Here is a 115,343-nt window from a genome sequence, read left to right as displayed (position 1 = left end):
ACAGGGAACCTAGTGTAGCGGAAAGGGCTACAGCCCAGATGAATAGGAGCAGGTTTTCTTGTTTTTTTTGCATATATAATCTCTCCAGTTCTAATGAATACATACAATCCTTCATGACAAAAGCCTTCCCAAAGAGTGGGAAAGCTTCGAAATTATGGACTCATACTTTCATCGTTTACATTATTCACTTCCGCTGGCTGCTTTTTTGCTTCTAAGTAGATGATATGGTGCCCATCCACTTCCTTTACGGTGAATTCATAACCCTGTTCTATGATTTTTTCACCTTGTACCGCTTCAAAGCGCTGGTCCATGAACCAACCGCCGATCGTATCGATATCTTCTTCCAAGATCTCGATATTGAGTGCATCATTGACATTTTCGATTAGCATTTTAGCATCCAAGATGTAATGATCTGGACCAATTTTCTGCAATTCGGGCAGTTCGTCCAAGTCGAATTCATCACGGATTTCCCCCACAATTTCTTCTAAAATATCCTCGATGGTTACAAGGCCGGACGTCCCGCCATATTCATCCAACAGAACCGCCATATGAATTCGCTCACGTTGAATTTTTAACAATAAGTCACCAATCGGCATCGTTTCGATCACCCGGATAATGGGCTGCATATAATTAACGACAGATTTGTCCCCATTGCTCGGATCCTTAATGTACGCTGTCAATAGATGCTTCATATTAATTAATCCGATGACGTGGTCTTTGTCCCCATCCGTAATTGGATAGCGTGTGTACTGCTCCACGTCCATCAATTCGAAGACTTCGGATAACGTCATCTCTTTTTCCACTGTCATCATTTCGGTACGAGGCAGCATGATTTCTTTGGCAATCCGATCATCAAACTCGAAAATACGATTGACGTATTTATATTCAGCTTGATTAATTTCCCCGCTTCGTAAACTATCCGATAAGATGATCCGCAGTTCTTCTTCTGTATGCGCCACATCCAATTCGGAAATGGATTTGAAGCCAAGCAATCTTGTGACTAGCCGCGCCGATCCGTTCATCCCTTTAATAATAGGGTACATCAATTTGTAAAATAAATTCAAAGGTCCGGATAGACTCATAGACAACTCTTCAGCTTTATGCAAAGCGATCGTCTTAGGAGCAAGCTCACCAATGACCACATGGAGATAGGTCACGATGGCTAAGGCCGTGGCGAAAGAAAGAATCGTTTCAACTTTTGTGTCTAGAGCAAGGTAATCAAAGACAGGAGCCAGCATTAACTTAACTGTTGGTTCCCCAAGCATACCCAGGCCAAGCGCAGTGATCGTAATCCCTAGCTGACAAGCGGATAAATATTCATCTAAGTTATCGGCAATTTTTTTCGCAAGGACCGCGCGTTTGTTTCCCTCCACGATCAGCTGATCGAGACGCGATGACCGGACCTTCACGATTGCAAATTCACACGCGACGAAGAAAGCGGTGAGTGCGATCAAGGCAGCAAATGCTGCCAATCGTATGGCAATGTCCAAATAATGGCTTTGTGCTTAACCCAAATGAGGGAAAAGAACAAAGCGTACACCTCCTGTAATGTAAAGTTAGTTATCTTTTATAATAATTTATTTATAGAGAAAACACAATTCCTGCCACTTACATATCGTGAAAAGATAGAGTATGGTGTGCTGAATGGGGACGGCTGTAGAAAAAAGGAACCTCCTAAGTAGGAAGGTTCCACATCATTATTCGCCGTATTTCGGCTGAGTTTCTTTAAAGGCATTCTGCTCATTCGGAACACGACTTTGATCTTCAAAAACATTTTCTGTTTTCTGGTCCTGTACGTGCAGACGCTCTTTTTCAAACTGTTGTTTACCTTTTGACTTATCTTTCCCCATAACAGCACCTCCTCTAAGAGAAGGATGGTCAGTTACAGGAAAAATCATTCATAGACGTGAAAAGTCATGAGATCATGCACCATTTTCAAAACATCTGTCTCGTTCGGCGGCGTGTCATTTTTCCATTTTACCGAGCCGTCTTTATAGTAATCGCCCGCATATTGTTTATTTTGATAATAAAAAGAAATTGTCCAACCCGGCAAATCCGAGCCTTCAAACATTTTCTTATAACTAAAATGCTGCAGCATATTGATCAACTCTTTCTAAATTAGTGATATCCTTTCCGTTCCTTTCATAAACTGGCCAAAAGGGAAGGAAAGGATGAGTGCGTGTTTGTTAACCAACTAAAAAGCGCCATCGAAGACGAATACAAGTCCTACTTTTATTATAAGTCCATGTACCAGCTGACGAACGATCCGTTATGGCAGGAGTTCATTCGACATGCGTATGAAGACGAGAAAAGTCACTACGAAATGTTTCAACAGCTCTATTATATGATGACGGGAAAATTCGTACCGAATCCGAAAAAGCTGGCACCGTGCACGAACTTGAAGGAGTGCGCAAAAAATGCGCTGGTTGATGAACTCGATGCCGTCGAACAGTATAAAGAAATGCTTCTGACAGTTCCGTTCGATCAAGCTTATGACCCTGTATTCATCGCAATGCATGATGAGATGGAGCATGCTATTCGGATGTCTACGATCTTTAATGGTACGAAATGAATCAAACTCCGAAGTCGTATGTTTTAAAGTATTGTGCGCTTTCAAGCATTCGAACACCATACCAGAACATTTCTCCGTCAATTAGCTGAATTGCGGAATCCGGCAGTAATTCTTGGAACTGGATTTGTTGTTTTTCTTTAAATGGGTAAGGCTCTGATGCCAATAAAACGAGATCAAGCTGAGCTTCTTTAAACTGCTCTTCTGTCACGACAGGATAGCGGTCATTCGAATCAGCAAAAGGTGTCACGAAGCCGATTCGCTGAAGCAGTGTATTGATGTATGTATCTTTTCCAGCTACCATATACGGCTTTTTCCAGATGACATAGGCAACACGAGCGGCAGGGAGTTCGGGCAGCGCAGTGAATGCTTGTTGGATATCAGAAACAAGTGATGCGGCTTCCTTCTGGCGATCTGTCAAATCACCCATATCTGTCATCATCCGATACGCATCGTCAATCGTTTGGACCTCGGCTACATACACTGGATAAAAGGCCGACAGTGTCTCGACCATCTCTTTCGTATTTTCTTCTTTCTCCATGATGATCAAATCAGGTTTTGCAGCATGAACCTTCTCAAGCTGTAGATCTTTTGTTCCTGCTACCGCCTGAACTTCTTTTGCTTTCTCGGGATAAATACAATAACGTGTTCGTCCGATGACCTCGTTTTCAAGACCAATCGCGAATAAAGTTTCGGTAATGCCGGGGCATAAAGAAATGATACGCTTCGGCGGAAACTCATACTCAACTGTGCGTCCTAAATGATCGATGATTTCTTTCTTCAATTAGTGGATGACCTCCTCGACATAATAGTTGAAGTAACAAACTTCTCTATAGAATCGTCCTACTTGCAACGTACCTGAAAGGTAGTCGATTGTAAAGTCAAAAATCCTCGCCTCGAATTCCTTTTCATTCAGCTGGTTTTTGTTATAATTGGAACGAAGACCAAGTGGAATAAGGTGAAACGATTGACTATAGTGCTAACTATTTTGTTCATGGCGTTTATCGGGGCATTGATTGGCGGAGTAACAAATCACTTAGCGATCAAGATGCTTTTCAGGCCGCATGAACCAAAATTTATTGGAAAAACCCGTTTGCCGTTTACGCCAGGCTTAATTCCGAAACGACGCAATGAGTTGGCAACGCAGCTTGGAAAAACGGTGACGAATTATTTGCTGACACCGGATTTGTTCCGGAAAAAAATGTTGACACCTGCAATGAAAGAACGCGCCGAACTATTTGTTCAGGATAAAATGAACCAATACGTCTTGCAATCGGACAAGACGTTGAATGACTGGCTCGAGCTTGCAGGAGCATCTGAACTTCCGAATCAAGTGGAGGATAAACTGCTTGCTTTGATCGATCGTCAATTGGATGACATGAGATTAAGGGTGACGACAGGAACAGTGGAAGAAGTCGTGCCGTTGCGTTGGCAGCAGCAAGTAGAGGAGAAAATTCCGCTTGCGTCGGATTTTTTGTTGCAGCGTGCAGAACGTTTCATTGGTTCGGCAGAAGGAAGACAGACGTTCCAAAAAATGATTGACGACTTTCTCAATTCAAAAGGAACGTTTGGCGGAATGCTGAATATGTTTTTCGGTGAATCGGAATCTCTTGTCGGCAAGGTGCAACGAGAAGCGTTGCGTTTTGTTGGAGCACCAGGAACGAAAGAATTATTGGATAAGCTGATCTGGAAAGAATGGCGTAATATCCAGCAACAGCCGATGGAGCAATTGACTGCAGATTTTGATTTTGATAGTGTGTTCAGCTCGGTGAAGCGCTATGCACTTGACCAATTGGCACTGAGTGATCGATTGGATCACAGTCTAGCTCATTACTGGCCGAATGGAACTGCATGGACAGCCGAAAACGTCACGCCGAAAATTGTCGGATTTTTATTCGATCAGGCGGAGTTGCAATTGGAGCAGTCTTTGAAGAAGCTGAAACTGGATGAAATGGTGAAGGAACAGGTCGACACATTCCCTGTCGCTGTGCTGGAAGATCTAGTGCTCGGTATTTCACGTAGGGAATTTAAGATGATTACGGTTCTTGGCGCCTTACTTGGCGGCGTGATCGGAATCGTGCAAGGAATTATAGCTCTTACATTGAATGGATTTTAGGAGGAGATTTAAATGTCGATTAATATTTATGATGATATGAACAAATTGGAATCCACATTGCGCAAGACGGATGAGTATTTAGCGGTGAAATCTGCGATGGAGGACGTCAAGAGCGATGAGGAAGCTCGTGTTTTATTTGAAAGCTTCCGCGAGATCCAAATGAATTTGCAGCAAAAACAAATGGCAGGCGAGGAAATCGCAGGCGAAGAGCTGGAACATGCCCAGAAGACTGCCCAGCTGGCTCAGGAAAATCCGAAAATCATGACGATGCTAACAGCAGAGATGAAGCTAAGCGAATTGATTGAGGAAGTAAATCGTGTTGTACTGAAACCAGTGCAAGACTTGTATGAAAGCTTCAATTAATACTTTATCTTTATTCAGCAGAAGACTCCCACCTCTATAAGTGATGAGATGAATGCGATTCTATTACCTGTACAGCGGGTGTTCAAACGCCCGCTGAATTAAGATAATGCCTCTGGCGGATGTCATGGATTTTGTAGGGAGTTAATCGTGCACGCACGATTCAAAATTCAGATGCAATCACGCCAAGGTGTGATTGATTGGAAACCGGCCTCTGCCGGTTTTTTTCAACAGATGGAGAGTAGGAGAGAAACATGCAGCAACTAAATGTAAACGAACAGTTCCCGCAAGATTGGATCCGAATGTTCACCCATTTGGCCAATTTATTTTTTGAGCAATCGAAGATCGGGACAGAAACTGTAGACGAGGCAACCATTAACATACGATTTTTTGAGCAATTTGAAGAGAAATCTCCGAGCATATCAGCGCAATTGCAATGGAATGGCCAACGACATACCGTGCAATTTGCAGAAGATGCTTTAGAGACTGACGAAAAAGAGCTACTGCGCCAAAAGAAGAGAATGTATTCTCATGTCTTATTGGAGGTATTAGAACAAGCGACAGGTATGGTACAGGAATGGGGTATTTTAACCGGTATCCGTCCCACCAAACTCTATCATATGTACCGACAGGAAGGAAAATCAGTTGAAGAAGCGCTGGCATTATTGAGGAATCGTCACCGAGTTTCGGCACGAAAGAGTGATCTGATTGCACAAATTGCAGATGTCCAGCTGAATGCGCTGCCTGATTTGTATTCGTTGAAGCAGGAAGTCAGTATTTACATCGGCATTCCATTCTGTCCAACAAAATGTGCCTATTGTACCTTTCCCGCTTATGCCATTCACCGGAAGAATGGGCGCGTAGAAAACTTCTTGGACGGTTTACATGAAGAGATGCGGGTCATCGGAAACTGGCTGAAGGAACATGATATCCGGATCACAACGATTTATTTTGGTGGCGGTACGCCGACATCGATCGAGGCAGATGAAATGGATGCACTCTATCAAACGATGGTTGACTCCTTTCCCCATATGGAGCAAGTGCGGGAAGTGACAGTGGAAGCGGGACGGCCTGATACGATCACCATTCCGAAACTCGAAGTACTGAAGAAGTGGGGGATCGACCGAATCAGTGTCAACCCACAATCCTATACAGATGAAACGTTGAAAGCAATCGGACGTCACCATAGTGTGCAGGAAACCATCGATAAGTATTGGCTATCTCGCGAGCAAGGCATGCGCAATATCAATATGGACTTAATCATCGGTCTGCCGAATGAAGGTCTCGCCGAGTTTGGGCATTCATTGGCGGAAACGGAGAAGATGCAGCCGGAATCATTGACGATTCATACGCTGTCTTTTAAAAGAGCTTCGGAAATGACACGTAATAAAGATAAGTATCAAGTGGCTGATCGCAAGACGGTTGGTCAGATGATGAAGCGTGGCGAAGAGTGGGCGAAAGACAACGGCTATATACCGTATTATTTGTATCGCCAGAAAAACATTTTAGGCAATCTTGAAAATGTCGGCTACTCCAAGCCGGGAGAAGAGAGTCTCTATAATATTTTAATTATGGAAGAAGCACAGACGATTATCGGTCTAGGTTGTGGAGCATCGAGTAAATTCATGGACCCTGCCACCGGTAAACTGACGCAATTTCATAATCCGAAAGAACCTGCAGCCTATATACTAGGATTTGAAGACGCCATCGATCGCAAAATAGCGTATTTAGATGGATTGTTTCCTTCTGCTGAATCCATAAAATAAGTTTCAATCCCCAGTCATAAAGTTGGCTGGGGAATTTTTGTGAGAAAATTATGCAAACGGTCAGAGGTTTGTGTATAATGGAGTGAATGAATGACCATTCACACAAAAGGGGGAATTGATTTTGGTAAAACAGATCGAAGTGGAAATCGAAGGTAGATTAGCAACTGTGACATTTAATCAGCCGGATGTCATGAATGCGATGGATGGCCAGATGATGAGGGAATTGGCGGATATCGTCGATGAACTGAAAGGGAAATCTTCTGTGCATGTTGTATTATTCCGAGGAGCAGGACGTGCGTTTTCAGCAGGTGGAAATGTTAAAGCGATGCTCGACCCAAGTGGACCGATGAAAATGGAGGATATTATGGTCGACTTGTCGAGATTGGCTCTGTCGATGTACAGCATGCCCCAAATCACGATTGCATCGGTCCATGGTGCAGCAGCGGGACTTGGTTGCAGTATAGCGATTGCCTGTGATGTAGTGATTGCGGAAGAATCGAGCAAAATCGCGATGAATTTCATTGGAATCGGTTTGGTACCGGATGGCGGAGGTCATTTCTTCCTGAAGGAACGAGTCGGCACAGCGAGAGCGAAGCAGCTGATTTGGTCGGGTGAAGTGTTAGATGGTAAACGGGCGATGCAAATCGGACTCATTGATCAAGTCGTTCCAGATGGGGAAGCGTGGAATACAGCAGGGCAGCGTGCCCAACAAATCTTGAATTCACCGACAGCTTCAATGGCGGTATCTAAACAAATTTTACATGCGGCCGGTGTGGCGGAGCTTGAAAGAATCGTGGAATTAGAAAGTAAAGCACAAGCAGCAATGCGAAAGACTTCCGATCACCGTGAAGGAATACAAGCATTCGTTGAGAAAAGAAAACCAAGTTTTACTGGGCAATAAAGAAGTGAACAAAAAATAGACGCGCAATTAGCTGCGCGTCTGAAATATAATGTATCCTTGGTGGATTTCAGAAATAGATTATTTATATTTAGCTGCTGTTTCTCGCCAAGAGAAATAGCCTTTTTCAATCGCTCGTAATAATAGTTCGGCTGAAGCTAAGTTTGTGGCTAACGGAATACCGTAGACATCACACAGTCGCAGCAAGGCACTGACGTCCGGTTCATGTGGCTGAGCTGTGAGCGGGTCGCGAAAGAATAAGATCAGATCTAGCTGCCCTGTAGCAATCATCGCCCCAATTTGCTGATCTCCGCCAAGCGGTCCAGACATGAGTCGACTTATTGAAAGCTCTGTTTCCTCCATGATACGTGTACCTGTTGTACCAGTAGCATAGAGATCATGTTTAGCAAATATTTGTTCATAAGCAATTGCGAAGTTTACCAATTCAGACTTTTTTTCATCATGGGCAATTAACGCGATGTTCAAACCAGTCACTTCCTTCTACGAATTATTGACGAAGATAGCGTATCATAAACAGCGCGAAAAATCTCGCTTTTCTGAGAGCGAAGAAAAAAGAAAAATTGGAAGATAGATTTAGTGGGTAGAAAACAATTAATATTAAATGAATCGATTTACATTAAATGTGAATTAAAGTTTTTTAATTATTGTTTCCCGGGAAATAATATCGATTTTAATCAATAGAAACTAGCTGTTTAAGAAGTCATTTCAACTGATTTCTTGGACAGCTTTTGTTTGTCTTGAGGGAAGTTTTATGTCCCTCTTCTAGCGCTAATAATTTTTTCTGCGCTACTGTTTTGACATAGTACTGTTAAGAAGAAAACGCGGACTGAAAGGGTTTTGAGTCTCTGTATAGAACTAACGTTCCTGACGAAGAACTTGACGTGTTTAGTAGTCTTCACTATCTGAAACCGAAAGAAAAGGTTGTCCCGAAAAGACATCCCGTCTTTTCGGACAACCTCTTTTTTATACGTGGAATAGTAATAGCTTACCGCGCGGTGATGCAAGGCGGTGTGTGCGTTCCGATAAATCTTTTTCAGTGAGCAGTTGGCGTCCTTGCTCCTTTGCGACCTCATCATTTTCCGCTGTGAATGATTCTTCTGTAATCAAAGTGCCGTTTTTCTCGTATGCAGTCAATTTGTAGGTTTTCATTTAATCTCCTCCATATGCTTTTATTCAGTATACTATGAATTTATTGAAATGAATAGCGATTCATTTTATTTTTTATGTAAAGTGTATTTGACATTATATTAGAGGTAAAGTAAACTTTACGTAAAGGTTGCTTTACTTCTTGTGCGGAATGGCAGATAAAAGGAGGATGTCAGTGAATAACTATATCAAAGCTAGAAGGTTGGAAATGAGGTGGACGCAAGATGTGCTGGCAGAAAAATTGGACGTCTCTAGGCAGACGATCATTTCATTAGAAAAAGGGAAGTATAATCCGTCTCTGATATTAGCTTTCAAAATCGCTGCATTATTTGATTGTCGTATTGAGGACATTTTTATTTATGAGGAGGAATAAGTATGTACGATGGATTTAATACTTGGTCTTTTCTGCTGGGATTGCCGCTTGGCTTGGTCATTGCCGGAATTGTATGGTTCATCAATTGGAGAATAGGAAAAAAACAACGTCGTTATGATGAACGATACCGGAATATCCATAGGCAAGCACGATCTTATTCATGGCTTGCTACCACTGGGGCAATTTTGATTGGTTGGATGGTTGCCATGCTGTTGGAGGGACCAGGTATAGCTTTCTTCATTTTAACTGCTATTTGGGTTATTCATATGACGTCCTATGGAGTTGGAGCGGCCATAGCGAATAGTAAAAATTAATTTAGAGGGGGATTTTATATGTTACCATCTAGCTCTGGACTCTTAGGTTTTTTAATGGGGTTTGGCACTGTGTTAGCAATTGCAGTGTATCTGCGCCGGAAAGGAAAAAAACAACGTCTCTTTGATGAACGCTATGAAAAAGTCCATGCTAAAGCTAGAACGATTTCTTGGGGGATAACGATAATTGTATTGGCTGCGATGTGGCTTGGAGCTTTGTTATATGAGGGAATTCAGCTTGCCTTTATTTTACTTTCCGTGGCATATGGAATCATGTTGATATCTTATGGAATCGCAAGCTTAGTGATAGATAAAAGAGAATAGTGAAACAATTTGTTGGTAGAATCCGTAGAACTAGAAAGAGAGAATGAAAGGAGACTGTGAGTATGGCTTTGCAGCTGGAACAGGTGACCAAAAGATTTGGAGACTTTACTGCGGTTGATCAATTATCGCTGATGGTAGAAGAAGGGACAATGTATGGTTTTTTAGGGGCGAATGGAGCAGGTAAGACGACGACATTCCGGATGATTCTTGGATTGCTGAACACGACAGAAGGGTCCATTGCATGGAATGGGCGGACGATCTCATATGAAACGAGCCCTCAAATTGGATATTTGCCTGAAGAGCGAGGTTTGTATCCGAAGATGAAGGTGCTGGAGCAATTAATGTTTCTTGGTCAATTACGCGGTATGGATAAAGTCAGTGCAAAAAGTGCAGCACTCCAATGGTTGGAACGTTTTGAAGTCCCTCACTATACGAATAAGAAAGTGGAAGAATTATCAAAAGGGAATCAGCAGAAAATCCAGGTGATTGCGTCATTAATGCATAACCCGAAGTTGCTTCTTCTCGATGAACCATTTTCAGGACTTGACCCAGTGAATGTGGAAATGTTGAAGAAGGCGATTGTTGATTTCCGCAACAATGGAGCGACGATTTTATTTTCCAGTCACCGAATGGACCACGTAGAAGAGTTATGCGAGCAACTTAGCATCATTCATCATGGCCAGCAACTCGTCAGCGGAAAACTGCGTGATGTTAAGCGTTCATTTGGTAAACAAAATGTTCGAATTCGTTCGGATTTTCCATTGGAAGGAATGGAGTCAATGGATGGCGTCATCACTTTCCATCACTCATTAGAAGGTGCAGTGTTTCAGGTGGAGGATGAAAAAGTTGCGAATGACTTATTACAGGCGGCCTTACTAAAAGGACCAATTCGTCATTTTGAAATAGAAGAACCTTCTTTGCAAGACATTTTCATTGCGAAAGTGGGGGAAGAGCATGCGTGAGTTTTGGATTATTTTCAAACAGAGTTTTATGACGAAAGCTAAAACTAAATCATTTTTTATTACGACGCTTATCATGGTTGCAGGAATTTTCCTTTTTGCGAATTTGCCGAGTATTATTGATAAGGCGGGTAAATTGATAGGAGACAGCAAAGAAGATAAAGTACTTGTTTTAGATCAAAGCGGTATGTTGGCTGAGCGTTTGCAACAACAGCTCAAGCAAAGTGATGAAGAGATTAAAGTCGAGCTTGCGGATGAACCGAAAGAACAGTTGTTAAAACAAGTGAAAGAGGAAGACATCGAAGCATTCATTGAATTGGATTTGGACGCAACGCAGACCATTCAAGCAACGTATACGACAGCAAGCTTGGTGGATAACTATTTGCCTTCTGCCTTACAAGATGCATTGCAGTCGATTCAGACGGAAGTAAAAGCAGAGCAATTATCGCTGTCCGGTGAACAAGTAGCTACTTTGTTTGCGCCGATTCAATTTGAAAAACAAAATATTTCTGATTCAGCTAAGTCAGAGGATGAACTGAATCAGGCGCGAGTGCTAGTTTATGTGCTGATGTTCGTCATTTATTTTGCGGTCATTATTTACTCTTCCATGATTGCTACAGAAGTGGCGACGGAGAAGTCTTCGCGTGTAATGGAAATCTTGATATCGAGTGTATCGCCGGTTAAGCATATGTTTGCGAAAGTGCTGGGTATCGGATCATTAGGGATTGTTCAGATTGTGGTTTATGGATTGGCGGGATTCATTGCGTACAAACTTTCTTCGATGGGAGAAGAAAATGAACTTTCCGCATTCTTCAGTCTAGAAAATTTACAAGTCAGCACGTTAGTCTATGCGGTGATTTTCTTCTTGTTGGGGTACTTTTTATATGCCACACTGGCAGCGTTGCTTGGTTCGCTTGTCAGCCGTACAGAGGATGTCCAGCAAATGATCATGCCAATGTCATTGCTCGTGGTAGCGGCATTCATCATTGCGGCAACAGGTCTTGGGAATCCTGAGCTAGGCTATTTGAAGATTGCTTCGTTCATTCCATTCTTCACACCGCTCGTTATGTTCTTGCGTGTCGGTATGTTGGATTTGCCGTTATGGGAACCCTTGCTTTCGATTGCCATTATGGTTGCGACGATTATCGTGCTCGGCTGGTTTGGAGCGAAGGTCTATCGTGGCGGGGTGTTGATGTACGGTCCATCGCGCTCATTGAAAGACTTGAAAAAAGCAATTCAATTAGGGAAAGAATAATATACTCTTAGATGTCAATGGTTTTTGACGAAAGAGATACGGTTTTGATAAAGGCTTTGCCATCTAAGAGAGAGAAACTGCGTTATGAGCGCTAGTGATACTGTTATGATCTAGTACAGGCAGTTAATGATCACAGGCAAACGCATGATACAATAAAAAGAACAAGGGCTGTTCCGAAGAAGAAATCATTTTTAAATGACTTTCGGGGCAGTCCTTGTTTTTCATGCTCTTTTCAGTTGGAGATGGCTTATGGTAAAATAGAGAACGAGTATTCGTGGGAGAGGTGCATTTATGGAGACGATCCGATTTTTACATACAGCTGATCTGCACTTGGACAGCCCCTTTAAAGGCATGGCCGCCGCCGGGCAATTGCTTAGATTGCAACAATCGACGTTCACGGCATTTGATCGCTTTATAGATTATGCAGTGAAAGAACAGCCAGACTTTATCTTAATCGTCGGCGATGTATATGATGGAGAAGACCGAAGCTTACGTGCGCAAATTCGTTTTCAGCAAGGAATGCAACGGCTTTTTGATGTTGGGATTCCTGTATTCATGACGTATGGAAACCATGATCATTTGGCAGGTAATTGGACAAGAGTCTCATTGCCGGCTAATGTGCAGGTATTTTCAGAAGAAGTAGAACAGAAGCAGATGACTGTAAAGGGGAAAGATGTGTTCTTGCACGGCTTTAGTTATCCTCAGCGGCATGTGAGAGAACCGATGATCGAGAAATATCCTAGTGCGCACGGTGAAGGTATTCATATTGGTTTGCTGCATGGCAGTGTGGCGGGAGATTCCGCGCATGCTGTGTATGCACCGTTCACTATCCGTGAATTGCAGGAAAAGAACTATCACTATTGGGCGCTGGGACATATCCATAAGCGTCAGCAGTTAGTGGAATATCCTCCCATCGTTTATCCCGGAAATTTGCAGGGACGGCATCGGAAAGAACAAGGAATAAAAGGATTTTACGATATTTCGTTATCCAGTGAAAAAGCATCTTTGAAGTTTGTTGAGACTTCGGATATTGTCTTTACTGAATTGACTATTTCGTGTGAAGGGATTGAATTTGCGGATGCTTGGTTGACGAAGTGTCAGGAAGCGATCGACGGGCTGGTTGCCGAGTCAGGAAGTGTGGTAGTGGAACTGGTGATGGAGCACGTCGAGGGACTGAGTGATGATCTGCAGGGGGCATCTACTGAATCGGAATGGCTGGATGTATTAAGGGAACAATATAGCGGTATGGAGCCGTTTGTGTGGATTTCATCAATTGAATGGCCCTTGGTTACGAATAGGGAGTTGCCGAAAGCTTTGCTGGAACCTATAGAACAAACAATAGAAAAATGGGAGCAGGACGACTGGAACAATCTTGTGAAAGATGTATACAGTCATCGGGCAGGGCGTTATTTGGAACGTTTGGAACCACATGATATAGAACAATTGAAACAGCAAGCGGCTGCTTTATTGGCAAATGAATTGCTGAAGGAAGGGTGATCAAATGAATATTCGAAAGATCGTCCTATATGGGTTTGGTCAGCATGAGAATGTAGAAATCAAATTTTCTAATGGCATGAATCTTCTATATGGTCCGAATGAAGCGGGCAAGACGACGATTCAGCAAGCGATTCTTCATATTTTATTCGGATTCCCGCAAAAGAATCAGCAAGAACTTCGCTATGAACCGAAAACAGGCGGAAAGTATGGCGGTTGTCTTTATGTAACGGACGCAGAATTTGGCAATTGGATGATTGAACGAGTGCGAGGTAAGTCCTCGGGTGACGTCAGAATACAGTTTGAAGATGGACGGACGGCAGGGGAAGAAGAGCTGAAATATTTATTGAGAGGCTATGACCGCCAGGCGTTTGAAGCGATCTTCTCGTTCTCGCTGTTTCAGCTGCAAGGTCTCGACAAGATGGACGAAGATGAACTGAGCCGCACCTTGCTGGCATCTGGCACTACAGGTCTCGACACGCTGTGGAAATTGGAAAAGAAATTAGAAAAAGAAACAGCCGGCTTATTTAAGAAGTCCGGAAAACTGCCGCTAATGAATCAAAAACTAGCGGAAATAAAAGAACTTGAACACGCAATCCAAAACGAACAGCAGAAACTTGCAGCCTACGAACCGTTAACGCAACGGCAACACCAATTGACAGAGCAAGTGAAAGCCTTGCGACTGGAAGAACAGCAGCTGCATGTACAAGCGGATGAACAGATGACCGCGATGCAGATCGTCCCGCTGCAACAACGACAGCAACAACTTTTAGAGCAATTGGCCGAGTATCCAAGCGGGGACTTCCCGGCAGACGGTATTCGAAGGTATGAAGAGCTAGCCAGCAAACAGACGGAATTGGAAATAAAAAAGGCTCGTTTAGAAAAAGAACAGCAACAATGGCAAACTGAACTAGTCGGGTTGCGACCAGAAAGTGAACGGCAGCAGTTGGAACGTTGGGTGGCTCAAGAAGCAGAATGGCATCGCTTGCGAACGGACACGCTCTCTGCTGAACAGGAAATCCGATTGCTCGCGACGAAAAAACAACAGCTGACACATCGTCTTGCTCTGACAGAGGCTCAGTTATTAGCTATCGAACAGATGGATATTTCAATTCAGAGAGAGCGTCAATTAGAACCGCTAGTGCAGGAACAGGCTGAGGCGGAGCAACAATTGACAACACTGAATCGTATGCTTGCAGAAGCGGAAAGTGAGCGCCAGGAAGCAGAGCAGCGGAAAGAACAGCTTGAACGCCAAGCTATCACAGAACAGGAAATGAAGAAGCTGGCGAAATGGCCTGAGTTGAAACGGCAACTTTCAGAAGCGAAACTTATGCTGTCTGTAGCGAATCATCAGCAATCATCGGAGCGCCTGGTTCCATTATTCTTACTCGTCATTGGTCTCATTATTGGAGTATATGGTATATGGCAACAGCAGTGGTTCATCGCGATTTTAGGCGTGATCAGTTTAATTGTCGGAATGTTTCTAAGGAAAAAGCAACCAGCTACATTGGAAGACCAACGAACTTTTATTCAAGAACATGAATCATTGGCCGCTGAGATGGAGAGCCTGGAGGAGCGCTTTGAAACACAGCAGCGAACCCAACAGCAAGTATATACAGAGATTGAAAGGCTGGACCGTAAATTACAGAAACTAGCTACTGAGATGGAGCAATCACATCGGCAAAAGCAGCAAGCAATCGGTGCGTTGAAAAAAGCCGTACAAGATGATCCGATCGATCTGACATTCAACATCCAAGAGAGCTTCCGTTTGTTGCGTGAGCTGCAGGACACGTTAGCAGAGCAACACACATGGCAGCAACGTTTGGAGGCAGGAAAACAACAACTGCAAAACCAAATGGACGAGGTCGAATCTTTGATTGGACCTGTAGCGGAAAGTGCATTGTATGAACATTTGCGCCAAGAACTGATGGATCAGAAGGAACTGCTTGGAAAGTACTACAACCAACAGCAAACCCTTGAAGATCTTGATGGTCAGTTGCAGGAAACGAATGCACTTTTGAAAGCAGTGCAACAAGAAATCCAGGAGTTGTTCGACCGGACGGCTGTGTCAGAGAAAGAGCAATTTTATACTGCTTATCAAAATGATCAAAATGCGCAATTACTGAAGCGCCAACTAGCGGAGATTAATTCACAACTCTCGATGTATACAAAAGAACCTCTGACAGTCGACTGGACGTTACCTGAGCTCGAACGAAGCCGTGAACAGACAGCGCACCGTCTGCAAGTTATCCGTAAAGAAGTGACCGAGCTGGTGGATGAGCAAGTGAAAGTAGATCATGAGCTTGCACAGATGGGAACGAGTAAGACTTTCAGCGAGCTCCAGCAAGTGTTCGAAGTAAGAAAAGCGGAACTCGAGGAATTGGCAAAACAATGGACGGTTCGAAAAGCAGTAACGGAAGCCATCAGGCAAACGATGAGTGAGTGGAAAGAACATCAATTGCCGGCTGTTTTGGAACTGGCAAATGAATGGTTTAGCCGTTTAACTGCATATCGATATCGCACACTTGGTTTAACTTCAGAAGGATATTTCCAAGCTGCGGCGCAGAACGGTCAGAAATTTATGATCAATGAACTGAGTCAAGCGACAAAAGAGCAGGCTTATCTTTCATTGCGGCTCGCATTAGCTTCCGCCCTGTCGGATCGTGCACCATTTCCTATTATTATGGATGATCCATTTGTTCACTTTGATAATGAGAGACTTTCGCGTATGATAGAAATTATTAAAGAGTTGCAACCATCTCATCAATTTTTATATTTCACCTGCCATGAAGAAATGAAATCGAAATGGACGAGTGACGTACATAAAGTCGAGATTGGAACAAGGGTAAAAGGAGAGATCCAGTTATGAAAAAATTATTGGAACATCAAGTAGGAGAGCCTGTTGATCTATTTCTCTTGATTAAACAGGCTACAAAAGGCATCACCCAACAAGGCAGTCCATTTATGACACTGATTCTGCAAGATAAAAGCGGAGATCTCGAAGCAAAACTATGGGATACTGGTGAAGAACAGGCACAGTTGTATCAGGCAGCGACCATCGTCAAAGTAGGCGGCGAAATCCATGAATATCGTGGCAAAAACCAATTACGTATTAAAGCAATTCGTCCGATGAAGGAAGAAGAAGGCGTTACGATCGCAGATCTGGTCCCATCTGCTGAAAAAAGCAAAGAAGTGCTCTTTGAAGAGTTAATGCAGTATTTCTTTGAGATGAAAAATCCGGATATCCAGCGTGTCACTCGTCATTTATTGAAAAAACACCAAGCGGATTTTATGTTGTATCCTGCTGCGACAAGAAACCATCATGACTATGTAACTGGTCTGTTGGATCACGTTGTGTCCATGCTAAAGCTCGGTAAGGCGATTGCAGAGCTGTATCCAACACTGAATAAAGATTTATTGTATGCGGGAATTATTTTGCACGATATCGGAAAAGTTATTGAGCTTTCCGGCCCAATCGGTACACAATATACGATCGAAGGAAATCTTCTCGGCCATATTACCATCATGGTGAATGAAATTTCGAAGGCGGCTGAGGAACTCGAGATCGATGGTGAAGAGATCATGCTGCTGCAGCATATGGTATTGTCTCATCACGGCAAAGAAGAATGGGGCAGCCCGAAGCGGCCTATGCTGAAGGAAGCTGAAATTCTGCATTATATTGATAATATTGATGCGAAGATGAATATGTTGAATCGCGTCATGTCCAAAACAAACCCAGGTGAATTTTCTGAGCGTGTATTCCCGCTCGACAATCGATCGTTTTATAAGCCGACATTTGAGTAATCCGGTAAATAGATTAAAGAAAACTCCCGTGGCACTAATATCACGGGAGTTTTTTCACCTTATTTACTTTCTTCTTTTCCTTCAGCTTCTGCGTCTTTTGAATCTTTTTGTTCTTCTTCGACGTCAGGAGTTTCTTCAGAATCTGCTGGTTGTTCTTCCATCTTGAACAAATCGAGTGCAGATTTTAGATCGCTGTCTTTAATTTTAACGTCAGCCGCTTTCACCAAATCGGATACTTTTGTTAACAATTCATTCTCATCTGCTTTTTCCATCAAAAGTTCCTGACGAATTTCATCTTTCTTTTCATCAGTGATCTTCTCATCTTCTTTTTTACGCTTTTCTTTTACTTCGATAATGTGGAAGCCGTGTTCAGATTGAACAGGTTCACTGATTGTACCTGGTTCAAGGTCGTAAGCTGCATTCCAGAATTCAGGAACCATAACTCCGTAACCGAACCAGTCTAGATTTCCGCCTTCTTCTTTAGAACCTGGATCTGTAGAGTATTCTTTTGCGACTTTCGCAAAGTCCTCACCTTTGTCCAGTTTTTCTTTTACTTCTTTAGCTGTTTCTTCGTCTTCCACAAGAATATGGCGAGCGTTGATCTCGGATTGAGACTCCTCGATGCGCTTATTCAGTTCTTCATCAGATACTTCAATTCCATCAGTCAATGCAGCCTCTTGTAACATATTCAGGCGAATCATTTTCTTGAAGCTATCAGGTGTTTGTCCTTGTTGTGCCAAGAAGGCTTCGAAGTTATCGCCAAGCTGTTCTTTATTCTTGTCGAACTCTTCGTCAACTTTTTTCTCATCGACTTTATACTTATCTTCAAGAACTTTTTCGAGAACAATCATCTGCAATGCTTGTTCACCAACGGAATCTTTCATCTCTTTATAGAATTCTTCTTTCGTCACATCTCCTGCTTTAGATGTCATGACGACTTCGCTATCCCCATTGCCTGAACATGCAGACAATGCTGCAACGGATGCTGCAAGTGTAAAAGCTAAAATTTTCTTTTTCATCAAATAACTCCCCTAATCTAAATGTCATTTCAAGATATCACTATAGCATAAAACGTTTGAAAAACAAAAAGGTTCCTTCTTTTTACAACGCCCAACCGCTTTTTTCCACTTTCGCATAAGATACAGTGTGAAAGGGGGTGCCTTCATGAGCGGTTATAATCACGGCGGGGCAGGTACATCCGGCTTTGCTTTAATTGTTGTTTTGTTCATCTTGTTGATTATTGTTGGTGCAGCGTACTTGTATTAAAAAAAGCCCTGCCCCGTGAGCGGGGCGGGCATACATAATCATTTTAAGCGTGAAAGAAAACTTCCACATATAAAGACAAGATAAGGATTGTGATGAGAATATTAACAGTCCGATAGATTTTCGGCTGCTTCTCTTCTGGAATCTCTCTAGATTGGCAAAGAGCAAATGTCATTTTATTAATTTGAAATAAGTAGAACAGTGAAAATAGAATGGTAATTGTGAGAACCATTTTAAACCTCCTCATTATGCGTCTATATTATCATATCAGAGTATGCGAGTAAAAGAAAAAAACCGAATTGATTAACGGTGGTTCTTATGTTTCCACTTCTGTTTTCTGAAGATAATCTTCTTGATCTTCATAAGTCTTCTCGATATTCTGAAAACCGCGTTCGAAAATATCCATGAAATCATCCCCGTAAATATTGCGAAGAACGGACATTACCTCTAAGAACTCTGGGAATTTTCCATAAATATCTCTTATCGGCAAGGAACCTTGGAGGATACTGTAATCTTCATTATGGTAATTGGCGTTCATTTTAATCAGCAGGTCCTTTCCTTCTTCCGTTACAGTCACATATGTATTGCGTCGATCGTCATTTTTTTTGGAGAAGTAGAGGAGTTCTCGCTGTTCTAGTTTTTTAGAGAAGTTGAACGCGGTAGAAACATGCATCACACCAAATTTAGCGATATCGGAAATTGTGGCGCCTTCTAGATGATAGGCAATCCATAAAATATGGTGCTCATTAATATTTAGATCATAAGGTTTGATCCATTGCTGCCAGTCTTTTTCAACAGCCTTCCATAATGCTTTGGACATTTGGGCGACGCGCTGATTGAAGATCATGGCATCTTTACGTGTAATATTCTGCTCTGCCATCGGGGCACCTGCTTTCTTGTCAGTCTTTTTATTTATTATAGCAAAAAAGCAACAAAAAAAAAAGACGGAATAATAAAATAACTAATGCTAGGTGTAAGTGCCTACAGAATATGGTCGACATTCACGACGATATTCTGCAGCCTCTCCTTACACTTTGATCAGCCAGGTGGTTGAACTGATACACAGAGGCGATTTATCCAGCCAAATTAACGATTGCTAATGGACTTTTCAAGGTCCTCTAAAGCAATTTGGATTGCAGAGATCTCTTTTTCCAAACGTTTTTTATTGTGTTCAGTTGAACGCTTCCAGTCGGCTACGGAGTCTTTCATTTCCTCTACAGTTTCTGGAACCAGTTCTTTTGTTTCCTTTGTCAAATCTGTGACAGAATCCTTTAGATCCGCTACTTTACCTCTGACATCTTTCAACTTATCTTTCATCTCTAGCGAAGCTGTTTTTACACTGGATCGCAACTCGCTGCCAGGTTTTGGAGTTGAGTATAGTACTGTAATGGCGGAAGTGACAGCACCTGCCGCTAAGCCGATAAAGAATGTAGACGCTTTCATGTAGAAAACACTCCTTTTGAAGGTTATTATTTTATTAAAGCATGCAAGCCACGGATGGGCAAGAAAAGATCGTACATTTATTATGCAGGAGAAAGCTTTCCTAAGGAAAAGCTTTCATCAAAACATCTTATGCTTGTAATCTCAATTTAATATTATTTGCTAACTCAGAAACGACTTCCATTGGGAATTGTTCCACTTTCGAATTGAATTCAGGTTGGAAACCATCCGATTTATCATAGCGAGGAATAAAATGCATATGAAAATGAAATACAGATTGCCCGGCAAAAGAACCGTTATTCTGTAACAGATTCAACCCGACAGGCTGAAATTCTTCTTTCAATGCGTTTGCGATTTTAGGAGCGACTTTAAATAGGTTGGAAGCCTCTTCTTCTGTCAATTCATACAAGTTTTCACGGTGTGTTTTAGGTATGAGAAGCACATGACCTTTAGTGACGGGCATGATATCCATAAACGCGATGACATGCTCATCTTCATAAACTTTTTCACCCGGGATGGAGCCTTCAACAATTTTGCAGAAAATACATGAGGTCATTTCTACACTTCCTTTCATGTTTGGATGTATTGTAGCATATTTTCTGATAGTTAACGAAGGCAGACAGAGCAATTTTATATTTTCTTTGCTAAAATGAAAATGAAGATTGGAGGAACTATAATGGCAATCCTAGAACTAGAACACGTAACAGGCGGTTACACGCGCAAGCCGGTTTTGCACGACCTTTCATTCCAGATAGAAGAAGGGGAATTGGTTGGTTTGATCGGTCTGAACGGCGCGGGCAAAAGTACAACAATCAAACATATTATCGGTGTGATGAATCCTCTACAAGGTCAAATCAAAATTGACGGAGCAACATTTAGCGATAAAGCACATTATCGGCAGTCATTCAGCTATATTCCCGAAACGCCGGTTCTATACGAAGAGCTCACTTTACAGGAGCATCTTGAGCTGACTGCGATGGCGTATGGATTGGACAAGCAACAATTTGAAATACGTACGGAACAGTTATTAAAGGAATTTCGAATGGAGCAACGTTTGAAATGGTTTCCTGCCCACTTTTCTAAAGGTATGCGGCAAAAGGTCATGATCATGTGTGCCTTCTTAGTGGAGCCGAAACTATATATCATCGATGAGCCATTTGTCGGTTTAGACCCGCTGGCGATTCGAGCGTTGCTAGATCAAATTATTGAGCGCAAAAAAGCGGGTGCATCCATTTTGATGTCCACACATGTCCTTGCGACAGCGGAAAAATATTGCGACCGAATCATCTTGCTCCATGAAGGCCGAGTCCGGGCGAACGGTACAATGGACGATTTGCGTAAAGCGTTCGGGCGCCCCAATGCAACGTTGGATGATTTATATATTGCGATGACCGAGGAATCTGATTATGAACAGCATGCATGATATTTGGGGACAGCGATTCTTTCATTATGTCAATGAATTGCAGAAATATATGCGCTATGTATTCACCGGACACCTTGCAATCGTCTTCATGTTTGCAATCGGAGCGGGCGGATATGCCTACAGCGAATGGTTGAAAGAAGTGCCGGTCAGTTTTCCATCTGCATTGATCGTATCCTTCATTATCGCATTGATCTTAATGAAATCTGCACCCACGACATTGCTGAAGCCTGCTGATATCGTCTATTTCTTGCCGTTAGAACATCAATTGCCAGGTTACATGAAACGCTCACTGTCATGGTCTACATTTTCGCAGTTACCTCTGCCGCTCATTGCTGTGGTCGTGTCTCTTCCTTTATTGAAAGCTACGGAAGTGGGGACAGGTATTGACTATATACTAGCTGTGTTATTGATTATTGCATTGAAAGGGCTATTTGTTGGTACAGAATACAATGTTCGAATTGCCAACAATGAATTTGTCTGGCCAGATCGTATGATTCGCTTCGTGTTGGCGTTTTTGGCGATTTATTTCGGATTGACTTGGAGTCCCATTGCGTTCATCGCAGGCATCTTAGTGGCGATCCTCTATACAAAGTGGTGGGAAAAACAAGCTGTTCAAAAGCCATTTCCATATGAGCAGTTCATAGAGTTGGAACAAAATCGAATGATGCGTTTTTATCGATTTGCCAATTACTTCACGGAAGTACCGCATCTAGTCGGTTCCGTCAGTAAACGGAATTGGCTAAAGTTCGCAATGAAAAGTGCGAGATTCGAACGCCGAAATGTACAAGCTTATCTTGTCGGGCGCACGTTCATCCGGACCGACGACACATTCTGGCTATGGCTTAGGCTGACTGTATTGTCGGCGCTTGGTGCATTTCTGATTCCTATACCTATCGTCTCTTTCATCTTCGTCGGTGCATTAGCATTCGCGACAGCGGTACAACTAATCTTGGCGCTTGAAGGCGGAGTTGAGTTTACGATGGATCAGCTTTTCCCGGAAGAAGAGGAAAGGTCCCAGAGTAAGGCTGTTCGCGCGCTTGTAAGAAAGTTAATCATGCTGCAAGCCATCCTCCTCCTGTTGGCAGCATTGCCATTGTACGGATTAAGTCTGATTCCGGTCCTTATTGCAGTAGTTGCAGTTATAATCGGTGAGGCTACTATTCGTTTGACGAAAGAGCAGGAAGTAGAAATTTAGTTTATGCTGCTAGGTTAGAAAAGGTGCAAGGCACAGTGTGTGTGGCGGGAGTATGGTCACTGAAAACACTTCGGCGCTTGCGGATGGCTCCCGCAATGAGCCAGTCAGGAAGATCGCCTGTCTGTCTCATCGCTCCGCCTACCGCTTGTAAGGCGCCTGCGTTTAGTAAGCGAAAGCACTGGGTATCTAATTGTATATTGTCCTCCGACTAAGAAGCCGGATTCTGAGGCTATCTCAATTTTAAACACTACACTCATTATTTTGACGATTCTAGCGAAGCCGCAACTGCGGGGTCGGCCGTAGCCATGAGACAGCTAGCGTTCTTTGCTAGTTGGCTCTTGGCGGGAGGCAATCCCCCAGCGGCGAAGCGGTGCCAAAGCACAACGCATAACACATACTCTGTCCCGAACCCATTGTCAGTCGAGCGACGAGAAAAAAATAAATGTCAGCTGTGAATTCGCCATTCAAAAATGGTGCAGTCGAATTGTCGGTCTAGTAGCTTCGTTATAAGTCACCTTCATAGAGTTGAATTATCTGAATATATATACCTAGTAAATTGTTAACTGACTATATAGAAATCATTCAAAAGTTCGAATAGTTCATAATGTGGTTGCAATTCTGGTTTATTTGCATATATAATTACTAAAAGGTATCAGGGGTGAGAGAGATGAACAATAACAACTCATATGCTGAATTTTTAAAAGCCGTAGGGAACAACAGCACTTCTCTCCAGGCAGAAAAGCTGCTGAATGAAATTTATTGGGATCTGTTTCTGCAACACATTCACTGGGAACAAACGCAAGCCCGCATTATGAACCTGATCGATGACGCGTTGGATCGTCGCGATGAAGAAGCATTTGAAATGTATACACAACAACTCCAAGAGTTCACTCAAGAACAAGGATATGAATATCAGCCTAAATAACATAAGACAGAGCTGTCCGGAAAGTCATCTTTATCTGACCTTTCGAACAGCTCTTTTTGTATGAAGATAATTAATTATCCTCTTATGTATATTTCATGTGCGGTATATGGCTAGTCTGAAGAGGTGCAGCTTAACTAGCATGCATTCACAAAAAAATGAAACGGTCAGGCCGCGCCTTGATGCGTCCGTCTGTTTTATTTGCTTCGTTATTCCTTCTCGACAAGAGTTTCTTTAACGACTTAAAGGGTACAATAAAATACATACATAGTTAGCTTAAAACGTACGTTCGTTATTTCTTTAGAAAAAACTGTAGCTGTGGTAAAATAGATGGACTAGGTGTTTTAGAATAGGAGTGGAACCTTTTGAACGAAACATTTCAATTGCAAGCCCCATATACACCTCAAGGAGATCAGCCGTCAGCGATCGCGAGCCTTGTTGGTGGTATAAAAGAAGGCAAAAAGCATCAAACGCTGTTAGGTGCAACGGGGACCGGGAAAACTTTCACCGTATCCAACGTCCTAACCGAAATCAATAAACCAACACTGGTCATTGCCCATAATAAAACATTGGCTGGCCAATTATATAGTGAATTTAAAGAGTTTTTTCCTGACAATGCTGTCGAGTATTTTGTCAGCTTCTATGACTTTTATCAGCCGGAAGCGTACGTACCGCAGACGGATACGTATATTGAGAAAGATTCCTCTATCAATGATGAAATTGATAAACTGCGGCACTCTGCGACCAGTTCCTTATTTGAACGTAATGATGTGCTGATTGTCGCATCCGTATCTTGTATCTACGGTCTCGGTTCTCCTGAAGAGTATAACGAGATGGTTCTGTCACTGCGAAGAGACATGGAAATTCCGCGCAATGAATTATTGCGCAAACTGGTAGACATTCAATATGAGCGCAATGACATCAACTTTACCCGCGGAACATTCCGAGTCAGAGGAGATGTAGTGGAAGTATTTCCGGTTTCACGCGACGAACGCTGTATTCGTCTTGAATTCTTCGGGGATGAAATTGAACGCATTCGGGAAGTAGACGCCTTGACAGGTGAAGTGATTGGCGATCGGGATCATGTAGCGATCTTCCCAGGTTCCCACTTCGTAACGCGGGAAGCGAAATTGTTGAAGGCGATCGAAAATATAGAAATTGAATTGGAGCAACAACTCAAATATTTACGTGAGAACGATAAATTGCTGGAAGCGCAACGATTGGAGCAACGGACACGCTATGATTTGGAAATGATGCGTGAAATGGGTTTTTGTTCGGGTATCGAAAACTACTCAAGACATCTGACGTTACGAGAGGCGGGAGCGACACCGTATACGCTGCTCGATTATTTTCCTGATGATTTCTTGATAGTAGTCGATGAAAGCCACGTGTCGCTGCCGCAAATCCGAGGCATGTACAATGGCGACCAAGCTCGTAAGAAGGTATTGGTAGAACACGGTTTCCGTTTACCGTCCGCTCTTGATAACCGTCCGTTGATGTTCGAGGAATTTGAGAAGCATATCAGTCAGGCGATGTATATTTCCGCTACGCCGGGTCCTTATGAAATTGAGCATACAGATAAGATGATTGAGCAGATCATCCGTCCGACGGGTCTGCTTGATCCGATCATCGAAGTGCGTCCGATTGAGGGGCAGATCGATGATTTATTGGATGAAATTCAGTTGCGCATTGAACGTGATGAACGCGTATTGATTACGACACTGACGAAGAAAATGTCGGAGGATCTGACGGATTACTTGAAGGATATCGGTATAAAGGTGCAGTACCTTCATTCGGAAGTGAAGACGCTTGAACGTACTGAAATCATACGAGAATTGCGTCTTGGCACATACGATGTACTGATTGGTATCAACTTGCTGCGGGAAGGGATCGACATACCGGAAGTTTCGTTAGTGGCTATTTTGGATGCCGACAAAGAAGGATTCCTGCGCTCTGAACGTGCTCTAATCCAGACGATTGGGCGGGCGGCGCGTAATTCTGAAGGACGCGTAATTATGTACGCAGACAAAATGACGGATTCAATGGAAAAAGCGATTGGGGAAACAGAACGACGCCGGGAAATACAGCTTACGTACAATAAAGAGCATGGCATTACACCACAAACAATTATAAAGCCGATACGCGAAGTAATCCGTGCGACTCAAGTGGCGGAAGAAACGGAATCTTACTTACAGCGCAGAATAGAAGGCAAGAAACTGTCTAAGGAGGAAAGAGGCTTGCTGCTCGTAAAATTGGAAAAAGAGATGAAGGACGCAGCAAAGGCTTTGGACTTCGAAAGAGCAGCCGAGTTACGGGACAGTATTATAGAACTGAAGGCAGAAAGGTAGAGGCTGGATGAAAAATAAAGAACTAGTGATCCAAGGTGCAAGAGCGCATAATTTAAAAGATATTACCGTTAAAATCCCTCGTGATCAGTTAGTAGTCATCACTGGATTATCGGGTTCCGGTAAGTCTTCGCTTGCTTTTGATACGATCTACGCAGAAGGGCAGCGGCGTTATGTGGAATCCTTGTCTGCATACGCCCGGCAATTCCTAGGGCAAATGGACAAACCTGACGTCGATTCTATAGAGGGACTGTCTCCTGCTATTTCGATCGATCAAAAGACGACTAGCCGAAATCCTCGTTCGACGGTCGGTACAGTTACTGAAATTTACGACTATTTACGTTTGCTCTATGCAAGGGTAGGAAAGCCTGTCTGTCCATTGCACGGCACGGAAATTTCCACGCAAACCGTCGAGCAAATGGTCGATCGGGTAATGGTACTGCCGGAACGAACGCGCATTCAAGTCCTTGCTCCAATCGTTTCGGAGCGAAAAGGAACGCATGCGAAATTAATTGAAGACATTAAAAAACAAGGGTATGTCCGAGTGCGGGTCAACGGAGAAACCATGGATCTAGATGATAATATCGAATTAAATAAAAACAAAAAACATACGATTGAAATTGTCATTGACCGAATTGTCATAAAAGAGGGCATTGAAACACGTCTTAGTGACTCGCTGGAATCGGCATTACGTCTTGCTGACGGAAATGTCATCGTAGATGTAATTGGCGAAGAAGAGTTGTTTTTCAGTGAGCATCACGCGTGTCCGATTTGCGGTTTTTCCATTGGTGAGCTGGAGCCGCGTATGTTTTCATTCAACAGTCCATTTGGTGCTTGTCCAGAATGTGATGGATTAGGCATGAAACTGGAAGTGGACCCCGACTTGATCATTCCCAATAAGGAACTGACGTTGAAAGAGCATGCGATTGCTCCTTGGGAACCGACAAGTTCACAATACTATCCGGAATTGCTGAAAACCGTTGCGAAGCATCATGGTATTGCCATGGATGTGCCGGTCGGTGAGCTGGCGGATGAAGACCTGGAAAAACTCTTGAAAGGTTCTAACAAAGAGAAAATCCACTTCCGTTATACAAATGAATTCGGCAGTACCCGCGACAGCAATATTTATTTTGAAGGAGTCTTACGCAATGTTGAGCGGCGTTATCATGAGACGTCGTCCGATTACATTCGTGAGCAGATGGGAAAATATATGACGGAGCGGCCATGTCCTGCTTGTCTCGGCTATCGCTTGAAGCCTGAATCGCTTGCTGTATTGATTGACGGTCAGCATATCGGTCTAATCACGGAACGTTCTATTGTAGATACCGTGAGTTTTTTCAACCAGCTTCAGCTATCAGAAAAAGACGCACAAATTGCCGATATGATTCTGCGTGAGATCCAAGAGCGATTAGGTTTTCTAATTAACGTTGGCTTGGATTATTTGAACTTATCACGCTCTGCAGGCACATTATCCGGTGGTGAAGCACAGCGGATTCGCCTCGCAACTCAAATTGGTTCCCGTCTGACAGGTGTCCTCTATATCTTGGACGAGCCATCCATCGGTTTGCATCAGAGGGATAATGACCGGCTTATCTCCACCTTGCAAAATATGCGAGATATCGGCAATACATTAATCGTTGTCGAGCATGATGAGGACACGATGATGGCTGCCGATTACTTAATCGATATCGGTCCTGGAGCCGGTGTAGCAGGCGGAGAAATTGTGGCAGCCGGGACACCTGCTAAAGTCATGAAAAACAAAAAATCACTGACTGGAAAATATCTAAGCGGTGAATTATTTATTCCGCTGCCTATAAAGCGCAGACCTAGGGATGAACGCAGTATTGTCATTAAAGGAGCGGCTGAAAACAATCTAAAACATTTGGATGTTGAGTTCCCTTTAGGCCAGTTCATCGCTGTTACGGGTGTCTCGGGTTCAGGTAAAAGTACGCTCGTAAATGAAATCCTGCATAAGACATTGGCTCAGAAATTGAACCGTTCAAAACAAAAGCCGGGAAAATTTGACGAAATCAGCGGAATTGAACATCTCGAGAAGGTCATTGATATTGATCAGTCACCGATCGGACGTACTCCGCGGTCCAATCCGGCAACATATACAGGAGTATTCGATGATATACGAGATGTCTTTGCAATGACCAATGAAGCGAAAGTGCGCGGATATAAAAAAGGGCGATTCAGCTTCAATGTCAAAGGCGGTCGTTGTGAAGCTTGTCGCGGAGATGGAATTATTAAAATCGAAATGCACTTTTTGCCGGATGTCTATGTACCATGTGAAGTGTGTCACGGCAAACGGTATAATAGAGAGACGTTGGAAGTGACATACAAAGGAAAGAATATCGCAGATGTATTGGCGATGACAGTTGAAGATGGAATGATGTTTTTTGAGAATATACCGAAAATCCACCGGAAGCTGCAGACGATTGTAGACGTTGGTCTCGGCTATATTCAGCTGGGTCAGCCCGCAACCACATTGTCGGGTGGGGAAGCTCAACGTGTTAAATTAGCTTCCGAACTGCACAAGCGATCGAATGGAAAATCTTTTTATATTTTAGATGAACCAACGACTGGCTTGCACGTTCATGACATTGCGAAATTGCTAGACGTTCTTCAGCGCTTGGTTGATAGCGGTAATACGGTACTCGTTATTGAACATAATCTGGACGTTATCAAAACCGTCGATTATATTATCGATATCGGCCCGGAAGGCGGAGACAAAGGTGGAGAAATTGTCGCAACAGGAACACCGGAAGAAGTAGCAGAAGTTGAGGCATCATACACTGGAAAGTATTTGCGTTCAATCTTGGAACGTGACCGAAATCGTATGAAAGAGCTAATCGGAAAAACAGGGAAATAACTTCCTAATGAAACTTTTATGAAGCGCAGCCGTATAAATAGATAGGAAATGAAAAGCATGTTCAAAACAAGGAGGAGTCTAGAGATGCAAAACGAACGCAGACGAATATTAACTTTGCTGGAAGAAGGCAAAATCACAGCAGACGAAGCGTTGAAATTGTTGGAAGCACTTGGGAAACAAACGGAATCCACCGTGCAAGACGAAAAGCCGTCTACTGCGCAACATTCCGATCTCCATACTGAACAGGATCACCGTTGGTTTGATGAGCAACAGAAAAAGAAAGAATCGACGAATCCGCAAGACACGACAGATGAATCTTCAGCAGATGACTTTTTTGAAGATATTCGCAAAGAATTCATGACGGCGGGAGATCGTTTCATGCAATTTATGGATACGGCTGTCCAAAGAGTGAAAACATTCGATTTTGAAGCGCCATTTGGCAAGTCCGTTTCATTTACCCATACTGAAAACAAAACAGCAGAAGATGTAGAGGAAATCATTATCCATATCGATCACGGAAAAGTGGAAGTCCTTCCGTCTGATAGTGATGAAATCACTGCGAAGTTTTCTGTTAAGCATTTCAACCACGACTCAGAGACGGAAGCGCGCGCACAGTTCCTTGATAAACTGTTGTTTGTGAAAGACGGCAATAAACTCCGAATCGGCAGTGATTTGAAGATGGTGCAAGTGAATGTCCAATTATACGTGCCTAGCCAGCAGCCTTACCGTAAACTTTCCGTCCGTCTTTTGAATGGCGGTTGTACAGTGGAGAAAGTAGATTTTGATAATCTGCGCATCAAAACTGCCAATGGCAAAATCGAATGTGCGCATATTCGATTTGACGAAGCGGAATTGGAAACCGCTAATGGAATGGTCCGTCTGTTGAAGGTGCGAGGCAATAAACTCGAAGCCGAAACATTGAACGGCCGTGTGTATGTGGATGGAGAATTGATAGACATAGATGCTAAGTCATTGAACGGCAACGTAAGTCTGACAACGACTTCAACGGAAGCTACACGTCTCGATGCGAAGTCCATCAGCGGAACAGTGGAGCTTTATATTCCTTCTACTCTAGGTCTAAGGGGAGAAATTACGTCGAATATGGGAAAACTGGATTTGCAGCTAAAAGACGTTTCGCGAGTGGAAGAGCAAGAGCAATTCCTGCACCGCACGATTCGTTTCAGCAAAGCCGGCGACGATGAAACGAAAGCCTCTTTACAAGTTAACGGCGAATCCAGAACTGGATCTGTCTTAGTCCACTATAACTCCATCGAACTGTAAACATATTTGAAAATGAAAACACCCGCCCTGTCACTTATCTTGTGATAGGGCGGGTGTTTGAGCTGAAGAAACAAGAATAGGGGGGGAAGGGCAACGTTGATCTACGTTCCAGGCGGACGCTTTCCGCGGGGCGCGGATGAGCCGCTTCCTTCGCTACGCTCAGTCCAGGGTCTCATCATTCGCGCTAAATCCCGCAGGAAAAGCCGTCACGAAGTAAGGCTTTTGCGAGCATAAGCGAAGCGTTGGCAGCACATTTTTGCATTTCGCCCGTCTTTCGCTCGAATCCCTACTTTGTGACGGTAACTTTAAAGTGTAGTTCATCGTAATTTTCAAGTGGCAATGTTTTGTTCTCCAACAATAGTGATAATAGTTCAAATGCTAAATGGCATGGAGCATTGCCTGTGAGCTTGTTGATGTTAAAATCACTTCTGCCCTTTAACAAAGTCAATGAAAAGTGCCGGTTTTGTACTCTGACTGTGGGAGCACTTTCTAGATTTATAAAAATTACAAGGAATTTGCCATATGACTTTACACTCTAATTAGCGATTGGAGCGGAAGACGGTCGACTCCTGGGGGATCAGCGTGCGTCTTGAGACCCCGCAGGAAGCGAAGCGAACGAGGAGGCTCAAGGCCACGCCCCCCGGAAAGCGTACCGTCTGGAGCGGAAATCCCGGAGTGCTCACTAGCTGTGGTTTCACACGCCTATTCGGATAGTAAATCATAATACTTATCTTTTATTCTAACAAAACCTTTGACTAGAGGTAAGAAAGCGTCCGACTAGAACGTAGAGCAACGATGCCATTATTAATCACCAATTCTCTAATTTTAGCTTTAACCCCTGCCCAATCACAAAATAAGTGATTGGACAGGGGCTTTTTTATTTGGTATAAACCCAACAAAGAATCCCAAACGTAATCGCTCTTGCGCATTGCAGTTGATACGCTTTGCTCTGCAGCAACAGAGCCTCTGTGCGATTCGACATGAAGCCGCATTCTACCAGGATGGCTGGCATCTGAGTATCTCGTAAGACAGCGAAGTTTGCCTTCTTTACACCGCGATCGGTTCGTTGACAGGCGGTGATTATGTTCTTTTGGACTAGCGACGCCAGTACGGAGGAACTTTTGCTTGCCTGTGGATAAATATACGTCTCAATCCCGTGTGCTTCGCTCCATCCAGTACCATGCGCATTTGCGTGGATTGATACATACGCATCTGCCCGTAATCGATTGGCAAGCGCCGTCCGTTCGTTTAAGGGCACATCACGTGAAGCCTCATGCACGTATCGAACTTTGATACCTTCCCGGCTTAAACGATCTCCAACAAGTGCAGCAACCGCCGAATTAAACTGGAACTCACGCAGCTTTCCATCAGGGGATCTCTTTCCTGGCGTGTTTGGCCCATGTCCAGCGTCAAGAATGATTAGTGTCATTTTCATCCACTCTCCTTTACTCTGTAGATAGTTGTCTTGTTGAAAAAGGAGACAGCCCGTATGAAGTATCACAAGGATAAATCCATTTCATTTCTTTTTCTTCATGTTAAAATAAGATTTGGATAGCTATGACACGAGTTGGAAAGCGGGGAGCTTTATGGGGGAACTAACAGTAGAAGATATTATGAATCGATTCGGCCTTGAATTGATTGCAGGACACGAAGGTATTCATCGGCATATCAATATGAGCGATATTTCACGGCCAGGTCTTGAGATGGCTGGTTATTTTGATTATTATCCATCGGAGCGCGTGCAATTGATCGGCCGCAAGGAAATGTCGTTCTTGGAAACATTGCCGTCGATTACGAGAAGAAAACGTTTGGAACGTCTTTGCTCGGAGGATACGCCTGCATTCATTATTGCACATGGTGAAGAAGGACCGAGAGAACTAAGTCAGCTGGCGGATGAAAAAAATGTTCCGGTTTTGCGCACTGATTACAAAACGACGCAATTTTCCGGCATGCTGACGAATTACTTAGTCGGTCAGCTTGCCCCTATGACTACAGTCCACGGTGTATTAGTGGACGTCTATGGTGTCGGTGTCTTGATCACTGGAGGAAGCGGCGTTGGAAAGAGTGAGACCGCGTTGGAACTAATTAAAAAAGGTCACCGACTTGTCGCGGATGACTCGGTGGAAATTCGCCAAGTATCGGAAAACGTTTTGATCGGTACGTCACCGAAGTTGCTTAAGCATATGTTGGAAATCCGTGGCATTGGCATTATTGATATGATGACGTTATTCGGTGCGAGTGCAGTGAAGGATGATAAGCGGGTGCTGTTGGCGGTCGACTTGGAAATTTGGGATGAGGATAAGCATTATGATCGTTTGGGAATCGATGAGGAAAAGATTGAAATCCTTGATTCACAAATTACACGCTTGTCCGTTCCGGTCAGACCAGGTCGGAATATCGCGGTCATCATTGAAGTCGCTGCTATGGATTACCGTATGAAGCGTCTAGGATTCAATGCAGCGGATGAATTTACAAAGCGTTTGGACCAAGCAATCGCAGAGAATGCGGAAATTTTGAAAGCAGAGGAGAGCGACTAAGTGAATTTATTTTTACTTGCGATTAATCCTGTCGCGATTAGAATCGGCACTTCGGATACAGCTTTAGAAGTACGCTGGTATGGTATTCTCATTGCATTAGGGATTGTATTAGGATTCATCATCGTGCAACGTGAAATGTTGAGAAGGGGCATGCACCCTGACTTTTTGACGGATATGCTCATTTGGGCGATTCCGATTTCAATCATCAGTGCGCGTATTTATTACGTCATTTTCACTTGGGATTATTATCGTGACCATCCCGGCCAGATTATCCAGATCTGGAACGGCGGAATTGCCATTCATGGTGCGCTGATCGGTGCCGTGATTACGGCCATTATTTTTACGAGGAAGCGCGGCGTGTCGTTTTGGAAAGTCGCGGATATTACAGCGCCCGGCTTATTGATCGGTCAGATTATCGGCCGGTGGGGGAATTTCATGAACCAGGAAGCGCATGGTGGTCCTGTTTCAGATGCGTTTAAAGAAAACACGATCATTCCAGACTGGATTATGAACCAGATGACCATCGAAGGAGTGACCTACCATCCGACATTTCTGTATGAGTCGATGTGGAATGTTGTAGGGCTAATTTTAATTCTAGTCATTCGAAGAGTATTGAAGATGAAGCGCGGAGAAATCTTTTTATTTTATGTCATCTGGTATTCGATCGGTCGTTTCTTCATTGAAGGAATGCGGACGGACAGTCTGTATGTAATCGGCAGCTTGAGAGCGGCACAGATGGTATCTGTTGCCGGCGTTATTATTGGGATCGCGATCTTGTTATACCGAAGATTTGTGATGAAGGTGAATGAAAATTATGAAGACAAACAAAAATAATATCTCATTGTCCAGTACGTTGCAAAGCGGTTTGCAGGCTGGGCTGAAAACCACTTGGTCACTGGGGAAAATCATTTTTCCTATTACATTGTTCGTCACCATCTTGCAATTTACGCCTATCCTGCCTTGGTTAGTGGAACTCATTTCTCCGCTCATGCATATCTTTGGCTTGCGCGGTGAAGCAGCCGTTCCACTTGTGCTTGGGAATGCATTGAATTTGTATGCGGGGATTGCAGGGATCATCTCCCTAGAGTTGACGGTGAAGGAAGTATTCATCATAGCCGTGATGATCAGTTTCGCACATAATCTTTTTATCGAAACAGCCGTGGCACTGAAAGTTGGTGTGAAGCTTTGGCTTGTCCTTGTGGTCCGTCTTGGACTGGCAGCGCTTGCTGGCATACTATTGAACCTTTTCTGGACAGGCGGTTCGGAAACCGCACAATACGGTTTGACTCCGAAAGCGGAAGTTATTCCTGACGGCATTTGGCAGATTATCCTTTTGGGTACAGAAAAAGCAACGTTCGGAGTGTTACAGCTTGCTCTGATCGTTATCCCGCTGATGCTATTTGTTCAGTTCGTGAAAGACCGAAATTATTTGGAACGTTTTTCAAATGGAGTCGCCCCATTTACAAAGTTGATTGGCGTGAAACCAAATGCTTCCGTGACACTTGTCGCGGGTCTGTTAATTGGCCTAGCGTATGGGGCAGGTGTCATGATTCAAGCTGTTCAGGAAGATGGAGTTTCCAAACGTGATATTACTTTGGCATTTATTTTCTTAATGGCGTGCCATGCGGTGATTGAAGACACATTGCTCTTCTTACCGTTAGGCATTCCGATTTGGCCATTATTCTTAATACGGCTTGTGACTGCCATATTGCTGACTGTTACGGTCAGCGTGCTGTGGAAACAGCCGAGAGAGAAGGAGGAGTCTGTTGTTGACTGTTAAACCGATCACTACCTTATTGTTTGATTTTGATGGGACTTTGGGAGATACGAACGAATTAATTATCGCTACCTTCCAACATGTACTGAATGACCATTTTCCAGGCCGTTTTCAAAGAGAGGAAATATTGCCCTTCATCGGTCCTTCATTGCATGACACCTTTTCTTCAATTGCACCTGAAATGACAGACCAATTAATCGATGAATATAGAGTTTGGAATTTAGCGAATCATGATGAACTGGTCAGTGCCTTTGATGGAGTGGAGGATACGCTCCGCAGATTGTATGAAATGGGCATGAAAATGGCTGTTGTTTCAACGAAAAAGCGTGACATGGTGGAAAGAGGCTTGCGTCTGATTGGAATAGATTCTTATTTTGAGACAGTTATCGGTCTGGATGATGTGACGAATGCCAAGCCAGACCCTGAGCCCCTTATTCTGGCATTAGAGCGCTTAGACCGTACGCCTGAAGAAGCCCTGATGATAGGGGATAATTTCCATGATATATTAGGAGGGCAAAATGCGGGTGTACGCACTGCCGCTGTTGCCTGGGCGTTAAAAGGGGAAGACTATTTGCAGACATTTAAACCGGATTTCATGTTGCATCATATGTCGGATCTATACGACGTGCTAAAGGGAGAGCGGCCGTGAGACGCACCGAACGCTATCCTTCCAAAGGAGAAGCGAATTCACTTTGGCATATTTATCGGACTGTTTCGATCTTTAAAGTAGCAAAGAATTTCATTATCATCCAAATCGCTCGATATACTCCGTTCGTATCCTGGAAAAATGTTTTGTATCGTCTATTTCTTCGGATGAAGGTAGGGAAACAGACGGCATTTGCGTTAATGGTCGTGCCAGATGTCATGTTTCCTGAACGCATTTCGGTCGGCGATAACTCAATCATTGGTTTCAATACGACCATTTTGGCGCATGAATATTTGATCGATGAGTATCGTATAGGAGATGTGGAAATTGGCAGCAACGTCTTAATTGGTGCCAATACGACGATTTTACCTGGAGTCAAAATTGGCGATGGTGCCATCGTTTCAGCGGCATCATTAGTCAACCGTGATATTCCTGCCGGTGTTTTTGCGGGCGGAAATCCAGTCAAAGTCATTTATTCAGTTGAGGAAATGAAGGCACGGGCTGCCCGGGAAGACAAATGAATGACGAGTGAATAAGTTGTGCTATAATAGAAGGTAGATTGCAGAGAGGGACGTTTTGAACGTTCCTCTTACTTTTTCGGAGGAGTTTGATTGGATAAAAAACAAAGGTTCAAAAAGGATAAAATTGTGTCATTTCTGCCAGATGGAGATTTCTATCGTAAGCGTGCGATGCAGGCTATGCAGCGTGAGCAGTTTTCAGACGCTGAAAAATATTATAAACGCGCATTGGAGCTGAATCCTGAGGATGCACTGACCCAGATGGAGTATGGTGTTTTCATCATGGAGGTCGGCCGTTTTGAGGATGCTTATGAATTGCTGAGAGCAGCGGATGAGTTAGAGCCGAACGACGAAGAGACAACATTTTATTTGGCTGAAGTTCATGCGCATCTTGGGTTGTTGCGTGAGGCGAAACAGTATGCGAACAAGTATATCGGATTGTCTCCAGATGGAATATTTGTCGAGGAAGCGCACGAAATCGTTGAGTTTGCCGATCAAGAAGAAACATATCTCGAAGATGGGGAAGTCCCGGACGGAGAAGTCTTGTTCATGCAAGAAAAGGCCCGAAGGATGATGGAAGAAGGCAACTTCGAGCAAGCGATTGATGTACTGGAAGATCTTTTGGCAGACTACCCAAAAACTTGGGCTGTCCACAATAACTTGGCGCTGGCGTACTTTTATATAGGCAAAGAAAAACATGCGGAAGAGATTTTATACGATGTACTTCGTGAGGAGAAAGGCAATATTCATGCACTCTGTAATTTAGCCGTATTTTTCTATTACGGACGAGATGAAGAGCGGCTTGGCAGCATGATGGAGTTATTGTCTAAGATCAAACCGTATCAAGTAGAACATCGTTACAAACTCGGAGCGACATTTGCGCTGACAGGCCGCTATGAAGAAGCGTATTATTGGCTGCGCAGTTTGCAGAAGCGTGGCTTCCAAGGTGATGTCGGTTATTACTTCTGGCTTTCGAATGCCGCCTATTTTACCGGACACCGCCAAGTGGCAGAGCAGGCTTATGAGAAACTATTGCAAATGGATCCGTCAAAAGCTGGATTTGAGCCTTGGAAATCGTTAGAAGATGAGTTGGATCCGGATTCGTATGAGGAAGATGTCTCGTTTTTAATCGAGAAGATTTCCAATCCTTATCGCAGTGAGCGGATGTTTGGCTTGTATTTATTAGGCAAGTCCTCACATTTGCAAGAAATTTTGTCGCATCCCGGCTATATTAATGTGGAAGAGTTAAGTGCGTCGGAACAGTTGTTTTTGGCACATAGCCTGGATTACGAATTTGTAGCAGAGAACGATTTTGAAAAATCATTGAAAAAAGCGTTAACGACGTGTGATTTACTGTATGAACAGTACATGCCACTGGATCAGCAAGGGACACATTTGTTTCAGATGTGGTTCACATTATGTGAGAATGCTTTGGTCGGAGAGTATGCTTTTGCAAATCCTAAAGCAATTGCCGCAGCTGTAGACTATATGTTCCAATCATCGCGCTATGATCAAGTGACGAAGAAGTCGCTGGCAGAGAAATATGACGTAGCTGTTGCCACCTTAACAAAGTATGTTCAGGAATTGATCCAATTTTTGCCTTACACGACGGATTGACAGCAAATTGGATGTTGCATTTAAGTTGAATTCGTGCGGCAATTCCACTACGATTTTATGTAGAGCTTATATATTTAAGGAGGACAACTACGATGTCAATAGATAAAGTATATGATGTGATTATTATCGGCGCAGGTCCAGCGGGTATGACAGCAGCTGTTTATACAGCTCGCGGGAATATGTCTACGCTCATGCTGGAGAGAGGCGTGCCGGGAGGTCAAATGGCGAATACCGAGGAAATTGAAAACTATCCTGGCTTCGAGAGCATTTTAGGTCCTGATCTCTCTACGAAGATGTTTGACCATGCGAAACGTTTTGGGGCAGAATATGCTTACGGGGACGTTACGGAGATTAAAGACGGCCGCGAATTTAAAACGATTCATGTGGGCGACAAGAGCTATAAGGCACGTGCTATTATTATTACGACAGGCGCGGAATACCGTAAAATGGGCATCCCGGGCGAAGCGGAGTTGACTGGCCGCGGTGTCAGTTATTGTGCGGTATGTGATGGAGCATTTTTCCGTGGCAAAGATATCGTCGTAATTGGCGGCGGAGATTCTGCGGTTGAAGAAGGTTCATATTTGACGCGTTTCGCGAACAAGGTAACGATCATTCATCGCCGTGATGAACTGCGGGCACAAAAGATTTTGCAAGAACGTGCATTTGCGAATGAAAAGATTGATTTCATTTGGAATACGACAGTGAAGCAAGTGAACGAGAAAGATGGCAAGATCGGATCTGTGACATTAGTGTCAACTGAAGATGGATCAGAGCGCGAGATGGAAACGGAAGGGATGTTCGTCTATATTGGATTGGATCCTCTTACGGGGCCATTCAAGGAACTTGGTATCTTGGACGAGAATGGATACATCGAAACGAATGACATCATGGAAACGAAAATTCCTGGAATCTACGCTGCAGGCGATGTTCGTGAAAAACTGTTGCGTCAAGTAGTTACAGCAACGGGGGACGGAAGTATCGCTGCACAAGCGGCTCAGAAGTATATTGAAGAATTGATGGAAGAACAAGAAGCAAAAGCTTAATCGATTCGTAACTTCAATGTAACAGGTTTGCAATGTAGAAAGGTTATTGTATAGGTAGTCAAGACCCCCTTTTTACAATATAGCAACTTTGTGGCTATTTGCGGTAACAAACTTCCGTGAATAGCCTCCTTTTTTTGTCGTTTTTCCGGAAAGCATTGTATACTAGTACTACATACTTGAAAAGTGGGGAACTACATATGCAAAAAATTGCTAATTTACTCGTAGTCAAAGATGGGCAAGTCCTTTTGCTGAAGAAACCGAGACGCGGATGGTATGTGGCTCCGGGAGGAAAAATTGATGAGGGGGAATCCATCTATGAAGCCGCTATACGCGAATTCGTAGAGGAAACTGGAGCGTGTCCCATCAATCCGCATCTTAAAGGGGTCTATACAATGATGATCATGGATGATGAGGGCAAGGCATTATTGAATGAATGGCTCCTTTTCACATTCATTGCACATGATTATTCGGGTGAACTGTTGGAAACAACAGTAGAAGGAGAGCTGGAATGGCATCCTATAGAGAGTCTGCATACATTACCGATGGCGGAAGGAGATCGTTCCAATTTATTGTTTGCGATTCATCATGAAGGTACGCAATATGGAACGTTTTATTATACAGAGCAATTTCGTTTATTGCGTGAGTCGCTACAACAATCGATGGAAGGTGAATAGAATAGTATGGATCAACCACATGTTTCAAATGAATATGAAGTTGTAATTATTAGCGGAATGTCAGGTGCTGGAAAAACGGTTGCTATGCAATGTTTTGAGGATATGGGCTTCTATTGTATCGACAATCTGCCACCCGAATTATTTGTGACATTCTTGGAATTGATGATGAAATCCGATAATCAGATGAGACGCATTGCCGCGGTGATGGATACACGCGGTGGCAGCCTGTTTGATTCATTGGTCACTGCTTTGGATGAGTTGTTCAAAATGGATGGCGTTAAGGCGAGTTTGTTATTTCTTGATGCGAATGATGAAACGCTTGTTAAACGCTATAAGGAAACGCGTCGCTCTCATCCTTTATCCGAAGGTGGCGTGTTGCTCGAAGGCATACGGAAAGAACGTATTTTACTGACGGAATTAAAAGGCTTGTCGCGATCGATTTATGACACGTCCCAGTTAAAGCCGAAACAATTACGTGAAAAGATTATGCGGGAATTTTCCAAGGCAGGCGAGCCGACGTTTACGTTGAATTTTGTTTCATTCGGATTTAAGCATGGAATGCCGATCGATGCAGATGTCGTATTTGACGTCCGATTTTTACCGAATCCATATTATTTGGAAGAATTACGTCCAATGACTGGATTGGATACGGAAGTCTCTGAATACGTTTTAAAGTGGAATGACACAAAAGTATTGATTGATAAATTGACGGATCTTTTCAGATTCCTGATCCCGCAGTATAAGCAAGAAGGAAAAGGGCAGGCAGTCATCGCATTTGGCTGTACAGGTGGTCAACATCGCTCCGTCACACTTGCCGAATACTTCATGAAAGAATTCAAAGAGGATTACCCAACGTTTGTTTCTCACCGGGATGTCGAAAAAAGAAAGGTGTGACATTGCTATGCCATCCACTACTATAAAAAGAGTTGTTGTGTTCGGCGGTGGAACAGGCCTTTCAAACATTTTGCGTGGATTGAAACGCTATCCTATTGATTTGACAGCGATTGTCACAGTAGCAGATGACGGAGGTAGTTCGGGCCGATTGTTCGATCAGTATGACATCCCGCCGCCAGGGGACATCCGACAGGTTATGGCAGCGCTTTCAGACGTAGAACCGTTGATCGAAAAGATGTTCCAATACCGTTTTGAAGGGTCCGATGATCTGAAAGGCCACTCACTCGGAAATCTCATGCTGACCGCGTTAACAACAATTACTGGAGATTTTGCGCGGGCGGTTGAGCAGATGGGGCTCGTGCTGAATATAAAAGGAAAAGTCTTGCCGGCAGCAAATCAACGTATAACCTTGCATGCTGAGCTTGAAGATGGTTCAATAATTACAGGTGAATCCAAAATACCTCTCTATGGCAGAAAAATCCGAAACGTATTTATTTCACCGGAAGATGTCAAGCCGTTGCCGGAGACCGCGGCGACGATCAAAAAGGCGGATTTGATCGTGTTTGGGCCTGGCAGCTTGTATACTAGTATTTTGCCGACCATACTTGTGCAAGATATTCGGGACGCAGTTCTCCAAAGTACCGCGAAGAAGGTCTATGTCGGTAATTTGACGACACAAAGAGGAGAGACTTTCCGCTATACTGCTTCTGAGCACGTTCAGGCGCTGTATGACCACGCGGGAGAGCCTTTCCTGGATGCTGTCCTCGTTAATAATGTAGAAGCCTTCAGACGCGCTTACAAAAGTGTTGGAGAAGAAACGGAGCCGTGGTTGGTCGAAAACGATCTAGATAAGCTTCAAGCGCTCGTGCCTGAAGTATTTGTACAAGAAATTGCTACTGTATATAATGGAACGATAATGCATAAATCGGCAGACGTGGCGGATGTGTTGATGCGCTATATAGAGAGAACGTAGAAGGCGGATAGATATGAAGATCGCCGAAAAAGGGGGAATATCATGTCTTTTGCATCCAAAACGAAAAAGGAATTGACGCAAATTGAAGCGGAGGACTGCTGTACGAAAGCAGAAATCGCAGCTTTTATTCGAATGAATGGCGTGATGTCTTTTTCCAATAAACAATTAAGTCTTGATGTTCAAACAGAAAATGCAGCGATAGCAAGACGACTTTATTCTAACTTGAAAAAGTTGTATCCTTATAAAGTAGAGATGCTTGTACGGAAGAAAATGCGTTTGAAGAAAAATAATATTTATATTTGCCGTATTCGGGAAGGTGCTAAGGATTTATTGGAAACACTGTCCATTATGACGCATGATTTTCAAATGGTGAACCAAATCGACCCGCAGCTCATTGAAGACGACTGCTGTGCGCGTGCATACTTACGCGGAGCTTTCCTGGCAGGAGGTTCCGTCAATAACCCTGAGACGTCTTCCTATCACTTGGAGGTGTTCTCAAGTTATCAAGAACATAGCGAATCACTAGTCGAGTTAATGAATCGATTCCAATTAAATGCGAAATCTATAGAGCGAAAAAAAGGATTTATCGCGTATTTGAAGGAAGCTGAAAAGATATCCGATTTCCTAGGTATAATCGGTGCGCATGTATCTCTCATGAAATTTGAGGATGTCCGGATTATGCGGGATATGCGGAATAGCGTAAATCGGCTAGTGAATTGCGAAACCGCCAATCTGAATAAAACGATTGGTGCGGCCCAGCGGCAAGTAGAGAATATTAAGTTGATTGAACAGACGATCGGGCTCGATCAATTGCCGGAGCGTCTGCAAGAAATTGCTCAATTACGTGTTGCCCATCAAGATGTCACGTTAAAAGAATTGGGCGAACTGGTGACAGGGACGCCTGTCAGTAAATCAGGTGTCAATCATCGCTTGCGGAAGATTGAAGAGATCGCTGAAAGATTGCGCGGAAATTAACGAAAGAACGAGTAGATCCTTCTTAAAAAAAGGAAGAAAAGGAGCATACGATATGGTAGAAAAAACTGTGAAAGTGGGAATCAAACCTGGATTACAGGCGAGACAAGCCGCACTATTTGTCCAGGAAGCAAATAAATACACTGCAGATATTTATTTGAAGAAAGAAAGACGCCAGGTGAATGCGAAAAGCATCATGGGGATTATGAGTCTGGCGATTGCCAAAGGCACTGAGATCATCTTGATGGCAGACGGCATTGATGAAGACTTGGCACTTCAGAATCTTACGGATTTTGTAGAAGCTGAACAGCAATAAAAAGAACCGATTCTCCTTTTTGGGAAGAATCGGTTCTTTTTTGTCTTATTTTTTCATGTCGCTGCGTTGAACGATATGATCGATTAAGCCATATTCTTTTGCACGTTCCGCTGTCATGAAATTATCACGATCCGTATCTTGTGCGATGACTTCAATCGGCTGACCTGTACGATCGGCCAAAATCTGATTCAACTTCTCACGTAAGTGCAAGATGCGCTTCGCTGCGATTTCAATTTCAGTCGCTTGACCTTGTGCACCACCAAGTGGTTGGTGAATCATTACTTCTGCGTTAGGCAATGCGTAACGTTTGCCTGGTGCTCCCGCTGTCAGTAAGAAGGCACCCATGGATGCAGCCATACCGATACAGATTGTCTGGATGTCCGGTTTAATAAATTGCATCGTGTCGTAGATCGCCATACCCGCTGTAATACTTCCACCCGGGCTGTTAATATAAATGGAGATGTCTTTTTCCGGATCTTCTGCTTCCAGGAATAAGAGCTGCGCAACGATCGAATTCGCAACATTGTCATCGATGCCGCTGCCGAGCATGATAATCCGGTCTTTCAACAAGCGGGAATAAATGTCATACGCCCGTTCACCACGGTTGGTTTGTTCAATAACTGTAGGAATAAGATTCAATGGTACTTCCTCCTTTTAATGCTTCATAATAATCGTTCGGTTGAAATTAGTTGGTATTTCAACTATAATTGTATTTTACCTATGATGGTCAACAAAGGTCAAATCATTTGCCTTAAAAAATTAGATTGCTTTTCATTCTATTCCACGGTATAATGGAAGATGTCTGTTAGAGAAGCTTTTATAATTTTTGTAGCAGACGAGATCACTGAGTATAGGTAATGTTTTTATTTTGCCCTCGTGGTGCAACGGATAGCACGTAAGATTCCGGTTCTTAAAATGTGGGTTCGATTCCTGCCGAGGGCGTTACTAGGTTAAATCATTATACGATATGTACTGAATAAAGATCCTGTAAATGTTGATTTATCATCATTTACAGGGTTTTTTCATTTTTGTACAATACAGTGAAACGAATTTGTGTTTCACGTGTGCTATTTCTGTTCTCATGTCCACTTTTTTGAGTATCGACAACACCCGGCTCTTTTATAACATGTGTTGAAAACAAGGAAGCTAAGCAATTTTTCAATTGGTACAATTACTCAGTTGCTTGGAGTGTTAAAGGTTTAGTTGCAATAGAGAGTTGTTAGACCGTCCGAAAAGTCATTTCTACCTGACTTATCAGATGGTTCTTTTTTATGCGGAGATTTGGTGCTTACTTCTGCATTTTACGCTTGGTCACACAAAAAGTAGCTGTAATTGAAAGATATTATTTATTTTCTTTATGAATTAAATAATGGGAAAATAAGTATGGGATCAGGTCTTTAAATCGAAAAAGAAAGTTTGTATGAAGAAAAATTAAATTAGCGCCTTTTCACCTAGTAAAAAATAAAATTTAAATATATTACTAGCGAATCTTGTCTCTTGAAAACGCTGTCATAATCATGTTTGTAGATGGTATCCACTTAATTGGATATTTAGAAAATAACGAAAACGATTTGAACTCGAATTTTAACTATGGTAATCTAGCAACTAAGTAAAAAATGTTTGATGAAAAAGTCAAGGGGGAGAATTATGAAGAAGTCGGCGATAGGTGTTTTGGCGATGATGATGCTTTTACTACTGGCAGCATGCGGTAATGGAGATTCAGATTCCGGTAGCAGCAGTAGTGGAAGTAAGTTGGATGATTTGAAAGAGAAAGGCGTTGTCAGAGTCGGCTTTGCCAATGAGAAACCGTATGCATATGAAGAAGATGGGGAATTGCAAGGTGCTGCGGTCGCTATTGCCAAAGCGGTCTTTGAAAACTTGGGCGTTGAGGAAGTGGATGGCAAACTATCCGAATTCGGTCAATTGATCCCAGGCTTAGGCGCAGGGAAGTTTGATGTAGTTACAGCAGGTATGGCAATTACGCCAGACCGTTGTGCAACTGTTTCGTTTGGTGAGCCTGAAATCAAATATGGGGAAGGCTTGATCGTAGAAAAAGGCAATCCTATGAATTTGAAGAGCTATAAAGATATTGCCGCGAATCCAGACATCAAAGTGGCGGTGATGAGTGGTGCTACAGAAAAGGATTTCATGCTCCGTGAAGGCATTGCAGAAAGTCAAATTATGATGGTTCCCGATATTCCGGCTTCATTCTCAGCTGTTGAATCGGGGCGTGCTGCTGTCACAACGGGTACTGAAATGACCATTAAAATGGCGCTAGAATCAGCAAATAATGACAAGCTCGAGTTTGTCACGGATTTCGAACAACCGGATATCGAAGGCGTACCAAGCTATGGCGCAGCTGCTTTCCTAGACAGTGATGATGAACTACGTGAAGCGTACAATGAAGAATTGCAAAAGCTGAAAGACAGCGGGGAAATTGCAGAGTTGATCGAACCATTCGGTTTCACAGAAGAGATGAATATTGTTGAAAATGAAATAACAACGGAAAGTGTCTGCAGCGGAGAGAACTATTAAAAGAGTGGCCGGGTCATGCCCAACAGCGGCATGGCCTTTTTCTTACCTTCCGTAAGCTGCTCATGACACTAGATTAAGAAGAATGAAATGAAAACGTAAATAATGGAGTGGTTTTTGTGAGTTCCTTACCCGATATATTTTCCACCGTCGTACAAGGGTTAGGCGTAACGTTACAGGTGCTGGTCCTGTCGATTATTTGTGCGAGTATTATTGCTTTCGTCGCAGGTCTGTCGCGTGTCAACACGAATCCTTTGCTGAGAGGGTTCACTGGTTTCTATGTAGAAATTTTTCGTGGGACATCGCTGATTGTACAATTGTTCTGGTTTTCATATGCGCTGCCCGGCCTATTCAATATCCATCTGGGGAGCGATATATGGGTGGCTGTACTGGCGATCTCGCTAAATTATGGGGCCTATATGTCTGAGATTGTGCGCGGATCGATTCAAGCGGTAGCGATCGGACAGACTGAAGCATCCGTCGCGCTGAATTTATCGAAGTTTCAACGGATGCGACATATTATTCTACCTCAGGCGCTGCGTATGATGCTTCCTGAATACGGCAACTACTTGATTCAAATTTTGAAAGCAACGTCGTTGGTGTCATTGATTGGACTGACGGACTTATTGTATTACGGAAATATTTACCGAAGCACGCACTTGGCGGAATCCCCGACGGTTTATGTACTTCTCCTCGTGATGTACTTTGTGATTGCGCTGCCGTTGATTGCTTTCACAAGAAAGATGGAGAGTGTATCGAAGAAAGGGGTGGCTAGCTGATGACTTGGAGTTGGGAAGTGTTTTTTTCAGTAATTCCTATGATTTTTAAAGGCTTGTGGATCACCCTAGGACTGACGCTGGCATGCTATTTATTTGCCGCTGTCTTCGGATTCTTCTGGGTGTTTATCAGCAGACTTCCTTGGCGGCCTGTGCGATGGCTGTTTGGATGGCTTGCGGAATTCATTCGTTCTACGCCTCCGCTCGTGCAATTGTTTTTTATTTATTATGCATGGCCTATGATGCCGGTTGTAGGGGTGTCGCTAAATCCTTTTGTAGCTGCAATTCTCGGTCTTGGCATACATTTTAGCACGTACATGTCTGAAGTATATCGTTCAGGCATTGAATCAGTGGATAAAGGTCAGTGGGAAGCATCGACTGCACTGAATTTATCCACACGTCAAAAATGGATGAAAATCATTTTGCCTCAAGCAATTCCGCCGACGATCCCAATGCTCGGGAATTACTTGATCATCATGTTTAAGGAAGTTCCACTTGCGTCTACAATCGGTGTGGTGGCGATGCTTCATATCGCGAATGACTATGGAGCTCAATATTATAAATACGTGGAGCCTCTTACAGTGGTGGCGCTGTTCTTCTTATTATTGAGTTATCCTTCGGCGTTGTTGATAAATAAATTAGAGAAAAAGTACAACCGTCGTTTCGATAAGAAGACGATGGCATAATGCATCCTGAATAAAAACGCAACTGAATGAAGGAGAGGGTAAGAGAGTGGAACCGATAGTGCAATATAAAGACGTTCATAAATCATTTGGGCAAACCGAAGTATTAAAGGGGATTGACTTGGATATCAAACCATCTGAAAAAGTGGCTCTGATCGGTCCGAGTGGTTCTGGTAAAACGACGATCATCCGGATGTTGATGACACTGGAAGAACCGACAGCTGGCGTCATTGAAGTGAACGGCGAGAACTTATGGCAGATGGAGAAGAAAGGTGAGTGGGTGACAGCAGATGAAAACCATCTGCGTTCCATTCGCGGAGATATCGGCATGGTATTCCAACATTTTAACCTTTTCCCGCATATGACGATATTGGAGAACTGCATGTTAGCTCCAGTTCTCGTGAAAAATGAAAGCAAGGCGGAAGTGAAAGCGACGGCCGTTGAGATGCTTGAGAAGGTGGGACTGGGTGACAAAATCGAACTCTATCCTGCACAATTGTCAGGCGGACAAAAACAACGTGTCGCCATGGCTCGCGCCTTGATGATGCGTCCGAAAGTCATGCTGTTCGATGAAGTGACGTCCGCCCTCGACCCAGAGTTAGTCGGAGAAGTGCTGGAAGTCATCCGTGATTTGGCGAAGGAAGGGGAGATGGCAATGATCCTTGTTACACATGAAATGGATTTCGCCCTCGACATCGCTGATCGTGTTGTCTTCCTGAATGAAGGCATCATCGAAGAACAGGGTGCGCCTTCAGAAATTCTGATGAATCCGGAAAGTGAGCGTCTGCAAGATTTCTTGGGACGTTTTACAAGCAGTAGATGAAAAAGGAGCTGACCGAGAAATTTCGGGCAGCTCCTTTTTAACGCGGGAAGAAGTTGTCGGGAAGGGTAGCCGAAAATGTTCGGTACGTTGGCTGTTTGGCTCGCTTGTTAAGTGATTTGGTTCGGGATGACCCGACTTTGGTGCGGTTCGGAAGATTTTTCGCTTGGTTCGTTGGCATTTTGGCTCGGTGCAATGACACTTTCGTGCGTTTCGCCTCTACGCTTGCTGGAACACGGAAAAAAAGACTGTCACTGAAAACTTCCAGGACAGCCTTTTATCTTCATACGATGGTCAGCCACCACCATAATCCGGTTAACGTAATAAATAAAGTAGGAACAGTTAATACGATACCTACTTTGAAATAATACCCCCAAGAAATTCGGACGCCTTTTAATGAAAGAACATGCAACCAAAGCAAAGTAGCCAATGATCCGATCGGTGTCATTTTCGGTCCAAGATCAGACCCAATGACATTAGCGTATATAAGAGCTTCGCGAATTTCAGGTGATACAGCTGCATCTTGGATGGCCAATGCATCGATCATGACGGTCGGCAAATTATTCATGAAAGAGGACAGAATAGCAGCAATGAAGCCCATACTGATCGTGGCGGCATACAATCCGTGGCTGGACGTCCATTCGATCAAACTAGTCAGCGTAGCGGTCATGCCTGCGTTTCGTAAGCCGTATACAACAACATACATGCCGATTGAAAAGAAGACGATTGCCCAAGGCGCACCTTTTATCACTTTATTTATTTCTACAGCGGGACTGCGTTTGGCTGTCAGCAAGAAGAGAAGTGCTACCGCCCCTGCAACAAATGAAACAGGCAGAGTGAGGGATTCGCTGGCAAAGTAGCCGATCAACAAAATGCCGAGTACAATCCATGAAATCCGAAACATTCTCTGATCCTGAATGGCAGCGGCAGGTTGACGCAGCCGCGATTCATCGAAATGCTTCGGAATGGATTTAGCAAAATAAAGATAGAGTACCAGGATGCTCGCGATCAAACTGAAGAAGTTCGGGATGATCATTCGGCTCGCATATTCCGCGAAACCTATGCCGAAGAAATCAGCGGATACAATATTCACGAGATTGCTTACGACGAAGGGAAGAGATGTCGTATCCGCGATGAAGCCGGATGCCATAACAAAAGGCAAAATCATCTTTTCTTTAAAATCGAGAGCTCTCACCATTGCCAAAACAATCGGAGTCAAAATCAGAGCAGCCCCGTCATTCGCGAATAGAGCTGACACGGCAGCACCTAGTAGAATGATGAGCAAAAACATCCGCAATCCGCTGCCTCTGGCAAACCTCGCCATATGCAATGCCGCCCATTCGAAAAATCCAATTTCATCCAGAATCAATGAAATGATGATCAATGCTACGAAGGTCAGCGTCGCATTCCAAACGATGGATGTTACATCCAGAACATCTGAGAAGCTGACAACTCCAACGAGCAATGCCAGAATTGCACCTGCTACCGCAGACCAACCAATGGATAACCCTTTCGGCTGCCAGATAACAAATACAAGTGTCAGTAAAAAGATTAGGAAAGCCAAAATTATTTGCATCGATTATTCTCCTCTCTGCAGGTGATCGTCTGTCTTGGTAATAGTTTGAGTAGATCAAGTAATAAAGAGTATTGAGGATGATGAGCGTTAATCGACCAATAAATCCATCTGCCGCGCCTTTCATCCAGCACGATTCCTTCTTTCTTCAATCTGTGCATATGTTGGCTGACGGCAGGCTGCGATACGTCCAGCAAAACAGTCAGGTCGCAAATACACAAAGGTCCTTCTTCTAACGCTTTCAGCAACCGTAATCTTGATTTATCGCCTAGCGTTTTCATATAGCGTTCCAATGTTTCAATATCCATAAAAGGCTCCTTTAATGTTTGTTAAAACTATTATATAAGTAGTTGCTTATATGTACAATGCTATTATCGAAAAAGATTATCAAAATAAAAAGAAGCCACTCAATAAAGTGACTTCTTTCCATTGTATAGTTGGTTGACCTACGTTTACCGTTCTTTGCTTAACTCATCATGTATGAGATTCATATTGTATTCCAAGTATTTGATGTACGTATCCACTTCATCACCAGGGTTACCGATTTCATCAGAGTAGATTGGCTTTTCCGCGATTGGAACGCCGGTTTCTTTAGATACTGTTTCCATTGGACGTGTATCGACATTAGATTCTACAAAAAGAACAGGTACTTTATGTTCTTCTATATAGTGGATCAAGTCTTTAATTTGCTTAGGTGAACCGTTTTCCTCTGTATCGATTTCCCATATGAAGGCTTCTTTCAAACCATAGTGATCATTCAAGTATTGGAAAGCACGTTCACTCGTTACCAGCACGCGATTTTCTTCAGGTATGGTTTCAATACGCTCTTGGAATTCTGCATCCAAGTCTTTCAGACGTTGTACATATTCGTCACCTTGCTCTTTAATCTTATCGCTGTCTGACGGATGCTGTTCAATCAATGCATCACGCAAATCTTCAGCCATCTTCACTCCTACAGCTGGATCGATGAACGCATGCGGGTTGATTTCTTCATCGCGGCCATCTTTTCCACCCAAATACTTAGGTTCCACACGCTCCGTTAAACTATAGATGTTCTCTTCTCTTTGATTCACAGAATCCATCATTTTAAAGAACCAGCCGTTTTTCCCGCCTTCAAGGTTTAAGCCATTATAAAATAGAACATCGGCGTCTGTTGCGGCTTTAATATCATCGGGTAACGGCTCGTATTCGTGAGGGTCCGTTCCAGTTGGCACTAAGTTATACACTTCTACCAAGTCCCCGCCGATTTCACGTGCCATATCCGCGATGATTGTAAAAGACGTCACAACTTTCAATTTTTCATTGGACTCAGTTGGTTTTTTACCTTCATCCGAGTTTCCTTCCTTAGAGCCGTCGTCGTCACTACCGCATGCTGCTAACATGAACACAGCAAGTAAAGACAAACCTAACCATTTTACAAAATTTTTCATTTGATTCATTCTACTCCTTTGTGAATAAATATATTTATTTTTCCGCATCGGCGGTTGATCCTCTAATTTACCATCGGCTTGCGTTTAGACTTGGAGCGAAACTTACTGACTACAATCCCTTGCTTAGGTGAGAATAAAAGTGCCAGTACGAAAAGGGCAGTCGCTGCCAAAGCGATGACGGGACCGGACGGCATGTTGTATAAAAAACTGAAATAGAGACCTATAATGGAAGACATCGCGCCGAAAAATGAAGCGAGCACGACCATGATCGATAGGCGGTTCGTTAAGAGATAGGCTGTCGAAGCAGGTGTGATCAATAAAGACACTACCAAAATCACTCCAACCGTCTGTAACGAAGCAACTGTCACCAAAGTCAGTAAGAACATGATGCCGTAGTGAATCAGCCGAGTTTTTAAACCATAGGCTGCAGCCATCGTTTCATCAAAACTGGAAACGAGCAATTCTTTGAAGAACAGAATAACAACTAGAATCACGATGGCTCCGATTACCAATGTCAGCCACATATCAGAAGTTCGGACAGATAACACATTACCGAATAAAATTTGTGTCAGGTCCGTCGCACTTTTTGCTTGTGTGATCAAAATGATACCAAGGGCAAAAAACGCTGAAAATACGATCCCGATAGATGAATCATTTTTAATTCGGCTGTTTTGAGAGATTGCCCCGATTCCAAAAGCGGTTAATACTCCCGTTGCGACAGCACCGTAGAAATAGTTGATGCCGAGCATATATGAAATAGCAACACCTGGCAGAATGGCGTGAGAAATCGCATCCCCCATTAATGCCATGCCGCGAAGTACGATAAAGCTTCCGATCACACCGCAGATAACCCCGACCATAATGGAAGTGATAAACGCTTTCTGCAAAAATCCATATGTCATTAAATCTTGAATAAACTCCATTACATCGAAACCTCCAAGCCATCGAACATGAATTGTCGGTTGTATGCTTTCGTCATATTTTCCGCCTGGAACACTTTGTTCACAGGCCCGGCATCGATTAATTCCTTATTGATTAATACCAGGTCGTCAAAATAATTTTTTACTTTTGACAGGTCGTGGTGAACAACGAAGACAATTTTGCCGGCTTCCTTCAATTTTCGTAATATATCAATGATGACTTCTTCACTTGACACATCAATACCGACAAACGGTTCATCTAAGAAGAAATAATCCGCTTTTTGAGCCAATGCCCGTGCTAAAAACACGCGTTGTTGTTGCCCGCCTGAAAGTTCGCTGATCTGTCGGTTCGCAAATTCCTCCATGCCAACTTGCTTCAGACATTCCATCGCCCATTCTTTGTCGGCTTTTTTCGGACGCCGCAATAAGCCGACTTTAGGGTAAGTTCCGAGAAGAACTGTATCTTTTACAACAATTGGAAAGCTCCAGTCGATATTCGAACGTTGTGGAACATACGCAATTTGTTTGCGCATTTCATCTATAGACTTGCTGCCAAGTTTGACGGAACCGCAATCTTTATGGATTAATCCCAGCATGGCTTTCATTAATGTTGATTTCCCGGCACCGTTTGGACCGAGGACCCCAATTAAACTTGAGGCTTTAAATGAAAAGGATATATCCTTTACAACTTCATTTCCGTCATACGATACACTGATGTGTTCGACTGTTATCGGATCAACCATCTTGTTTCCTCCTTCAATTATCTTTCCCTCGTGCAACTTTTAGTTAAATAAAAAACTAATGAAAATTTTATTCAGGCAATCGTTCAATTTTGAAAGTTATAAAATACTATAAAACATTAGTTTCCCTCATGCAACTCTAGTGCATGATTTGTACTAGATTCTTTCCCTCGTGCAACTTTTTACAGTATAGCTTACTCAAAATAATCTGTAAAGGTATAAATGAAAAAAGTTCTCAAAAAGGTTTAGTATTTTACACAATATCTCCGTCATATAGTAGTTAATATATTCACGGATTGAAATGGGATATTGGACGAATACCCAAGGAAAGTTGTGTAATTTCCAAAAGGTGAAATCAACTGGACGTTTGGCGGGATAAAGAATAAGGGTAAGTAAATACTAACCAGACAAGAAAGGAGCAATTGTGAATGAAGAAAATTACAGGACCACTTATAGTCGTCATCATTTTAGTTGTCATAGCAGCTGTTATGATTGTCCCGAGCTATAATAAATTAGTGAATTTAGAAGAAGATGTCGATCAGTCGTATGCACAAATTGAAACTCAATTACAGCGCAGAGTGGACTTAATTCCAAACTTAGTCAGTACAGTAAAAGGTTACGCGTCTCATGAGAAAGAGGTTTTGGAGAACATCGCGAACGCCCGCAGTAAAATGGCGGGAGCGCAAGGACCGGAAGAGCAGGCAGCAGCGGATTCAGAGCTCTCAAGTGCACTGAGCCGGCTACTGGTAGTCGTGGAAAATTATCCGGATTTAAAAGCCAATCAAAACTTTCAACAACTAATGGATGAATTGGCGGGTACAGAGAACCGAATTGCGGTCGCACGAAAAGATTACAATGATGTAGTGTCTGTCTTTAATCGAAAAGTAAAACGTTTCCCTGGTAAAGTCATTGCATCCACTTTTGGCTTTGACGAAAAAGAATATTTCAAAGCGGTTGAAGGGGCGCAACAACCGCCAGCAGTCGATTTTGGGGATGATACGAAGTGAGGAACCGTTTTTGCATGTTTGTTGCCGTGCTGCTACTCGCCCTGATTGGCACTGCAGCACCTGCTCATGCGATTACGGAAGTGATAGTGGATGACGCGGATGTTTTGTCACCTCAACAAGAAGCGGAATTACGGGAGTATGGCATTCGTTTACAGGGTGCTACGAAAGCAGAATTTGCGGTGCGTACAGTTTATTCGCTTGATGGGGTACCGGTGGAAGAGTATGCCGTAAAAAAGCTCCGAGAACTGCAACTTGGCGATAAAAGTATGGACAACGGAGCATTGCTGATCGTTTCCACCGAAAAGGATGAAGCGGCAGGTATTAAAAGAGAGTTTTATCTAGCGACGGGCTATGGATTGGAAGGTGCGCTACCGGACGGTAAAGTGGGACGCATCATCGATGAAGTGGCGATGCCTTATTTAAAAGCAAACCCACCACAACCTGATTTGGCAATAATGGAAGCGTATAAAGCGTTCTACAATGAAATTGCAGCGGAATATGGATTGGATGGAGAAGAGCTTCCGGTTGATTACCCTGAATCTTCGGAGGAACCTGGTCTTCCACCTATCATTGTCATCTTCATTATTTTATATATTCTCTATCGTATGTTTAGGGGCGGTGGAGGAAAAGGCGGTGGCGGTCCGCGCGGCCGGTCTCGCGGAGGTCCGATTTTCTTCCCGGGTTCAATGGGAGGAGGAAATTCCGGTGGTGGATTTGGCGGCGGAGGTTTCGGTGGCTTCGGCGGTGGTGGTTCCGGCGGCGGTGGCGGCGCAGGAAGAAGCTGGTGAATGAAAATCTATAGAGCTGTCGGGAAAATGATTTTCCCGACAGCCTTCTTTCATTATAAGTAGATGAAATGTTTGCTGGCCGATCATAAACCATCCTCCAGCGCTCATAAACATCAGTTGCCGCTCATATCATGTCATCAGCCGCTCATACGTAACCTTCAAGCGCTCATAACATCACTGAACACGATCATAAAGCCGCTCTCAGCGCTCAAAAGACAATTTTATATTCGTAAACAATGTCCTTGCGTAGACACGATCCATTCTATACGATAAAAGGAGAAAAACTTACGGGGTGAAGCACATGAAATTCTCATTTTACACAAGACCGAACTGCGGGTTATGCGAAGAAGCTGAACGGATGCTTCGGTTGGTCGCGGAAGATCATCCGATTGAATGGCAGACGATCAATATTGAAGAAGAAGAACAAGCCCATGAAAAATACATGCTCATGATTCCGGTCCTCGAACAAAATGGAAGCGTCTTAAAATACGGAAATATCGGATATATAGATATTTTAGAAATAATTGAATAATGAAAACGCTTTCTTTGTTGAATTGAATTTTAAAAGATGTTATACTCTATGTATAATATTTTTTTAATCTGGGTGGGACAAAATATTTTATTTGGGATCAATATAAACCCACCGCTGAAAAGAGTGATGTGATTGAGCTTATCATTTATCGATGCGCAACTAGCACTTGTACCTGAACTTCCATCGTTAATTGAACAAAGGTATCACTTGCTGAAACTCATCAAACTTACAGGACCGATTGGCAGAAGACCATTGAGTTCGATGTCCGGCTATTCCGAACGTGAAACTAGAACGATGCTTGAATTATTGAAAGAACAAGGTGTAGTGGATGTGGCTAAAGAAGGTGTAACCATTACCCCAAAAGGTGTAGAAGTACTTTTTGTCTTGCATGAAACGATAGAAGAACGATCTGGCAGACGACAACTTGCAAATGAACTTTCGCAGCGACTTTCTATTAAAGAAGTCCATATAGTGGAAGGTGACTCGGATTGTTCCGAGTTGACAAAAAAATTACTCGGTATGCATGCAGCCAAGCAATTTCGTACCCAAATCAATGATTTTAAAGTAGTGGCCGTGACAGGAGGCAGTTCAGTAGCAGCGATACCTCCATTCATGCAAAACGATGAGTTGTCTGATTTACAATTCATTGCGGCACGGGGTGGAGTCGGAGAAGAAATTGGTTTGCAAGCGAATATGATTGCAGCATCTTTTGCAGAAGCTTGCGAAGCTTCATACAAAGCGTTTTATTATCCAGACACACTTAGCGAAGAGGCGCATGCAGTATTCCAACATGAGCCTGCCGCAAAAGAAATGTTGGATTTATATAGCAAGACGGAATGTGTCATACATGGCGTCGGTAATGCTTCCAAGATGGCGTTGCTGCGCAATTCCTCTGAGAATGAACAGCAAATACTTATGGATAAACAGGCTGTCGGAGAAGCTTTTGGCTTTTACTTCAATCGGGACGGTGAAATTGTTCATCGGATCCGTACGGTCGGTATTCAAGTGGAACATTTACAAAATGTACCACTAATATTTGCGGTAGCTGGGGGAGAGAGTAAGGCAGATGCGTTATTGTCTTACCTAGCAAGCGCTCCGCCGCAAACGATTTTAGTAACAGATGAAGGGGCAGCACAAAAAATGCTGTCGCTTATGTAAACTATGGCTATTTAATGCCTGTAAAAGGGCAACTATAAAACAACTACTTAAATGGAGGGATTTAGTATGACAGTGAAATTAGCGATTAATGGGTTTGGACGAATTGGACGAGTGGTATTGCGCGAGACGTTGAAAACAGAAGACGTAGAAGTAGTGGCAATCAACGACCTTACGGATGCAGCGATGCTTGCACATTTATTGAAATATGATTCCGTCCATGGCGTATTAGATGCAGACGTACAATCCGATGAAGCATCATTAGTGATCGATGGCAAAAAGGTAAAAGTATTTGCAGAAAAAGATCCAGCTAATTTACCATGGGGAGATCTTGGCGTAGATATTGTCATAGACTCAACTGGGGTGTTCCGCGATAAAGAGAAATTGCAAAAACACATCGATGCTGGTGCTAAAAAAGTCATCCTCTCCGCACCGGCAAAAGGTGAAATGACAACACTTGTAATGGGTGTAAACGAAGAAACATACAATCCGGCAACGGACCATATTGTTTCAAACGCATCTTGTACGACGAACTGCCTGGCGCCTGTCGTGAAAGTGTTGAATGATACATTCGGCATCAAACGTGGAATGATGACAACGGTCCACTCTTATACAAATGATCAGCGCATCTTGGACTTGCCGCATGAGGACTACCGTCGCGCACGTGCAGCAGCAGAATCCATGATCCCGACATCAACTGGCGCAGCTTCAGCTGTAACGAAAGTAATTCCAGAACTAAAGGGTAAACTAGATGGAATGGCAGTACGTGTACCAACACCGAACGTTTCCCTTGTGGACTTTGTTGCGGAAGTTGGTCAAGACGTCACGACTGAACAAGTGAACGCTGCGTTAAAGCAAGCTTCAGAAAATGAATTAAAAGGGCTTCTATACTTCAATGAACTGCCACTTGTTTCTATTGATTACAATGGCAACACGGCTTCTTCTACAGTTGACGCGTTATCGACTATGGTGCTTGACGGAAATATGGTAAAAGTTATTTCTTGGTACGATAATGAATCCGGCTACTCTGCGCGCTGTATTGATTTGGCTCGCTATATGGAAAAACAAGGACTTTAAGCCAAGAAATCGAGTGATTCTTTTATAAATCATAGCCAATTTATTGTTGATTGATTATAATGAATGAATATGGGTGGGAGGAACGGATAAACCCGTTCTTCCCTTTTTTATTATGGCAAGGAGGACAAGATCTATGAAGTTAAAGAAAACGGTTAGAGATGTCGAGTTGAATGGAAAACGCGTCTTTTGCCGCGTAGATTTCAATGTACCGATGGAAGAAGGAAAAGTGACCGATGACACACGGATTCGGGCCGCACTCCCAACAATTGAGTATATGACAGGCAAAGGTGCGAAAGTCATTTTAGCGAGTCACTTGGGACGTCCAAAAGGCGAAGTAAAGGAAGATATGCGCTTGACGGCTGCTGGAGAGCAATTGTCTGAACTTCTTGGCAAACCTGTACGGAAATTGGATGCTTCTGTAGGTGAAGAAGTTGAACAAGCGATCGCTGCAATGAAAGATGGCGATATCCTTCTGCTCGAAAACGTCCGTTTTAATCCGGGTGAAGAGAAGAATGATGCAGAACTAGCAAAACAGTTTGCTGAACTTGCAGATGTGTTTGTTAACGATGCATTTGGAACCGCGCACCGTGCACACGCTTCCACTGCCGGGATTGCTCAATACATACCCGGAGTTCTTGGCTTCTTGCTGGAAAAAGAATTAGATGTCCTCGGCAAAGCGTTGTCTGATCCTGAACGGCCTTTCACTGCTATAATTGGAGGGGCGAAGGTAAAAGATAAAATCGGTGTCATCGATAATTTATTGGACAAAGTGGATAATTTACTTATTGGCGGCGGTCTTTCGTATACTTTTACACGTGCGCAAGGTCACCAAACTGGAGATTCGTTAGTGGAAGAGGATAAAGTAGAGCTGGCGAAGTCGTTCATCCAAAAAGCAAAGGAGAAAGATGTCAACTTATTTTTGCCGACGGACGCAGTAGTGGCAAATGCTTTTTCAGTGGATGCAGAGACAAAAACCGTCTCAGTCGGAGAGATTTCAGAAGGCTGGATGGGACTGGATATCGGACCGGAAACAGCCGAGCGGTATAAGCAAGTAATTTTAGACTCCAAGTTCGTCATTTGGAACGGACCGATGGGTGTATTTGAAATGGAACCGTTTGCGAACGGTACGAAAACCGTCGCAGACGCGATGGCTGAAACGGCTGCGTACACGGTGATCGGCGGTGGAGATTCGGCGGCTGCTGTTGAAAAGTTCGAGGTGGCGGATAAAATGGATCACGTCTCCACAGGCGGCGGTGCTTCATTGGAATTCATGGAAGGTAAGGAATTGCCGGGAGTTGCGGTACTAGAAGATCGAGAATAGGAGGAATTCTTTTGAGAAAACGTATTATTGCAGGAAATTGGAAGATGTATAAATTATCCAATCAAGCTGCAGATTTTGCTGAACAAATCAAAGAACGAATCACTACATCTGATAAAGTGGAAGCGGTCATTTGCCCACCTGCACTTTATGTAACAGACTTGCTGCAGCGTTTTGAAACGAGTGCTGTCAAAGTAGGCGCGCAAACGATGCACGATACGGATGAAGGAGCATTTACCGGGGAAATCAGCCCGGCCATGCTTGCAGATCTCGGTGTGCAGTATGTCATACTTGGACACTCAGAACGTCGTCAGTATTTCAATGAAACAGATGAAACGGTCAACAAAAAAGTAGTGGCTGCACACAAACATCACCTTGTGCCGATCGTATGTGTCGGAGAAACGTTGGAACAACGAGAAGCGAAGGAAACGGTCTCGATTGTTTCCGCTCAAGTGGAAAAAGCATTTGCCGATGTCACGGCAGAACAAGCAAAAAAATCCGTCATAGCCTACGAACCGATCTGGGCTATCGGAACAGGAAAGACCGCTACTGCTGAAGATGCCAATGAAGTGTGCGGCGCGATCCGCCATAAAGTAGAAACCATCTACTCGAAAGAAGTGGCGGATGCTATACGTATCCAATACGGCGGCAGTGTCAAACCGGAAAACATTTCGGAGTTACTCAGCAAAGAACATATTGATGGCGCACTAGTTGGGGGAGCGAGCCTAGATCCGGAAGCATTTGTTCAATTAGTGGAGGCTGGGACTCATGTCGAATAATCCAGTCGCGCTCATTATTTTGGACGGCTTTGGATTGCGTGACGAGAAATACGGAAATGCTGTTGCGCATGCCAACATTCCAAACTTCGATTTGCTGTGGAAGAATTTCCCTCACGCTACATTGACGGCGTGCGGGGAAGCGGTCGGTCTGCCGGAAGGACAAATGGGAAACTCAGAAGTGGGTCATTTGAATATTGGGGCAGGACGCATCGTTTACCAAAGTTTGACGCGTATCGATAAGTCTATTCGCGAAGGCGAGTTTTTCGAAAATGCGGCATTGCTTGAAACGATTGAACACGTCAAGACGAATAATTCCGCGCTTCACGTGATGGGATTGCTGTCCGACGGGGGCGTTCACAGCCACTATGAGCATTTATTCGCGTTATTGAAACTAGCTAAACAACAAGGTGTCGAACGAGTTTACTTGCATGCGTTCCTCGATGGACGAGACGTTGGGCCGACGACAGCCATCCCTTATATCAAACGGACAGAAACAGAGATGAAAGAAATCGGTGTCGGACAAATCGCAACAGTTTCCGGCAGATACTATGCAATGGACCGTGATAAGAGATGGGATCGTGTTCAAAAAACGTATGATGCGATCGTTTACGGCATCGGAAAACATGTAGATTCTGCTGAAGAAGGAATTAGCGCGTCGTATACCGAAGAAATACATGATGAATTTATTGAGCCGTTTGTGGTACAACAAGATGGTAAGCCAATAGCTACTGTCGAGAATGGCGATGCAATGATTTTCTTCAATTTCCGTCCAGACCGTGCGATTCAACTGTCGCGTGCTTTCACACAGCCAGGTTTCGACGGTTTTGATACGGGTGTCAAGAAGTTCACCGACTTACATTTCACCGGCTTCACTCATTATAGTGAGGATGTGGTGGCGGATGTCGTTTTCCATAGCGTCAATCTAACGAAAACGGTCGGTGAAGTATTAGCGGAACGCGGTAAACGGCAATTGCGAATTGCGGAAACGGAAAAATATCCACATGTGACATTTTTCATGAGTGGCGGCCGTGAGGAAGAGTTTGAAGGGGAGACCCGGATCCTCATTAATTCGCCGAAAGTAGCGACTTACGATTTGAAGCCGGAAATGAGCGCGTATGATGTAACATCCGCGTTGATTAAAGAAATCGAAGCAGAGCGGCAAGATGCGATCATTCTAAACTTTGCCAATCCGGATATGGTCGGGCATAGCGGAATGCTTGAGCCGACTGTCAAAGCGATTGAGACGGTGGATGAATGTCTAGGAAGAATCATCGATGCACTATTTGCAAAAGGCGGGTCAGCAATCATCACAGCGGATCACGGAAATGCGGATGAAGTCACTACGATCGGCGGACAACCTATGACGGCACATACGAAAAATCCTGTGCCTGTCATCGCGACACAGCCGGACGTGACATTGCGGACAGACGGTATTCTCGCAGACTTAGCGCCTACCTTACTCAAAATGCTAGGAATTCCTCAACCGGTTGAAATGACCGGCAAACCATTATTCTAAGGAGAGATCATCATGCCAATCATTACACATATTCAAGCTAGAGAAGTATTAGACTCACGAGGTAATCCAACCGTAGAAGTAGAAGTGTTCACAGAAAGCGGTGCATTCGGACGTGCAATCGTTCCGTCCGGAGCTTCCACAGGTGAATACGAAGCAGTTGAATTACGCGATGGCGACGAGAATCGCTACAATGGAAAAGGTGTTTTGAAAGCTGTTGATCATGTGAATGAAGTGATCTCTTCAGAACTTGAAGATAACTATTCTGTTTTGGATCAAGTAGTGATCGATAAAGCATTGATCGAATTGGACGGTACATCAAATAAAGGCAAGCTCGGTGCAAATGCAATCCTGGGTGTATCCATGGCAGTCGCGCATGCAGCTGCAGACTATTTAGATCTTCCCCTTTATCAGTATTTAGGTGGTTTCAACGCGAAACAATTGCCGGTACCGATGATGAATATTTTGAACGGCGGAGAGCACGCAGACAATAACGTCGATATCCAAGAGTTCATGATCATGCCTGTCGGCGCGGAATCTTTCCGTCATGCATTGCGCATGGGAACTGAAATCTTCCACAGCCTGAAAAGTGTATTGCATGAAAAAGGCTTAAACACAGCGGTTGGTGACGAAGGCGGATTTGCTCCGAACTTAGCTTCAAATGAAAAAGCTTTGACGACGATCATCGAAGCGATTGAAAAAGCGGGCTACAAAGCGGGCGAGGAAATCTTGCTTGCAATGGACGTAGCTTCATCTGAATTCTACGATAAAGACCAAAACAACTACTACTTGGCAGGAGAAGATGTTCGTAAAACTTCTGAAGAAATGGTTGCTTGGTATGAAGAACTTTGCGAAAAATATCCGATCGTATCGATTGAAGACGGTTTGGATGAAAACGACTGGGCTGGCCATAAACTATTGACGGAGCGCATCGGTCAAAAAGTACAGCTGGTCGGGGATGATTTATTCGTAACAAATACGGATAAACTTTCACGCGGAATCGAAGAAGGAATCGGTAACTCAATCCTAATCAAAGTGAACCAGATCGGTACATTGACAGAAACATTCGATGCGATTGAAATGGCGAAGCGCGCAGGTTATACAGCTGTGATTTCTCACCGCTCCGGTGAATCCGAAGATGTGACGATCGCAGACATCGCAGTCGCTACGAACGCAGGACAAATTAAAACAGGTGCTCCTTCACGTACAGACCGTGTAGCGAAGTACAATCAATTGCTGCGTATTGAAGATCAATTATTTGAAACAGCTCAATACTTAGGCAAAAAAACGTTTTATAACCTCAACAAATAATCGAACTAGCAAGCGTCATCTGGCACAATTTGCATCTGGATTATGATAAAAGGTTGTGCCGATGACATAGCTTTGTTAAAATAGAAATGTTGTGACTTGCTATTTTGGGGGTGGAAAAACATGCATGCCGTTTTAACAGCATCGCTTGTAGTCGTAGCTATAGCATTAATTGTTGTCGTATTATTGCAATCCGGTAAAAGTGCGGGACTGTCAGGAGCCATCTCCGGAGGGGCAGAACAACTTTTCGGTAAACAAAAAGCACGCGGATTGGACTTAGTTCTTCAACGAACTACGATTGTCCTATCTGTATTATTTTTTGTCTTAACAATAGCGATAATGAAAATATAAAAAGCAAGCGCCTGACCAAGTTTGAACGGTCAGGCGCTTTTCGTAGAAAGGATCGAATGACATGCGAATCGCACAACCAAAACCGTTTTTCTTTGAACATGGGAAACGTGCTGTATTACTTTTGCACGGCTTTACGGGGACATCCGCAGATGTTCGGATGCTCGGCCGATTCCTTGAAAAGCATAATTATACTTCATTGGCACCACATTACCGAGGACATGGCGTACCGCCGGAAGAATTGATCAAGACCAATCCTGATCAATGGTGGGAAGACGTCCTTGCAGCTTACAATCAGCTAAAGGACGCAGGCTACAAAGAAATCGCAGTGGCCGGACTATCTCTTGGCGGTGTGTTTTCATTGAAGCTCGCGGCCGAATATCCGCTAAAAGGCATCGTCACGATGTGTGCGCCGATGACAATGAAAACGACAGATCTCCTGTATCAAGGCGTTCTGAAATATGCACGGGACTATAAAAAGTTCGCGGGCCAAAGCGACGAACAGATTGAACAAGAGGTGGCGGACTTGAAAGCCAAGTCGATGCCGGGACTGAACGATATGCGCCCGCTGGTGGAAGGTGTTCGTAAAGAAGTCAATCAAATTTACACACCGCTTCTTGTTGTTCAAGCAACTCAAGACGAAGTGATCGATCCGAATTCGGCTCAAATTATTTATGATGAAGCAGAATCCACCGACAAAGAACTACAATGGTATGAAGAATCGGGACATGTCATCACGCTCGGTCCAGAAAAAGAGCAGCTTCACGAAAAAGTGCTGCAATTTCTGGAATCACTTGATTGGCAGGAGTAAAAACAGGGGAAGATACAAATAGTAGGTAAAGAAGGAGGAGATGTTTGTTTGGACGCATTTGAAAAAGAGTTACAAGACCGGATTTTATCTTTAGTGAAAGAAGAATCCTACAAACCGCTCACAGTTCATGAAATTCAGGAAGTGCTCGGGATAGAGCAAGCAGCAGAATTTAAGGAACTTGTGAAAATGCTCGTACAGCTTGAACAAAACGGAATTATCGTTCGCTCACGCACGAATCGCTACGGCTTGCCAGAACAGATGAATTTACTTCGCGGTAAATTTATTGGTCATGCGAAAGGATTCGGATTCGTCGTACCGGAGGAAGTGGTAGGAGACGATGTCTTCATCCCGCCGCATGAAGTGAATGGCGCCATGAATGGCGATACAGTACTTGTCCGGGTTTCCGGAGATTCCCATGGAGACCGACGGGAAGGCGTCATTACGAGAATCGTTGAAAGAAAAACATCGACTGTGGTTGGTACGTATGTAGAAAGAGATGGATATGGCTTCGTATTGCTTGATGATAAAAAACTTCCAATGGACGTTTTCGTCGAAAAAGGGAATACGCTTGAAGCTGTCGATGGTCATAAAGTAATCGTCGAAATCACGCATTGGCCGGACAACACCCAGTCTGCGACGGGCATGATCGTGAAAATCCTCGGTCATAAGAATGATCCCGGAGTCGATATTTTATCCATCATTCATAAACATGGAATCGCCGTCGAATTCCCTCAAGAAGTGATAGACCATGCAATGAGTGTACCGACGACTGTACAAGAAGAGGATTTCTTCAAACGTAAAGATTTACGCAATGATATGACAATCACAATTGACGGAGCAGACGCAAAAGACTTGGATGATGCCATCGCTTTAGTGAGAGACGATGATGGTTCGTATCGTTTATTCGTCCACATATCAGACGTAAGTTACTATGTAACCGAAAATTCCCCGATGGACGCTGAAGCGGCAGACCGCGGAACGAGCGTCTATTTGACGGACCGTGTGATCCCGATGCTTCCACACCGTTTATCGAATGGGATCTGCTCATTGAACCCAGGTGAAGACCGCCTGACGTTGACGTGTGAAATGAAAGTGGACCAGAACGGTAAAGTGGTTGAACATGAAATTTATCCGAGTGTCATTAATTCGAATCATCGAATGACGTACACGGATGTATATGAAATTATCGATAACCAAGATGAAGAGTTGTCAAAGAAGTATGAAGATATCGTGCCGATGCTCAATGATATGGCGAAGCTTGCAGCAATCCTTCGTCAGAAACGACAAGATCGCGGCGCAATTGACTTTGATTTCAAAGAATCTAAAATTCTCGTGGATGAAGAAGGCTGGCCGACAGATGTCGTCATCGTCGAACGTACCGTTTCAGAACGATTAATCGAAGAATTCATGCTGATTGCCAATGAAACGGTAGCCGAGCATTTCCACTGGCTGCAAGTGCCGTTCCTCTATCGGATTCACGAAGATCCGAAAGAAGAGAAATTACAACGCTTCTTCGAGTTTTTGACCAACTTTGGAATTGTAGTCAAAGGGACAGGCAACCAAGTCCATCCGCGCGCATTGCAGGAAATTGTCGAATCGATTGAAGGACTGCCTGAAGAATCGGTGATTTCTACGATGTTGTTACGTTCCATGCAGCAAGCGAAATACTTTGAGGAAAGTCTCGGACATTTCGGTTTATCGACGGATTACTATACGCATTTCACCGCACCGATTCGAAGATATCCAGACTTAATCGTGCATCGATTGATCCGGACGTATTTATTTGAGAAGGACTTGTCACAAACGACGATCAGCCACTGGTCCGCACGCTTGCCTGAAATCGCGCAGCACACGTCTGAACGTGAACGCCGTGCCGTTGACGCGGAACGTGATACGAATGCGCTGAAGAAAGCACAGTACATGATGGATAAGATCGGAGAAGAGTTTGAAGGCGTCGTGTCATCCGTCACGAACTTTGGAATTTTCGTCGAGCTCGAGAATACGGTAGAAGGACTTGTCCATGTACAAAACATGAACGATGATTATTATCGTTTTGATGACCGCCAAATGATCATGATCGGCGAACGGTCAGGCAAACAGTTCCGCATCGGGGACGAAGTGGAAGTCCGTGTAATTTCGGTTAAGCCGGAAGAACAGGCAGTTGATTTTGAAATTGTCGGCATGAAGCAAAACTTCCGCGGTTCACGTAAAGAAACGCCAAAAGTGATACATTCTGGCGGCAGCAAAGGTAAGGGCCAAGGCCAAGGACAGAAACAAGGTGCTGGCGGCAGTCGCGGCAAGAAAGACGGCGACAAACGCAACAAGAAGTACGAGAAGCCGAAGAAGAAATTTTACGAAGGCATTCCGAAAAAATCTAAGAAGAAACCAAAGAGAAAATAAGGCTGGAGACATTTGCTCCAGCCTTCATCTGACGTCAGCCAAAACATGCTGATGTCAGATGATGCCTCCGGCGGATGTCATGGGTTTTGAAAGGACGCAATCGCGAATATATGCGATCCAAAATCCAGACGCAATCACGCCGAGGCGTGATTGATAAATAGGGGAGGAATGGAATATGGCCAAAGGATCCGGTAAAGTACTGGCTATTAATAAAAAAGCGAATCATGATTATGCAATTGAAGAGACGATTGAAGCAGGAATCGTGTTAAAAGGAACGGAAATCAAGTCGATCCGCAAAGGGAAAGTGCAGTTGCGGGATGCATTTGTTTTAATCCGGAATAATGAAGCATGGATTTCCAATTTGCACATCAGTCCTTACGAACAAGGGAATATTCACAATCACGATCCATTGCGTGCGCGGAAGCTCTTGTTGCACAAAAAACAGATCAGTACATTGGTAGGGCAGATGAAACAAGATGGGTATTCAATCGTACCGCTGAAAATGTATGTGAAAGACGGTTTTGCCAAAGTATTGATCGGCGTCGGTAAAGGGAAGAAGCTCTACGACAAACGACAGGACTTGAAAGAGAAAGAACATAAGCGTGATATGGCGCGGGCATTCAAATCAAAGCAACAAGATTGATTGAACGTACGAATTATTGTATACTATAAATAGTTTCAAGTACGACCCGCCATTTGAAAGTGACAAATGAATGTGGGTTCCGGACTTTCCTTCGGGGACGTTACGGATTCGACAGGGGTGGTCTGGGCTTGAGCTGCGCGTCGGAGGGATCGTCTCCGTCAGAAACGACAGTTAATAATAACTGGCAAAACAAACAACAACTTAGCATTCGCAGCGTAAGCTGACTGAATCTACCTTTCGTTTCCATCGCTCATGTGGAGGCGTCAGGTTCACTTATTAGTGAGCTACGCTGACATCTGCCTCCTGAGGCTGTCAGAAGAGATTCCCAGGATAGCACACAAGACGCCTTGATTGACGGCATAATGCTGTGCGAACCGAAAGTAGTCAATCTACACGCGTAGACGCTGAAGTAGCAGAGCCTTTGGACGTGGGTTCGACTCCCACCGTCTCCATATTGATTTATATGGGAAAACCCTCCGGTAAATTTTTATTTGCTGGAGGGTTTTTTAGTTTGTTTTCAGGAGATAATCAGCTCCTTGGCAGGGGACCGCGCCAAAAACATCGCGAACCGAGCGAAAGTGGCTTGTGACCGCACCAAAGTTATTGAGGAACGAGCGAATGTTTGGTTGGACCGCGCCAAACGTTGCTGGATCCGGACGAAAGAATGTTTGGACCGCACCAAACATAGTCAGGTGCCTTTAACACCAGTCTTGATTTGTTAGAATTATGGAAGAATATTTGACGTGACGGTATGATAAAAGGAAGAGACTGAAACGAGTATGGAAAGAGAAAAGGAGGGGGAAACACCGAGTGAAGATTCAAAATCCACATGATAAGTTTTTTAAGGAGAGTATGGGAAATGCAGAAGTCGCTAAAGACTTTCTTGCGAATTACTTGCCTGAGTCAGTATTGCAGATTATAGATCTTAGTTTCTCACACAGGTACCCTATACCAACACAGGTACCTTATACCATGCAACTTTCATACAGATGCATCGTCAACTACATACTGTTATTTTCCTGCTGTTAGTAAGTAGGTTACTTCTTTTCAAAATGCTAAACTTTGAAAGGTCGAAAGGCAATGCTGAAGGTGGAATTCGTATGGGAAGAACGGAACATAGGCTGCAACAGAAAAAGGTTAATGCCGATAAGAAAAAGTCAAACATAAAAAAACCAATTCGCATCGTATTCTTCGGAATGCTAATTGCGGCTATTTGTGGTTTGGTCATAATAAATTTATTCATTTCATTGAGTGATGTGAGTAAATTAGAAGAGCCTGTACCGAGGCCGACGTTTGTTTACGATCTAAACGGAAAAGTCGTTAGTGAAATTTCCGATTCGAAAATTGAAGGTGTCTCCATTGACCGCATTCCAAATGAGTTAATTGAAGCAATCATCTCAGTTGAGGACCAACAATTTTACAAACATTATGGGATAAATTATTTCGGGGTTGGGCGCGCATTAATCCAAAACCTGTTCAAAGGTGAGGTTGTTGCAGGTGGGAGTACAATTACTCAACAGCTTACAAAGAATGTGTTTTTATCGCAAGAACGTACGTATTCCCGTAAATTTAAAGAATGGATTCTTGCGAAGAAGATTGAGAGGATGTATTCGAAAGATGATATTTTGGAGCACTATCTCAACCAAATCTATTTGGGCGAAGGTGTATGGGGTGTTCAACGTGCTGCACAGACCTACTTTGGTAAAGATGTAAGCGAGTTATCGTTAAGCGAATGTGCGACGGTAGCAGGATTAATTAAAGCGCCCTCCCACTTATCTCCTGCTAAAAATATGAAAAAGTCGGTGGAACGGCGCAACCTTGTTTTATCATTAATGAAAAGTGAAAAGTATATTAGTCAAGCAGAGTTTAATGAAGCGATCGGACAAGAAGTTGTATTAGCTGATTCAACAATGTCAAATTATAAAGGGAAATATCCTTACTATATTGACCGTGTTATTGACGAAGCGGTCAACAGGTACCATCTTACGAAAAATGAAGTGCTGTCTGGCGGATTACATATTTACACAGAAATAAATCCTGTCATCCAAGATGCGTTGGAAGAAGTGTATGAGGATGATCGTTATTTTCCTGAAAGTAAGCCCGATCAACTCATTCAAAGTGCTTCTGTTTTTTTGAATCCTAAAACAGGTGGAATTTCGGCATTGGTTGGGGGCAGAGGGGAATATACGTATGGACGCTTTAATAATGCGACTGAACTCATCCGACAACCGGGTTCGACATTGAAACCGCTAGCCGTCTACACTCCAGCGCTCGAGCAAGGTTATTACATGTCGGATTTGCTTCTCGACGAACCAATAAACATTGACGGCTATTCTCCGAAAAATTTCGATCAGAAAAATAGAGGGGAAGTGACAATGTACGATGCACTTGCGCACTCGTATAATGTCCCTCCCGTCTGGCTCTTGCACCAGATCGGAATAGAAAATGGGGTGCGTGCTGTTGAACGGTTCGGAATTCCCTTGGAAGAAAACGATCATACGCTTGGCTTAGCCTTAGGAGGGCTGAACAAAGGTACTTCACCTTTGCGAATGGCCCAAGCTTTTTCTGCGTTTGCGAATAATGGAGTGATGGTGGAAGCACATGCGATTGTAGAAATAAAAGATTCAGAAGGCGAAGTCCTTGGAAAGTGGCGTGAACAGTCTGAAGATGTGACAGATGCGGAAGTTGCTCAGCAAATGACCTATATGCTGCAAGGTGCTGTAGAAGAAGGTACGGCGAAGAAAGCCCAAATTTCAGGTATTGAAGTGGCCGGTAAAACGGGTACCACGCAACTGCCATTCACAGGTGTGGATGGCTCAAAGGATCATTGGTTCGTCGGCTATACACCAGACATCGTAGGTGCGGTTTGGCTAGGGTATAATCAAACAGATGCCGACCATTATTTAACATCGACCAGTAGTTTCACAGCGCCACCCATTTTCACGCAAGTCGTTTCAAAATCAATGAGTGAATTGCCAACAAAGAAATTTGATTTGCCATTAATCGGGAAAAATATAGAAGCGCTGGAGAAACAGAAGGAAAAGTTGAGTAAAAAAGAACGTATAAAAGAAAAAGAGAAAAGAAAACAGGAGAAAAAAGAAGAAAAAGAACGGAAAAAGAGAGAAAAGAAAGAAAAGGTGAAGAAAGAGATAAGGCAGGAAATAGAAGATTTGAAACGGAAATGGAAAGAGTATATAGGGGATTAGAGAAGTGAAAGTGTACAAAAAGAGTTGATTGACATTAAGGAAGAGGGTTCCTGCACTTAGGATGCCCTTTTTCCTTTTTCGTTAGAGGGTACCTATTATATGACCAATTAATAAAATCCCTATTCTTCATGCGAAAACTTTAGTGCTACATTTTGAATCATTGTTATAATAGGGATAGAAGTATTGAATTAGCCCTGAAATAAAATTATTTTTCATAAAGAGGTAAATTCACTTTAATGAAATATTAGGAAATCGGTGCAGTGGTCTTAAGTGTGCTTACTTTCGCTACTAGGAAGTACGAAGGAATCAGAATCGTATTAGGAAATACATATATGAGGGGAATAGAAGATGATTACATCAGAAGAAATTAAAAGAAGACTATGGGACGGTGCCAATGAGTTACGTGGATCGATGGATGCCAGTCGATATAAAGACTATATGTTGGGGCTAATGTTCTACAAATTTTTAAGTGATAAAACGATTGATACATTTAGAATCACAAGTGGGATGAAACAAAATACCGAACAAGAAGTAATTGAATCGTATCGTGAAAGCTACGCACAATATCCTGAACCTCTTATTGAAATGATGTCTGGCGTTCTCGGGTACTACGTTTTACCAGAACACTTATATCAAACGTGGATTCATGATATTCGTTCAGGTGAATTTGAAGTTCAAAAAGTAACAGATAGCTTGAATCACTTTGAACGAACAATTGCCGTGACAGGCGACTCAGATGATTTTAAAGGGCTATTCTCCAGTTCAACACTGGACCTGACAGATACGGCATTGGGTAGTAATTTAAATGAACGTAGCAAGAACATAAAAGAACTCGTTTTACTCTTTGCAGATCTCAATATGGTCGCTTTGCAAAAAGGGGACGTATTAGGTGACGCCTATGAATATTTAATTGGCCAATTTGCGATGGAATCCGGGAAGAAAGCTGGAGAGTTCTATACGCCATCACAAGTGAGTGAAGTCATGGCGCAAATCGTTGCGAAAACGAAGTCCATTGAAACAATCTATGACCCAACAGTAGGTTCAGGCTCCCTTCTTTTAACTGTAAGCAAGTACTTATCAGAAGACGAGAAGAAAAGCTTAGCTTATTACGGGCAAGAGAAAAATACTGCAACTTATAACTTAACGAGAATGAACTTACTTCTTCACGGCGTACGTCCGGAAAAAATGAACATTAATAATGGCGACACACTTGCAGAAGACTGGCCAGAAGATCCACAACGTCCAAACGAAGGGGTCCAATTTGATGCGGTCGTTATGAACCCACCGTACTCAGTGAAGAACTGGAATAAATCGAATTTAAAAGTGAGTGATCCACGCTTTGAAGTTGCTGGCGTCTTACCACCAGATTCAAAGGGAGACTATGCCTTTCTCTTACACGGCCTGTTCCATTTAGGCCAACAAGGAACAATGGCGATTGTTTTACCGCACGGTGTGTTATTTAGGGGTGGGGCAGAAGGAGAAATACGTAAACGCTTATTAGAGAAGAATTACATTGATACTATCATTGGTCTTCCTGATAAATTATTTACGAATACAGGAATTCCTGTATCCGTCCTTATTTTGAAGAAAGATCGTCCACTTGGCACTCCTGTATTAATGATCGACGCTTCTAAAACGTTTGTAAAAGAAGGAAAGCAAAACGTCCTACAAGAAAAAGACATTGCAAGAATTGTAGATACATACGCGACGCGAAGTGAAGAAGCTGGCTATAGTCATTTAGCAACGAGAGATGAAATTATTGAAAATGAATACAACTTAAATATTCCGCGATACATTGAGTCGATTGAGGAAGAAATTCCGCAAGATGTCGATGCTCATCTTTATGGGGGTATTCCGTATGCCAACATTGCAGAATTAAAAGTTCTACAAGAATCAGTTCCAACGATTATCCAACAGGCATTAAAAGAAGTCCGTACTGGCTATGTTGAACTGACAGAACCGATGGATGAACTAAAGAAGAAAGTCTTGAATGATGATCATGTTATTCAAAAGTCAAACGCAGTCGAACAACAATTAAAAGCTTATATGGACAAGTACTGGGCGTTATTAAAGTCTGTCGATGACGTGAACAAAATTACGGGACTCCGTGATGCTATATTAACAGACATCAAAGAGCTTTTATTAGGATTCAATCATATTGATGAATACGACGGCTATCAAATCATTGCGGAAATTTGGAAAGATAAGCTGACAGATGATACAGAGATTATTGCGTTAACGGACTTCTATACAGCAGGGCGCACACGAGTACCATTCATGGTCACAAAAGGTTCTGGAAAAACGAAAAGAGAAGAGCAGGATGGTTGGATTGGAAGTATCGTTCCAACTGAATTAATTATGAAACATTTATTTGCTGAAGAAGTTTCTACTATAGAAGAAATAGAAACAAGACTTCCTGAAATCGATGCTGAATTAACTGAATTAGTCGAAGCAGCAAAAGTAGAAGAAAGTGATGAAGAAGTTGCGTTAAGTGAAGCACTGAATGATAAAGAGGATGCTTTCACAATAGGTGCGATACGCTCGCTATTAAAAGAAGCAGAAAAAGGAAGTACAGACCACACGTTATTGAAAAAAGTAGAAACTTTACTAAATGAAAAAACGATGTTAAATCGTGATGTAAAGAAATTAAATATAGAATTAAAAGAAGCAACAGAAGCACGCATTGAAACTTTAACGAATGAAGAGATTGATGTCCTCATGCATGAAAAATGGTTCGGTTCACTCGTATATAAAGTCATGCGGTTAATTGAAAATCCTTTAACAGAAGAACTTGCAGTACTCGAACAATTGCAAGCACGCTATTCAGACACTTTATCCACATTAGAAGAAGAGAGTAAACAATTAGAGCAAGAGTTAGAAGAAATGATGCAAAAATTGGTGGTGAGTGAGTCTTGAATGAGAAGAAGTTAGTGCCGAGAAGAAGGTTTGAAGAATTTCAAAATGCTGATGCTTGGGAACAGCTTAGGTTAGAAGAGATATCCGATATTCGCACTGGCCCTTTCGGAAGTACACTGCACGCAAAAGATTATGTTAAGGAAGGAACGCCAATCATAACAACAGAACACTTCAAAAACGGTGATCTCCCTAAACAAAAAGACGGTATTCCACAAGTATCAGCTGAGGACCTTCTTAGATTGCAGAGTTATGTTTTGAAGACCGATGATATTGTTTTTTCCCGAGTGGGTTCAGTTGATATAAATGCCTTAGTAACGCCATTTCAGCGTGATTGGTTGTTTTCGGGGCGTGTTCTTCGTGTTAGGACTAATAACAGTATTGATAGTCAATATATGCACTATGAACTTTCAACATCACGAGCCAAAAACGATGTCATTTCCCGTGCTGTTGGACAGACTATGCCCTCAATTAATACGGAAATTTTAAAACAAACAAGGGTGTTTATTCCTACCGAGATTAAAGAGCAAAAGCAGATTGGAGCATTCTTGTCCAATCTCGACAACCTCATCACCCTTCATCAGCGTAAGTTAGAAAAAACAAAAGCTATGAAATCTGCTTATCTTGCTGAGATGTTCCCTGCTGAATGTGAACGAGTACCGAAAAGAAGGTTTACTGGTTTTATAAAGGATTGGCAAAAAACAATGTTAGGCAAACTAGGCAACACATACTCGGGAATGTCTGGAAAAACCAAAGAAGATTTTGGTCATGGAGATGCGGAATTCGTAACTTATATGAATGTATTTAAGAATGAGATATCTGATATATCGTTAACGGAGAAAGTTGTTTTAGACAATAAACAAACAGAAGTCAAATACGGTGATGTTTTGTTTACAACTTCATCAGAAACGCCACATGAGGTTGGACTGTCTTCAATATGGTTAGACAATAGACCCAATGTGTATTTGAATAGTTTTTGTTTTGGATTTAGACCTACATCAGAAATGAATAAATTATATCTAGCATATTTATTGCGTTCGAATGAAGTTAGAAACCAAATAGAGATTTTAGCTCAAGGTATTTCTAGATATAATATTTCAAAAGGAAAAGTAATGGAAATAACTATTTCTATACCAGATTACGAAGAGCAGCAAGCAATCGGTGAGTTCTTCAAAAAGCTAGACGATTCAATCACTAACCAACAACAAAAACTCAAGAAATTAAAAGCAATGAAGCAAGCGTATTTAGCAGAAATGTTTGTCTAAGGAGGTATTCTAATGAGTAATGCACCAAAGAGTGTTTCGGAAGCAAGCTTTCAAGATCGGTTTGTTGAGAAGTTAAAACGCTTCAAATGGGAATCACCTGAAGAACTCGATGGGACGAAACGAAAAGTAACGACCAAAGATTTAATCAATCATTGGCGTAGTGAATTGAATCGTATTAACGTCGATCAATTAGAAAGTGTTCCGTTAACAGATAATGAGTTTAATCAAGTGATGGCACAAGTGAACCAAATTGCCAATAGTTTTGAAGCAGCGAAATTATTGGCGATGGAAGGCTCTAAAGGGAAGATTGATGGAATTTATCGAGATCCAGACCCCCGTCTAACGAGAGAACAAATCACGCTCACCATTTTTAAAAAAGCACAAGTTAGTGGGGGAGATTCTAGTTACACGATTGCAAGAGAAGTCACGACACCGAACGGCAACCGTTTCGATTTAGTTTTACTCATTAACGGCTTACCGCTTATTAATATTGAACAAAAACGGGCAGATAAAACGCTTGATGAAGCCTATAGCCAGTTCAAACGTTACTACCAGGATGGAGAGTATACGTTAAATTTTATGGCATTTTCACAAATGATGGTTGTGACTTCTGAAGTGGCGACGCGTTATTTTGCGACGCCTAAAACGGTGCATGATTTCAATCCGAGTTTCCTCTTCCACTGGGCAGATAAAGACAATATTCCTGTGAACAACTGGGAAGAAGTCATTAACCAATTTTTAATGATTCCAATGGCGCATCAAATGGTCGGTGATTACCTAGTGATTGACGAAGCAAGAGAGGAAGACAATCGTCGACATATGCTGATGCGTTCCTATCAAGTGCATGCCTTACAAGCAGTCGAAGCAGCAGCGTTTGGCTGGGATAATGAAGACCGTATCCCTCACGGTGGCTTTGTGTGGCATACGACAGGTTCAGGCAAAACGATTACAAGTTTTAAAACCGCACTCTTCCTATCGACGCGAGCAGGCTTTGATAAAGTGGTATTCCTCGTGGATCGTCGTGAATTAGACAGTCGTACAAGTGAGAACTTTAAAGCATATGCAGCGTATGAGTCTGTGTCAGTTGATGATACGAAGCATACATATGAGTTGCGTAAAATCATGCATTCACCGAATAACGGCATTGTTGTCACCACGACGTATAAACTAAGTAATCTAGTAAAAGATTTAATCGAAAAAAATGATTCTGGTCTTGCCGATAAGCGTATCGTATTTATTATTGATGAAGCGCATCGGACAACGATGGGGCAAATGATGGGAACGATTAAACAGTATTTTAACAACAACAGTTTATTCTTCGGTTATACAGGAACCCCTTTGTTTGATGAAAATCAGGCGAAGGGAAAAATAAATGAAAAAAGTGAACTGATTGATACGACCGAAAAACTATTTGGTCCACTCATCCATCAGTATACAATTGAGGAAGCAATTGCAGACAGAAACGTTCTAGGCTTCCATGTCGATTACATTAATACCGGTGAGTTTAAAAGTTATGATGATCTCAGAGACCAGCTTATTGAATTACTTCAAAACCAGAATCCAGATGTGGAAATAAAGAAGTTAGAGCGAGAAATGCAGCAATTATCAGACCTAGAGGTTGAAAAAGCAGCGAAAAAAGCGGGGTTACTCGTTTACTACGATGAAACACATATTCCAAGGGTTGTCGAAGAAATATTAACACAGTGGGACGCACAGTCTCAAAACCGAGAATTTAATGCAATTTTAACGGTCGCGTATAAAAAACGTGTGCTTGCTTACTTCGAAGAATTTAAAAAGCAGATGGCCGAAAGGGATATTCAATTAAATATAGCTATGACATTTAGTTTTGGCAGTGAGGAAGAGACGGAACGGGTAGACCCTGTCATCATTAAAAATATGTTCAAAGATTACGGAGCGTTTACTGGAATTGAATTCGTAGCTGGGGATCAAAAGCGCGGAGAAGACGCATATTTTGAGGATGTGATTGAACGTGCGACGAGAGGAGGAAGTGGACGTAACCCTAAAAATATAGACCTTGTCATCGTAGCCGATCAATTACTAACAGGATATGACTCTAAGCTACTCAATACACTTTATGTAGACCGTTCACTTGAATTGCATGGATTAATACAAGCATATTCTAGAACGAATCGTGTGTATGGTTCAACGAAAGAATTCGGAACGGTGATTAATTTCCAGTACCCTAAAATCACTGAAGAAATGGTCAACATTGCATTAAAACTCTATGGTAGCGGGGGAACAAGCAGTAAAGCAATTGTCGAGCCTTACCCAACGGCAGTCGAGAGGTTGAAACTGGCATTTATAGAGTTGGTGAATACGTTGCCTGATCCAACGAACTGGCAATCGATTGAACCGTTTGAAGAGGAGAAGAAACAATTCATACAAGTGTACAAAGAAGCTGCCGTACAATTTAACTTAGTCGAGCAGTATTATGAATATGCGTGGGATGATGCAGCATTTGGAATAGATGAACGTACGTGGCTCCAATATACCGGTGCTTACCGTAACTTAACCTTTGAAGAAGGAGAAGAGTTACCAGGTGAGACAGTTCCTACTTTAGCAGGTAAAACGAAGCTTGCAGGTTCACAGATCATTGATGCTAATCATATTTTGAGCCTCATTGGATCTAAAGCAACCTCAACGAATGGTATTCAAACGGTCGATGCAGAAACGTTACGCATTATCCATCAAGAAATTAAAGAGTTGAGTAACTTTGGTGAACATGAACAAGCTAAATTACTAAAAGAGTTTGTGGTGGAAGAATTACAAACTGGAAACGTGTCCAGTAACATCAATTTCGATCAGGCATTTGAAGAGTGGAAAAATGATAAGAAAAGGACACTAATTTACGAAGTTGCTGATGAGTGGGGCATAAATGGTAGAGTTCTTGAAAAATCCGTTGATGCTTATTCAATCACATCACCACAAGACATTCCGTTCATTGATGACTTGATCGGTAGTCTGGATTTCTCAGCTGCAACAAAAAAGCAAGGCGCTAATCAACTCATGCATAACTTTGCATTAACGCCCTATCTTACGAAGGTTGTTCCGCAAATTAAATCAAAGTTTAAATCGTGAACTTTTGTGAAAGTACCTGTGTGACAAAGATTCATGTTTGTTTGCTTAAACATGATTGTTTAAGCAAACGTAATAGTTTCTTGCACAGGTACCGTTCAATGGTTCAATGAAAGTAGAGGATAGACGACACAATAAAATAGATTCTTAAAGGAGGAACGAGTGGGGTTATGTTAAAGAACTATACGTTTCGTTTGATGTTCGTCTTAGTCGCGGCATTGTTTTTATCTTCATGCAGTGAGGATAAGTGGGATGCTAAAAAAGGTGGTACCAATAAAGAGATTGCAAAAGAAGTGCAGCAGACGTTTTTCTTGTACAAAGAAACGGGACAGACAGAAGATCAGACGGGGATTGGCGATTTATATGTAAAAACATTAACGTCCGACATCGATAAAATTTCTTCCAACGTGATGAACGGGCAATATGTGCATAACCGCGACGATGACTCAGTGTTGTTTTTAACAGGTGACCATGAATTGTATGAATACAAAAAAGGGGCCGACAAAGAGAAAATCGCATCGGATGTACTGCACTTCAGCAGCCAGTACTCCAATAAATATATTTTTTATACGAATAATGACGAGGATTTATATATCGTTGATGCAGGGCGCGAACCAGAAAAAATTGCTTCGTCCGTCCATATGATGGATATGATCGGGGCGGACTTATATTATACGCAGGAGGTCGGCGTGCTGAACAGGTATAATGTAGAAACCCGTAAAGAGACCGAACTTGCTTCCAATATTAGCTTTTTTAAGCTGCTGAATGAAGATGGTGATTATGTATATACAAATGACGATTCCATGCTGTTTTACAAAGTGGCCGACAAGGACGCTGTGAAAATTTCCGGAAAAGTAGTCGATTCAAACACCATCCGACAGATTAAAGATGGATTCATTTATTGGGCTTGGGAAGATGAAAAACAAGTGGTGTATCAAACTAGCACAGACGGAGCAGAGACAAGTAAAATTGCCGCAGATGTGCTGTCTTATGATTTAGTCGGTGATCAAATTATCTACATAACATCTGACGATAATTTATTTATGAAGCAGATTGAAGATTCATCCTCCACGAAGTTAGCGAGTGAAGTGTTGGAGTTTTTCGTCTCTGAGGATTCTGTCTATTATACGGATTTAGAGGGCAATCTTTACGCAGTGACAAAAAAGGGAGAGAAAACAAAACAAGCATCAAATGTTGAGTCTGTCCGCATTACGGCAGACAATGAACTGGTTTACAAAAATGAAAGTGGCGAATTGTTTTTAAACGATACAAAATTAGCTACGGATATCGTTGACTTTACGTTAGTTCATAACAATTTAGCATATGCAACGAAGACGAATAAGCTGTATTTTATGGCGGATCTGAATGAAGCGGTTGTCGTGGAAGATGACTTATCAAAGTACTCGGTCGTTTCATATCAAAATGACGTCATTTTCTCCAAATACTTATCATTCTCAGATCTGAATGGTGACTGGAAGTCGGTTGGTGAAGAGAGAAATGAGTACGTTCATGTTTCGGATGACGGAACATTTTCTTTTAAACAAGGCGGCGCACCGATAAATTTTGAAGTGGAATATGCAGGTCATAATTATATGGATGTCAATTCTGGCAAGAGCTATTAACGGATTGAATATGATGGGAAAACGATGACAATTGAAGACAACAATGAACAATATCGTTTCGAACGGGCGTCAAAAGAAGAAGTAGCTGCTGCTGACGAAGTAGTGGAAAGACCGACGGATAAAAGCGCAGCACCGCAGGATTCACCGACAGAACAGGTGGCCGAGCCGGAAGCTGCTCAATGGGAAAAGGATGAAGCCGTACGAATCGCAGATAGCTTGCAGGGAACGAATCAAACTATTGTAACGGGCAAAGGAAACTTAAGGAATGCACCTACATTAAATGGAGATGTAATCACTGCTTTACCTAGAGGAACAGAAGTATATATTATTGACACCCAAGTAGAATCTGCTGAAAGAATTTGGTGCAAAGTCGAAGTCTATTTATCGAATAGCAATTATGTGGGTTGGATTTCCTACAATACAATGAATTATACGCTACCCTAATTTTAAGTACCTTTAACGACTTATAATAATCTATTATGTTATTCCTTGGTTTCTTATCTATTGTGTTGCGACCCACTTTTCAACTTCTACAACTGGTGCACCTCTGTATAAAGTAGTGGAAGGTGCGAAAAAAACTTTGCAATTTATTTGGAAAAGTGCCTGTGTGACAAACATTCAGGATTGTTTGATTAAACATGATTGTTTAAACAAACGGAATAGTTTAATGCAAAGGTACCCTTCACTATTGTATGCGCCCTGCCAGGTCCCAAACCAACCCCCCAAACATATGCTACTACATAAGAATAAATTAGGTGTATTACTTACCCGGGGAGAGGAGCTAATGGGTCTTGGCTACAAAACCGCAGCAATTACAAAGGGGCGATACGGTAGGGATTGTGACGCTTGGAAGTCCGTTGGCGGCTAATCGCATTACGGAAGGGATTCGGATGTTGCAAAGTATGGGATTTAAAGTGGTTGTGGGGGAACATGTGTATTCTGCTAATGGCTTTCTTGCGGCAACTCCCCGGCAAATGGCTTCGGATCTAATGAAGATGTTTACAAATCCGGAAGTGAAGTGGATTTTACCTGCCCGGGGTGGAGTAGGGGTGGAAAGTATTTTACCATTCCTTGATTTTACCGTCATTAAACAAAATCCTAAAATTGTTTCGGGGTACAGCGACATCACGATTTTATTGAATGTGTTGTTTGAATATGCTGACCTCATCGGTTTTCAAAGTTTGTTATTGTTAGACTTTAATCCACAAACCCCTCCGTATAATTTCAATCAATTCTTTACGGCAACATCGACTGTCACTGCGCCTTGGCAAATTGTCACCCCACCTGGAGTTCCACTTATCGGAGCAGTTCCGGGAAATGTAACAGGACCGATTGTAGGTGGAAATCTCACGTCATTCGTGGGTACCTTAGGCACATCTTATGAAATCAATACGGAAGGCAGAATTCTTCTTTTGGAAGAAACACATGAACCGGTCAATACGGTGTATCGATACTTAAACCACTTAGCTATGGCACGGAAATTTGAAGATTGTGCAGGAATCATTATGGGACAATGTACGAACTGTGAACCAGCCTACGGGAAAAGCTATATGGATGTGATCAATGAATTTCTAGTTCCACTTGGAAAACCTTTAATGACCAACTTGGCAACCGCACATGGCCATTATAAAGCCACCGTACCTATTGGAGCCAGTGTGAAAATGGATACGGTGAATCGAACGTTGACGGTGATGGAGCCGGTGGTTAAGGTGTAGTCGAAAATGAGGCCAGTGGAGATGGAAATCGGCATGGTATACAATTAATTATCCGGTTTTACTGATGTATGCAAGGATTGGGAGTATACTAGTAAATTAAGGATGTCTACTTCAATAAAATAGAATTCAGAAATTTGTAAATGGTCTATAAGGACGATAAGAATAGTAGGTGAAAAAATGGGGAAGTATCAATTGGATAGCAAAGGTCAGGCGGCTGTAGCAAAGTATCATGAAAAAAACAAGCCTGCCCAATTTGATAAAAAGCAGCAGGTTGAAAAAATACGTGCGGAGTATTTGAAAAAAAAGCAGAAACAAACAGGTAAATAATATGACGCTGAGGCAGCAATATCTTTTGACGCTGTTTCGGTTGCCACTGTCTCTATATGAGAATAAAGGTGTTATTACAAGAGAATCTGGGATATTGTATGAGAGGAATCTCTTGTGCAATATTCCTTTTTTATGGTCGAATTATTTTGAATGATGAAATAAAAAGATTGACGTACTCAAAGAAAATGTGATCAGCATCGGCCACAGTCTAAAGAAGCCTTCAAAGAACGCAAGAATTGTTTCCCGCACCGGAACGTTTTTCATGGGAATTATAAAAGTAAACGAAAGCAGCCCGATACTTTTTCGGGCTGTTTCATTTCAGCCGTCAAAGCGTCCAAATTTCTAACCGATCAAAGAATGCAAAACAAACAAATCTCTACTTATTTATCAACAAATATGTACAATAAAAAAGGCTCATTATCGCCAAATTGCTAGAGTATTTAACGGTGTTAAATAGGTGGAAATAAGACCGTTTAGGCATACCAGACAATAAACCGCGAAAATACGATAGCATAAGCTCTCGCATCACTTTTTATCTCCTGAAAATGAAGTATAATGTCGGATTTTATCGATATAGGACTTTGGATAGACTTTGTGGGGAAGTCTCCAACCTACCACCAGATTATGTTAATATAGAGATAAGAGTGAGGGAAAACGCTGCTGAAAGAGAGTGGAGAAATTCACTGCTTTTTTATTTTGTCTTTGGTCAATCAACTGCATGTAAAAGTCTACCTAGCCTGCAATTGCTTTTCCCCAACTTATTTTGAAGCCCCCTCCTAAATACTTAAGCACCGCGACAAAGAATAATTACAATCGAATATGGAAAGGATTTGGTACAATGCGATCTGATATTACTGCAGATCACAAGTTACAAGAAAGAGATCTTCGGAAGAAAGAACCACGTCAGGATAATACTGTGCGTGAAAAAGACCTACAACAGGATACAAATCCACGTCAAGAAGAAACTACAGGTGATTACTCATTTGAACGGGTTCCACGCGAGGAACGGCAAATGGGCTGGTTAAGTATCACCAACATCACATTCGGCATCGCAACTGCGATCTTCTATTTCCAGATGGGAAGCGTTATGGCACTACAGTTTGGAGCGGTGAATGCCCTTATCTCGGCAGGGTACGCAATTGTAGTCGCAGGCATCCTAGGAAGCTTCATTGTTTATTTGTCTGCTAAATCGGGCATGAACGTTAACTTATTATCCCGCGGAGGATTTGGTTACGTTGGAGCCGGATTAACCTCACTTATTTACGCTTCTAATTTTATTATGTATTGTGCCTTTGAGGGCATGATTCTAGTTGCAGCTGTTCATGCTTATTTTCCTGCTATGCCTGTTTGGCTGTTAATCATAGTCTTCGGATCGGTGATTATCCCATTGAACTGGTTCGGCATTAAGCAACTGGACAAATTGCAAAAATGGTCCTTGCCGATCTTCTTTATCTTTTTAATTACAGCGATCGTTATGACATTCACCCATTCGTCACCATTTGACGGGGCTTTATGGACATTCTTGCCTGAAGGCGTCAAAGTCGGAGGCACCGCACTATTGTTATGTATCGGAATGCAGCACGGAATTATGGGGCTAACGGCATTGATTGCATCAGACTATGCGCGCTTTTTAAAACCAAAAGATTTGAAAATTGGTTCCATTGCAATCGGTTTCATTCCGCAGATTTTCTGCTATGGTGTAATGGGCGGTCTTGGCATTTGGTTCGGAGTTACATTTGGCGAATCAAATCCGGGCGTATACATCGTTACTCTATTGGGGCTTGGCGGTGTGCTGTTTACTCTGCTTACACAAGTTCGAATTAATGTTACCAATATTTACAGCAGTTCGTTATCCCTATCGAACTTCTTTGAAAACACATTTGGCTTTACGCCGGGACGTCGTTTCTGGGTCGTCGTTGGGGGCGTTACTGCGATGATTCTCATGCTGGGCGGGATCATTGACCATCTTGACACGGCAATGACTTTCCAAGGCGTTGCGCTCATGAGCTGGGCGGCCGTACTGGTGACAGATGCACTTGTGCTAAGAAAATGGCTGAAAGTCGCTCCGCGTTTTTATGAATCCAGACAAGAAAATCTCTTTAAATGGAACCCGGTCGGCGTTGTATCGCTAGTTGTTCCGACGATTATTGGTACCATTGCAGCGCTCGGTTTTATGGGCACATTCCTTCAAAGTACTGCGGCATTTTTCGCAGCCCTTTTGGCAGCGGCTATGACGATTATTCTTGGGATGACGACAAAAGGACGCTATTATGCGAAGAGAGAAGTAAACGATATTCCGAAAGAGGATTGGATTTAATCAGCTGTATGTCTAGATCTTTTACAAAGAATAGCATCTTATCTCCGATAGTTGTCAGTAAACATAGCCAAGATTAGTTAGGTGTAAGAAAACTACTCTTAAACTTTGACATCAAAGCATTGTTAGGAGAAGGTGTTTGGACTTACGCTTAGTTCACAAAACATTTTCATAGAACGTCATAAACTTTGTTATATCAAGGTATATGACGTTTTTTTAATGGTGTGAAACTACACCTGGATTTTATTAATTGTAGGATTTGCACTGTTAATAAAAGGAGCTGACTTATTTGTTGACGGTTCCACCAATATTGCGAGTCTTGATGTTCTGGGCTTTTATAATGCCTGGCATAATCATGGCTTGAACATTTAATATCTGTACAGGCTTGAAGTCGTCCTCCATGGTGAGTACGGCTTCTTTTTCTTAAGAAAAGTGTGAATGTTGTGGAAGGGAATTTAATGAATAAAATAGATAGACTCATATCGATGAAAGATAACATCGACCGGTTGCGTCCTTTTTCCGAAGCCACATTGCGAGGGCTCGAAGTATTTCCACATATTTTGAAACTTTTTTAGTAATTTCCCGTCTGTAGGCTGCTTAGAGAATTGGGATGTTTAGAAAGGATGAATGAAATGAAGAAGTTATTTGCAGTAGTTGGTGCATTCTTACTAGCGTGCAGTTTGCCGTTGTCCGGGGCTGCTGCCGGTAAGCAAGTGTTTTCTGATGTGCCGCCGTCGAAGCATTTTGCGGACGCGGTGAATGAGCTGGCGGCGCGTAATATCATAGGAGGTTACCCGGACGGCACGTTCAAGCCGGGGAATTCGATTACGCGGGGACAAGCTGCGGCAATTATTGCGAAGATGATCGGTTTGGATACATCGGATGTAAAAGGCCGGAAATTCAAAGATGTACCAGCATCCCATGGTTTTTATAAGGCGATTGTGAAGATGGCGGAGGAAGGAATTATCGGCGGTTATCCGGACGGCAGTTTCAAACCGAATGAGCCGATAAAGCGTAAAAGTATGGCTGCGATTCTTGTGAAGGCATTTGATTTGCCTCTTAGTGTGGATGTGAAAAATCCGTTCAAAGGAGAAGTTGGTATTACGAATGACGTACTTGTTATTTACAAGCTCGGCATTACTTCGGGTACGTCCCCTACAACATTCAGCCCGAACGCATCGATTACGAGAGGACAGGCCGCGAAAATGCTTGCGGCGACGGAACAGGTAATGATGAAGAATGCCGTGACGGTGGAAGCGGGCGATTTAGGATGGGATACAATCGAATCGGTTAACGCAGATGAAGTAAATGCAGGTGTATTCCGAGCAGTAGAAGTGAAAGGGAAAAAAGACGGAACGCAAGATCAAGTTCAACTATTTCCGATCAAAGAAGGAAAAGGTGGAATTGTCATTGCGGGAAGAAAAGCGGAAAATGGATGGAAGAATCAAAAATATTATGTCCATGTGAAAAAAGAGGGCAGCGAACTACGGTTGACGTTAGACAAGACGGATGAATCACTGCCGACAGTGACATGGCTCAATACAAAATATAAAACGGTACAAAATATAGCTCTCGCCAAGGTAGACGGAGAGAGTATCTCGGACAACGTAACGATTGAGAAAACTGAACACAATTTCACACATATTATGATCGAAAAACCGGGTGAGTATATTGCGACGGTCCGCTTTGCGAATGGGGAAGAAGTGCGGTACAGTGTGACAGCATTTGAAAATGATGACAGCTTTTTCTATGGTACATCGGCGATCGAACTAGGACCGGCTGATTTTTTTGGATAAGTATAATGGGTGCTGGGTCTACAAGCAAACTTAGCTACGGAGAAACGATGTCTGACAGTACGAAAATGTTCAAATTAGGATAGTATAAGCGAGAGGGATTAGGTTGAAATACACCTAGTTCCTTTTTTGTTTGAATGAGATATTTTACGCTTACGCTGAATCAATCTAAATATGAAAAACTGGAGAGATAGGGGATGCCTATCTCTCTTAATTATTGGTTCGATTAAAAGAGCTTGTTGTATTAGGATTCAATCGCATTATTAACATCTTTTTTGTTAATTTAGGGCCTGGATGCTACAAGGGCAGCCTAAGTTGCGATCAGTTATTTCTGCTTATTCGAATGTCTGGGATGAGGGACATCCTTTTCCCCGCCTAAATTTTCGTCGTTAGAGATGTCTGTTTTACTTGTCAAAGCTCCCAATGTTTCGCTGAAATTACCAATCATATAATTGAATGCGTCCATTCTATCCCTTTCTGTTTCGGAACCGTTCCTACAAAAAAAGCAGGAGTCATATGATGACCCTGCTCATTTTAGTTTTTTATATAATCGCTCGCGGTTATAACTTCGACTGTTCCAATAGCGCTGTTAAAGGATAGAGATTCTGCGGATATTTCCTTAATAAGATCTGCGTAGTGAGTGGCTATCCAGTCGCTTACGAAAGAGTTAGGAGCTATAATCTTTATGTTCAAATCATCTTGTTTTTATAAAAACTGCACTCATTCTTAGCTGTTTTTTTCGTATCCGTTATCATGAGTTCCTCATTTCATTTTAACATCATTTGTCGATGAGTTAGTATATATATTATGTAATTATTATCGAACATAAATGACAGGAAATAGTGCCACAGAGACGACAATTTTTAGTACCGTAAGAATGTAAATAAGTCCTTAAGAGAGAATAAATGGCCCTCACGCAAGCGAGGGAGCTATTAAATGGATTGAGGTGCTTTGTTTTTGTGTTCCAAAAAATATAGGCTCTATCGGTTAAGTAAAGAATCATTTATTAGAATGGGGGGTTACATTGATGAAATACGAAATTCCTAAACTTTTGAAAGAGCATGAAAACCTAATTAAAGGCACTCTTAGGTATAGTAACGAGATAATTTTTAAGCGTGAAGAAACAAAACCCTGGGATAGCAAATTAGGTGGGTGTCCCTATTTGAAAAACAGTAAAGATTATCCAATCGATCAATTTGGAAAACCTATGTTGTTTTTAGCACAAATCAATCTGGCGGATATTGGAGATCTGGATGAATTACCGAAAAAGGGATTACTGCAATTTTTCGTTGCAAACGATGATATGTTTGGTTTGGAAGACCCGATTCTAGTAAAATACATTGAAGATTTTGAAGAAAACGAAGGAGATTTAGTAAAGGAACATCCTTATGAAAATGAAGAATATAACAGTAATCTCCCTTTTTCACACAGCGGCAAAATGTATTTTACATCAAGGGAGATGCCTATGTCTTCCTCATTGGATCTATTTCGGGAAATTTTTATGAAGAAGCTATCAGAAGAAGAATATGAGAAACTGAGTGATGATTGCTATAGCAGAATTGGTGGTTATCCATATTTTGTTCAGAATGACTATATCGGTTTTGATGATGACGATTTTCTTTTATTGCAACTGGATATCGATGAGGAATGCGGCATTATGTTTGGGGATTCTGGGAACTGTGTTTTCTCTATTACAAAGGACGCTTTGAAAAATAGGGATTTTTCAAAAGTAGTGTATGATTGGCAGTGTTGCTAGTGAGATTCCAGTACGATGATCCGTTCTTGAACTTATAGAAAAGTCCTAAGAAGTGTATGAGTATTTTGGTAAGCGAAATTTTCACAACCATGACGTCAACATATCACTTATCGAATTGAGGTTTCCCTATGATACCAAATCAAAATAAAATGAGAGTAATGGAGACCATTGCTGAAAGAAATTTAATTTCTCTCATGAATGATACAAAGTGGCGAAAACTCCAAGATGCAGTTATCAATACGTTGCGATTTCCGCCACCATACCAAGGCAAGTATTTGTTAGATGATCTAGTATATCCTGAAGAATTTGAAAAGGATGTTTGGTATTGGGGAGATTGGATAGAGGGTATTGTACCATTTTACAATGTGGAGTGGATTCGAGTCCGGCCAAGATATTTGAAACATCGTGGTCGTCTAGTTTCACCAGAAATCATTGATATTACAGATGACTTTGTAAATATTTTAAAAGAATTATCAATTCCCTATCGACTGGATCATGATACATATTATATTTACGGTTACATATCAGATACAAGCATACTAACATGATGGAGCCTCTCGGAATGGTTAAGGCAAAAAGTGAAACGGAATCAGTGCTGTAGTCCAATATGGAACCTGATTAATTTGGATGACTATCTATAATGGTTTATTCTGACGAGCGATAGAGGAGAGGTACATATGGATAAACAGTCTTATGCAAGGTATTTGCTTCAATTGATGGATGAAGAGGTGGATTCCGATGAATCAGATATTGAGGAAGCCCGTTTCTATGGGTATTTCCAAATGTATATGCCGGATGGAAAAGGCATAGAGGCTACTTTTGAACCTCTTGAAGATGGGCATGCGTATTTGCAGAAGGTATTACAGATCTATGAAATGCTAGATCCGAATGATTTTAGTGGGCCTGCAGTGCCGGGATATTTCACTAGTAAAGCTGGTAATGTACCCAATGAGGTGTTAGTAGATTATGGCAGGCAGTTTATTCAAGGTTTAAAGGATTTATTGTTGGAATGTTCCGGGAAAATGGATGTGGAAGGTTCAGTGGATTACCTGCTTGGAATCGAAGAGGTTAGAATTGTACCTCCTGGATCGATAGATGGAATTCGTCAGCAATACGATCCTGAAATATATGAGACGATTTTTGATATCATCAGCGAACAGACGGAGTATGATGAACCGATTGAAGTTTTGGACGAGGCGTATTACTCGATTGCCTGTGATTACTGGATTTCATATTATCTTCAGTGGCACCGTTATAGATTGAATGGTGATCCGTTCGCAGCATATTTTGAGCTGTACAGACGTGGGTATTCAGCGATCTTCTCAGAAAATAGACTGTATATTGGTTCATAATTACGGAGGTTAATTGATATGACGAAACGAATACCATGCAAGACGGAAGGCTGCAACGCAACAATTCTGCCGAGCACCGCGGCCAAAACAGGTGGTATCTGCATGCCTTGCCGTCAGGATCAGGAACGAAAAAAACAGCAAGCTTATATTGAACAGCATCGCAAAACGGTGAATCTTTATGATGGATTAACAGATCAAGTAGACATTCTCAAAGTGATGCATGCACCGAGAAAGTATGACCCGCTTATCCAATACGATCCTTTTCCGTTAAGCATGGAGCAACTATACATATCTTTGTCAAACCAAGAAGCCGAACGGATGCTAAAATACACAATGGAATTATTAGCTGTTAACAATGAAAGTGAAGCGGAAGAAATTCTGTTATCTTTGGTGTGCTACCGGGATGATACTATATCAGATGCTTTGCCGGAGCTTATACAGCGCGGCTTGTTTCATAATCCGATTCTTTTTAAAGATGCACCGCAAGACATTCGAGATCAGCTTCTGGAGCGGGTGATATGGGATGAGGGCAATCGGAATCATCTCCTTCTGGTACTCGGTTGGATCGGTGATGTTAAGGTAATAGACCAGTTTCGCGAATGGCAAATGCGGCAACCAACATGGACGGAGCAGTTGTATGTAACGCCTGAAACTTATGTTCTTGACGGGGGTTGGGAGCTTACTCCAAATGGGGAAAGGCGCGACTTAGTGAATCCATTATGTTATGCGATCAGGCAATCAGACCAACAGTATGCTGGTGTAACTGCAGAAACTCATGCCCGTTTTCTTGAAACGAGCCATTCAACATGCCCATGGTGCAATAGGAAGTTAAAGAGATTGATGGTCGCAGCTAACTCTCATCCGGCCTTGCAATATCTCGATCTACAGATGGAGAACTTACAGGTGATAACCTGTGACTTATGTGGGGGGGTTAGCACGATATACATGGAGCTGGATAATGATGGCGTGCCTATCTGGAGCCGCTATAATCAGGAACCTGATTACCTCCCGGATATAGATGACGTAAATAGCAGTACTGAACACCCGCCGAGTTTAGTCCTTTCACATGAGCCGCAATCACCGTATTATGCTGCAGTTTGGGCCATGTCACAATTGAATTCTCAGATTGGCGGTCATCCAAGCTGGGTTCAGGATCCCGAGTATCCGGTTTGTCCTTGTTGTGAACGAAGAATGCGGTTTATAGGGCAGATAGATTATGCTGATTTCGACGAATATGCTGAAGGCATATATTATATGTTTATTTGTCCAAAAGATAGGATTACAGCAACGGTATATCAGCAAAGCTGAATACCGTACTGGAGATGATTGGGGGGATATAGGGAAAACGGGTGATCCACTGAATACAGAAGAAGGGCACGCTTTAAAAGCGTGCCCTTTCCATTAGTAGGCATGAACATGATCTGCAATTAGGCTTCTTTTAACGTATTAATTACTTCCTCTGCATATGAATCGGTAAACCGAATCATCCCTTGATCCTGTACAATACACCCTTCCTTGATGCGATGGTCAAGCCAATCTGTAATGAAGAAGGGAGCATATCCGCTTTGGCCGAATTCATCTCCAAATACGATGATGTTCGGATAAACATCTACATATTGATCGCGACTGGTGTCTGGATATGACTTCGTATATAACCAAAACTGTACATCATACATGACATAGGATAATTCATCTGCGTGAAAAGAAAAATGGCCTTTCTCTTCTACAATCCCTGTACATATGCTACGGATTTTCTGTTCCACCTGTTCCACTTCGGTTACCCGAGAGCACAGCTTCTCCAGCAGAGGAGAAAATTTGCCGTGCGCTACTTTATCCAAGGCTTCTTCTTTGTCTTCTTCCGACGTATCGTATTGTTCATCGTTCACTAAGCCTTTGATAAACTCCTCAAAATTATTGGCAAGGAAGGTAATCTTATAATCATCTTCTTGATCGACATGAACAACTTCAGGTTCACCATCTGTACCGCACGCTCGATAGTCTAACATGACGACATCATGGCCGGCTGAAGGACAATCACAGATCACCACGCCGATGTCAGGATACTCCCATTCCTCAATCATAAAGGGACTACCGAGACTCCCGCACAGTGAATAGCTTTTCTCGCGGCCAATTCCCATAATCCCTGTAATGGCTATATGATCCTCTGCCCAGGAGGTTGGTTCCTCTGTTGGGAAGTTGGTGTTCTTTGGCACTCCGCCATTCTGATACTTCATCAAATGAATATATGAGGATGGAAGTTTGTAACCAAGCTCTTTCTCGATCGAATCAATTAGTTCATCCGTAGGTGGCTCAGATTGATAAGATTCTTTTGCATACTCGCTGTCCTCCCAAAAATCGGCTAAAAACATATCTGAAAAAAGATGTTCGTCTGCTTCCTGCCCCTCATTCAATTGATCTATACGCTTTTTATCCATTTCTACCTCCCAATGAAATATATAATAACTTCATATGTATATGGTAACCCCTATATTTTTAATAGTAGCATTTTGATATGAAGGATACCAGAATTATCCGGCTAATGTTATATACAAAGCCGATGATTTAGGACCCATAGCCTTTTATATTTTCTTCATTTAATATAATAATTAATAGATTGCGAGAGTGAAAGATACTATACGAGTTGGAGGGAAACTAATGACTGAAGAAATAAACACAACAGGATGGGATGCAATTGAAGAAGCGGTAACGAAGCTATACGGGGAACAGGAACCGAAGCATTACGGTACCGCAATTTCTTATATGTTTGGTGGACAAGATCCATTAGATGGCCTTAGTGCTTATAAAGCGGAAACACCTTCCCCGCACTGGCATATTGTAACTTTTGGTTTTTCAGAACTTTATGAGAAGGAGTCGGAGAATACCGAATGTAGCGGCTACGGGTTTGAACTTTCTTTTCGGGTGGCCCGTAGTAAGGATGAGGAGGAGCCTCCAGCATGGGCATTGAACCTCCTTCAAAACATGGGAAGATATGTTTTTAACAGTAACAATATTTTCGTTGCAGGCGATTATTTAGATGCGAATGGTCCAATCTGCTTGGGAGCCGATACACAGCTAACCGCTCTTGCTTTTATACGAGATCCAGAACTTGATACACTGCATACGCCGAATGGACGTGTTGAGTTTCTTCAAATGGTTGGGATCACTGAGGATGAGTTGGAGGCTATGAAAATATGGAATACACGAGGTTTACTTGAAGCTGGAAAAGCAGAAATTCCAGGTTATATTACAGATTTATCCCGAAATTCTATGCTGCGAGTCCCTGCTGTTCAGGAAAGTGTTCAAATAGGAATAGATCGTGACGGTTCGAGCACCGGGTTTTTATATGTAGATCAACTAGCTTGGGTACCCGGTAAGAATGGTTTGTTCAAAAAGAAACCGGCTGTGCTCACACTAGGAGCGAAACAAGCTGATACGGTTGGAAAGCTGCTGCGCGGTCGGCTGCTTAAGGGGAAAGATTTGAGTTTAGTGAGCAAAGAAATAAGCGTAACATTGGAGCCTGCTTTAACGACTGAAATCAAAACAGGTGAGGGGACGGTCCATTTACAACTAGGCGAAGCGGATGTTAACGAGCTCATGAACAAGCTTCTCCCAAAAGAAGGAGAAATTCGTTTGTCTTCTTATAAAGACATAATCATACAAGTCGTTAAAACGAATATTCTGGATCAAGATGGAAAAGTGGTTTCAACCATTGGCTAAACATCGTCTTTACCTACATCTACCATTGAAATTGTGAAGTGGTACTTTTATTTTTGAAGATAAATAAAATGGAGGAGTTTTATGGGGTTATTTGATTCGCTAGTAGGAAACGCATCGACTTTGGATGTTGAAAAAGTAGAGAAAGAGCTGGGATCCATTTTAATTGAGGAGGATAAGGTGAAGGCAGCGTTTAAAGTGGTCCGGGACCTCATGATGTTTACTGAGAAGCGGCTGATTCTTGTTGATAAGCAGGGGATGACGGGAAAAAAGGTTGAATATCATTCTATTCCATATAAAAGCATTTCCCACTTTTCCGTTGAAACGGCTGGGACGTTTGATTTGGATGCGGAGCTTAAAATTTGGATTTCCAGTGCGAGGGAACCGCTGGTGAATAAGCAGTTCAAGAAGGACTCCAGCATTTACGACATTCAAAAGATTTTAGCGGCTGTTTGTTTATAAGTATCGGTTTTTAAGTAGATATTCGGATATTATTGGCTAATAAACGCTTTAAAATTAGGCTATTCACGAAATAAATAGGAATACTTAAATAATCGTAATGTTAATTGTGCATGGAGCTGGTACTACATTTAAAAATGGATCAAGCCTCATGCCTGATCCATTCTCTGTATAAAAAACGTTTAAAAGCTATGTGAATTATTGTTGCATTTTACCTGCAGTATAACCGCCATCCACTGCAAGTGTTACACCGCTAATTGATTTTGCAAGGTCTGAGCATAGAAATACAACAGCATTTGCTTGATCTTCTGCGGTGGACATTCTTCCTGCTGGAAGTGATGCAAGTACGCCTTGGTATTGTTCTGGCGAAGTTTTAGACCAACTTTCAATTGCAGGTGTGATGGTGGCGCCAGGTGCGATAGAATTAATGGTAATCCCTTTTTGACCGTATTCCAAAGCAACTGATTTAGTTAAACCGGCAATAGCATGTTTAGATGCAGTGTAAGGAGCCATGTTTGGTGAACCTTCAATACCAGCACCTGATGCCGTATTGACAATCGCACCGCCACCCGTTTTCAGCATAGCATTTACTTCGTGCTTGATGCAGTAAAATGTTCCATACAGATTTACTTTTAGTGTAATATCCCAATCTTTGGAATCCATTTTTCCAATTGGCTTTAATCCCTTGTTAATACCTGCATTGTTATGTGCAAAATCTAGCTTGCCAAATGTCTCAACCGTTTTATTCACGAGTGCGATTACCTGCTCCTCATCACTTACGTCACATTTGAGAAATGCTGCTTCACCGCCGTTATCTTTGATAATTTGTACGGTTTCTTGTCCTGCTTCTTCACTTACGTCAGATATCATGACCTTTGCGCCCGCTTTTGCTAAGGCAATTGCAGTTGCTCTGCCAATTCCTGAGCCTGATCCTGTGACTAATCCTGCTTTTCCCTTCATAATTCCTACCATGAAAGACACTCCTTTTTTATAAATACATCTATTTGTTTACTAATGAACAATATACGCCCAAATTCTAGCCAAATCAAAAATTTAGTTTAACATCTAATTATATTTTTAGCATGTACGTGCTAAATACATTCATGATTGATTTAAGTACAGGGTGCCTGTGCATCAGACAACTTGGACACTATTCTGAAATGTATACATCCCCATTTTTGATAAAAGTGTGAAGAAGAAAATGGATAGATTGACGTAACTGAAAGAAAAAGTCGATCAGCATTGGACGCTATGTAAAGAGGCCATCAAAGAGATTTTTTCACACAGGAGCTTTTTTCAAATAGACATAATTACAGTTTGATAGAAAGACACAGGGGGTATTATTAAATAACAGGCAGCAAATAGCATCTGAATAACCACTTTTATTCCCCAGCCAGTTCTAGCAACAGTAACTGTCTCATAAACTTCCAAGTAGACAACCATCACGAAAGGATGATTCCAATGAAAAAAACATTATTCGCAATCATTATCTTAATACTCGGCTTTTCCTACACTGCGCCTGCCGGTACGGCTTCAGCAGCAGAGAACAGCGGCCTTTCTCCAAACGACGGCTTAATCCTGACCTATTCACCTTCATTCAACGAGCCTTCGAAAGAAACGTTTCACGTGAAGAAAGAAGAGACATTTACGTATTTATACAATAAAAAGAGTCGACACTATCCGGAGTTGGCCAATTTAGTATATATTGAAGACGATTTCGGTTTGTCGGCAAGTTTAGGGTATTCGGATTTTGTTTTTGTAAGTGCACCTTATCCGCTAAAGCAAGGCTCCACTTTTATGCAAAGCGATCACTTTGATGACTATAAAGTTCTTGTTGAAAATACGGAAAAGACTGTAAAAGTAAAAGCCGGTACTTTTAAAAACACGGTGATCCTGAAATATCCGGACGGTTCCCGAGTGTATCTCGCAAAAGGAATCGGCATTATTAAAATCACTGATGCAGCAGGAAACGTGACGACTGAACTCGCTGCTGTAAAAGCAGGGAAGTGATTTTTCATTGGCAGGATTTCCTCTTGCTCATTACTGGAATAGATAATTCCTATAAAAAATCCCATCGGTCATACTGGACTGACGGGATTTCCTCTGGTTTAAGAGTACCTTTTCAGGTATTTGAAACTATCTTGTTTGTTTAGTAATTAACAGTAATTCAAACAAACATGAATAATTGAAATCTCATATTTGTTTTTCACACAGGTCCTTTTTAATGTCAAACTTCTATTCCTGCAATCCCAAATCCTCCAGGACCAGAATGTGTAGAGATCATAGCGCCTGCTTCAATCCAAATACTATTTTCGAATCCTTTTTCAAGTGCAATTTCATTGATCCGTTGTTTGATAGTTTCACTTAATCCGATGGAGTATATAAAATAAATTTGTTGTCTATCAATCTCGTATTGCTGTAAATAATCAAAGAATAACTTTTCAGCAACTTTGCTCATCTTGCCATGATATTTTTTAGTTGAGACAAGCTTGCCATCTACTAATTCAATACATGGTTTTATTTTCAGCAAAGCACCTCCTAAATAAGCCATATTGCTGACTCGTCCGCCGGCTCTTAAAAAATCTAAGCTGCCGGGTAGGAAGGCGAGTCTTGTTTTAGGCACCTTTACTTCGATTTTTTCCAGCAAGTGAACAGGATCCATCTCCGGATCTTTCTCCAGCAAAGTAACCGCATACATGACAACTGCAGTTAATCCGCCTGTTACGTTTAACGCATCAATTAAAAAAATATCATCTACATCTTCCGCAGCCAGTAACGCGTTATGAAAGGAAGCAGATGCCTTTGACGTATACCCGATATGAATGATAATACTATCAGGAAATTCCGTTTTGATTTTTTTGAAAAATTCTTTATACTCATGGACATTAGTGGCAGATGTAGAAGGTATCTTTTTTGTACGATCATAAAATTCATAAATTTCTTTAACGGGTAGATGACCATCTAAATAGTCCTGTCCATCCATAATTACGTGCATGGGTATTACTTGTACATTATGTCTCTTTGCTAAGGATTCAGGTAAATCGGCCCCGCTCTCAGTCGATAAAATGAATCTTCTCACAGGACATCGCCTCCAACTTTCTTTCTATTAATGCAGGTTATGAATTGAGATACCTTTGTAAGAAACAAACGTGAAAATTTAAACATTTGTGTTTGTTCGAATGGTCGTGATTGTTTAAAAAACACAATTGCTTGGTACATAGGCATCGATCACTAATTATTCATTGAAGAAATGTATGTATGAATGACCAAAGAGAAAAGACATTCAACAATCTGCAAGTATGATAGACTAAAAACATTAGTTGCACAAAAAAGCAGATGGGCGGTTAGGCACTCCCTTGAAAGAAAGGGGGTGTTTATATATGGTGACATACAAATCAATGAATATGCTATTTCAATTCGGTATATTTTTAGCTACGGCACTAACAAAAAGAAGTAACCGCCCATTACCTTTGACCGAGGTTCTCAATGGGGAGTTACTCTTTTTAGTAAAAACATCTTCAATTGTTAAGTAGGTCAACCGCTCTTCATGCGGGGTGCAGCTGTGATTGGCTGGACGTTTCGTAGACGTTCAGCTTTTTTATTATATGCTGATTGTACCACAGCTCTACAAAAATAAAACCAAAACGTATAGTGACCAATACAAGTATGAGGTGCCTGTTTAAAAAACAAACATAACAATTTAAATATTCAAGTTAGTTCGAACAACCATGAATGTTTAAACTAACACGATTGTTTGGTGCGCAGGCATGCAAATTAATTTCACGTTACCTTTTGTTTCCTCATCCACTGCGTCGCAACCCACTTTTCACCTTCAACAACAGGTGCTCCGCCGTGTAAAGTTAAATCATTCAGCATCTGGTCGCTATAGAAATACTCGAAGTAGACAGCCATCCCTTTTCGAGGCGACACAGAAAATTTCAGTTGAGGAAAGAATGTTTCTCCACCTTGTTCTACGTCATTTAAGTACATCACAAGCGTGCTAATTCGATTGTTTGTAACCTTACTTTCAGCTGAAAAGAAATCATGATGCGCTCTGTACTGTTGACCAGGCGTATACCGAAGGATCTGAAGTCCTTCTCCGTGTTCAATCGGGATATTCATAACTGCTGAAACTCGTTTTTTAACTCTTGCGACAATTAGGTTTTCACTGTCATCTATAAACATACTGCTGCTTGTTCGCAGCTCATTTTCTTCACGTGTTGTCCCAATTTTTGAACGTTTTACTTTGTCTGCAGCCAATCGGATCAGTTCATCGCACTCTTCATCACTTAACATATTTCCTAAAACCACGATCAATGGCTCTTCTATTCTAGCGACTATGTCAATCTCTCTATCCGTCATAATTTTTTTGCCAACATGATGAAATATCGTTTGTTCTTTATTCTCCGCTATCATCTTCGAACACCTCTTAAACTGTTTGATTTTCAAAACAAGTGCGTTTTTGTGCAATGGGTTACAGCTCATAACGGATACTTTTTATGATTCACACTTCCTCCTGGAATTAAATTCAATTTATTGTAGCACGCTAGATCAGATATCGTAAAATTTGAAAGTATGGAGAGTAGTAGATAGTATTCTCCATATTTTGTTCGGTAGTTTTGATTCCGCTAAATCAAGGCATAAATTCGAACCTATCAAGTTAATTGAATTAAGCTAATTTAATTCACCTTTGATTTCATTGGTAAATACATATAAAATGAACTTCTGTACTTCTATGATTTAAAGAAGAAGTACATACGAACGGACAAAAGAATAAATGTTTTAGTGGAGGGTCTTTATGAATTATAAAATTAGTAACAAGCAAGTATTCGAACAAGCACAGGTGCGTTCGGTTTCAGATGTGCCGTTTACGGAAGACGAACTTCAAAACGGTATGTTGTTAGCGATAGCTAAGGAAGACGCTACGCTGGCGCTGTATTTGATAGAGGTAGACGGTCAGAAAAAATTTGAGGTTCGGTGGGATGATTCGCACGAGACTTTCACCGGCTGGTATTCCGCCTGGGAAAACTTCACATGGTGTCTAAATATCGCAGGCAACTGATTTTTTAGATATTTGTGTGCAAAACTACTCATCTATATACTTTAAATAAAAGACTCCGCTGGTTTTTGCAAACTGGCGGAGTTTTTGTGCTTTTAATTGGAGGATTCTTCATATGTAGGTATTTTGTTCATGGACTTTTCGCACCGCGCCATAAGAATGATTTTGTAAATACGGCCTTTTCTCACCTGAAGTTTTCGCTATAATCAAATTAAAATGGTAACGACAAAGGAGATCAAGCGATGAAAAAGCTGTTATATGGACTGTTTTGTTCACTCGTAATGCTGACAGGCTGCTCGGTTAAAGAAGAGCCTAAAGTACAGGGGCAAACACAGGAAGAGGGTGAGGTACAAGAGAAAACAGTTGAGACAGAGGCAGATGCTTTTGAACCAATAGAGCCCGAGTATTATGAAATTGAAGGCGTTGATCGCGAGTTATCGGATGTAGAGAAGGATTTGCTTCGGAAGCCGGGTATTTATAGCGGAGAGAACTACGACGGAGAAAAAGTGAATGAAGCGATTGATCAGTGGCCGGATGGGTTGACAGTGGAGCAGTATTTAAATGAAATGCTGAACTTGGTGGGGGAAGACTATTATGACGGAATGAAGACCTTACTGACGTTTGATACATCAGTGGAAGTCGATCATACGAAACCTGATGAACAAGTGAACCAGCCGACATTGAAAACAGCTCACTATGCAATCTTGATTGACGCGAGCGGCAGCATGAGAGCGATGGCGGGCGGTAAGACCCGAATGGATTCTGCAAAGGATGCGGTCCTGGATTTTGCCAAGCAGATCCCGGAAGATGCGACCATGTCGATGCGAGTGTACGGTCATAAAGGTTCGGGTAATCAGGCAGATAAGCAACTTTCATGTACAAGTACAGAGAATTACTATAGCGGAAAGTTTGAAGAGAAGGCATTTCGGGAGGCTCTTGGAAAAGTGCAACCTGCTGGCTGGACACCAATCGGGCTTGCACTGGAAACGGTGAAAGAAGATATCCCTGCGGATGCAGAAGAAGTAGTCGTGTACGTGGTAAGTGACGGTATTGAAACATGCGGAGGAGATCCTGTGAAGGCGGCTGGAGATCTTGTGGCAGGAAATATACAGACGGTCGTCAATATTATCGGCTATGACGTGGATAATGAAGGGCAAACATTACTGAAGAAGGTGGCGGATGCAGGGAACGGAGAGTTTATTTACGTCAATTCAGAAAAAGAATTGAGGAAGTATATGAGAGCGCAGTACGAAGTGATCCAGAAGCAATGGTGGGAGTGGAAAGAGACCAGCCAGAAAGATGCATGGGATCAAAAAGAGAATCTCAAGGAACTTTCTTTTGATACAAAAGAAGCACTTCAGAAACAATCAGTGCAGGAAAAAGAACGATTAAAGAAAGCGCGTGCTTATTTAAAAACGAAGTATAAAGACTCGGATGCTGTAATCAAGTTGTCGAATTATTTAATTGAAGATCAGCACAGAAAATATAATTATATTACGCAGAAGGGCCATGAACTTTATAATGAAAGTATTAAAAACGGCCATGAAACGTACAATCAAGTGATAAAAGAAGGTCATGAGAAACATAATGAGGCGGCTAGGAAGAAGCATCAGCAATAGGTAATTGTTGTACACTCCGGAAATCAGAGGACATTTGATTTCTGGAGTGTTTTTTCGCTTGAAGGCAGAAAAGGTATAGACGTAACGTCCTGAATTTGTTTATATGACGCTAATGATTAAATTTATCTGAGTTCAGCAAAAAACTTTATTTCAATAAATCAGTTTGAAGTGCCTATGCAAGAAACAAACATGATCGTTTAAACAAATGTGGATATTTAAACTAACACAATTGTTTAGTGCAGAGGGACCTATTTAAATATAAAAAATGAAATACATGTACAGTATGGGTAATGAGGGTTAGTAGTCAGTTATGCACATAGGCGCTGAAGTAGAAAAGTTTTTGTACGTAGATTTGGGTTCTACTGGACCTTGTCATTCAGTCGGTCAAACAAAAATACCAGACATCAACACGATATAAAAGTGCTAATTGTTCTGGTTTTTTCTGTTTGATTAAATTTACTGTGCGAGGGCGCAGTTAAAGGCATCTGTGTTTGAAGTGTTTTTGATCGTTCAAAAGCAGCGGATTTTAAACAAAATGAAGTACCTTTCTTGCAGAAGTCTGTTTCATTAGCATTTTATCACCGAAGCCCTGCTATAATCTGCCCAATAAGCGGTCTCCCCAACTCCTCCAATTCAGTATTGTCCAACTGCAGCCCCCAAAAATAAATAGCTCCCATAAAGCTTTGTACAATAGATTGGAAAAAGTCGTGTGTGGAGCTGATGTTTTGAATTGATTCATCTTGTTTTCCATCCGTAATAATTTGTCGGAGGATAGTGTATAATTTCCGGTCTTCGTTTGTGAAAAAGGTGTGTTCGTTGCTGATAACTGCTGCGGAGTAGATCACGCGCATTAAGTCTTTTCCTAGTTCTTTTTCGATACAGCGCAGTACAGCAAGAAAAAAAGCTTCCAGACGTTCGATGGCGGAAGAATACTTTTGCTCAATATCTTCATAGATATGTATATAGTGTTCGTCCATCTCCATAAAGCGCATCATAAAAATGCTTGATTTGGAAGGGAAGTGCTGATAAAAGGAGCCTTTAGATGTGTTGCTTTCTTTTACGATTCGATCTACTGATATTTTGTCGTAGCCGTATTTTTTAAATAGATCGAGCGCAATATTCATAATATGAAGCTGTGTTTGAATACCTTTAGCTGTTTTGTTTTCGGTTACATCCACAATGCATCCCTCTTTTTGATTTTTTAAGAATAGTTTGACTTTTCCATTAATACTATTATATCATTAGACTACAGTCTAGTCTATGGGGGTGCGGAAATTGGAGAAATTAAAAACGGTTGATGAGCTCGAGCCATTGTTCAAGGATAGGATGCGCCTGCTTGTCGGGGGGTTTGGTATTTCGGGAACGCCGCTGACAGTCCTGCATGCGCTGCCGGGTTTTAAGGCCGGTGACTATGAAGTTGTCAGCAATAACCTTGGAGATTACGGTAAAGGACTGCACAAAGTGTTTGAAGCAGGAAAAATTGCGAAGGCAATCGGCTCGTTTTTTACGATCAATAAAGAAGCAGTAACGGCTTGGTCTAAAGGGGAGCTTGCGATTGATCTGCTGCCGCAAGGAACGCTGGCGGAGGCGATTCGCTGCGGGGGTGCCGGGATTGGCGGTTTTTACACACCTACTGTGGTCGGGACGAAACTCGCTGAAGGAAAAGAAGTCCGCGAAATTGACGGCGTCCGTTATTTATTTGAAAAGGCGATAAAAGGTGATCTTGCGCTTATTAAAGCAGCAAAGGCAGATAAGGCCGGCAATTTGATTTACCACACAACGGCGAGAAATTTTAATCCTGTCATGGCTACCGCTGCCGCAACAGTCATTGCTGAAGTCGATGAAATTGTCGAAATCGGCGAATTACGCCCAGAAGAAATAATCACTCCTCATATTTATGTAGATTACGTAGTGAAAAGCAAATATGTCAAAAAGGGAGATGATTACGTTGAAGTTAACTAAAAGGGATGTCATTGCGAAGCGTATTGCGCAAGAGCTGAAAGACGGGGTTTCCGTGAATCTTGGTGTTGGCATTCCAACACTTGTTGCGAAATATATAGGAGACAAAAAAGTATATTTGCAGAGTGAGAACGGCTTACTTGGAATAGGGCCTCCGCCGAATGAAGATGAATTGGATATCGATTTAATCGATGCGGGGAAAAATCCTGTATCGATTATGCCTGACGCGTCGTATTTTGATAGCGCTTTCTCATTTGGAATGATCAGAGGACATCATATTGACGTGGCGGTTTTAGGGACGTTAGAAGTGGATCGTTACGGTGAGATTGCCAACTGGTCTGTGCCGAATCAGCCGATTTTGGGAGTAGGCGGTGCAATGGATTTAGTTGCGGGTGCAAAGAAAGTAATTGTGGCCAGTACACTTTTCACGAAAGACGGATCGCCTAAATTAGTGGAATCGCTGACTCTTGATTCTAGCGGCGAGCGACTAGTCAATCAATTCGTAACGGAGTATGCAAGCTTCACTTTCGAAGATGGAAAGATCTTTGCGGATGATATATACGGTGATATGACATTTGAAGAGCTGCAAGACAAAATTGGTTTACCGTTAACACAAAAATAAACGAATAGTAGGGGGAAAGCGGATGTGGAGTTTACTTACGATTGCCATTTCGTTAATTCTTTTAATCGTTTTAGCATTAAGGGGATATAGTATCATTATCATCGCTCCCGTTGTCAGTTTATTTGTAATGGTAACAAACGGATTTTCTATTTTAGATGCCTTCCAAGATACATACATGACCGGGTTTATCGGCTATGTACAAAAGTATTTCTTGATATTCTTATTTGCATCCATGTTTGGAAAGCTTATGGATGACAGCGGCGCGGCTCGTCGAATCGCTCATCTACTATTGAAAGTGGTCGGAAAAGAAAGTAAGTTCAATGTGTTGGTCGCAATTATGGCCATATGTGCATTTTTAACATATGGCGGCGTCAGTTTATTCGTAGTCATTTTTGCAGTTCTGCCAATTGCCAAGCCATTATTCAAAGAACTGGATATTCCATGGCATCTATTTATGGCACCATTCTTTGCGGGGATTGCAACGTTTACGATGACGATGCTGCCGGGAACGCCTTCTGTACAAAACATCATTCCGACAAAGTATTTAGGAACAACTGTTACAGCAGCGCCTTTGCTCGGGATCATCGCAGCGGTGACCGTCATTGCAGTTAACTTATGGTATATAAAGTTTGCGTTAAAACGTTCAGAACAGCGCAACGAAACGTATGAGGGGATGACGAATCCAGATAAAGGCAGATCTAAAGGAATTGAAGATATTTACGAAGGTCGCGCATTGCCGAATATTGTAGTGAGTTTAATTCCTCCCATTGCTTTACTAGTTACATTGAATATATTTAAAGTGGACATTATTTACACGCTGATGGGCGCGGTAGTACTGGCGGCTTTATTATTCTGGAAGTATATTGACATTAAGAGAGACACCTTTAATGAAGGTGCGGTATCCGCCGTACTGCCGATTGTCAATACGAGTGCAGACGTCGGATACGGCTCTGTTATTGCGATTACGACAGGCTTTGGAATTTTTAATGAAGCGATGACAGAAATTCCGGGCAGTCCGTTACTATCACTTTTCATAGCAACGACAGCACTTGCGGGAATTACAGGATCTTCAAGTGGGGGGGTGGCGATTGCGATGGAAGCGCTGTCATCGTCGTATTTAAATTTAGGATTGAAACCGGAAGTAATGCACAGAATCATGGCAGTCGCCTCGGGCGGGCTGGATTCGTTGCCGCATAACGGGGCAGTTATTACCGTGTTAGTTGCTTCAAAATTAACACATAAAGACGCCTATAAACATATTTTCGCCGTTTCAGTTATAGCACCTTTACTTGCAAGTATCCCAATGTTGATCGCAGCAATTTTATTATATTGATGTCTGAGGAGGCAGTGAAATGATTCAAAAGGTGGGCATTATCGGATCAGGAACGATGGGGTTTGGCATAGCGTTTCAATTCATCATAAATGGTATGCCAGTTGTTTTACAAGATGTGAAAGAGGAATCTTTGGAACTGGCAAAAGAAAAACTACAGACATATTTAACTATTTTCCGAGAAGAAGGCATGCCTTTTAACGATTCAGATGAAATCATTAAAAACCGCTTAACATGCACTGTAGAAATAGAAGACATTGCGGATTGTGACTTAGTTATTGAATCAGCAACTGAAAATTTGAAGTTAAAACAAAAAATCTTCAAGCAACTGGATGAAATTTGCGCAGTGCATACGATTTTAACTTCCAATACTTCGAGCTTAAGCATGTCGGACATCATACGCGATGTAGAAAAACATAAAGAACGCGTGATGTTAACACATTTTTTCAATCCGGCGCATATTGTTCCGTTAGTCGAACTTCTAAAAGGTCCGGATACGAAGCAAAAGACGTACGATGAAGTAAATTCGTTTATGAAAAAAATGGGGAAAGTGACGATTGAAGTCCGCCGGGAAGTACCGGGCCTTGTTGCGAACCGCATTCAAACTGCGTTAGCGCGTGAAGCGTTGTCTTTGCTCGAAGACGGTGTAGTTTCGGAGGAGGATTTAGAAAGTGCGATTTTTGCAGGGCCGGGATTCCGTTTTGCATCAAGCGGTGTGTTGAAGATTATGGATTTTGGTGGATTGGATGTATGGGACATTGTAATGGGGCAATTACAACCGAAAATAGAATCGGATGTGCGGACGTTCCCTACTATTAAGGACAAAATCGATCAGGGAAATCTGGGCGTCAAATCATCGAAAGGATTCTTTGAATATCCAGGAATGGGGCTGGACGAATACGTCATAGAGCGTGATCGTTCGTTAATCCAGCAGCTCCAAACGTTTAATAAAAGAGAGAAGGCGATCGATCATGCGTAATATTTTAGTGACAGGTGCCGGTGGCGGTTTAGGAGCTGCGATGGTGAAGAAGTTTGTTGAAGAAGGGGATTATGTGTATGCGGCAGATTTGAAATTGGAAGCCGCGCAGGCAGTGGCTGATTTATATCCCGAAAAAACTGAAGCGGTTGAGCTCAATGTTGCGATCTCAACTTCAGTTCAGCGAGTCATCGATAAAATTTGTAAAGACAAAGAGCTGCATGTTCTCGTCAATAATGCGGGCTTGCAATACCGTGCGAAAATAGAGGATTTCCCAGAAGAACAATGGGACTTGCTGCAGAATGTGATGCTGAAAGGACCATTCTTGCTGACTAAATATGTGTTCCCATATATGAAAAAACAACAGCACGGACGCATTGTTAATATTTCATCGGTCCACGGTGAAATGGCATCACCTGAAAAAGCGGCCTATGTCGCAGCGAAGCACGGCGTCATCGGTTTGACTCGCGTTGCGGCTTTGGAAGGGGCCATGCACGGAATTACTGTTAATGCAGTGTTGCCGGGTGCTGTGAAAACACCATTAATTGTAAAACAATTACAAGAGCTTGAAGAAAGTAAAGGCATGTCAGAATTGGACGCACTGAACGAAATCGTCTATCCGAAACAAGCGATGCAGCGTTTTATCACAGCCGAAGAAATTGCGGACAGTGTGTATTTTATATCATCTAAACACGCAACAGCGATAACAGGTGAAACATTAAGCGTTTCAGGCGGCATGTAAATAGAAGGAGGAATTGTTTATGTCAGTTTATATCGTCAACGGCAGCAGAACCGCATTCGGAAGTTTCGGCGGTGCGTTTGTCAATACAACAGATATTGATCTTGGCGTTGCAGTCGTGAAGGAAGCATTGAAGCGTTCAGGAGTAGAAGCAGAACAAATAGATGAAATCGTCCTCGGCAATATTATTCAAACGACGAAATCTTCGGCGTATTTAGCCCGCCATATCGGCTTGAAAAGCGGGATGTCCGAAGAAAGTACTGCACTTATGGTGAATCGGCTGTGCGGCTCAGGATTGCAGTCAATTATTACAGCAGCTCAAGAAATCGAACTTGGAAACGCGGAGGCGACAGTGGCCGGTGGCACAGAAAATATGAGCCAAGCCCCTCAAGTACTGCGTGGCACACGTTTCGGTTCTCCTGCTAAAGCGCCGGTTGTGGAAGATATGCTGTGGGCGACGTTGTACGATGAAGTGGCAGGCTGCGGAATGGGCATGACGGCGGAAAATATTGCAGAAAAATACAAGATTTCACGTGAAAGACAAGATGAATTTGCCCGCATTTCACATGAACGTGCAGCAGAAGCGCGACGTTCAGGTCGTTTTGCAGAAGAAATTGTGCCAGTAGCGGTGAAAACACGCAAAGGTACGGTGGAAGTTTCGCAGGACGAACATATCCGCGAAGAGACTTCGCTGGAAACTTTGGCGAAGTTAGGACCGGCGTTTAAGGAAGATGGATCTGTCACAGCAGGAAATGCAAGTGGTATTAACGACGGTGCCGCGGCTGTTGTGCTCGTGTCAGAAGACTTTTTAAAAGAGCACCAGTTACGGCCGCTAGCCAAAATTGCTGCCTACGCAACAGCTGGCGTAGACCCGGCATTGATGGGAATGGGTCCGGCTCCGGCAATTCGCAAAGTATTAAAAAAAGCCAATTTGACATTAGATGATATCGATTTGTTTGAACTAAACGAAGCTTTCGCCGCACAGTCATTAGGTGTCATAGAAGAACTCGGACTTGTTCAGGAAAAAGTCAATGTGAACGGAGGCGCGATAGCGCTTGGACATCCAGTTGGTGCGAGCGGTACGCGCGTTACGTATTCACTTGCGCTAGAAATGCAGAAACACGGTGTGAAATACGGGATTGCGAGCCTATGCATTGGCGGCGGACAAGGGATTGCTGTGTTATTGGAGAATGCAGCGATTCAATAAATGGATTGCAGGAAAAGACCTGCAGAGGAGGAGAATGAATGACCCCTACTATGAAAGAGATCGAGAAGAAGACAGTCAGGAAAACGATGATGCGCATTCTTCCTTTTATCTTGCTGTTGTATATAATTGCTTATTTAGACAGAGTGAATTTAGGTTATGCCGCCTTACAAATGAATGCTGAACTAGCATTGACTGCAGAAGTTTTCGGTCTGCTTTCAGGCATTTTCTTTATTGGATACTTCTTTTTTGAAGTGCCGAGCAATATGATTATGAATAAAGTAGGGGCGCAGATGTGGATTGCCCGGATTATGATCACATGGGGAATTGTTGTCATTCTGACGGGGTTTGTTCAAGGGACGACTCACTTGTATATGGCGCGTTTTCTATTGGGCGTCGCAGAAGCAGGATTTTTCCCCGGCATTATTTTATATTTGACGTATTGGTTCAGAGCGCGGGAACGGGGAAAAGCAACCGCTGTCCTTTTATTGGCATTGCCGATTGGTGGACTGATCGGCGCTCCAGTGTCGACATGGATTCTCGATAATATCAGTTGGTATGGTATGTTGGGTTGGAGATGGATGTTTATTTTAGAAGGTTTGCCTGCTATTATTCTAGGAATTGTTGTTGTGTTTTATCTAACAAATAAGCCCTCAAATGCCAAATGGCTGACAGATGAAGAAAAAGAGTGGCTGGAAGGAGAACTGAACGCAGAACGTTTGCAAAGCGCTCAAGTGAACAAAGTTTCTAAGATAGATATGCTGAAAGATTCAAAGGTCTGGAAACTGTCACTCCTCTATTTTACTGGTTATACCGCAGTTTACGGGCTATCATTCTGGCTGCCGACTATCATTAAATCTTTATCAGCCGCTGGCACGACCAATATGGAAATCGGCTGGCTAGCGATGATTCCGGCGTTCGTCGGAATACCTGTGATTCTATTTGTCGGCTGGAATGCGGATAGAACCAATTCGTATAAAACACACTTACTAGTATGTTTCATCATTGGGATTTTTGGGTTCATCGGCTGCGGTTTATCTGAAAGCGTTTCAACGGTCGTCCTCATGCTGGCGATTACTTCCGCTGGACTATATGGATTTACAGGGTGTTTCTTTGCATATATGACATTCTTTTTCAGCGAATCCACTGCACCGGTAGGCATTGCAATTGTAAATTCGTTCGCTGCATTAGGCGGATTTGTAGGACCTATGATTCTCGGCATGTTAGATCTTACGTCAGGAATGTTTGTGCTCTCTGCACTTTTGGCAATCGGTATTATTACGTTGATGACATTGAAATTAGTGTCAAAGAAAGAGGGAATAACGATTTCGGGAGTTCAGGCAGAAACAAGAGGGGTTCCGGAAGCTTGAATAAGAATTTTGCTTTCTTTCTATTAAATGTGGGCAAGAAATGAGCACTGGAATATTAAGACATATAGGAAGAACAAAACTTTCAGATCATCAAGAGGAGACGAATAAAAGCAGGTGGCTGAATCCTTTCGACAAAGGTTTCAGCTTTTTTAGTGTGCCGAGCAGTTGTCAAAAGTACCTGGTCTTCTTTCAATTATTTTTACTCGTCTTTCTGATTTAAAGTAATAAAATAGTAGACACAACTACATATTACGGATGGACGGTTGGCACTCCCTGAAGAAAAGGGGCAGGCACATTGCTCTCGATAACTGAAAAAAGAAGACAGGGGCCTATCCCCCGTCTCCTCATGTTAAAGCAACAACCTTTTTTTCCTTCTTTGCCTCATCAATCTTTTCATCCGCTATATTAAGCTCATGTACGCGCCGAATTTTGAAGTTTTTAAACATCAGCGATCCTATATAACCCCAGAGGGCACCAACACCTGCGCATAGAAGCGCGATGAGAGTTACTTTTACCGGGTCGTTAAATCCATACATAACCGCAAATCCTGCAATTGGCGTTGCTGTGCCTGTTGCGTTATTAATCAGTCCTGATAATGCGATGATGATACCAGCTGACGCGCCGCCTAGGAAGTTTGTCACATAGACCGGAATCGGATTGGCAGAAATAATGTCTACTTGTGATAACGGTTCAATCGCAACAGAGATGGTCGTTTTTCGATCACCGAATTTCATGCGATGGAAAAAGACATAGTTCATAAAGGAAGAGCCGAACACCGCTAGTGCACCGATTGCCATTGGAACACCTGTCAATCCGAGCATCGCGGTTAAAGCCATAGAACTTAGCGGTGCTGTAGCGACAACCGTAATGACGCCACCTAAAATAATTCCCATTATAATCGGGTTTGCATCTGTCGATTGTGTAATAATGCCGCCAATATTAAGCAAGGTGGCATCGACTATCGGATCAGCCCATACCCCAAGTAGCCGAACGAGCGGCGCGGCAAGGATGATGGTCACAATCAAATCGAGGCCATCAGGTACTTTAGTTTCAATTTTTTTCACTACAAAAGACATGAGATATCCCGCGATAAATCCTGGCAAGAGCCCAAGACCTGCACTTGAAGCTCCCATCATTAAAGCATATACAGGAGAAACGCCCATGGCCAGTGCTACAAGGGAAGCAGCTGCGACACCGCCCATACTACCCGCCGCGTCACCAACTTCGCCTAGAAATGCAATATTTAATAAGTCACCGCCGACATAGCGCTGAAATGCCTCAACCAAAAATGTAGCAATCGCCGCACTTGCCAATGCCCCCATCGCTTTCATCCCTCTAGGAGCTTTATAACTGAAAAGTGTAAAACAAGCTAAAACAATTAGTAAAAGCACGGTGCCTTTAATAATCTCCATGATGTAATCGCCTCTTTAACTAATTTGTATACATTCTTATTTGACAGAAAGATTAGATTATTTCTTTCTGGAATTTTATATTTATTTAAGTAACGAATAAATCATAACGCCAATTACGTATGTTTTCAATAGGTTTTTAGTGGACGTGAGGTCTTTCGTCATAGAAATGAGGGGGAGGTCTCCAAATTATAATTTTACTGTTTGCAGAGAAAATAGCATAAGAAGCTCATTTTTAGAGCCAACCTATCAGGTAATGATTTAGGTACATGAATTAACTTGAGTCCAGGTTCTCAAACGACTTCAAGACAGTTCTGAATTACACTTAGTTTGAGATAGGATCTGATACCCTTCACTATGTACCTCGTGAATGTACATACTTATTAAAGGAGTTTCTTTTAGTATAAACAATCACTATACGCATTTTATTTCTCTTGCACGTCAATATAAGCATTTAATGACGAAGGGTTGCTCGTATGAGCCAGAAAAAAGCATTCTATGTATTTAGATTTAAAAAGGAAAGGGTTGATATGTCGCATAACGTTTCGTAGAACCAAAATCTGTCCATACGTTTGAAGAATTTATTCGAATGGAAGTTGGGATGAAAGAAAACGTTGAAGATCATGACGAACTTTACATTTGCACTATACAAGAAGGTGAGAAAGATTGCGAAGCGGCGCGTAAAAAGCGCGCAGTTGATAGGGCGCAAGCTCGGTCCATGTAAGAACAAAACCCGAGCAGAAACTATAAAGTGGAAGCTGCTTTCATACTGCAAAGAAGGGCAGAGAGATAGCTCCTCACTCTTAAGTAAGAGGTAACAGGTCATCGCGTGAATTAATTGTAATACTAAATTATTCTTATTTTGTGTGCAGAACTGATAATTTCCTAAGACCTGAAATTAAGAAATTCATTCGTTTGTTAAAAGTATTGTGTAAGAATCTCATTATACTTATAAATTCATACATTCTCCTTGTATCAGAACTAAAATTTAAACTCTTGTTTTATTATCGAGCTTAAGTATAATTAAATGATAGAATAGAGTTCCTTAATAAGGAACTTGAAGGGGTGCTAAATTATGAAAGAGGTAGGATCTGTTCAATCAGTTGATCGAGCATTATTGATTTTAGAAAAACTTAAATACACTCCAAAAGGATTAGGCGTTACTGAATTATCATCTGAATTAAGAGTGTCTAAAAGTACAGCGCATCGGTTATTAATGTCATTATACAAGCAAGGGTTTGTACGACAAGATCCCGAAACACAAAAGTATATGCTTGGTTTTAAATTGGTTGAGTTCGGACAAACAGTTTCTGACAATATCGATATACGACATATTGCTTCTAGTTATCTTCGTCAATTGGCGGAGAATACGGGTGAAACAGCCCATTTGGTTATTAAAGAACAGGCAGAAATCGTTTATATTGATAAAATTGAAAGCTCCGCAACGATTCGGATGTTTTCTAATATTGGTAAACGTGCACCGATGCATTGTACAGGTGTCGGGAAAGCGATCCTTGCGTTTTTACCACAACAAGAGATTTTAAGAATCGTTGAGGAAGAAGTATTAGAAAGATTCACTCCGAATACGATTGTAGATAAAGAAAATCTTTTAATACACTTAGACTTGATCCGAAAAAAAGGGTACTCGATAGATGACGAAGAACATGAATTGGGCATCAAATGCGCGGCTGCTCCAATTCTGAATTACAAGGGAGAAGTAATTGCTGGAATTAGTGTTGCAGGTCCAATCATGCGGGTGAGTGAGGAAAAGTTGGATGATATGGCGACGGAAGTGCTTAAAACAGCAAAAGCAATTTCTTTGCATTTAAACGGAGAAATTTAGAAAAATATAAATTTTGAATTGACTTTTTTTTTAGTTTGGTCGTATACTTTGTATAAGGTGATTTAGTGAAACGTCGTTCCTTTTAAAGGAACGACAAAAAAATAATCAACTTATGAAACGATGTTCCTTAATAAGGAACTAGGAGGAGTTAATATGTCGAAGATTGAGAAAAGATTGGCCGAGTTAGGAATTGAACTGCCTGAAGCACCAAAACCAGCGGCTGTTTATGTGCCTGCTAAAAAGTTTGGTGATAAATTCTTGTATATATCAGGTCAGGATTGTCGAAAAGATGGAGTTCTTATTTATGAAGGAAAAGTAGGTTCAGACTTAACAATTGAACAAGGTTATGAGGCTTCAAGACAAGCAATGATCAACACGTTAGCAGTGGTAAAAAGTGTGATAGGAGATTTGGATAAGATCAAAGATTTTGTCAAACTTCTTGGCTTTGTTAACTCCGCAGAGGGGTTCGTTGAGCAACCTTATGTCATTAATGGTGCATCTGAACTTTTAGAAGAAATCTTCGGGGAAAGAGGGAGACATGCTAGATCTGCTTTATCTGCAAACGAGTTACCATTTAATACCCCGGTAGAAATTGAAACAATTTTAGAACTAGAGGAATAGGAGTTTCATTATGAATGTATTCACGTTTGGCGAAACAATGGTTTCCTTTAGTACAGAAAATAATCAATCAATCATTCAGCATGATGAAGTATTTGCTTCTGTTGCCGGAGCTGAATCAAATGTCTCAATTGCTTTAGCTCGATTGGGAAACAAAGTTAAATGGTTTAGTAGAGTAGGGCAGGATCCCTTTGGCAGAAAAATCTTGTATGAATTAAATGCTCATGGTATAGACACAAGTGACGTTATTATTGATACCGAGCACTCTACGGGAATGATGTTTAAGCAAAAAAAAGAACTATTAGATACTGAAGTAACTTATTACCGTGAAAAATCTGCAGCTTCCCGAATGTCTGTAGAAGACATATGTGTCGATTGGGTAAAGGAGGCTAAATTAATTCATATAACAGGCATAACTCCATCACTAAGCAAGAGTTGCAGCGAATTGGTATTTAAAGTTATTGATTTGGCTAAGGAATATGGGGCCTTAATTAGTTTTGATCCCAATATTCGACTGAAACTTTGGGGCATTGACCAAGCGAGAGAAGTTTTAATTCCTATCGCTAAGCAATGTGATATTTTTCTTCCGGGTAAAAATGAAATGAAGATTCTGTCCAAATTAGAAAAGCGACAAGATATAGAGCGTTGTTTAAGCGATTGGGGTATCCCTCTTACAATCATGAAGGATGGAGAAAATGGTGCCTGGATCTTTGAAAATGGCACATCCGTTTTTGTACCTTCGTTCGAAGTAAAGCATGTTGTTGATGAGATTGGAGCAGGCGATGCATTTGCAGCTGGTTTTCTTCATGGCTACTTGCAAAAGGAAAGTCATGAGGACTCTGTAAGGATGGGTCATGCATGTGCAGCATTTGTTGTAAGTTCTAAGGGAGACACAGATGGGTTGCCTACAAAACAAGAACTCACTCGTTTTCTAGAAGGTGCTCACGGAACTATACGATGAAAAATTTAACTGAAAATTGGAAGGGATGATACTGTGTTATCGACGATTAGTGAATACAAAATTGTTCCAATCTTAAGAGGAATGAATGTAGAGGATGCACTCTTCCTTACCGAATGCTTACATCAATCGAATTTTAACGTGTTGGAAGTATCTTTAAACCAAGCGGATAGTTACACGGTACTTGAAAGGCTTTGTCAAGAGTTTGGAAACCAAATGACAATTGGTGCTGGAACAGTGCTATCAAGCCAAATGGCATATGACGCTAGAGACTTAGGTGCAAGTTTCTTTTTAAGCCCAAATATTTCTAAGCAAGTAGCAAACACAGCAAAGGAATTAGATATACCGTATATTCCTGGTGCACTAACACCTACTGAAATACAGTATGCTAGTGAATTGGGAATTGATGTAATTAAGATCTTTCCAATTCGGCAATTAGGATCTTCTTACATTAAAGATGTGTTAGCTTCCTTAAATAAGGTCAAGTTGTTAGCGGTTGGCGGGGTAGGATCGGATAATCTAAAAGAATTCCTAGATGCTGGTGCTGCTGGGGTTGGAATAGGTAGCAGCTTACTTGAAGAGGAATGGATTACGAATAGAGACCGAAGAGCAGTATTAGAACAGCTAAATATCTATAAAAAAGTATTACAAGAAAAGGAGGGCAAGTAAATGGATTTTGTAAGCGTTTTAATACTTGGCTCAATTGTTTTCTTTGCACTATTACTAAGTATTGGCCCTTATTTTGAGTTGAAAGGAAAAATACTCTTTGAAAGAGAAAAAAGTCCTGTCACGAAAGGCCGTATTGGAATGGGGCTAATGGTTTTAAGTATGGTGATCTTTGTGATTGCTCTCGTACTAAGAACGCAATTTTCATCTCATACCGTGACTCCATACGTTATGGGAGGATATTTATTGTGGATTATTGGTGGGGTTATAGCAGTTATACGAAATGAGATGTTGGCATTTATGGTGCCTGACGAGGAAATAGAGAGAGCTGGAAGGAGATGATTAGATGAACCATATAGCTGCTTTAGATATTGTTATTATTATTTTGTATGTTATTTTGACCCTTTTCATTGGATGGTGGGTATCTAGGGGGGTTGACAGCTTTGAAGATTTCTCAGTTGCAGGCAGAACCTTTGGTCCTTTTATGTTAGCGGCTACATTTGGCGCTACCAATTTTTCAACCTGGAGTTTAGTAGGAAAACCTGGATTGGTATATAATGCTGGAGTTTCTGTTAGTTGGATTGCGCTTAATGCGATGGCATGTGTTTTGGCGGCAGTAGTGTTTGTACCTATCTATAGAAAATTGAGATATAATACAATGTCGGAAATATTTGAAGATCGGTATGATGGCAGAGTAAGAGGGTTAATTAGTGTAATTTGGATTTTAGCAGATACTTTAAATAGATATGGAGTTACAGTATATGCTGCTGCTGTAATAACAGGTTTAGTCTTCGGTATTGAAATCCACTGGATGATTTTATTAATTGCTATCATTGTAGTAATTTATACATATTTGGGTGGACTTCGCTCGGTAGTAATTACGGACTCGATTCAGTTTTTATTTATGTTTGCTGGATTGTTTATTGGCGGGGCTTATATTTTCTCACAACTTGGTGGATGGAGTGGCGTCGTTAATTCGGTTCCGGATAATTTAATTGAATGGGTACCTTCTTCCGAAAGTGCAAATGGATGGCCGTGGATCATAGCGATTACTCTTTTAGGTTTTCCTTATTTTATTACCAGTCAATTTGTCATGCAACGTGGACTTGCTGCTAAGTCTGTAAATGTGGCAAAGTGGGGGTTAATCTTAGCGGCAATAGTTTCGATTCCAATAGCAATTTTAGAAATTCTGCCTGGACTGGCTGCACATAGCATTCTTCCTGATCAGTTAGTAGCCAGCCTTGATCCAGATATGGTTGGCCCACAGGTATATATTGAATTATTGCCTGTTGGAATGCTTGGAATATTTTTTGCCGCACTTTTGTCCGCTGGTATTTCAACAGCTGACTCTGCTTTATGCGCTTCTTCGTCTCTTTTTACTGAAGACTTTTATCGAAAGTGGAAGCCAAATAAAAATGCAGCACATTATTTGAAAACTTCCAGAATAGCTACAATAATTCTCGCAGTGATTGGTACAATTTGGGCGATGATAGTACCACTATTGGGTGGCGCCGTAGATGCAATTTTAAATGTAATTGCCGTAACTGATATGCCGATTTTTGTAATTGTATGTCTAGCTATCTTTTGGAAAAGAATGAAAGCAACAGCTGCGGTTATCTCCATCCTTGTCGGCGCGCTTAGCGGGCTTTTAGTATCAGTAATGGGTGTGGGTGGAATACAAGGCTTAGCTGCAACAACTGCAACAAGTACGCTAATGACACTTATAACAGGCATAATCTTAAGCTTGCTAATAAAAACGACAAATAAACATGAAGAAAAAATAGAAGAGTTCTTTAAAAAGATGAAAATGAAAGAAATTAAAGAATAATAATTTGACGGAGTGGTCTTCTTGATTAATATTGGGATTATAGGCATAGGAGATTTCGGAATAGAGCATGTGCGTACCATTCAATCTTTAAAGGGGGTTGAATTATTTGGTATATGTGATCGTAATATAGAAAGACTAAGAAAAGTGAAAGAAGAATTTTGCATACCTGATGAAAAAACATATACGAGCTCAACAGAACTATTACAAAGCGAAAAATTAGATGCTGTAGTTATCGCAACTGATGAGGTCAGTCATGAACCACTAGTAAATGAAGCTGTTTCAAACGGAAAACATGTATTAATTGAAAAACCTATTACAACTGATGTTTTAACCGCTGAAAGATTATTAGAGTTGAGCAAGAAAAGCAATCTAGTTATCATCCCGGGTCATATGCTGCGTTTTGACCCGGGATATGCCACTATAAAAGACGGTTTAGAAAATCTAACTTCAAGAATTTTATCGTTACGTTTTAAAAGAAATGTTCCCTTTCAACGTTTTTCTTTGCACTCTCGTACACATCCAGTTTTTATGGCACTCTCACATGACATTGACCAATTAATTTGGAATACAAAAGTATCTCCTAAGCGAATTTATGCAATGGAGAAAAAGATTGTAGAAGACATAAATATGCCTGGAATTTTCTTTGGATTAATTGAGATGGAAGATGGATCTATTTGTTCTTTGGAAACTCAGTGGTGCTTACCAAATGAATATGGTCAATACTTAGATGTTGAATTTGAAGTAATGTACGAGGGCGGCCATTTAAGTTATCGGTTTCCCGGAGACACTTTATCTATGATGACTAAGGGAAGATTATCAAGACCAGATATTCAATTGAGTACAGCTATTCATGGGGAGTTTTATGGAGCATTACGGAATGAATTAGAACACTTTATTAGTTTGATTCAAAATCCTCAGCTGAAACCAATTACAACCATGGAGGAAGCAGTTTTAGGGGTCAAAATTTGTGACGCTTTAATTAAATCAGCTAAGGAACAAAGAGAAATTATCTGGGAAAATCTATAGCTATACAGGGGTTGTGACCATGAAGTTAACAGATAATGTTTATTTAGTAGGTAGCGGTGAAATCGGTTTAACCAATCAATATGATTGTCATGTGTACTTGATCGATGGGGGTAGTGATGCTGTTTTAATTGATGCAGGGGTTGGAATCGAGTCAGAGAAAATTAAAAAAAACGTAGAGAAGTATGTACCATGGAATAAAGTCACACGGGTGATATGTACACACTCCCACGCCGATCATAGTGGCGGAAGTAAATTCTTTCAAAGTGAAGGGAAAGAAGTTTGGCTGTCGAAAGAAGAATACAATTGGATGACAACATGCAACGAAGAAGTAGAAGAAGCTCTAAGGCTCGCTATTAGTTCTGGGGGCTATCCAGAAGGTTATGAATTCAGCTATTTTGAACCCGACTATTTAATGAGTGAAGATGATATTATAAAATGTGGCGATGTAGAACTTATTCCAATTCATGTACGTGGTCATAGCCCTGGTATGTATTGTTTTTATATGAAAACAAAAGAAAAAAATACTTTGTTTGCAAGTGATTTTGTTTTCAACAATGGTGATTTAGGTTTGTTAAATGCCCCAGGGTCTGATTTGGCCTGTTACCGAAAAGATATTGGAAAGCTGAGTGGGTTGGAAGTGAACGCATTGTTCTCTGGACATCGTTTATTTTTACTCGAGAATGGTCAGGCACACATTCAAAAAGCGATAGATCAGTTAAGTAAAGTCTTTATGCCTACTACATTTTAAATAAGTTAGGATGATTGGGTAATGAATTGGGAAAAAGAGGCATTTCGTTTATTAAAATTGCTCGTCGAGATACCAAGTATTAATCCAGGTGAATCCACTAATTTTAGTGAAAACTACGGTGAAAAGGAAGTAGGCGTGAAATTTGCTTCTTATCTTCAAGAATACTTGCCGGAATTTACAACGTGGAAAGAAGAGGTATTACCTGATCGGTTTAATTATTATGCTTCTTATATAGGTGGCAATGAATTTCCAACCATTTTATTAGAAACACATTTAGATACGGTAGATATACAAGGCATGTCAGTTGAACCATTTGAGTTAACCAGTAGTGGTGATAAATGGTATGGAAGAGGCGCATGCGATGCTAAGGGACAGCTTACAGCCATGGTCATTGGCCTGCGTAAAGCTTTAGCTGAGAATAATGGAGTTTTGCCTCTAAATGTACTTTTAGTTGCTGTAGTAGACGAAGAGCATAGACATCGTGGTGTAGACTTCTTGATGGAAAAATCTGTTGAAGCTGACTTAGCAATAGTTGGAGAGCCAACATCACTGCAGTTTGGAACTTATCATAAAGGAA

At 42.1% G+C, this 115,343-nt stretch carries 109 protein-coding genes, 1 tRNA gene, 1 other RNA gene and 1 pseudogene (2 of these 112 cut by a window edge); 87 read left to right on the top strand and 25 right to left on the bottom strand.

The window, feature by feature from the left end; translation table 11 throughout:
• The 4 genes from MKX97_RS13525 to MKX97_RS13510 form a co-directional block, all read right to left on the bottom strand.
• Positions 1-73: the 5' end (the start) of a disulfide oxidoreductase gene (locus MKX97_RS13525; RefSeq protein ID WP_342536207.1), read on the bottom strand. Its footprint begins 347 nt before the window's first position; the window shows 73 of its 420 coding nt (coding positions 1-73); the start codon lies at positions 71-73; its stop codon lies off the left edge, out of view.
• Between the two features lie 79 nt (positions 74-152).
• Entirely contained in the window at positions 153-1,490 is a 1,338-nt protein-coding gene (locus MKX97_RS13520; protein WP_342536206.1) for a hemolysin family protein, read from the bottom strand.
• A 207-nt stretch (positions 1,491-1,697) separates the two neighbouring features.
• Entirely contained in the window at positions 1,698-1,850 is a 153-nt protein-coding gene (locus MKX97_RS13515) for a hypothetical protein (RefSeq protein ID WP_171805929.1), read from the bottom strand.
• A 44-nt stretch (positions 1,851-1,894) separates the two neighbouring features.
• Entirely contained in the window at positions 1,895-2,098 is a 204-nt protein-coding gene (locus MKX97_RS13510) for a YheE family protein (protein WP_342536205.1), read from the bottom strand.
• An 81-nt stretch (positions 2,099-2,179) separates the two neighbouring features.
• Between MKX97_RS13510 and MKX97_RS13505 the strand changes: the two genes are divergently transcribed.
• Entirely contained in the window at positions 2,180-2,572 is a 393-nt protein-coding gene (locus MKX97_RS13505; RefSeq protein ID WP_078817877.1) for a ferritin-like domain-containing protein, read from the top strand.
• Position 2,573: 1 nt separating this feature from the next.
• Here the strand turns inward: MKX97_RS13505 and MKX97_RS13500 are convergent, their stop codons facing one another.
• The gene (locus MKX97_RS13500; protein WP_342536204.1) at positions 2,574-3,353 is read right to left on the bottom strand and encodes a helical backbone metal receptor; all 780 of its coding nucleotides are present in this window, start codon (positions 3,351-3,353) and stop codon (positions 2,574-2,576) included.
• Between the two features lie 174 nt (positions 3,354-3,527).
• On the opposite strand from MKX97_RS13500, the gene MKX97_RS13495 reads away from it, so the two are divergent.
• From MKX97_RS13495 to MKX97_RS13480, 4 genes are all read left to right on the top strand, one after another.
• The gene (locus MKX97_RS13495; RefSeq protein ID WP_342536203.1) at positions 3,528-4,685 is read left to right on the top strand and encodes a DUF445 family protein; all 1,158 of its coding nucleotides are present in this window, start codon (positions 3,528-3,530) and stop codon (positions 4,683-4,685) included.
• Between the two features lie 12 nt (positions 4,686-4,697).
• Complete coding sequence (locus MKX97_RS13490) at positions 4,698-5,048, top strand: YlbF family regulator (protein WP_078817880.1); 351 nt, start codon at positions 4,698-4,700, stop codon at positions 5,046-5,048.
• A 251-nt stretch (positions 5,049-5,299) separates the two neighbouring features.
• A complete protein-coding gene (locus tag MKX97_RS13485) occupies positions 5,300-6,811 on the top strand; it encodes a coproporphyrinogen III oxidase (RefSeq protein ID WP_342536202.1) in 1,512 nt (503 codons plus the stop codon).
• Positions 6,812-6,932: 121 nt separating this feature from the next.
• The gene (locus MKX97_RS13480; RefSeq protein ID WP_040759541.1) at positions 6,933-7,712 is read left to right on the top strand and encodes an enoyl-CoA hydratase; all 780 of its coding nucleotides are present in this window, start codon (positions 6,933-6,935) and stop codon (positions 7,710-7,712) included.
• 78 nt (positions 7,713-7,790) lie between these two features.
• On the opposite strand, the gene mgsA is transcribed toward MKX97_RS13480, so the two are convergent.
• On the bottom strand, positions 7,791-8,195 hold the full coding sequence (gene mgsA / locus MKX97_RS13475; RefSeq protein ID WP_040759538.1) for a methylglyoxal synthase: 405 nt from the start codon (positions 8,193-8,195) through the stop codon (positions 7,791-7,793).
• A 498-nt stretch (positions 8,196-8,693) separates the two neighbouring features.
• Positions 8,694-8,879 (bottom strand): YhzD family protein, encoded by a 186-nt coding sequence (locus MKX97_RS13470; protein ID WP_078817882.1) that lies wholly within the window; start codon positions 8,877-8,879, stop codon positions 8,694-8,696.
• 166 nt (positions 8,880-9,045) lie between these two features.
• Here MKX97_RS13470 and MKX97_RS13465 point away from each other — a divergent pair, with 166 nt between their 5' ends.
• The 8 genes from MKX97_RS13465 to yhaM all read left to right on the top strand — a co-directional run bounded on the left by MKX97_RS13465 (position 9,046) and on the right by yhaM (position 17,396).
• The gene (locus MKX97_RS13465) at positions 9,046-9,249 is read left to right on the top strand and encodes a helix-turn-helix transcriptional regulator (RefSeq protein WP_143759401.1); all 204 of its coding nucleotides are present in this window, start codon (positions 9,046-9,048) and stop codon (positions 9,247-9,249) included.
• A 2-nt stretch (positions 9,250-9,251) separates the two neighbouring features.
• Entirely contained in the window at positions 9,252-9,563 is a 312-nt protein-coding gene (locus MKX97_RS13460) for a hypothetical protein (protein WP_340760036.1), read from the top strand.
• Between the two features lie 18 nt (positions 9,564-9,581).
• Positions 9,582-9,884: a DUF3796 domain-containing protein gene (locus MKX97_RS13455; RefSeq protein ID WP_221836876.1), complete on the top strand. Its 303-nt coding sequence runs from the start codon at positions 9,582-9,584 to the stop codon at positions 9,882-9,884.
• 62 nt (positions 9,885-9,946) lie between these two features.
• Positions 9,947-10,846, top strand: coding sequence for an ABC transporter ATP-binding protein (locus MKX97_RS13450; RefSeq protein ID WP_342536201.1), 900 nt, complete (start codon positions 9,947-9,949; stop codon positions 10,844-10,846).
• Positions 10,839-12,098 (top strand): ABC transporter permease, encoded by a 1,260-nt coding sequence (locus MKX97_RS13445; RefSeq protein WP_340760032.1) that lies wholly within the window; start codon positions 10,839-10,841, stop codon positions 12,096-12,098. Before MKX97_RS13450 ends, MKX97_RS13445 begins: the two co-directional genes overlap by 8 nt.
• Before the next feature lie 291 nt (positions 12,099-12,389).
• Positions 12,390-13,595, top strand: a complete 1,206-nt coding sequence (locus MKX97_RS13440; RefSeq protein ID WP_342536199.1) for a DNA repair exonuclease — start codon at positions 12,390-12,392, stop codon at positions 13,593-13,595.
• Positions 13,596-13,599: 4 nt separating this feature from the next.
• Entirely contained in the window at positions 13,600-16,461 is a 2,862-nt protein-coding gene (locus MKX97_RS13435; protein WP_342536198.1) for an AAA family ATPase, read from the top strand.
• The gene (gene yhaM / locus MKX97_RS13430; RefSeq protein ID WP_009498293.1) at positions 16,458-17,396 is read left to right on the top strand and encodes a 3'-5' exoribonuclease YhaM; all 939 of its coding nucleotides are present in this window, start codon (positions 16,458-16,460) and stop codon (positions 17,394-17,396) included. Before MKX97_RS13435 ends, yhaM begins: the two co-directional genes overlap by 4 nt.
• A gap of 59 nt (positions 17,397-17,455) precedes the next feature.
• Here the strand turns inward: yhaM and MKX97_RS13425 are convergent, their stop codons facing one another.
• Entirely contained in the window at positions 17,456-18,415 is a 960-nt protein-coding gene (locus MKX97_RS13425; RefSeq protein ID WP_009498292.1) for a peptidylprolyl isomerase, read from the bottom strand.
• Positions 18,416-18,560: 145 nt separating this feature from the next.
• Here MKX97_RS13425 and MKX97_RS13420 point away from each other — a divergent pair, with 145 nt between their 5' ends.
• Positions 18,561-18,662 (top strand): YjcZ family sporulation protein, encoded by a 102-nt coding sequence (locus MKX97_RS13420; RefSeq protein WP_139366000.1) that lies wholly within the window; start codon positions 18,561-18,563, stop codon positions 18,660-18,662.
• 43 nt (positions 18,663-18,705) lie between these two features.
• Here the strand turns inward: MKX97_RS13420 and MKX97_RS13415 are convergent, their stop codons facing one another.
• The 4 genes from MKX97_RS13415 to MKX97_RS13400 form a co-directional block, all read right to left on the bottom strand.
• Positions 18,706-18,891: a hypothetical protein gene (locus MKX97_RS13415; protein ID WP_040759532.1), complete on the bottom strand. Its 186-nt coding sequence runs from the start codon at positions 18,889-18,891 to the stop codon at positions 18,706-18,708.
• A gap of 84 nt (positions 18,892-18,975) precedes the next feature.
• Positions 18,976-19,539: an HTH-type transcriptional regulator Hpr gene (locus tag MKX97_RS13410; protein WP_009498290.1), complete on the bottom strand. Its 564-nt coding sequence runs from the start codon at positions 19,537-19,539 to the stop codon at positions 18,976-18,978.
• A gap of 206 nt (positions 19,540-19,745) precedes the next feature.
• The gene (locus tag MKX97_RS13405) at positions 19,746-20,102 is read right to left on the bottom strand and encodes a YtxH domain-containing protein (RefSeq protein ID WP_009498289.1); all 357 of its coding nucleotides are present in this window, start codon (positions 20,100-20,102) and stop codon (positions 19,746-19,748) included.
• Between the two features lie 127 nt (positions 20,103-20,229).
• The gene (locus MKX97_RS13400) at positions 20,230-20,655 is read right to left on the bottom strand and encodes an HIT family protein (protein ID WP_040759529.1); all 426 of its coding nucleotides are present in this window, start codon (positions 20,653-20,655) and stop codon (positions 20,230-20,232) included.
• Between the two features lie 120 nt (positions 20,656-20,775).
• On the opposite strand from MKX97_RS13400, the gene MKX97_RS13395 reads away from it, so the two are divergent.
• The 6 genes from MKX97_RS13395 to MKX97_RS13370 all read left to right on the top strand — a co-directional run bounded on the left by MKX97_RS13395 (position 20,776) and on the right by MKX97_RS13370 (position 30,140).
• Positions 20,776-21,522: an ABC transporter ATP-binding protein gene (locus MKX97_RS13395; protein ID WP_342536197.1), complete on the top strand. Its 747-nt coding sequence runs from the start codon at positions 20,776-20,778 to the stop codon at positions 21,520-21,522.
• Entirely contained in the window at positions 21,506-22,717 is a 1,212-nt protein-coding gene (locus tag MKX97_RS13390; protein ID WP_342536196.1) for an ABC transporter permease, read from the top strand. The genes MKX97_RS13395 and MKX97_RS13390 overlap by 17 nt, the downstream gene beginning before the upstream one ends.
• Before the next feature lie 667 nt (positions 22,718-23,384).
• A complete protein-coding gene (locus tag MKX97_RS13385) occupies positions 23,385-23,642 on the top strand; it encodes an IDEAL domain-containing protein (RefSeq protein ID WP_009498285.1) in 258 nt (85 codons plus the stop codon).
• A 362-nt stretch (positions 23,643-24,004) separates the two neighbouring features.
• Positions 24,005-25,987: an excinuclease ABC subunit UvrB gene (gene uvrB / locus MKX97_RS13380; RefSeq protein WP_342536195.1), complete on the top strand. Its 1,983-nt coding sequence runs from the start codon at positions 24,005-24,007 to the stop codon at positions 25,985-25,987.
• Between the two features lie 7 nt (positions 25,988-25,994).
• Positions 25,995-28,859, top strand: coding sequence for an excinuclease ABC subunit UvrA (gene uvrA / locus MKX97_RS13375; protein WP_342536194.1), 2,865 nt, complete (start codon positions 25,995-25,997; stop codon positions 28,857-28,859).
• Positions 28,860-28,943: 84 nt separating this feature from the next.
• The gene (locus tag MKX97_RS13370; protein WP_342536193.1) at positions 28,944-30,140 is read left to right on the top strand and encodes a DUF4097 family beta strand repeat-containing protein; all 1,197 of its coding nucleotides are present in this window, start codon (positions 28,944-28,946) and stop codon (positions 30,138-30,140) included.
• A gap of 877 nt (positions 30,141-31,017) precedes the next feature.
• Here the strand turns inward: MKX97_RS13370 and MKX97_RS13365 are convergent.
• Complete coding sequence (locus tag MKX97_RS13365; protein ID WP_342536192.1) at positions 31,018-31,569, bottom strand: N-acetylmuramoyl-L-alanine amidase; 552 nt, start codon at positions 31,567-31,569, stop codon at positions 31,018-31,020.
• Between the two features lie 157 nt (positions 31,570-31,726).
• On the opposite strand from MKX97_RS13365, the gene hprK reads away from it, so the two are divergent.
• The 12 genes from hprK to MKX97_RS13305 all read left to right on the top strand — a co-directional run bounded on the left by hprK (position 31,727) and on the right by MKX97_RS13305 (position 42,107).
• Positions 31,727-32,677, top strand: a complete 951-nt coding sequence (hprK, locus tag MKX97_RS13360; RefSeq protein WP_078817894.1) for an HPr(Ser) kinase/phosphatase — start codon at positions 31,727-31,729, stop codon at positions 32,675-32,677.
• A complete protein-coding gene (gene lgt / locus MKX97_RS13355; protein WP_078817895.1) occupies positions 32,678-33,511 on the top strand; it encodes a prolipoprotein diacylglyceryl transferase in 834 nt (277 codons plus the stop codon).
• Complete coding sequence (locus MKX97_RS13350; RefSeq protein WP_342536191.1) at positions 33,483-34,457, top strand: nucleoside recognition domain-containing protein; 975 nt, start codon at positions 33,483-33,485, stop codon at positions 34,455-34,457. The genes lgt and MKX97_RS13350 overlap by 29 nt, the downstream gene beginning before the upstream one ends.
• Entirely contained in the window at positions 34,447-35,103 is a 657-nt protein-coding gene (gene ppaX, locus MKX97_RS13345; RefSeq protein WP_078817897.1) for a pyrophosphatase PpaX, read from the top strand. Before MKX97_RS13350 ends, ppaX begins: the two co-directional genes overlap by 11 nt.
• Complete coding sequence (locus MKX97_RS13340) at positions 35,100-35,621, top strand: acyltransferase (RefSeq protein ID WP_342536190.1); 522 nt, start codon at positions 35,100-35,102, stop codon at positions 35,619-35,621. Before ppaX ends, MKX97_RS13340 begins: the two co-directional genes overlap by 4 nt.
• A 90-nt stretch (positions 35,622-35,711) precedes the next feature.
• Positions 35,712-37,235, top strand: coding sequence for a tetratricopeptide repeat protein (locus tag MKX97_RS13335; RefSeq protein WP_340760006.1), 1,524 nt, complete (start codon positions 35,712-35,714; stop codon positions 37,233-37,235).
• Between the two features lie 92 nt (positions 37,236-37,327).
• Complete coding sequence (trxB, locus tag MKX97_RS13330) at positions 37,328-38,278, top strand: thioredoxin-disulfide reductase (protein ID WP_078817900.1); 951 nt, start codon at positions 37,328-37,330, stop codon at positions 38,276-38,278.
• 197 nt (positions 38,279-38,475) lie between these two features.
• On the top strand, positions 38,476-38,952 hold the full coding sequence (locus tag MKX97_RS13325; protein WP_009498273.1) for an 8-oxo-dGTP diphosphatase: 477 nt from the start codon (positions 38,476-38,478) through the stop codon (positions 38,950-38,952).
• A 6-nt stretch (positions 38,953-38,958) separates the two neighbouring features.
• Positions 38,959-39,846: an RNase adapter RapZ gene (gene rapZ, locus MKX97_RS13320; RefSeq protein WP_009498272.1), complete on the top strand. Its 888-nt coding sequence runs from the start codon at positions 38,959-38,961 to the stop codon at positions 39,844-39,846.
• A gap of 7 nt (positions 39,847-39,853) precedes the next feature.
• A complete protein-coding gene (locus tag MKX97_RS13315; RefSeq protein ID WP_040759750.1) occupies positions 39,854-40,819 on the top strand; it encodes a gluconeogenesis factor YvcK family protein in 966 nt (321 codons plus the stop codon).
• Between the two features lie 42 nt (positions 40,820-40,861).
• Positions 40,862-41,794 (top strand): DNA-binding protein WhiA, encoded by a 933-nt coding sequence (gene whiA / locus MKX97_RS13310; RefSeq protein WP_342536189.1) that lies wholly within the window; start codon positions 40,862-40,864, stop codon positions 41,792-41,794.
• 52 nt (positions 41,795-41,846) lie between these two features.
• Positions 41,847-42,107 (top strand): HPr family phosphocarrier protein, encoded by a 261-nt coding sequence (locus tag MKX97_RS13305; protein WP_009498269.1) that lies wholly within the window; start codon positions 41,847-41,849, stop codon positions 42,105-42,107.
• 45 nt (positions 42,108-42,152) lie between these two features.
• Here MKX97_RS13305 and clpP read toward each other — a convergent pair whose 3' ends face one another.
• A complete protein-coding gene (clpP, locus tag MKX97_RS13300; RefSeq protein ID WP_078817902.1) occupies positions 42,153-42,746 on the bottom strand; it encodes an ATP-dependent Clp endopeptidase proteolytic subunit ClpP in 594 nt (197 codons plus the stop codon).
• A 231-nt stretch (positions 42,747-42,977) separates the two neighbouring features.
• Between clpP and MKX97_RS13295 the strand changes: the two genes are divergently transcribed.
• The 5 genes from MKX97_RS13295 (at position 42,978) to ehuA (ending at position 46,921) form a co-directional block, all read left to right on the top strand.
• Positions 42,978-43,049 (top strand) — tRNA-Arg (locus tag MKX97_RS13295).
• 705 nt (positions 43,050-43,754) lie between these two features.
• Complete coding sequence (ehuB, locus tag MKX97_RS13290; RefSeq protein ID WP_342536188.1) at positions 43,755-44,642, top strand: ectoine/hydroxyectoine ABC transporter substrate-binding protein EhuB; 888 nt, start codon at positions 43,755-43,757, stop codon at positions 44,640-44,642.
• Positions 44,643-44,758: 116 nt separating this feature from the next.
• Positions 44,759-45,418, top strand: a complete 660-nt coding sequence (ehuC, locus tag MKX97_RS13285; protein ID WP_342536187.1) for an ectoine/hydroxyectoine ABC transporter permease subunit EhuC — start codon at positions 44,759-44,761, stop codon at positions 45,416-45,418.
• Positions 45,418-46,101 carry an ectoine/hydroxyectoine ABC transporter permease subunit EhuD gene (gene ehuD / locus MKX97_RS13280; protein WP_340759996.1) on the top strand — a complete coding sequence of 228 codons (684 nt, stop codon included), beginning with the start codon at positions 45,418-45,420 and terminating at the stop codon, positions 46,099-46,101. The genes ehuC and ehuD overlap by 1 nt, the downstream gene beginning before the upstream one ends.
• Positions 46,102-46,147: 46 nt before the next feature.
• On the top strand, positions 46,148-46,921 hold the full coding sequence (gene ehuA, locus MKX97_RS13275) for an ectoine/hydroxyectoine ABC transporter ATP-binding protein EhuA (RefSeq protein ID WP_342536186.1): 774 nt from the start codon (positions 46,148-46,150) through the stop codon (positions 46,919-46,921).
• A gap of 280 nt (positions 46,922-47,201) precedes the next feature.
• Here the strand turns inward: ehuA and MKX97_RS13270 are convergent, their stop codons facing one another.
• The 5 genes from MKX97_RS13270 to MKX97_RS13250 form a co-directional block, all read right to left on the bottom strand.
• Positions 47,202-48,494 (bottom strand): arsenic transporter, encoded by a 1,293-nt coding sequence (locus MKX97_RS13270; RefSeq protein WP_078817908.1) that lies wholly within the window; start codon positions 48,492-48,494, stop codon positions 47,202-47,204.
• Positions 48,485-48,799, bottom strand: a complete 315-nt coding sequence (locus MKX97_RS13265) for a metalloregulator ArsR/SmtB family transcription factor (protein WP_340759989.1) — start codon at positions 48,797-48,799, stop codon at positions 48,485-48,487. The genes MKX97_RS13270 and MKX97_RS13265 overlap by 10 nt, the downstream gene beginning before the upstream one ends.
• A 144-nt stretch (positions 48,800-48,943) precedes the next feature.
• Complete coding sequence (locus MKX97_RS13260; protein WP_342536185.1) at positions 48,944-49,921, bottom strand: zinc ABC transporter substrate-binding protein; 978 nt, start codon at positions 49,919-49,921, stop codon at positions 48,944-48,946.
• Between the two features lie 62 nt (positions 49,922-49,983).
• Positions 49,984-50,844 (bottom strand): metal ABC transporter permease, encoded by an 861-nt coding sequence (locus MKX97_RS13255; RefSeq protein ID WP_342536184.1) that lies wholly within the window; start codon positions 50,842-50,844, stop codon positions 49,984-49,986.
• A complete protein-coding gene (locus tag MKX97_RS13250) occupies positions 50,844-51,584 on the bottom strand; it encodes a metal ABC transporter ATP-binding protein (RefSeq protein ID WP_078817914.1) in 741 nt (246 codons plus the stop codon). Before MKX97_RS13250 ends, MKX97_RS13255 begins: the two co-directional genes overlap by 1 nt.
• 425 nt (positions 51,585-52,009) lie before the next feature.
• Here MKX97_RS13250 and MKX97_RS13245 point away from each other — a divergent pair, with 425 nt between their 5' ends.
• The 29 genes from MKX97_RS13245 (at position 52,010) to MKX97_RS13105 (ending at position 87,927) form a co-directional block, all read left to right on the top strand.
• Positions 52,010-52,588 carry a LemA family protein gene (locus MKX97_RS13245; RefSeq protein ID WP_078817916.1) on the top strand — a complete coding sequence of 193 codons (579 nt, stop codon included), beginning with the start codon at positions 52,010-52,012 and terminating at the stop codon, positions 52,586-52,588.
• Positions 52,585-53,376: a TPM domain-containing protein gene (locus MKX97_RS13240; protein WP_342536183.1), complete on the top strand. Its 792-nt coding sequence runs from the start codon at positions 52,585-52,587 to the stop codon at positions 53,374-53,376. The genes MKX97_RS13245 and MKX97_RS13240 overlap by 4 nt, the downstream gene beginning before the upstream one ends.
• A 301-nt stretch (positions 53,377-53,677) precedes the next feature.
• Positions 53,678-53,908 carry a glutaredoxin family protein gene (locus MKX97_RS13235; RefSeq protein ID WP_342536182.1) on the top strand — a complete coding sequence of 77 codons (231 nt, stop codon included), beginning with the start codon at positions 53,678-53,680 and terminating at the stop codon, positions 53,906-53,908.
• Positions 53,909-54,040: 132 nt separating this feature from the next.
• Positions 54,041-55,066, top strand: a complete 1,026-nt coding sequence (locus MKX97_RS13230; RefSeq protein WP_342536181.1) for a sugar-binding domain-containing protein — start codon at positions 54,041-54,043, stop codon at positions 55,064-55,066.
• A gap of 66 nt (positions 55,067-55,132) precedes the next feature.
• Positions 55,133-56,140, top strand: a complete 1,008-nt coding sequence (gene gap, locus MKX97_RS13225) for a type I glyceraldehyde-3-phosphate dehydrogenase (protein ID WP_342536180.1) — start codon at positions 55,133-55,135, stop codon at positions 56,138-56,140.
• 133 nt (positions 56,141-56,273) lie between these two features.
• On the top strand, positions 56,274-57,461 hold the full coding sequence (locus tag MKX97_RS13220) for a phosphoglycerate kinase (protein ID WP_342536179.1): 1,188 nt from the start codon (positions 56,274-56,276) through the stop codon (positions 57,459-57,461).
• Positions 57,462-57,472: 11 nt separating this feature from the next.
• A complete protein-coding gene (gene tpiA / locus MKX97_RS13215; protein WP_342536178.1) occupies positions 57,473-58,237 on the top strand; it encodes a triose-phosphate isomerase in 765 nt (254 codons plus the stop codon).
• On the top strand, positions 58,227-59,753 hold the full coding sequence (gpmI, locus tag MKX97_RS13210) for a 2,3-bisphosphoglycerate-independent phosphoglycerate mutase (protein WP_342536177.1): 1,527 nt from the start codon (positions 58,227-58,229) through the stop codon (positions 59,751-59,753). Before tpiA ends, gpmI begins: the two co-directional genes overlap by 11 nt.
• A gap of 12 nt (positions 59,754-59,765) precedes the next feature.
• On the top strand, positions 59,766-61,061 hold the full coding sequence (gene eno, locus MKX97_RS13205; protein ID WP_342536176.1) for a phosphopyruvate hydratase: 1,296 nt from the start codon (positions 59,766-59,768) through the stop codon (positions 61,059-61,061).
• Positions 61,062-61,181: 120 nt separating this feature from the next.
• A complete protein-coding gene (gene secG / locus MKX97_RS13200; RefSeq protein ID WP_009498255.1) occupies positions 61,182-61,409 on the top strand; it encodes a preprotein translocase subunit SecG in 228 nt (75 codons plus the stop codon).
• 61 nt (positions 61,410-61,470) lie between these two features.
• On the top strand, positions 61,471-62,217 hold the full coding sequence (locus MKX97_RS13195; RefSeq protein WP_342536175.1) for a carboxylesterase: 747 nt from the start codon (positions 61,471-61,473) through the stop codon (positions 62,215-62,217).
• Between the two features lie 48 nt (positions 62,218-62,265).
• Positions 62,266-64,617, top strand: coding sequence for a ribonuclease R (gene rnr / locus MKX97_RS13190; RefSeq protein WP_342536174.1), 2,352 nt, complete (start codon positions 62,266-62,268; stop codon positions 64,615-64,617).
• A gap of 175 nt (positions 64,618-64,792) precedes the next feature.
• Positions 64,793-65,260, top strand: coding sequence for an SsrA-binding protein SmpB (gene smpB, locus MKX97_RS13185; protein WP_342536173.1), 468 nt, complete (start codon positions 64,793-64,795; stop codon positions 65,258-65,260).
• Positions 65,261-65,353: 93 nt separating this feature from the next.
• Positions 65,354-65,715, top strand: a transfer-messenger RNA (tmRNA) gene (gene ssrA / locus MKX97_RS13180).
• Positions 65,716-66,070: 355 nt separating this feature from the next.
• Positions 66,071-66,289, top strand: a complete 219-nt coding sequence (locus MKX97_RS13175; protein ID WP_342536172.1) for an Rpn family recombination-promoting nuclease/putative transposase — start codon at positions 66,071-66,073, stop codon at positions 66,287-66,289.
• A gap of 71 nt (positions 66,290-66,360) precedes the next feature.
• Positions 66,361-68,466 (top strand): PBP1A family penicillin-binding protein, encoded by a 2,106-nt coding sequence (locus MKX97_RS13170; protein WP_342536171.1) that lies wholly within the window; start codon positions 66,361-66,363, stop codon positions 68,464-68,466.
• 348 nt (positions 68,467-68,814) lie between these two features.
• Entirely contained in the window at positions 68,815-71,382 is a 2,568-nt protein-coding gene (locus tag MKX97_RS13165) for a type I restriction-modification system subunit M (RefSeq protein ID WP_342536170.1), read from the top strand.
• Positions 71,379-72,644: a restriction endonuclease subunit S gene (locus tag MKX97_RS13160; RefSeq protein WP_342536169.1), complete on the top strand. Its 1,266-nt coding sequence runs from the start codon at positions 71,379-71,381 to the stop codon at positions 72,642-72,644. The genes MKX97_RS13165 and MKX97_RS13160 overlap by 4 nt, the downstream gene beginning before the upstream one ends.
• Before the next feature lie 12 nt (positions 72,645-72,656).
• A complete protein-coding gene (locus MKX97_RS13155; protein WP_342536168.1) occupies positions 72,657-75,743 on the top strand; it encodes an HsdR family type I site-specific deoxyribonuclease in 3,087 nt (1,028 codons plus the stop codon).
• Between the two features lie 167 nt (positions 75,744-75,910).
• Positions 75,911-77,362: a DUF5050 domain-containing protein gene (locus MKX97_RS13150; RefSeq protein ID WP_342536167.1), complete on the top strand. Its 1,452-nt coding sequence runs from the start codon at positions 75,911-75,913 to the stop codon at positions 77,360-77,362.
• A gap of 24 nt (positions 77,363-77,386) precedes the next feature.
• Positions 77,387-77,806: an SH3 domain-containing protein gene (locus MKX97_RS13145; RefSeq protein WP_342536166.1), complete on the top strand. Its 420-nt coding sequence runs from the start codon at positions 77,387-77,389 to the stop codon at positions 77,804-77,806.
• 347 nt (positions 77,807-78,153) lie between these two features.
• Positions 78,154-79,077, top strand: a complete 924-nt coding sequence (locus tag MKX97_RS13140; RefSeq protein WP_342536165.1) for an LD-carboxypeptidase — start codon at positions 78,154-78,156, stop codon at positions 79,075-79,077.
• Between the two features lie 177 nt (positions 79,078-79,254).
• Positions 79,255-79,404, top strand: coding sequence for a hypothetical protein (locus MKX97_RS13135; protein WP_342536164.1), 150 nt, complete (start codon positions 79,255-79,257; stop codon positions 79,402-79,404).
• Between the two features lie 838 nt (positions 79,405-80,242).
• Positions 80,243-81,721, top strand: coding sequence for a cytosine permease (locus MKX97_RS13130; RefSeq protein WP_342536163.1), 1,479 nt, complete (start codon positions 80,243-80,245; stop codon positions 81,719-81,721).
• Positions 81,722-82,350: 629 nt separating this feature from the next.
• Entirely contained in the window at positions 82,351-83,514 is a 1,164-nt protein-coding gene (locus MKX97_RS13125; RefSeq protein WP_342536162.1) for an S-layer homology domain-containing protein, read from the top strand.
• A gap of 1,024 nt (positions 83,515-84,538) precedes the next feature.
• A complete protein-coding gene (locus MKX97_RS13120; RefSeq protein ID WP_342536161.1) occupies positions 84,539-85,267 on the top strand; it encodes a DUF1963 domain-containing protein in 729 nt (242 codons plus the stop codon).
• A 128-nt stretch (positions 85,268-85,395) separates the two neighbouring features.
• A complete protein-coding gene (locus MKX97_RS13115) occupies positions 85,396-85,815 on the top strand; it encodes a DUF6678 family protein (protein ID WP_078817965.1) in 420 nt (139 codons plus the stop codon).
• Between the two features lie 129 nt (positions 85,816-85,944).
• A complete protein-coding gene (locus MKX97_RS13110; protein WP_342536160.1) occupies positions 85,945-86,619 on the top strand; it encodes a hypothetical protein in 675 nt (224 codons plus the stop codon).
• A gap of 18 nt (positions 86,620-86,637) precedes the next feature.
• On the top strand, positions 86,638-87,927 hold the full coding sequence (locus MKX97_RS13105) for a DUF1963 domain-containing protein (RefSeq protein ID WP_342536159.1): 1,290 nt from the start codon (positions 86,638-86,640) through the stop codon (positions 87,925-87,927).
• Between the two features lie 119 nt (positions 87,928-88,046).
• Here MKX97_RS13105 and MKX97_RS13100 read toward each other — a convergent pair.
• Positions 88,047-89,030: pseudogene (locus MKX97_RS13100) on the bottom strand (SMI1/KNR4 family protein); the annotation flags it as partial.
• Between the two features lie 244 nt (positions 89,031-89,274).
• Between MKX97_RS13100 and MKX97_RS13095 the strand changes: the two are divergent.
• Entirely contained in the window at positions 89,275-90,336 is a 1,062-nt protein-coding gene (locus tag MKX97_RS13095; RefSeq protein ID WP_342536158.1) for a suppressor of fused domain protein, read from the top strand.
• Positions 90,337-90,417: 81 nt separating this feature from the next.
• On the top strand, positions 90,418-90,795 hold the full coding sequence (locus tag MKX97_RS13090; protein WP_342536157.1) for a PH domain-containing protein: 378 nt from the start codon (positions 90,418-90,420) through the stop codon (positions 90,793-90,795).
• Between the two features lie 195 nt (positions 90,796-90,990).
• Here MKX97_RS13090 and MKX97_RS13085 read toward each other — a convergent pair whose 3' ends face one another.
• A complete protein-coding gene (locus MKX97_RS13085; protein WP_342536156.1) occupies positions 90,991-91,764 on the bottom strand; it encodes a glucose 1-dehydrogenase in 774 nt (257 codons plus the stop codon).
• A gap of 489 nt (positions 91,765-92,253) precedes the next feature.
• On the opposite strand from MKX97_RS13085, the gene MKX97_RS13080 reads away from it, so the two are divergent.
• The gene (locus MKX97_RS13080; RefSeq protein WP_342536155.1) at positions 92,254-92,802 is read left to right on the top strand and encodes a 5,10-methylene tetrahydromethanopterin reductase; all 549 of its coding nucleotides are present in this window, start codon (positions 92,254-92,256) and stop codon (positions 92,800-92,802) included.
• Positions 92,803-93,019: 217 nt separating this feature from the next.
• On the opposite strand, the gene MKX97_RS13075 is transcribed toward MKX97_RS13080, so the two are convergent.
• Both MKX97_RS13075 and MKX97_RS13070 read right to left on the bottom strand, forming a co-directional pair.
• A complete protein-coding gene (locus MKX97_RS13075; protein ID WP_342536154.1) occupies positions 93,020-93,871 on the bottom strand; it encodes a DegV family protein in 852 nt (283 codons plus the stop codon).
• A 701-nt stretch (positions 93,872-94,572) separates the two neighbouring features.
• Positions 94,573-95,208: a 2OG-Fe(II) oxygenase gene (locus MKX97_RS13070; RefSeq protein ID WP_342536153.1), complete on the bottom strand. Its 636-nt coding sequence runs from the start codon at positions 95,206-95,208 to the stop codon at positions 94,573-94,575.
• A 382-nt stretch (positions 95,209-95,590) separates the two neighbouring features.
• Here MKX97_RS13070 and MKX97_RS13065 point away from each other — a divergent pair, with 382 nt between their 5' ends.
• Together MKX97_RS13065 and MKX97_RS13060 are read left to right on the top strand one after the other, a co-directional pair.
• Entirely contained in the window at positions 95,591-95,854 is a 264-nt protein-coding gene (locus MKX97_RS13065) for a hypothetical protein (RefSeq protein ID WP_221835761.1), read from the top strand.
• A 239-nt stretch (positions 95,855-96,093) separates the two neighbouring features.
• Entirely contained in the window at positions 96,094-97,470 is a 1,377-nt protein-coding gene (locus MKX97_RS13060) for a VWA domain-containing protein (RefSeq protein ID WP_342536152.1), read from the top strand.
• A gap of 578 nt (positions 97,471-98,048) precedes the next feature.
• Here MKX97_RS13060 and MKX97_RS13055 read toward each other — a convergent pair.
• Positions 98,049-98,648: a TetR/AcrR family transcriptional regulator gene (locus MKX97_RS13055; protein ID WP_078817977.1), complete on the bottom strand. Its 600-nt coding sequence runs from the start codon at positions 98,646-98,648 to the stop codon at positions 98,049-98,051.
• An 82-nt stretch (positions 98,649-98,730) separates the two neighbouring features.
• On the opposite strand from MKX97_RS13055, the gene MKX97_RS13050 reads away from it, so the two are divergent.
• From MKX97_RS13050 to MKX97_RS13020, 7 genes are read left to right on the top strand one after another with little or no spacing between them, the layout of a single operon-like run.
• Positions 98,731-99,432: a CoA transferase subunit A gene (locus MKX97_RS13050; protein WP_342536151.1), complete on the top strand. Its 702-nt coding sequence runs from the start codon at positions 98,731-98,733 to the stop codon at positions 99,430-99,432.
• Positions 99,410-100,051: a 3-oxoacid CoA-transferase subunit B gene (locus MKX97_RS13045; RefSeq protein ID WP_342536150.1), complete on the top strand. Its 642-nt coding sequence runs from the start codon at positions 99,410-99,412 to the stop codon at positions 100,049-100,051. Before MKX97_RS13050 ends, MKX97_RS13045 begins: the two co-directional genes overlap by 23 nt.
• Before the next feature lie 22 nt (positions 100,052-100,073).
• Positions 100,074-101,384: a GntP family permease gene (locus MKX97_RS13040; RefSeq protein ID WP_342536149.1), complete on the top strand. Its 1,311-nt coding sequence runs from the start codon at positions 100,074-100,076 to the stop codon at positions 101,382-101,384.
• A 19-nt stretch (positions 101,385-101,403) separates the two neighbouring features.
• Positions 101,404-102,360, top strand: coding sequence for a 3-hydroxyacyl-CoA dehydrogenase family protein (locus tag MKX97_RS13035; RefSeq protein WP_078817981.1), 957 nt, complete (start codon positions 101,404-101,406; stop codon positions 102,358-102,360).
• Positions 102,353-103,099 (top strand): 3-hydroxybutyrate dehydrogenase, encoded by a 747-nt coding sequence (locus tag MKX97_RS13030; RefSeq protein WP_342536148.1) that lies wholly within the window; start codon positions 102,353-102,355, stop codon positions 103,097-103,099. The genes MKX97_RS13035 and MKX97_RS13030 overlap by 8 nt, the downstream gene beginning before the upstream one ends.
• Before the next feature lie 19 nt (positions 103,100-103,118).
• Positions 103,119-104,303: an acetyl-CoA C-acetyltransferase gene (locus MKX97_RS13025; RefSeq protein WP_078817983.1), complete on the top strand. Its 1,185-nt coding sequence runs from the start codon at positions 103,119-103,121 to the stop codon at positions 104,301-104,303.
• Positions 104,304-104,341: 38 nt separating this feature from the next.
• Positions 104,342-105,670: an MFS transporter gene (locus tag MKX97_RS13020; RefSeq protein WP_342536147.1), complete on the top strand. Its 1,329-nt coding sequence runs from the start codon at positions 104,342-104,344 to the stop codon at positions 105,668-105,670.
• Between the two features lie 344 nt (positions 105,671-106,014).
• Here the strand turns inward: MKX97_RS13020 and MKX97_RS13015 are convergent, their stop codons facing one another.
• Positions 106,015-107,082: a PTS sugar transporter subunit IIC gene (locus MKX97_RS13015; RefSeq protein WP_342536146.1), complete on the bottom strand. Its 1,068-nt coding sequence runs from the start codon at positions 107,080-107,082 to the stop codon at positions 106,015-106,017.
• A gap of 1,072 nt (positions 107,083-108,154) precedes the next feature.
• On the opposite strand from MKX97_RS13015, the gene MKX97_RS13010 reads away from it, so the two are divergent.
• From MKX97_RS13010 to MKX97_RS12970, 9 genes are all read left to right on the top strand, one after another.
• Complete coding sequence (locus tag MKX97_RS13010) at positions 108,155-108,922, top strand: IclR family transcriptional regulator (protein ID WP_342536145.1); 768 nt, start codon at positions 108,155-108,157, stop codon at positions 108,920-108,922.
• Between the two features lie 153 nt (positions 108,923-109,075).
• On the top strand, positions 109,076-109,543 hold the full coding sequence (locus MKX97_RS13005) for a RidA family protein (protein ID WP_340759899.1): 468 nt from the start codon (positions 109,076-109,078) through the stop codon (positions 109,541-109,543).
• Positions 109,544-109,553: 10 nt separating this feature from the next.
• Positions 109,554-110,501, top strand: a complete 948-nt coding sequence (locus MKX97_RS13000) for a sugar kinase (protein ID WP_342536144.1) — start codon at positions 109,554-109,556, stop codon at positions 110,499-110,501.
• A gap of 33 nt (positions 110,502-110,534) precedes the next feature.
• The gene (locus MKX97_RS12995; protein ID WP_342536143.1) at positions 110,535-111,167 is read left to right on the top strand and encodes a bifunctional 4-hydroxy-2-oxoglutarate aldolase/2-dehydro-3-deoxy-phosphogluconate aldolase; all 633 of its coding nucleotides are present in this window, start codon (positions 110,535-110,537) and stop codon (positions 111,165-111,167) included.
• Positions 111,168-111,506, top strand: a complete 339-nt coding sequence (locus MKX97_RS12990; RefSeq protein WP_342536142.1) for a hypothetical protein — start codon at positions 111,168-111,170, stop codon at positions 111,504-111,506.
• Positions 111,507-111,510: 4 nt separating this feature from the next.
• The gene (locus MKX97_RS12985; protein ID WP_342536141.1) at positions 111,511-112,992 is read left to right on the top strand and encodes a sodium:solute symporter family protein; all 1,482 of its coding nucleotides are present in this window, start codon (positions 111,511-111,513) and stop codon (positions 112,990-112,992) included.
• Positions 112,993-113,013: 21 nt separating this feature from the next.
• A complete protein-coding gene (locus MKX97_RS12980) occupies positions 113,014-114,018 on the top strand; it encodes a Gfo/Idh/MocA family oxidoreductase (protein ID WP_340759888.1) in 1,005 nt (334 codons plus the stop codon).
• A gap of 19 nt (positions 114,019-114,037) precedes the next feature.
• Positions 114,038-114,766, top strand: coding sequence for an MBL fold metallo-hydrolase (locus tag MKX97_RS12975; protein WP_340759886.1), 729 nt, complete (start codon positions 114,038-114,040; stop codon positions 114,764-114,766).
• 21 nt (positions 114,767-114,787) lie between these two features.
• Positions 114,788-115,343, top strand: the 5' end (the start) of a protein-coding gene (locus MKX97_RS12970) for a M20/M25/M40 family metallo-hydrolase (RefSeq protein WP_340759884.1). The gene runs 650 nt beyond the window's last position; the window shows 556 of its 1,206 coding nt (coding positions 1-556); the start codon lies at positions 114,788-114,790; its stop codon lies off the right edge, out of view.

This window comes from Sporosarcina sp. FSL K6-3508 (genome assembly GCF_038615825.1).
Classification (GTDB): Bacteria; Bacillota; Bacilli; order Bacillales_A; family Planococcaceae; genus Sporosarcina; species Sporosarcina newyorkensis.
This window is presented reverse-complemented; position numbering and strand designations above follow the sequence as displayed.

What these genes read in the sequence shown, in the direction of transcription:
- MKX97_RS13515 (WP_171805929.1), bottom strand. Translation starts at nt 1,850, where the DNA reads ATGGGGAAAGATAAGTCAAAAGGTAAACAACAGTTTGAAAAAGAGCGT.
- MKX97_RS13510 (WP_342536205.1), bottom strand. Translation starts at nt 2,098, where the DNA reads ATGCTGCAGCATTTTAGTTATAAGAAAATGTTTGAAGGCTCGGATTTG.
- MKX97_RS13490 (WP_078817880.1), top strand. Translation starts at nt 4,698, where the DNA reads ATGTCGATTAATATTTATGATGATATGAACAAATTGGAATCCACATTG.
- MKX97_RS13485 (WP_342536202.1), top strand. Translation starts at nt 5,300, where the DNA reads ATGCAGCAACTAAATGTAAACGAACAGTTCCCGCAAGATTGGATCCGA.
- MKX97_RS13470 (WP_078817882.1), bottom strand. Translation starts at nt 8,879, where the DNA reads ATGAAAACCTACAAATTGACTGCATACGAGAAAAACGGCACTTTGATT.
- MKX97_RS13465 (WP_143759401.1), top strand. Translation starts at nt 9,046, where the DNA reads ATGTCAGTGAATAACTATATCAAAGCTAGAAGGTTGGAAATGAGGTGG.
- MKX97_RS13460 (WP_340760036.1), top strand. Translation starts at nt 9,252, where the DNA reads ATGTACGATGGATTTAATACTTGGTCTTTTCTGCTGGGATTGCCGCTT.
- MKX97_RS13455 (WP_221836876.1), top strand. Translation starts at nt 9,582, where the DNA reads ATGTTACCATCTAGCTCTGGACTCTTAGGTTTTTTAATGGGGTTTGGC.
- MKX97_RS13450 (WP_342536201.1), top strand. Translation starts at nt 9,947, where the DNA reads ATGGCTTTGCAGCTGGAACAGGTGACCAAAAGATTTGGAGACTTTACT.
- MKX97_RS13445 (WP_340760032.1), top strand. Translation starts at nt 10,839, where the DNA reads ATGCGTGAGTTTTGGATTATTTTCAAACAGAGTTTTATGACGAAAGCT.
- MKX97_RS13440 (WP_342536199.1), top strand. Translation starts at nt 12,390, where the DNA reads ATGGAGACGATCCGATTTTTACATACAGCTGATCTGCACTTGGACAGC.
- MKX97_RS13435 (WP_342536198.1), top strand. Translation starts at nt 13,600, where the DNA reads ATGAATATTCGAAAGATCGTCCTATATGGGTTTGGTCAGCATGAGAAT.
- yhaM (WP_009498293.1), top strand. Translation starts at nt 16,458, where the DNA reads ATGAAAAAATTATTGGAACATCAAGTAGGAGAGCCTGTTGATCTATTT.
- MKX97_RS13425 (WP_009498292.1), bottom strand. Translation starts at nt 18,415, where the DNA reads ATGAAAAAGAAAATTTTAGCTTTTACACTTGCAGCATCCGTTGCAGCA.
- MKX97_RS13420 (WP_139366000.1), top strand. Translation starts at nt 18,561, where the DNA reads ATGAGCGGTTATAATCACGGCGGGGCAGGTACATCCGGCTTTGCTTTA.
- MKX97_RS13415 (WP_040759532.1), bottom strand. Translation starts at nt 18,891, where the DNA reads ATGGTTCTCACAATTACCATTCTATTTTCACTGTTCTACTTATTTCAA.
- MKX97_RS13410 (WP_009498290.1), bottom strand. Translation starts at nt 19,539, where the DNA reads ATGGCAGAGCAGAATATTACACGTAAAGATGCCATGATCTTCAATCAG.
- MKX97_RS13405 (WP_009498289.1), bottom strand. Translation starts at nt 20,102, where the DNA reads ATGAAAGCGTCTACATTCTTTATCGGCTTAGCGGCAGGTGCTGTCACT.
- MKX97_RS13400 (WP_040759529.1), bottom strand. Translation starts at nt 20,655, where the DNA reads ATGACCTCATGTATTTTCTGCAAAATTGTTGAAGGCTCCATCCCGGGT.
- MKX97_RS13395 (WP_342536197.1), top strand. Translation starts at nt 20,776, where the DNA reads ATGGCAATCCTAGAACTAGAACACGTAACAGGCGGTTACACGCGCAAG.
- MKX97_RS13390 (WP_342536196.1), top strand. Translation starts at nt 21,506, where the DNA reads ATGAACAGCATGCATGATATTTGGGGACAGCGATTCTTTCATTATGTC.
- MKX97_RS13385 (WP_009498285.1), top strand. Translation starts at nt 23,385, where the DNA reads ATGAACAATAACAACTCATATGCTGAATTTTTAAAAGCCGTAGGGAAC.
- uvrA (WP_342536194.1), top strand. Translation starts at nt 25,995, where the DNA reads ATGAAAAATAAAGAACTAGTGATCCAAGGTGCAAGAGCGCATAATTTA.
- MKX97_RS13370 (WP_342536193.1), top strand. Translation starts at nt 28,944, where the DNA reads ATGCAAAACGAACGCAGACGAATATTAACTTTGCTGGAAGAAGGCAAA.
- MKX97_RS13365 (WP_342536192.1), bottom strand. Translation starts at nt 31,569, where the DNA reads ATGACACTAATCATTCTTGACGCTGGACATGGGCCAAACACGCCAGGA.
- hprK (WP_078817894.1), top strand. Translation starts at nt 31,727, where the DNA reads ATGGGGGAACTAACAGTAGAAGATATTATGAATCGATTCGGCCTTGAA.
- MKX97_RS13350 (WP_342536191.1), top strand. Translation starts at nt 33,483, where the DNA reads ATGAAAATTATGAAGACAAACAAAAATAATATCTCATTGTCCAGTACG.
- trxB (WP_078817900.1), top strand. Translation starts at nt 37,328, where the DNA reads ATGTCAATAGATAAAGTATATGATGTGATTATTATCGGCGCAGGTCCA.
- MKX97_RS13325 (WP_009498273.1), top strand. Translation starts at nt 38,476, where the DNA reads ATGCAAAAAATTGCTAATTTACTCGTAGTCAAAGATGGGCAAGTCCTT.
- rapZ (WP_009498272.1), top strand. Translation starts at nt 38,959, where the DNA reads ATGGATCAACCACATGTTTCAAATGAATATGAAGTTGTAATTATTAGC.
- MKX97_RS13315 (WP_040759750.1), top strand. Translation starts at nt 39,854, where the DNA reads ATGCCATCCACTACTATAAAAAGAGTTGTTGTGTTCGGCGGTGGAACA.
- whiA (WP_342536189.1), top strand. Translation starts at nt 40,862, where the DNA reads ATGTCTTTTGCATCCAAAACGAAAAAGGAATTGACGCAAATTGAAGCG.
- MKX97_RS13305 (WP_009498269.1), top strand. Translation starts at nt 41,847, where the DNA reads ATGGTAGAAAAAACTGTGAAAGTGGGAATCAAACCTGGATTACAGGCG.
- ehuB (WP_342536188.1), top strand. Translation starts at nt 43,755, where the DNA reads ATGAAGAAGTCGGCGATAGGTGTTTTGGCGATGATGATGCTTTTACTA.
- ehuD (WP_340759996.1), top strand. Translation starts at nt 45,418, where the DNA reads ATGACTTGGAGTTGGGAAGTGTTTTTTTCAGTAATTCCTATGATTTTT.
- MKX97_RS13270 (WP_078817908.1), bottom strand. Translation starts at nt 48,494, where the DNA reads ATGCAAATAATTTTGGCTTTCCTAATCTTTTTACTGACACTTGTATTT.
- MKX97_RS13265 (WP_340759989.1), bottom strand. Translation starts at nt 48,799, where the DNA reads ATGGATATTGAAACATTGGAACGCTATATGAAAACGCTAGGCGATAAA.
- MKX97_RS13260 (WP_342536185.1), bottom strand. Translation starts at nt 49,921, where the DNA reads ATGAAAAATTTTGTAAAATGGTTAGGTTTGTCTTTACTTGCTGTGTTC.
- MKX97_RS13255 (WP_342536184.1), bottom strand. Translation starts at nt 50,844, where the DNA reads ATGGAGTTTATTCAAGATTTAATGACATATGGATTTTTGCAGAAAGCG.
- MKX97_RS13250 (WP_078817914.1), bottom strand. Translation starts at nt 51,584, where the DNA reads ATGGTTGATCCGATAACAGTCGAACACATCAGTGTATCGTATGACGGA.
- MKX97_RS13245 (WP_078817916.1), top strand. Translation starts at nt 52,010, where the DNA reads ATGAAGAAAATTACAGGACCACTTATAGTCGTCATCATTTTAGTTGTC.
- MKX97_RS13235 (WP_342536182.1), top strand. Translation starts at nt 53,678, where the DNA reads ATGAAATTCTCATTTTACACAAGACCGAACTGCGGGTTATGCGAAGAA.
- gap (WP_342536180.1), top strand. Translation starts at nt 55,133, where the DNA reads ATGACAGTGAAATTAGCGATTAATGGGTTTGGACGAATTGGACGAGTG.
- MKX97_RS13220 (WP_342536179.1), top strand. Translation starts at nt 56,274, where the DNA reads ATGAAGTTAAAGAAAACGGTTAGAGATGTCGAGTTGAATGGAAAACGC.
- gpmI (WP_342536177.1), top strand. Translation starts at nt 58,227, where the DNA reads ATGTCGAATAATCCAGTCGCGCTCATTATTTTGGACGGCTTTGGATTG.
- eno (WP_342536176.1), top strand. Translation starts at nt 59,766, where the DNA reads ATGCCAATCATTACACATATTCAAGCTAGAGAAGTATTAGACTCACGA.
- secG (WP_009498255.1), top strand. Translation starts at nt 61,182, where the DNA reads ATGCATGCCGTTTTAACAGCATCGCTTGTAGTCGTAGCTATAGCATTA.
- MKX97_RS13195 (WP_342536175.1), top strand. Translation starts at nt 61,471, where the DNA reads ATGCGAATCGCACAACCAAAACCGTTTTTCTTTGAACATGGGAAACGT.
- smpB (WP_342536173.1), top strand. Translation starts at nt 64,793, where the DNA reads ATGGCCAAAGGATCCGGTAAAGTACTGGCTATTAATAAAAAAGCGAAT.
- MKX97_RS13170 (WP_342536171.1), top strand. Translation starts at nt 66,361, where the DNA reads ATGGGAAGAACGGAACATAGGCTGCAACAGAAAAAGGTTAATGCCGAT.
- MKX97_RS13165 (WP_342536170.1), top strand. Translation starts at nt 68,815, where the DNA reads ATGATTACATCAGAAGAAATTAAAAGAAGACTATGGGACGGTGCCAAT.
- MKX97_RS13155 (WP_342536168.1), top strand. Translation starts at nt 72,657, where the DNA reads ATGAGTAATGCACCAAAGAGTGTTTCGGAAGCAAGCTTTCAAGATCGG.
- MKX97_RS13150 (WP_342536167.1), top strand. Translation starts at nt 75,911, where the DNA reads ATGTTAAAGAACTATACGTTTCGTTTGATGTTCGTCTTAGTCGCGGCA.
- MKX97_RS13145 (WP_342536166.1), top strand. Translation starts at nt 77,387, where the DNA reads ATGACAATTGAAGACAACAATGAACAATATCGTTTCGAACGGGCGTCA.
- MKX97_RS13135 (WP_342536164.1), top strand. Translation starts at nt 79,255, where the DNA reads ATGGGGAAGTATCAATTGGATAGCAAAGGTCAGGCGGCTGTAGCAAAG.
- MKX97_RS13130 (WP_342536163.1), top strand. Translation starts at nt 80,243, where the DNA reads ATGCGATCTGATATTACTGCAGATCACAAGTTACAAGAAAGAGATCTT.
- MKX97_RS13125 (WP_342536162.1), top strand. Translation starts at nt 82,351, where the DNA reads ATGAAGAAGTTATTTGCAGTAGTTGGTGCATTCTTACTAGCGTGCAGT.
- MKX97_RS13120 (WP_342536161.1), top strand. Translation starts at nt 84,539, where the DNA reads ATGAAATACGAAATTCCTAAACTTTTGAAAGAGCATGAAAACCTAATT.
- MKX97_RS13115 (WP_078817965.1), top strand. Translation starts at nt 85,396, where the DNA reads ATGATACCAAATCAAAATAAAATGAGAGTAATGGAGACCATTGCTGAA.
- MKX97_RS13110 (WP_342536160.1), top strand. Translation starts at nt 85,945, where the DNA reads ATGGATAAACAGTCTTATGCAAGGTATTTGCTTCAATTGATGGATGAA.
- MKX97_RS13105 (WP_342536159.1), top strand. Translation starts at nt 86,638, where the DNA reads ATGACGAAACGAATACCATGCAAGACGGAAGGCTGCAACGCAACAATT.
- MKX97_RS13095 (WP_342536158.1), top strand. Translation starts at nt 89,275, where the DNA reads ATGACTGAAGAAATAAACACAACAGGATGGGATGCAATTGAAGAAGCG.
- MKX97_RS13090 (WP_342536157.1), top strand. Translation starts at nt 90,418, where the DNA reads ATGGGGTTATTTGATTCGCTAGTAGGAAACGCATCGACTTTGGATGTT.
- MKX97_RS13085 (WP_342536156.1), bottom strand. Translation starts at nt 91,764, where the DNA reads ATGGTAGGAATTATGAAGGGAAAAGCAGGATTAGTCACAGGATCAGGC.
- MKX97_RS13080 (WP_342536155.1), top strand. Translation starts at nt 92,254, where the DNA reads ATGAAAAAAACATTATTCGCAATCATTATCTTAATACTCGGCTTTTCC.
- MKX97_RS13070 (WP_342536153.1), bottom strand. Translation starts at nt 95,208, where the DNA reads ATGATAGCGGAGAATAAAGAACAAACGATATTTCATCATGTTGGCAAA.
- MKX97_RS13065 (WP_221835761.1), top strand. Translation starts at nt 95,591, where the DNA reads ATGAATTATAAAATTAGTAACAAGCAAGTATTCGAACAAGCACAGGTG.
- MKX97_RS13060 (WP_342536152.1), top strand. Translation starts at nt 96,094, where the DNA reads ATGAAAAAGCTGTTATATGGACTGTTTTGTTCACTCGTAATGCTGACA.
- MKX97_RS13050 (WP_342536151.1), top strand. Translation starts at nt 98,731, where the DNA reads ATGGGGGTGCGGAAATTGGAGAAATTAAAAACGGTTGATGAGCTCGAG.
- MKX97_RS13045 (WP_342536150.1), top strand. Translation starts at nt 99,410, where the DNA reads ATGATTACGTTGAAGTTAACTAAAAGGGATGTCATTGCGAAGCGTATT.
- MKX97_RS13040 (WP_342536149.1), top strand. Translation starts at nt 100,074, where the DNA reads ATGTGGAGTTTACTTACGATTGCCATTTCGTTAATTCTTTTAATCGTT.
- MKX97_RS13035 (WP_078817981.1), top strand. Translation starts at nt 101,404, where the DNA reads ATGATTCAAAAGGTGGGCATTATCGGATCAGGAACGATGGGGTTTGGC.
- MKX97_RS13030 (WP_342536148.1), top strand. Translation starts at nt 102,353, where the DNA reads ATGCGTAATATTTTAGTGACAGGTGCCGGTGGCGGTTTAGGAGCTGCG.
- MKX97_RS13025 (WP_078817983.1), top strand. Translation starts at nt 103,119, where the DNA reads ATGTCAGTTTATATCGTCAACGGCAGCAGAACCGCATTCGGAAGTTTC.
- MKX97_RS13020 (WP_342536147.1), top strand. Translation starts at nt 104,342, where the DNA reads ATGACCCCTACTATGAAAGAGATCGAGAAGAAGACAGTCAGGAAAACG.
- MKX97_RS13015 (WP_342536146.1), bottom strand. Translation starts at nt 107,082, where the DNA reads ATGGAGATTATTAAAGGCACCGTGCTTTTACTAATTGTTTTAGCTTGT.
- MKX97_RS13010 (WP_342536145.1), top strand. Translation starts at nt 108,155, where the DNA reads ATGAAAGAGGTAGGATCTGTTCAATCAGTTGATCGAGCATTATTGATT.
- MKX97_RS13005 (WP_340759899.1), top strand. Translation starts at nt 109,076, where the DNA reads ATGTCGAAGATTGAGAAAAGATTGGCCGAGTTAGGAATTGAACTGCCT.
- MKX97_RS13000 (WP_342536144.1), top strand. Translation starts at nt 109,554, where the DNA reads ATGAATGTATTCACGTTTGGCGAAACAATGGTTTCCTTTAGTACAGAA.
- MKX97_RS12990 (WP_342536142.1), top strand. Translation starts at nt 111,168, where the DNA reads ATGGATTTTGTAAGCGTTTTAATACTTGGCTCAATTGTTTTCTTTGCA.
- MKX97_RS12985 (WP_342536141.1), top strand. Translation starts at nt 111,511, where the DNA reads ATGAACCATATAGCTGCTTTAGATATTGTTATTATTATTTTGTATGTT.
- MKX97_RS12975 (WP_340759886.1), top strand. Translation starts at nt 114,038, where the DNA reads ATGAAGTTAACAGATAATGTTTATTTAGTAGGTAGCGGTGAAATCGGT.